The organism is Catonella morbi ATCC 51271, from assembly GCF_000160035.2.
Taxonomy (GTDB): Bacteria; Bacillota; Clostridia; order Lachnospirales; family Lachnospiraceae; genus Catonella; species Catonella morbi.
The window spans coordinates 661,277-746,321 of record NZ_KI535367.1; the positions used below are offsets into that span (position 1 = coordinate 661,277).

The window sequence follows — 85,045 nt, forward strand, 5'->3', positions numbered from 1 at the left end:
TTCCCATTTTATAGTTCTTAATAACATCTTCTTTGGTGAAAAATAAATAGTATTTTTTAGGAGAAAGTGTTGCAATAAATATAATTGCAGTTATTGTTATTGCATTTAATGATAATACAATTCCTTCAAGCCCATGCTCAAATGTTGTTGTTATAAGTCTATTAAATAACTCATTATCCTGCTTTACCACTACTATAAATATAGTAACTCCCAAATACAGATATACCCCAAAAAAATAATAAAACAATAGTATATTAGCAAAATTCTCTATTCTATTACTATAACTCGTAGTAAGCGCAGAATTCTCCTTCATTATATATGAAAGAGTGCTTTTCATTTTTATTTCTCCACGCTTAAAACCTCCTTTATTTTCCTCTATAAAGCTAGTATAAACAAAAGCCACAATTAAAGCTAATGTGAAAAGTATATTAATAAAACTAAACATAACCATAAATTGTCATCCCCCTAAGCCGCTACATTTCTGTTTACCTTCTCTATAGCCCTCCTTATTCCCTGCCAAATCTCCATATCAGTAAATATTTCCGTAATGCTTCCCCTGTCTGTAAATGGCGGTTCTTGTAATACAGATAAGTCCTTCATCATTCCATTGTGCACAATATATTCCACGATTTGATTTACAAAGTAAATTTGTCTACTGTCAAGATTAGTATTTGTCAGGTATTCCGAGAATGCCTCTTTGGCAGCATTCATATCAAGCCCCGTTATTTCACGCACAAATTCACCCAAAGGTTTTGCTCCAAATTCCCTCTCATAATCTTCTTTTGTTCCTACTTCATTCCAGAGAATTTCTTCTAATATCTCAATATCCGAAGCAGTTAAAGGCTTATTGGTCTTAAGCTTAGCAATGACAAGATGATCTTCGTGTTGCCTGATGTAATGTTCTGCTTTTTCCTTATAGTTTTTCAAGTCATCATTCTCAAGCTCAGCTTCCTTCCATTCGATTGACAGTAATTCATCCTAAAAAATAGTATCATAATAGATATTGGATTTCGGAATATATTTCATCAAATCACGCAATTTTTCTCTGATTTCCTCAAATTCATTAATTCCTGCATTATCAATATAATCTGTATTCAGAAGCTTTTTTATATAGTCGGCCTTTACCTGAACCTCAGGAATATTGGCAATTTTGGAAATATCCTTTATTCGTTTATAAAGGTCGCTGCGCGCCCTTGTATATTTCTTCCCTACTAAATAAGCCAGTTCGATTCCATACATAAGTGCATCAAAACGAACGGCACCGGCCTCATCACCATCCGGCAGTATAAGAGGTGCCAGTTCTTCGCGCACAACCAAGGTATCTTCATAGGTAAGTGTCTGATAATTTATTTCTTCAGAATACATTTCAACACACTCCAAATGCTGTCTTACTGCAAAATTATCCTTATTCAGTTCACTTACCTTGCCACTCATTTGTCTAACCAGCTCATTCCTATACGCAATCAACCTTTCAGTTTGATATTCAATGCTCTGCAATTTATATGATATCTCAAATTTAAGGTTAAATATAGCTCCTTGAAGTGCAAGTGTATTTGCTGTTGCATTTCCTTTGCTCATCCTGAAAAACTCAAAGTTCCCACAAAAGTCAAAGATATAAAACTTCTGTTTATCCTCACCATCTAGGAGCTCAGGACATAATCTGGTACCCCTGCCTATCATCTGCCAGAATTTTGCCTTACTCATTACATTTTTAAAAAATACGAGATTCAATATCTCAGGCACATCTATACCTGTATCAAGCATATCTACAGATATTGCAATCTGAGGCATTTTCTTAGGATCAGAGAACTCATCTATTGCTTTTTGAGAAAACTTAATATAATTATCAATTACATTTGCATAATTAGGCAAATGTGGATATTCCTTATTAAAAACCTCGTAGATTTTCTCAGCATGTTCGTGATTTTTTGCGAAAATAATGGTCTTACCAAGCTTCTGTCCGTATTCAATTTTAATACCCTCTGTCATTAGTATATGCAACACCTGTTTTATGGTATCTTCGTTAAAAACCCAGGTATTTATGGCTGATGAACTTATTGCTTCCGGCAAATCACCATTTTCATTTTCAAAAGTTTGCTCGTAAATTTCTTTGTCTGTTTCTGACAATTCATCATATACAATTCCACGTTCAATGAATTTTAGTTTGGACTCTACCGAAATATAGTCTACAAGATATCCATCTTTTACAGCCTGTGCCAAATCATAGCCGTATGTAGGTACACCATTCTCCAGCTCAAAGATCTCATAAGTATTCTTATCAATCTCATCTTTAGGTGTAGCTGTTAGTCCAACAAGAGGAGAATCAAAATAGTTAAATATATCCTTGTATTTATTATAAATAGACCTGTGAGCTTCATCGCAGATTACCAAGTCAAAATGTCCGCAGGTAAAAAGTTTGCCCTCACTATCATTTACTTCATCAATACAATGCATCATAGTCTGATATGTAGAAAAGACGCAATGCGCATTATAATTATCCTTTTCTTCTACAAGGTTAGTACAGGATAGACTGGGCAATAAGTTTACAAAATTCTTTTTTGCCTGTGTAACAAGTGCATTCCTATCCGCAAGAAAAAGAATGTTCTTTATCCAACCGGCTTTTAATAAAATATCACATAAAGCAATCACCGTTCTTGTTTTGCCTGAACCGGTAGCCATAACAAGTAAGGCTTTTCTTCTGTTTTTTTCGTCAAAACTCCTGCAAACGGCTTTAATCGCACCTTCCTGATAATAGCGTCCTGCAATATTTTTATCCACAAACACGTCTTTAAGACTTGTTCTCATGGTAAGTAAATTAAACCATTTCTCCAAGTCTCTTTTTGAATATATTACAGAACATTTTCTTTCAGGATATTGTCCATCAATAATACGGGTTTCAAATCCGTTCGTAAGGAAGATTACCGGTCTTCTATTGTATTTCTTCTCCACAGCATCTGCATATGACTTAGCCTGTTGCCTTCCTTTTGCAACATCTTCACAGGTACGCTTTGCCTCAATAATAGCGAGCGGGCAGTGTCTGTCATCATATAGCACATAGTCAGCCCTCCATGTATCATCGCTTTCCGGCATTCCTTCTAACCAAACCTCATTAATCCAGTTTCTGCCCTCTTCCCAGCCTGCATCTCTAAGCATAGAGTCAATATAGAGTTTCCTTGTCCTAAATTCACTTAATTTAAGAGGTTTAGGAGAATAAGTCTGCTCATTTTCCTGTCTTCTTATTGACAGTTTTTCCTTAAGTGATTTATTTTCTTCCATGAGCTTCTTTAAGTCAAGCTCCTGCATGGCAGATTTCTCAATTTCTCTTTCCAGTTCCTCTTTTATGCTTTTTACCGGTGATTCCCGGTTTTCCATCTTCTCAATATTTGAAATAATAAGATTCTTGTCAAAAGAACGTTCTTCATATTTATCAGCAAAACAATATGCGATATAGTCAAGATAAATAAACAAATTCTCGAGACAAAGCATTGCCTCATCCATTCCAAGTTTCTTTTTATTATTATGTGCTGTCTTGTTGCCGGTTATCCGTATGTAGTCCATTCGTTTCCACAAATCATATCCAACAATTTGCTTATAGTCTTCTGAGTCCATCAAACTATATAGATTGTCCTTATATGGCATTTCTAACGCATCATCAACGGAATACATCCATTTTACTGCAAATTCCATTGCCCTGCGGCTATTGATTATACTAGCCTCCGGATCTATAATGATTATCTTTTCTGCAGAAATTGCGACATCTGCAAAATCCTTAAATTTAGGTTCAGTTTTTAGGTAATCAAAGTTAGTTATCATACTTTTTCTCCCTTGATGCTGATTATTTATGCTATAAGGTTTTGTCGGTAAATATAATGCTATTATATCAAATTTTATAATACTTTTGCACTACAACTTTTGATTTGTCGACTTGTTTGCAGAAACCAATAAACTCCTTTTGAAGTTCCATCGGTGGAATTATCTGTTTATATGCCTTCATAATTGCCGTGTTTAAGTTTGGCTGCGTTCCTGCTGGAGCTATAGCTCTAAAGTGTTCTGTCATTTGATTTAACGCCTGCAATAAAAAAACTTTATCAATTCTTTCATCTATGTCTTCCATTGCAAGCCAACCATCGTGTATACATCCATCAAATGTAATAATTCTTGCAAAGCCTAATGACACACCGCAGTTTGCAAATATAAGGCTTCCTGCCTTAACCAAACGACTTTTCTTTACGCCCTCCTTAATAATGTGTTCCTTCGTTGAATTTAAGTATATACTCTCACCATCTGTTACATCTCCAATTTTAATCCATGGAACATCTCCGCCCAAATAACTCTCTATCGGTCTTGGAGATCCACCACGAACTATGGTGCAAAGTTCACCTAACGGTTGAGAATACCATTTTTTATCATTGATATTAATATCTCCAAACATCTCGACAAATCGGGCTTTAATGAGGTTGTCTAATGATATAATCTCTTTTCTTCTTGCTTCAATAATTTTTTCACATTTTCCAAGAATATCTACTATTTTTGCCTGTATCTCTATAGATTCTAAATTAAATTCTTCTCTCTTATAATCTTTAAAATAAATGTGTGGAATTGTAGCCCCAGTATAATATTTCTCTAATTTCATATACCTAACAACATAAAATAAGTATTTAGGCAAAATATTTTCTTTGGGTATTAAATATTGCATTGTACCAATAACGGAAGATTTCGCAGGATGTAACGTAGTTCTTCCAATTCCTGCCCCGTCTTTAATTACTGCAACATATGGATTTTCTTGGTGATAAAAATCTACATTGCCAATATAGCCAGATGCCCCATAAATAGGATAATCACCTGTCTTATCTGTAACATCCACTTGCTTAATATTTGATGTACCTCTCACACACACTTCCTCAAGTTTTACTCTCATTACTATCCCTACAAATCCGAATTTGCAAATAACAAAGCTGACATTTTAATATGATTTTTCAATTTACAGCTTCAAATGATAGATTTCTAAGCGAGCGCATTAGGTTTTTCGCAGAAAAACCGGAGCGAGTCTGAAATACTATCATTCGAAGCGTCAATTTTGTTAAATTGCAAATCCAAATTTGCAAATTCCTGCAAGAGATAACTTATACCAGATTCCATATCTATTTTTGATGTTCAATAACCCAATTCAGTAATCCTTCATAGTTCTGTTTGCCTGCTGCCACATCAAAAATTGTCTCGTATAACTCTTTTTGAGTATACGAAAGCTCTATCCCATTTAATGCAAGAAAAACCAGCATTGTATGAACTCCTATCCTTTTATTACCTCATACGCTTCCTTATTCTGTGCTATAAGCCTCTTTGAGATACTGAGTACATCATCATCAGATGCAACAATATCATCACTAGCTTTACTGAAATCAATAATAAGATATCTTGGTACATTGTTTTTTAATATTACAGCTGAACCCTTCTCGTCTACAAGTCTTGCTACTTTTGAAAAATTCTGATTCGCTTCGGAAATAGAAACTATTGTATTTGTATCTATAGTCATATATAAACCTCCCTATCTTTTTCTATAGTATATATAAATATTAGGATAATTCCAACCTAATTACGAGTTCACTTATTCAAGACATATACTTCTGATGTGCAGTTTTTACATTATTCTGATTGACCATAGCATATTGCATAGTAGTATCAATCTGAGAATGTCCCAATATCTTTTGTACCTGTTCAATCGGCATTCCCTTATCTATAGCCCTTGTCGCCATTGAACGGCGAAATTTATGTGGGTGAATCCTTTCAATATTGAGGCTTCTTCCAAGCTCTCTAAGCCTTATCTCCACTCCGCTGATTTTTAATCTGTCATAAGGTGCATCCAAGGTAACAAATAAGGCTGAATTTGTGTCTGACCTTGTATCTACATACTCTTTCAAATGTACTTTTGCCTTTGCATCAAAATAAACCCGCCGTTCCTTATCTCCCTTACCATAGACAATACACTCCCTGCCTTCAAAATCAATATCATCTATGTTCAGATTTACCAATTCTCCAACCCTTATTCCTGTAGAATACAACAGGTCAATGATTGCCAAATCCCTTTTCTCTTTGCAATTATCCCTGAGTTTCTCTATCCCTTCGTCAGAAATGGTACTCTTAACAACTGTCTTTGTCTTAATCTTATGAATCCTCTTCATCGGACTTTTTAATATATAATCTTCCTCTTCTAGCCATGAAAAGAAACTTGAAATATTACGCCTTACATTATCAATGGTCACATTTGAGCAATTATTCCATTTCTGATAATCAGATAAATACTTACGCATTTCTTCAGTAGTAATTTTGCGTACATTCGTCTTTGTCTTAGAAAGCAAATGCTTAATTGTAGTACGATAAAATTTTATTGTGCGCTCTGAACAGCCTTCAATCTTCTTTGCAGACAAAAACATTGACAGGAAATCCTCATTATTTATATTTGATTTAGAGGCTTCATTTTCTGCAAAGGTCTTAATTATTACTTCCTGTAATTTTTTCATCTGTGTAATCGACAAATATTCTGACATTTCATTCAATACAACTACTATTTTTTCTTCCATGTTGGTATCCCCTTTATCTACCAACATCCTCCAACCACAATTTTTTATAAGAACTTTCTTATCAATTTATGCACTTAAATTTCTTTATCTTTTCCTTTATCTGTATAGTTTTCTATTGATAAATATTCCCTGTTTAATTCCTTTAGAAGCTCTTCCTCACTTGGCAAATACAGTTTATATTTTGATGCAAATATCTGTTTTTCACCTTCCGGAAGAGTATACTTAACAATAGAATCACTCTTATCAGCACAAAGTACAATGCCAATAGGTGGATTATCTCCCTCATTCATCATTTCTCTTTCGTAATAGTGAACATACATCTGCATTTGCCCCAAATCTTGATGTGTTAAATCTCCAATCTTCAAATCTATAAGTACAAAGCATTTCAAAATATAATTGTAAAATACCAAATCTATTCTGAAGTGTCTTCCATCAAAGGTAAATCTTTTCTGCCTTGCCACAAAAGAAAACCCTCTGCCCAATTCTAAAAGAAATTTCTGTAAATGAGTTATTAATGCCTGTTCCAAATCACTCTCATAAAAATCAGTATTCTGTTCCAGTCCTAAAAACTCCAGCACATAAGGATCTCTAATAATATCCTCAGGCATTTTATTTTTTTCCAACTTTGTTATTTCTTTTGACACTTCTTCTTTATTTTTACTTGATAACAATCTTTCATAGAAAAAACTGTTTATTTGTCTGTCAAGTTGCCTTGTACTCCAATTAGATTTTATAGTTTCTTCTAAATAAAAGTTTCTTGCCTTTTCATTTTCCACACGCATCAAACTGCGGTAATGTGTCCAACTCAATTCGCCACGCAGTGCGTGACCATTTTGAAATGTGAGATAAAACTGACGCATATACTTCAAATTGGTAACTGTAAATCCTTTACCAAAGTCTTTTGTCATCTGTTTAGACAATTCTTGTAATAGTCCCTGTCCATATCCTGCTGTATCTTTACCACCTTGTTCTTCAATAATCTTCTTACCGATATTCCAATATGCCTCGACCATCGCAAAATTAGCAGTATGATAAACTTTATTCCTTGCGTTTACTAAAATGCTTTTAATATCATTATAAAAATCGTTTTCCATACCCTCACCTCCCCGGTTTATCATCACAATTCTTTTGATAATAGACAATCTATCCAAAATATTTTTGCATTAATGAGTCAAATAAAGTCTGTGTTTCATCAAGGGCTTTCTGCACTGCAACTTTTGATTTGTCGACTTGGTGGACAAAGGTTGCAAATCTTTTTTGTATATTCAAATCAGGCACAGGCATCTCTATATTTAACAAATCTGCCTTTGTTAAACTAGGAATTGTAACAGCTTTATTCAATCTATTAAAATCAAAAAATAAACAAAACATATATAAATATTCTACGCATATATGATTATTATTAGGCTCAATACCAAAAGCTGTATCTACATTCCAATATTTTTCACGCATCAATATTGGCTTATTAATATTACCTTTTCTTCCAACAATAACTGAGTTTTCTTTTGTCAAATAGTCTCTAGCCTTTCCCATTATGCCTCCACTACCACATATAACATATTCTCCATCATTTGACTCAATAGCTCTTTGATTTTTACCATTTACAATTCTAAGCAAATTATTCCAACTATCCGTTTTCCACAATTTATCATTACGAATAACATCCCCAAACATCTCGACAAATCGGGCTTTTATGAGTTCATCCAATTTAGAAATCTCTTCTGTTCTCAATTTTATAATTCCATTTAACTTATCTAATCTATCTGCGATTGACTCCTGTTCAACAATATCTAGCAAATTAAGTGTATTCTTCTTTATATCCGGAACTGTCAACTGCGGAATAGATGTCCCACTAGACTGTGGCTTACAGTTCTTCAACGCATAGAACAGATATCTTTCTGATACTTTTTCCAAATCAGGAACAACAGTTATAAGCCTCACAACTGGAAAAAATGGTTCTCTTCTAATTACTGTATATCCTATAGTTCCCCTCGCTGCAACGGTAATACTTAATTCTTTTTCTCTTGCTTCATATGTATATCCGTACAAACCTTCATCTTTTTCGGCATTTGCAAAGATAGGTACTTTATAATCTTCTGTCTTTTCTTTTGAATACCTATCTTTAGGGACATCGCCACCCGCATAGATTCTCTTACAAACTTTTTCCAATTTTACTATCATCAATCATCCATACAAATCCGAATTTGCAAATAACAAAGCAGATATTTTAATATGATTTTTCAATTTACAGCTTAGAATGATAGATTTCTAAGCGAGCGCATTAGGTTTTTCGCAGAAAAACCGGAGCGAGTCTGAAATGCTATCATTCGAAGCGTCAATTTTGTTAAATTGTAAATCCAAATTTCCTTTCATTTTTTCATCTTTTGTATAATTAAAATTTCCCCAATCTTGACATCCTATGTGATTATGATATGCTAATAGTAGTCAACTTGTGATGGATTAAAGCTGGGTTCCCAAACGGGAGTAGGCACATTATGTGCTTAGAATCCTTTGCTCCTGGGGTTGACTATTTTTTAATTTTACCCCCCTATAATTCCAACAACCTAGCAAGCTCTTCCATCTCTTTCCCAATTTCACTCTCAAGCTCCCTAATACCAGCCATAATCTCAGAAGTAGGCGGATATTCTACTGCCTCATACTCCACCTCTTTATATTTATTAATGCTAAGGTCATAATCATTATCCACAATTTCCTTTTTAGGAACCATAAATGACTTATCAGTACGTTTTCTGTCTGACTCTTTATCTAAATTTTTAAATCTCTGAGTTATATCAGGAATGTCATTATCTGATACAGGAGAACGCTTATCATCCAAACTGAAACCATCTGCTGTCATATCATAAAACCATACATTATCCGTGCCACCATGTTCTGTCTTGGTAAAAATAAGAATAGCTGTTGAAACTCCTGCATATGGCTTAAATACCCCCGAAGGCATAGAAATAACAGCTACCAGCCTATGATTTTCAACAATTTCTTTTCTGATATCCTTATGTGCCTTTGATGAGCCAAAAAGCACTCCGTCAGGTACAATACAGGCACAACGCCCGCCTATTTTAAGCATACGGATAAATAAAGTTAAAAACAAAAGCTCTGTTTTCTTTGTTTTACATACTTTTAACAAATCCCCGGAAACCGAATCTGCATCAAGACTACCCTTAAATGGCGGATTGGCAAGCACCAGCGAATATTTGTCTTTATCAGAGTTCCAGTCTGACAAACTATCCCTATATTCAATAATAGGATTATCAATTCCATGTGTCATCATATTCATTGCACCGATACGGAGCATAGTCCTGTCCATGTCATAGCCATAAAACATATGATTCATATAATGCTCTTTTTTCTGCCTGTTATAGAAAATTTCTTCCTTCCTGTTTTCTTTTAAATATTCCCCGGCTGCAACCAAAAATCCTGATGTGCCACAAGCCGGATCACAAATTACCTCATCAGCAGACGGATTCATCAGCTCCACCATCATACGGATTATATGCCTTGGTGTTCTAAACTGCCCGTTTAAGCCTGATTGTGCAATCTTTGAAAGAAGATATTCGTATACATCTCCTCTTACATCTATAGTCTGAATTTCATTCATTATTTTATAGATTTCATCCAATGAATCCACAACCTTTGACAGTACAAGAGGTGTAGGAAGCTTAAATATTGCATCATCCATGTATTTTGAATAAGCACTGTTTTTATCACTATGCAAGGTCTTAATAAAAGGAAATACCCATTCCTGCATTACCGAATACATCCTATCAGCAGGAAAATCATGAAATACTGACCATTTTAGCTGAGCGCCTGCAATAACTCGGTCTCCGATTTTTATTTCATCCGAAAATATGCTCTGATACGGCAATCCAAGCATTTCACTCTCTTTCGCCTTTAAATTATCCGATTCATCTAAATCATGGATAAACATCAGATAAGTAATCTGTTCAATTACCTCTAAAGGATTAACCAAGCCACCCGCAGCAAATATGTCCCATAAGCTGTCAATTTTATTTTTCAATTCTCCTGTAATCATCTGATTCTCCTTTTTCTACACTTGTATTATATGATAAAATCTCATTAATCTGCCTCAATCCTAATTCTTGGCATCATTTATACATTAATAATTCTAATTTTACTAAAATTTAATGTCTTCGGCAACAGTTTAATCCGGTCATTTTCATATATTGGTAAAAATAAAAGATCCTACAAGTGCAGTCAATGTTTGAATAGGCAGGTATAATTATTTCAGTATTTATAACAATAGTATAGGACTGCCAAAATCGGCAGCCCTATAAGCTTATTCTCATTTAATTATATATTTTACCGTGATTACCACCACTTAATCAAATCAGTCACCTCATTACGAAGTTTAACAAAATCCGGTGAAGCAATATCGCGTGGACGAGGTAAATCATTCATAATCTCTTCTTTTATCTTGGTAGGCTTATTAGTCAGTACCAAGATTCTCTCACCAAGATATACGGCTTCCTCAATATTATGAGTAATAAAAATAACCGTAGTTCCTGTTCTCTGCCATAGATTAAGAAGTTCATCCTCCAGCTTGAAACGAAGTTCAATGTCAAGCTGACCATAAGGCTCATCCATAAGAAGTAATTCCGGCTGCGTTGCAAATGCCCTTGCTATAACCACCCTCTGTAACATACTTGCGGATAGCTGTTCCGGATAATATCTGCGGAATTTTGTCAGTCCGACTATATCCAAATATTCATCTACCAGTTTATTCGCCTTTGCCCTTTCCACATGCTTAATATCCAGACCGAAACGGACATTTTCCTCAACCGTCAGCCAAGGCATGGTTGAATATTCCTGAAAAATATATGCCACATTATGCTTGTCCAAGTCTACCGGCTCATTATTTACAAGGATTTCTCCCGAAGTAGGCTTGTATAATTTTGTAATACTGTTTAAAAAAGTAGTTTTTCCACATCCGGTAGGACCTACAATACATAGAAATTCACCTTTTTTTACTTCAAAGGATATATCATCTAATACCAGGAGGTCGTCAAACTTTTTTGTAAGATTTATTACTTTAACCTTAGCTTCTCTATTATCCTGCATCCTCTCTCCTCCTAAAAAGATTTATCCATATTTTCAGTGATTTCCTTCCTTAATTCCAAGAATTTAGGATCTACATAGTTTCTTGGAAAAGGTAAATCAATCTTATATTCTTTTTTGATTTTTGAAGGACAGTTGGTTAAGAGTATAATACGGTCTGCCAAATATACTGCTTCTTCAATATTGTTGGTAACAAAAACGACCGTTCTCTTCTCCTTCTGCCATATTCTTTGCAGCTCCTCCTCCATCATATAACGGGTTTGTGCATCCAGATGTCCAAAAGGCTCATCAAGTAAAAGAATATCAGGGTTGTTGCAATAAGCTCTTGCAATACCCACACGCTGCCTCATACCGCCGGATAGCTGTGAAGGATAGCTTTTTTCAAAGCCTTTCAGTCCTACAAGTTCAATATAGTGGTCAGCCAGCTCTTTACGTTTCTTTTTATCGAAGCCACGTACACTGGGACCAAACTCTACATTTCCCATAACCGTAAGCCATGGAAATAATGCTGTTTTCTGATACACTACTCCCCTTTCAGGGCTTGGAGCTTTTACCTCTTTATTATTTGATATTACTTTTCCCGTAGTTGGAAGTTCAAGTCCTGCCAGTATATTAAGCAAGGTAGTTTTACCGCATTGCCCCGGACCGAATAATACCAAAAACTCATTTTTTTCTACCTGAAAACTAATATCCTTCAAAACTTCATTTTTGCCGCTTCCGTCAAAGCTGTCAAACTCCTTCGATACATTGTCACATATTAAAGGAACATTGTTTAAATTCCCTGCTGCCTGTTCCATCTACACAATCTCCTTTCTAAAGCGGACATTAAAGTTGCAAGTATAAATCCAATTGCACCTATAGCAACAATGCCTACCATAATCTGTATCGTATTACCGGTTGACATACCCATTACGATTAACCAGCCCACACCTTCATCAGAGCGAATCATTTCTGCCGCAACTACAGCAGACCAACCGGCAGTAATAGCAATCTGTAAGCCTGCAAATATATATGGAACTGCAGAAGGAAGTACAACTCTGGTAAATACCTGCCTTTCATTTGCACCTAACATTCTGGCTGCTCCCATTAAGGTTTTATCAACGTTTTTTGTACCGTCGTATGTATTTACTGTTATAAATGTAAAACTTCCGAGGAAGATAATAAACCACTTACTTTCATCTCCGATACCAAACCACAAAATAGACATCGGAATCCACGCTAAAGGCGGTATAGGTCTTACAAACTCAAACAAAGGCTTAAAAATAGCTTCAAATGTCCTTGAATATCCCATAAATACCCCAAGGAATACACCTGCTACTGTAGCTATCAAAAATGCAACCAATACACGATAAAGGCTTATTGCAATATGTACCTGCATGGTATACTTTCCGACAGGAACGACAAAGCTTGTAAGAAATGCCTGTATAATAACAGAGGCAGGCGGTAAGAACATTTTTGCACCGGTAAACCTTGCAACCAGTTCCCATACAACGAGAAAACCGATTACTGCTGTTAAGGCTGCAAAAATTGTCTGCATTTTTTCGTTATGCCCTTTTACCAATTTCCCCATCATTTACTACCCCTTCCTATGTATTTTTTCTGCAATTTTTCCAAACCATAGCTCATAATAAGACCAATTCCACCTATTGTAATCATTCCGACAATTATAATATCAGGACGGCCGAGCATTCTTCCTACATAAATCATATAGCCTACTCCCCTTGTAGCAGCTAACATTTCTGCAGCAACAAGCGCAACCCATGAGGAGCCGAGTGCCAGTCTTAAACCCGTAAAAATCATAGGCAGAGCAGTAGGAATTGCCACCTTAAATAACATCTGTCTGTTTGTAGCACCAAAGGTTCTTGCAACCCAAAGGTGAACCTGATTTGTTTTCTTGATACCTGTGTAGGAATTAATGGTAGCACTGATAAATGCCGCAAAGAATATAATTCCTACCTTTGATAAATATCCTATTCCAAGCCACAATATCATAAGCGGAATCCAGGCTAATGCCGGTACAGGTCTGATAAGGTTAAATAAAGGCATCGCATACCTTTCAAATTTACGGCTCCAAGCCATAGCTATTCCTAAAGGCACACCTATAAAAACACCGACTCCGTATCCTCCGAGTGCTATCTTCAAACTGGAAAGAATATGCTCAATAAGGTTTGCTCCGTCCGGAGTAGTGCCGCCTGTCAGCTTGTAAATAAAGGTATTTAGTACCTTTAGAGGGCTAGGCAGCATAAACGGAGAAACAATTTTAAATACATCTGTTACAAGCTGCCATATCGTAAGAACAATTACAACTGTACAGATTGAAATGAGTTTGTATTTTAAACCTTCGGATTTTTTCTTCATTTTTGTACTCATTCCTTTCTAACATCTTTTTATATAAATCCTTCACATAAAATCTTGTGAAAAATTTTGGTTTAATATACTGCTTTTAAAGATTTAAGAATCTCTCAAAAGTGGCAGAGATTCTTAAATCAGGTTTATAAGATTTTATTTTGCTCCAAGCTTTTCTACAAAAGTTTTAACAATATTTGTATTGAATTTATCCATTAAGCTTGCATCAAGCTGTCCAAGTCCAATATAAAACTCTCCCAATTCTTTTGCAAAACTTCCAAGTTCTCTGTTCTTCCAATCTGAAGCTTCAATAAATTTAACACGCCCTAAATCACCTCTGACACTCTCCTCTGAGGTTTCAGCACCGGCTTCTTTTAAGTAGTCCATCATAAGCTTTGTAGCCATATCCTGATCAGCATTTAGTGCAGCACCGGCTTCTGCTAGAAGATTTATGTATTTCTGAATAATTTCACTCTTTGTTTCAAGAGATTTTTTATTACCGGTAACCATATCCACATATTTTGTTCCCATATCCGCAAGATTACCTACCTGCACCATACCATCATTTTTAGCATCAAAGAAAGTAGGAATATTTAACGCAACAGCGTCAGCCTGATCCGCTTTAAGAGCCTGATAAGCCTGTGCGGTTTCCATATTGACTATATTTACATCCTCTGCTTTAACTCCTATCTTTTCTAACCATTTTAAGGTGGTAAAATGCTGTGCTGTTCCGATTGGAAGCAGGATTTTTGCCCCCTTTACCGTATCAGGATCACCGTAAACATTAGGATAGGAAGGATTATAACCTTTTACTGTAGCAATCTTACTGTCAGGCTTTACAAATACTCCTAAACCGTCCTGAGACTCAAGCACTTCGCCAATAATAGCCATATCATAGTTTGCTACACCTGTTACTGCTGCCGCACCCATAGCACCTACATCCCATAAGTCTGCTGCAAGAGCTTCGTTCATAGGAGCACCTGTGGCATACATGGTGGTTTCCATCTTAAATCCGTTTTTCTCATCTAATTTGTTTACCTTAATATACTGAGCAGGTAAACTTGTCACAAAAGGCATCATGGCTACGCGTAAAACAGGTAAATCTGTTCCTGTGGTTTCCGCTCCCTTGGAAGCTGTAGAATTTTTTGCTGCTCCCCCTGCACCTGAACATCCAACCAAAGCTAATGTCAATGATAATGCTACAATACGTTTTAGAATCTTTTTCATAAATACACTCCTCCTCAAGTTTTTATGTTTACTTATGTTATTATTATAATAAAATTTCTAAAAACTTTGTTTACGATTATTTTACTTTTCTTTCAAATTATTTTGTTTCTGAAATTTAATTTAGATTTTTCTATAAATATTTTGACATTTCTTTCACTTATTTGTCGGGAGTTCAACAGTTAATGCCTTGTAATATATAGCTCAAAATCATCAAGTCCATTGAAAAATGGGCTTTTTTTAATATATTTCTTTGTCAAATTAAAATAATATATTTGTTGTAACTGTTGTATTTTATTAAAAAGTGTGATATAATATTTCTATGAAATTAGGATATAACACAAAAGCCATTGATCCAACTTACTATGTTCAGATGGGAATCAGAAATGGCAATAAAACCACAACTAAAAATATTGAGAAAATTGGTAAACATTCGGAACTTCTAAACATCACGGATAACCCTTTGGCATATGCAAAAGACTATGTCGCCCGGTATAACGAGAAAGTGAATAATACTAAGCAGGCGAAGCTGGAGATTCGTCTTGATTTCACTGAAAGGGTAAAGCATCGTAATGTACAGACATCCGAAAGCACACTACAAAAACATAGGCTATCTTTACCTTCAACATTTATACAGCCTTCTTGAGGTTGATAAGTTTTTTGACCAAATAACTGAAAATAGAAAAATCTCATTTAATCCCGATTTGGTCAACAGATTTCTGACTTACTCAAGGATACTTGACCCGGACTCAAAACTTGGAAGCTTTGAAAAGCTTGGCAAATTTTATGAGGAACCCGATTTTGGTTATCAGCACATCCTGAGGACTATGGATTTGCTCTATGATAACTTCGATGAGTACATTTCTCATCTTTTTAGGGAAAGTGGCAAAATACATAAACGAAATACCACCGTTTGTTATTACGACTGCACCAATTACTACTGTGAAGCTGAAACTCAGGATTTGGAATATGTTGACGAAGTCACCGGTGAGGTTATGAAAGGTTTGAGACAATTCGGTTTTGCTAAAGACCATAAACCGAACCCTCTTGTAGAGATGGGGCTTTTTATGGATACTGACGGAATTCCTGTTTCAATGTGCTTAGCTCCGGGAAATACAAATGAGCAGACAACTGCCATTCCCCTTGAAAAAGAGCTTATCAAAATGTTTAATGGTAAGAATAAAAAATTCATTTACTGCGCTGATGCCGGACTCGGTTCATACCACATAAGGAACTTTAACAGCATGGGCGGCAGAGCTTTCGTTGTGACACAGTCAGTTAAGAAACTTTCCGATACCCTTAAACAAGCAGTATTTAATGACTATGGCTATAGACGCCTTTCTGATGATAAGCCCCTTACAATTTCGGCAATGAAGCGGTTTGACAAGAAGGACGCCAATAACATAAGCCTCTACAACGATAAGATTTATAAGGTTATCGAAGCAAGCACCCTCTTAGATGTAGGGCTTTATGAGGAAAAAATATTACAAAACGGTAAAATAAAAAAGATAAAATCCAAGGCATGCCTGAAGCAGCATGTAATTATAACGTTTTCAAGAAAAAGTATGGAATATCAGAGATTTATCAGAAACCGTCAGATCGAAAGAGCAAAGTCAATCCTTGATAAAATGGATCCTGATGAATACAAGAAAGGGCCAAATGACGTAATGCGCTTTATAAAGAAAGTTGGTAAAGATAAAATCACATACGAAATTGACAATGACAGAATCCGTGAAGAGGAAAAGTATGACGGTTTCTACGCCATAGCAACAAATTTAGATGACGATGTCAAAGATATCATCGCAATAAACGAACAGAGATATCAGATTGAAGACTGCTTTAGGATACTTAAAACAGACTTTTCATCAAGACCGTACTTCCACAGGAACAGAGGAAGAATAATTGCTCACTTCATGATTTGTTACACAGCCCTACTGATTTACAGGTTACTGGAAGTCAAACTGAATTCATTCAGTAAAGAAATCCACCTCACAACACGGAACATAGTTGAAACAATGCAGAATATGCAGATTGCAAATATATCCGACATGGCATATGTGTCACAATATACCGGTTCCAAAGCACTGACAGCACTGGAAGGAGTTTTCGCCCTTGGTCTTGACCGTAAAAATTTTCTACCGAAAGACCTTAATAAAAAATGTCGTAAAAAATTTTAAGATAAGCTTTGGATACAACATTTTTACAGCACTTAAAAAGGCGTAATATCCTTTAATTTTCAAGGGTTTACGCCTTTTAATATTTTTTAACTGTCGAAAACGGGAATATGTATATGAAATAAAAATGATATAAGAATATTTTATAACAAAGTATTGGTTTAATGTATTTGTAATACCAAGCAACATGGTATACAATATGGCACATAGAAAGAGAGCAAAGCAGATTAAAAGAAAAGAGGAGAAAATATATGAAAAAGAATGGAATTAAAAAATTAGGAGCTTTAGTGCTTTCAGGAATCTTAGCTGTATCACTTGCGGGCTGTGGGGCTACAGGAGGAGCTAAGAGCGATGATAAGGAAATATCAATCGGAGTAACCCCTGTTCCTCACCAGGAGATAGTTAAGGCGGCGGTAGTGCCTGCTCTTGAAAAAGAAGGATACAAGGTTAAGGTGGTAGAATTTAATGACTATGTACAGCCAAATACAGCAGTTCAGGAAGGCGAGTTGGATGCCAATTATTACCAGACTACAAGATATATGGAAAATGAAAATAAGGAAAGAAAACTTGACCTTGTAGCAGTTGCAGAAATTCATCTTGAGCCAATGGGACTTTACTCAAAGACTCTTAAAGATGTTAAAGAACTTAAAGACGGAGCGACCATTGCCATTCCTAATGATGGTTCAAACGAGTCAAGAGCGCTTGCTCTTCTTGCGGATAATGGACTTATCAAACTTAAAGAAACAGAGGAGCTTTATAACCTCACAAGCATTGAGGAGAATCCGCACAACTTTAAGTTCTCTGAAATAGAGGCAGCCAGCCTTCCTGTAACTTTAAGTGATGTGGATGCAGCGGTTATAAACGGAAACTATGCTCTCGGGGCGGGATTTAACCCTAAGAAAGATTCACTCATACTTGAAAGTACAGATTCAGCTTCAATCAAACAGTATTTTAATGACCTTGTAGTTAAGAAGGGAAACGAGAATTCTGAGAAAATTCAGGCTCTTAAAAAGGCCTTTGTTTCTGATGAAGTTAAGAAATTCATAGAGGAGAAATATGAAGGCTCGGTAATACCTGCATTTTAACAATAAAACACTTGCTTTCTTGTCTTATAATTGTAAAATGATATGGGTATCAAAATATAATTATATTTACAGGTTATGTCTCCGGATGAGAGGCATAACCTATCTTTGCTGTATAATGATAATTAGAAACGGAGATAACATGATTACGGTAAGTCATCTTGAAAAAAATTACGGAAATATAAAGGTTCTAAGCGATGTAAGTCTTCAGATTGAGGATGGAAGCGTATATGGAATAATAGGGCATAGTGGTGCGGGCAAGTCAACCCTGCTTCGCTGCCTGAACGGACTTGAAGGATTTAGTGCGGGAAGTGTGGAACTTTTGGGCAGAAAGGTGGAAACACTAAATGCCGCTGAAATCAACAACCTTAGGAAAGAAGTAGGTATGATATTTCAAAATTTCAACCTGCTTTCACGTAAAAATGTGTATCAGAATGTAGCCCTTCCGCTTGTCTTTGAAGGGAAAAAAGAAAAATCTCCCGAAGTCCGGGAAAGAGTAACCAAGATGCTTGAGTTAGTCGGACTGTCGGATAAAATAAATCAAAGGCCTTCAGAACTTTCAGGTGGTCAGAAGCAGAGAGTGGCTATAGCCAGAGCGCTTATATTAAATCCAAAAGTTTTGCTCTGTGATGAGGCGACTTCGGCACTTGATCCTATGACAACAAGGGAAATACTTGACCTTCTTAAGAAGATAAATAAGGAGATGGGTATAACAATGATAGTTGTAACCCATCAGATGGATGTGGTAAAACAAATCTGCGAAAGGGTTGCCTTTCTTAAAGACGGGAAAATGGTGGCAGAAGGTAAACCGGAGGATATTTTTATAAAGCCTGATAAAAATGTCAAAAATTTTCTTGGAGAAAATTTGGATATGCTGCCTGATGGCGGTATAAATATGCATATTTTCTTTGACAATGAAACAGCAGATAAGCCGGTAATTGCTATGATGGCAAAGGAACTTGGAGTAGAAGCCTCTATTATCTGGGCAAGACTTGATGATTTTAGAGGAACGGTACTTGGCAGCCTTACTGTTCAGATTAAGGAAGAGGAGAAAGACAAGGTCTTTGCTTTCCTTAAAGAGCAGGGTGTGAAATGGGAGGTGATCTAATGAGTGAAGTAGTGTTAAATGCCTGCGTAGAAACTTTGTATATGAGTCTTTTTTCTACATTTTTTGCTGTAATTTTAGGCTTTATTCCTGCCATAGTACTCACTCTTACATCAAGTGACGGACTGAGTCCCAATAAGGCAGTTTATAGCATTTTGGATTTTATTGTAAATATATTCAGGAGTTTTCCTTTCATCATACTTATGGTTATTCTGATACCGGTGACAAGATTTATAGCAGGTAAGGCGATAGGTACAACAGCAGCCATAGTTCCGCTTACAATAGGAACTGTTCCTTTTGTTGCAAGAGTAATAGAAACAGCTATGCGCAGTGTGGACAAGGGGGTTATAGAGGCTGCAAGAAGTATGGGAGCAACCAATATGCAGATAATAAGAAAGGTAGTCATAAAAGAGGCTGTCCCGGGAATAATTTCAGGTATAATTTTAACTCTTATTTCTGTTATAGGCTATTCTGCTATGGGTGGAGCCCTTGGTGCGGGAGGTTTAGGCGATGTTGCTATCCGCTACGGCTATCAGTCCAGAAATACAACTTACTTGGTGGTTACAAGCTTAATTCTCATTGTATTTGTTCAAGCAGTCCAGTTTGCCGGTAATAAGATATATAACAAACTTTCATAATATCAGCTTTTGTTTGGCATAATAAAAAGGTGTACAATTCCTTTTAGTTATAGTAAAATAATGTTTAATTCGAACAGATTTACAACAAAGGCAGGAAAAAGATATGGAGATGAATATGAATTTCAAAAGAAAATTACCGGTGCCAAAGGAACTTAAGGCAGAATACCCTATTACCGAAGAAATGAGTGAAATAGTTAAAAAGAGGGATAAGGCTGTCAGTGATATAATTACCGGAGAAGATGACAGAATGCTCCTTGTAATAGGGCCTTGCTCTGCAGACCATGAAGATCCTGTAATTGACTATATTTCAAGGCTTGCCAAAGTTCAGGAAAAGGTGAGAGACAAGATATTCATTGTGCCTAGAATATACACCAATAAGCCAAGAACCGTAGGAACAGGCTATAAGGGAATGCTTCATCAGCCTGACCCGGAGAAGAGTGAAGATATGCTTAAAGGTGTAATTGCAATCAGAAATCTGCATATAAGAGCCATCAAAGAAACCGGCTTTACCTGTGCAGATGAGATGCTCTATCCTGAAAATCACAGATATCTTTCGGATGTGCTTAATTATGTAGCCATAGGTGCAAGGTCGGTGGAGAATCAGGGACACAGGCTTACTGCTTCCGGTATAGAAGGAGCGGTCGGTATGAAGAATCCAACCGGTGGCGACCTTACAGTAATGATGAACTCGGTAGTTGCAGCCCAGAGTGCCCATACCTTCCTTTACAGAGGCTGGGAGGTAGAGTCTGCAGGCAACCCTCTTGCCCATACTATACTTCGTGGTGCGGTGGACAAATATGGAAGAAATATTCCAAACTACCATTATGAGGATTTGCAGGAGGTAATCAGGCTTTATGCAGAACGCAATCTTGCCAATCCGGCTATTGTGGTCGATACCAATCACGCTAACTCAGGTAAGCAGTTTATGGAGCAGATCCGTATAAGCAAGGATGTGCTTCACAGCAGAAATGTGTCCCCTGACATAAAGAAGATAGTTAAAGGCCTTATGATAGAAAGTTATATAGAAGATGGCAGCCAGAAAGAAAATGAGCACGTATACGGTAAATCAATTACCGATCCTTGCCTTGGCTGGGAAAAAACCGAAAAACTTATTTATGATTTGGCAGATATGTGGTAAAATAACAGTACAAGTATAAAAGCATAAAAATCCGATGCAAGTTTGCTTGCAAAGGGTTTTTGTGCTTTTTACTCGTAAGTGGGAGTAATCCGGTATTATTTAATAATTGGAGTTTAAAATGAGAAACATTTATAAGAAGTTTAGCTGCTTATCATTGCTTGTATTGATAATAACATTTTCAGTTTCCTGTAAAAATAATGAAAACTTGAATGTAAAGAGCAGTAAAACGATGGTAGGAAGTGAAGATGCAGTAAGTAATAAGCAAAGTTCTGTTACAGACAGCGAAAGAGAAGAAGCTTCCGAGAGTGAAATATTTGCTCTCGATACGGAAATAAGCCTGAAGGTATATGGAAGTAAAAGGGAAGAAGTATTAAAAAAACTTGAAAATAAAATAAACGAGCTGGATGAATTGCTTAGTACAGGAAAAGACAGTAGTGAAGTAAGTAGATTAAATAACACAGGTAAGGCAGTTCTTTCAGAAACAAGTATTTCTCTTGTAAAAAAATCTTTAGAACTTAATAAACAGACGGGAGGGCTTTTTGATATAACCATCTATCCGCTTATGGAACTATGGGGCTTTCCGAGCAAGAATTATAAAGTGCCTTCAGATAAGGAAATAAAGGAAACTCTAAAAAATGTCGGTTCGGATAAAATTATTTTTGATGAGGCTACAGGGGAAATTTCCTTTAAGAATAAAGGAATGAAGATAGACTTTGGCGGTATAGGCAAGGGTTATATTACTGACGAGTTAGTTAAAATATTAACAGAAGAAAAAGTTGAATCAGCAATCATAAATCTTGGAGGGAATGTATTTGGCTTTAACAAGAAGCCTGATGGCTCACTTTGGAATGTGGCAATAAGAGATCCTAATGAACCTGAAAATTATATGGCTGCAGTAAAACTTGAAGACTGTGCGGTGATTACCTCCGGGGGCTATGAAAGATATTTTGAAGAAGGCGGTAAAATATATCATCATATTTTAAATCCAAAGACAGGTAAACCAAGTGACAGCGACCTCAAGTCTGTGAGTATTGTAAGTAAAGATGGAACCCTTGCAGATGCGCTTTCTACCAGCCTTTTCATAATGGGGGAGAAAAAGGCGATAGAGTATTGGAAGACAAAAGGGAAAAACTTTGATATAATTATTCTAACTGAGGATAACAGACTTTTAGTAAGTGAGGGTGTCAGTGATAAGATTGTATCAGACAGATATGATATCAATATAATAACCAGGTAATATTTACAAGAAAAACCATATAGTTTGATAATGGGAGTTTAATAATGTATAGAAGAGAAGATGATATAATAATTTTATACAATTTATTTACCTTAATATATATGCCATTTTGGTTTGTATTATTTTTTGTGTACAACTTTGAATTTCCACCACGTCCCTATTCGGATCCTTATAGGGAATATGATAGAGAAACTTATCAATTATTTTTCTTTTTTCTTATTTATGCGGTTGAACGTGTACTTGGTTTTACACTCAGAATTAATAGATATGTTGTAATCATATGTAATCTAATAACTTTTTATCTGCTTAACAGACTTGCCGGTTATTTTTTCTTAGAGAGAAGAGATATGCCTATAACATATTGGTTTGTTTTTGGTATTGTAACAATAGCTGCATTTTTAAATATACTTATTGAATTCAGTGACAAGTTAAAGAATTATCTTCTGCCTTTTGAAGGGACAGGATGGCTTTGGCCGGGATTTGCAGGCTATAAATATGAGGTAGCCTGTAAAAAATATTGGCGAGCTATTTTTCGTTTGATGGCGATAGGTTTTATATTTAGTGTAATATATTATATAGTTAAGGCTTAGACTGTGTGCTAAATGATAAAAGGCAGATGATTTGTGGATTTATAAAAATACCCATAGAATAGGCATTTACCGGCTTACCTGATTAAAAATATCAGCCAAGTTCGGAACAATGCCTATGTTATGGGTAGAATATACAGTAGGTAATTTTACAGAGTCATAACTACAGACATAGGTAGACCTTTAAATTTTGATATAAGTTCGGGACTTTACAGAGCCGTTACCACTTTCTCAGAAAGTCCTGTAATTTCGGCAATCAGATTATCAGCAAAGCCTCTTTTCTTCAAATCACCGGCTATTTTAATTTTTTCATTTTTAGCACCTAATTTTTCACCTCGTTTTTCACCCCGAGCCTCACCCTCGCTAATCCATTCCTCTTTCCATCTCTGTAAAGTTTCATCCATTTTTACAGCACCTCCTTCATCAAACTTAAATCTGGCTTTAATTTCGCTTGTCACAGGGAATTCTTCTGTATTATAAGTATCATTTTCTGTAAATACTTTCATAAGTTTGGAAAATTTAGAACCGTTGTCAATTACCGCATTTGCATATATTTCGGTAAGTCCGTCTTCAACAACCTGTCCTGTTTCCATAACCACTTTTTTCACATGATAGAGTGGGAGCCCGCTCTTAAACATATCAAAGGCAGATATAAATATTAAGCAGACATCAGGAACAAATTCAAACTTTGTTCCGGTTTCTGTTATATTTGTAGTTAAGATAGAACCGTTATATCTGACTCTTCTAAGATGGTCATCATTATCTGCCTTCTGCACCTCAATATTAATATGTCGTCCGTCCCTGGTTATACATTTTGCATCCATAATTATAGAACGCCCATGAAGATTTTCCACCTTGCATTGAGGTATATTCTCAGTAACTATGAGTTCATCATCATCTAGGATGACTCGGAGTATTTCTTCACAAAACTCCCTGCTTTCCGCCATCTTGCTAAACATCAAGTCATCAATCGGGTTCAGCCCTCTGGCATACTCTTCAAATTCTTTCTTGGTTGGCATTGAAGTCCTTTCTTCTTTGGATTTGCTATAATGCCTATATGGCTATTATAGCAGATATTTTGAAAAATATAAACTTAGAAATTCCTGCTAAGTAGAGAAAAGATATACTCAGTTTAGAATTAACATAGATATGAGCCAGAATAATCAGGGAGAGTTTGATACCTTGATAGAAACTTATAGAATAATATGAAATTTATAAATAGTAGTGATTATTATGGCTCATATTTACAAATATAATTATAAGGTATTTTTACTATTTAGCCAACGTTAAAGTATACAAAAATATAAGGGTTTACTATACAGAATAAACAAAAAAACACCGCATGCCAAATTGCGCATACGGTGTAGTAAGTATCAATAAGTATAATTAGCGGTAAGCTCAGCCTTCTTGGTAAGCTGCCTGTAAAGCTCAGAATTTGCAAGCAGTTCCTCGTGTGTACCAATCGAATTTATCCTTCCTTCATCCATTAGCACTATCTTATCAGCCTTTTCTATAGAGTGCATTCTGTGAGAAATGATTACTACAGTCTTGCCTTTTATAAGGTGCTTTAAGCTTTCCTGTATCTTTGCTTCATTTTCAATATCAAGTGAAGCACTAATTTCATCAAGCAGAATGATAGGGGCATTTTTAAGCATAGCCCTTGCTATGGAAAGACGCTGTCTTTCACCACCGGAAAGCTTCATTCCGTTTTCACCGATAGGAGTATCGTAACCTTCAGCAAAGCCAAGTATAAATTCTTCGCAGCCTGCAAGCCTTGCGGCTTCCTTTACTTCTTCATCACTGGCATTTTTTCTGCCCATTCTTATATTTTCTAAGATAGAGGTGTTGAACAGGGAAACTTCCTGAAATACTATTGAGATATCATCAAATAAATCCTCGGTTTTTATTCCTTTTATATCCCTTCCGCCTATTTCTATACTTCCGCTATCATAATCGTAAAGCCTTGACATAAGCCTTAAGGCAGTAGTTTTACCACAGCCGCTCGGACCGATAAGTGCGGTAACTTCATTATGATTTGCGGTAAATGAAAGCCCGTCTATAACCTTGGTTTCAGAATTATAGCCAAAGCTTACATCCTTGAATTCTATGTCATATCCTGTAAGTTTAAAAGGTTCGCCTGCCTGAAGAGAAGTATTTCTAAGCTCTTTTATACGATTAATTCTGGCGTCTATATACATAACCTCTGCAATATTTGCATATATTCCTGCCACACCGTCCATTATTCTAGCAGCTGCTATCAGATAGCCTGTAAGATAGAGAAGGTTTATTTCTCCGGTCATATAGAGGATAGCACCCACAACTACGGTGAAACCAAGTGAAAATTTAAGGAGGGCGCTTGAGAGACTTGTAGGAAGTGCCTGTGAAATTTCTGTTATTATATGAAGCTTTTCGGTTTTGTCAATAGCATCCATTATCTTGTCGGTAGTAGCTTCTTTTCTTCCGTAGCTCTTAATTTCCTGTTGTAATTCAATGGCTTCCTGAAATGTATCTGAATTTTCACGCAGTTGTCCGTAATACTTTGTAGTAGATGAAACCTGAAGCTTTTTTGATAAAATAAGGAGGAGGAAACTAACTATAACCGGGATAATTACAGCAAGCCCAAGCTTAATATTTCCGGCTAAAAGCATAATTCCCACTATGACAAAATAAAACATAAAGCCTATTATCTCAGGTATAGAGTGGCTCATAGCATGCTCTATATCTGCCACATCATGCATTACAGTCTGTGAAAGGTCAGCTATATCATGCTTTGAAAAGTAGGAGAGAGGCAGCTCCTTAAGTATGTCGGCTATCTCTATTCTAAGATTTGCAGCTTCTTTATAGGTCTCGTTGTAAGTGGTTTTGTAGGAAAAGTTTATGAAAATATACATTATTACAGAAAGAACTCCCAGCATAATAAGGTATATTACTATGGAAAGAGCCTTATTCTCTACCACTTCATTTATAAAAAACATCAACACCGTTATCGGAAGCATATAGGCTATATACATTAAAAACGTTCCGAATGAGGCTTTTATCATGCCTTTTGCCCCGGCATCGGTAAGGGCAAACATTTCTTTTACTTTATTAGTCATATACCCTCCAATCAGTTGCTTTAGCAAACATATCCTGAAATTCCTTATAACGCCCGTTTGCAGCCATAAGTTCCTTATCTGTGCCGCGTTCTATTATCTTTCCGCCATCAACTACAAGGATTTCATCGGCATTTCTTATTGAACTCAGCCTGTGGGCTATCATGATTACTGTTTTATCCTTCATAAGGCTTGAGAAAGCACGTTGTATTTCGTATTCATTTTCAGGATCGGCAGCGGCACTTGCCTCGTCAAGGATTACTATTTTAGCATTTTTAAGTATTGCCCTTGCGATAGCTATTCTCTGGGTTTCACCACCTGAGAGATGAACTCCTTTAGCTCCTATTAGGGTATTTTCTCTTTCAGGGAATTTATCCAGGATATCATCACAGCAGGCAAGGCTTAGAGCTTTCATTACTTCTTCTTTGGAAGCCTTAGGATTTCCTATTTTTACATTTTCATATATGCTTGTCTTAAACAGCTTTGAATTTTGAAAAACGAAGGCAATATTTTTCATTATAGCATCTTCTGTATAATCACTTATAGGGTATCCGCCTATACATATCTCGCCTTCATTTACAGCGTAAAAACCGCTTATAAGCTTGGCAAGGGTAGATTTTCCACCGCCGGAAGAGCCGACTAAAGCATAGGTTTTTCCTTCTTTAAGGGTGAGACTTAAATCTTTTATTACATAATCTTCACCGTATTTAAATGAAACATTCTTAAATTCTATATCACTTGAAGTCATTTCATTTCTGTTTCCACGCAAAGGCTTGCCTTTTTCCATTTCGGCAAAAAGATTTTCGAGCTTTTCAACTGCCTGATTTGCCTGAGTGCCATACATGCTTACAAACATTATTTTCATAAAGCAGACAAAAACCGCTCCTGAAAAGCAGGCGAAGAATACTATCTTTGCAAGGATAACCTGTATATCTTCTCCTTTGTTAATAAAATAAACCGCAAAAGGTACAGCTATGGCAACAATTATATTGAAAATAATCTGAAAAAGTACATAAGGTCTTCTGCAGGACATTGAATAGTTTAAGGCATAGGCGGAGTAGTCCTTAATTGTCTTATAAAAATTTTTAAATGAAGCTATATCGGCACGGAAGATTTTAACTACCTGCATTCCCCTTACATATTCGACAGCCTCTGCATTCATTTTGTCAAGAGACTTCATATATTTGGTCATAAAGTCTTTACCGCCCATCATAGCCGCAAGCTGGAGTACACCGATTATTGCAAGAAAAAGGGTGAGGATACCCAGCCTTATATCAACAGCAAACATTGTAATAAATAAAAATACAGGAATAGTGAAGGCTGCTGTAAGGTCAGGAATCAGATGGGCAACTATCATATGTGTCTGAGTCGCATTGTCATCTATTATTTTACGTATTGTTCCGGAAGAGTTCACGTCAAAGAAGGCGAAAGAAGCATCCATAAGATGCCCGGTACCGACTTTTCTCATGTTGCTCTCGAGCCTGAAGGCTAAAATATGTGAAGCCCATAGAGATGAAAAATAGGTGACAGCGTAGGCAAGTAAAAGAGAAACTATAATAACAGCGTAATGCAGGGCACCATCGTTGTCTTTATATACTATTATTCTTTCTAAAAACCTCCAGAGATACCAAAACGGTAAAACTGCCAGTATTGAAGCAACAGTTGACAAGACTGCCGAAACATAGGCAAGATGTTTTTTCTCGGGAGCATATCCAAAGAGTTTTTTGTAAGTATTCATCTGTTTTCCTTTCATAATTGATATAGAAAATAACTGGTTAGGTCTATCTAACTGAACTAATTTTACGCTCTATGTCCAAAAAATGCAAGAAAAGATTGTATACTAACTATATTTTTTTGTGAATAATTGCAGATAAATAGAGTTGCTCTCAAAAACCTTGCTAAAAGTCGAGTTTTAGAGTATTATTGTAAATAGGGAAAATGTGGATTATATTCTCGGAGGATAAAAGTGAAAAAACATGAGAAGAGTGCTGTTTTTGATTTTATACTTATAACCATATTATTACTTTTTGCAGGCTTCATTGTGTTCTTGAAAATAGATAATTCGGTTTACAGAATAAGAGACGGAAGGAGCTTGGAAGATTTTTCGACTGCATGGTATACTGACGATAATAAAGAAATCTATTTGGAGGATATTGGCAAGTCTGCGACTAAAAACAGTAACGGTGAGCCGGAAATATATGTTTATCATACTATACCCGCATATTTGGTAAATGATACTATATTGAATTTCAGAAGTAAAAACCTGAGATTTCAGGTTATTATAGGTGATGAAGTAGTTTATGACTTTATGCCGGAGATTCAGCCTGTACTGTCAAAGGGGAACGGAAGTTGTTTTCACAGGGTTACTATAAAAAGAGAATATGCAGGTGAAAAGGTCGGGCTAAAAGTTTTTCCTATATATAATGATAGTGGAAGCCTTATAAATAAAATATACTTAGGAAGAACCTGGGATTATTTTGGTAAAATACTGGATCAGAATTTTTTTGGTTTTCAGTTTAGCTTTGTGATTATAATTATAGGTATTATATTGATTCTTATCTCTCTCTTTTTCAAGTTGAGTAATGGGCATAACGAGAGGAACAGGGTGCTTGGTATACTTACCGTAAGTGTCGGAGTCTGGGCTGCCAGTGAGACTTTGATGTTGCAGTTTATGTTTGGGTATTCGCCTCAGCTAAATGAGATTAATCATCTATTACTGATTTTTATGCCTTATTTTTTTGTGAGTTATGTTTATCAGGATTTGGAATACAGCCGTGATATTTTCCTAAAGGCATCCTTTGGGGTTACCGTTTTGGAACTGATTCTGGTAAGCACACTTAGTTTAACCGGTATTAAGGATTCGCATGAAGGCATATATATAATTCATATAGGCTTTTTTATAATAGGTGTAATGTCACTGGTAGCTGCCATTGAAAATAACGTATATTGTAAAAAAAATAAAATTAAAACCAATACACTGACAATAGCGCTTTCTATCGGAGTGTTTGCAATCAGTGCAATATGGGATATATTAAGTTATTATATTAACTACGGTGGAAGAGATAACGGAACAGTGATGAGGAGCGGCATCCTGATAGGAGTGCTGCTCCTTGTGGTAGATTCCATGCGTAAGCTTTTTGAAGGAATTAAAAAAGAGGAACTTACTGATAAAGTAGCTGAAATATCGTATAAAGATTCACTTACGGGGCTTGCCAACAGAACGGCTTTTGAAGAAAAGGAAAAGGAAATACAGAAAAAGCTTGACAATGGTGAAATTGAAAATGTACTTATATGTCAGTTTGATTTGAATGATCTGAGAAAAATTAATGATAATTACGGCCATGCTTATGGTGACCGCCACATCATAAAATGTGCCGAGATTATAAATAAGGCTTTTGGAAACAGCGGCTCTGCTTTCAGAGTAGGTGGAGATGAGTTTACTGTCTTCGTTATAGGGGATGGAACTGAATACATCTATGAGAGAGGAATATTAAAGTTAAAAGAACTTGAAAGGGAGTACAACAGGACTCCCGATTTACTTATGCCGCTTCACATTGCCTATGGACATGCCGTATATGACAAAAACGAATTTACAAGCTTAGAAAAGGCCGGAATTGAAGCGGATAAGAGAATGTATGAATGTAAAGATAGGATGAAGAAAGGAGCAATAGTTTAATGGAATTAAGAGATAGGTTTGAGAAACTGTCAGCAAAGCTTTATGGGAGACCTGTAAGACAGTGTACGGAGGCAGAGCTTTTCCACACATTGTTGGTATTTACTAAAGAGCTTATGGCTGATAAAAAGCAGATAACAGGAGAGAGGAAACTCTACTACATTTCTGCGGAATTTCTTATTGGTAAACTACTGAGCAATAACCTTATAAATCTCGGTGTATATGATGAAATAGAGAAAGTATTAAATGAATCGGGAAAAAGCATAGCTATGTTGGAGAACTTGGAACCTGAGCCATCACTCGGAAACGGTGGTCTCGGAAGACTTGCTGCCTGCTTCCTTGATTCTATAGCCAGCCTTGGACTTAATGGTTGCGGTGTCGGTCTTTTATATCATTTTGGATTATTTAAACAGATATTTAATAACCATCTTCAGAATGCAGTCAGAAATGAATGGATTACCGATCAGTCCTGGCTTACAAAGACTGATTTAAGCTTCGATGTTAAATTCGGTGACAGAACAGTAAGATCAACTATGTACGATATAGATGTAGTCGGCTATGACAACGGTATAGGTAAGCTCCATCTTTTTGATGTAAACTCTGTGGATGAGAGCCTTGTAGGAAACGGAATTGATTTTGACAAAAATAATATTGAGAAAAATTTAACACTTTTCCTCTATCCTGATGATTCAGATGAGGCGGGTCATCTTCTCCGTATCTATCAGCAGTATTTTATGGTAAGCAATGCTGCAAGACTTATAATTAAGGATATGAAGGATGCAGGTCATGATCTACATGAGCTTCATAAGTATGCAGTAGTTCAGATTAATGATACCCATCCTACCATGGTTATCCCTGAACTTATCAGAATTCTTACTCAGGAAGAATACTTTACTATGGATGATGCAATAGAGGTAGTAAGCAAGACCTGTGCTTATACAAACCATACCATCCTTGCGGAGGCTCTTGAGAAATGGCCAATGAGCTATCTTGAAAAGGTAGTTCCTGTGCTTGTGCCTATAATCAAGGAACTTAACAACAGAATAAGAAAGAATAATCCGGATCCGGTTATTCAGATTATAGATGATGAAAATAAAGTCCATATGGCACATATCGACATCCATTACGGTTTTTCAACCAATGGTGTTGCGGCTATACATACCGATATTCTTAAGGATTCGGAGCTCAGTCATTTTTATAAGCTTTATCCTGAGAGATTTAACAATAAGACCAACGGTATTACCTTTAGAAGATGGCTGCTGTCCTGTAACCATGGGCTTGCAAAGCTTTTTGATGAAACGATTGGAACCGGATACAGAAAAGATGCTACAGAACTTAAAAAGCTTCTTGACCACAAGGATGACCAAGTTTTCCTTGATAAGTTAGATGAAGTAAAGAAGGCTAACAAGCAGGCTTTTGTCGATTATGTAAGAAAGACGGAAGGCGTAGAGCTTGATCCTAACTCTGTATTTGATGTACAGGTTAAGCGTCTCCATGAGTACAAGCGTCAGCAGATGAATGCACTTTACATCATTCATAAGTATCTTGAGATTAAAGCGGGAAAGAAGCCTGAGACTCCTGTTACCTGTATCTTTGGCGCAAAGGCTGCTCCTGCATATGTAATAGCTAAGGATATTATCCACCTTATTCTTGTGCTTCAGGAGATAATCAATAAGGATCCTGAGGTAAGCCCATACCTTAAGGTGCTTATGGTTACAAACTACAATGTAAGTTATGCAGAGAAGATAATTCCTGCCTGCGATATATCAGAGCAGATTTCTCTTGCTTCTAAAGAGGCAAGCGGTACTTCAAACATGAAGTTTATGTTAAACGGTGCAATTACACTCGGAACAGATGACGGTGCCAATGTGGAAATCCATGACTTTGTAGGTGATGAGAATATCTACATCTTTGGTGCAAAATCTGACGAGGTAATTGAACATTATAAAAAGGCTGATTATGTGTCTCGTGATATTTACAACAAATCGAAGGTGGTTAAAGATGCTGTAGACTTTATTGTAAGTGACAAGGCTTTACAGGTTGGCAATAAAGAGAATCTTGAGAGACTTTACAATGATATTATTAATAAGGACTGGTTTATGGCACTTCTTGACCTTGAGGACTATATTGCAAAGAAAGATGAGATTCTTAAGGATTATGCAGACAGAGAAAAGTGGAAGAGAATGGTGGTTGTAAATATGGCAAATGCCGGCTTCTTCTCGTCTGACAGAACAATTGAAGAATATAATAAAGATATCTGGAAACTTAAATAGTATCCGATAAGTATATGTGCAGGTGCCAAAAGTATTTGCCCCCATTGATACAGGATTGTTGCAGTTTTGATTCTCGTAATCCTTGTAAAAAAATGGCTGCTTATTCATATTTTGTGAGTGTCAAAAGATAATAAATTCTCTTGCAAGTAAGCCGCAATCAAATATTTATACTTTTGACACTTGTATCATATGTAAAGCAGTATTCAAATTTTGGCACTTGTCTTATAAATTTATATGGTAAATATCGGAGAAAGGACAATTTATGAGAAGTTGTGGAGTACTTTTACCGGTTAGTTCATTGCCTTCGGAATACGGAATCGGCTGTTTTTCCAAAGAGGCATATGAGTTTGTGGATAAGCTTGCAGAGGCAGGACAGGGATATTGGCAGATACTTCCTTTGGGACCGACCAGTTACGGAGACAGCCCGTATCAGTCATTTTCTACTTATGCAGGAAATCCATATTTTGTAGACCTTGAAGAACTTGCTAAACTTGGTCTCATAAAAGAGGCAGAGCTTAAGAAGTTTAATTTTGGCAAGAATTCTAAAAAGATTGACTACGAAAAGATATATAATTCAAGATTTAAGGCGCTTAAAACAGCCTTCGATAATGCTAAAAAGCTTATTAAATCAGGTAAATTTAAGCTTGAAGGCAGTGAAAGTCTTGAGAAGTTTAAGAAGGCAAACAGTCTTTGGATTGACAATTATTCACTTTTTATGGCTATAAAGGATTCTCAAAACGGAGTATCCTGGAGTGAGTGGGAGGAAGGACTCAGACTTCGCAAGCCTGAGACACTTAAAAAGTACAAAGAAAAACTGGCTGATGAGATAGAATTCTACGTATTCATTCAGTGGATGTTTGATGTACAGTGGAAGAAGCTTAAAAAATATGCTAATGATAAGGGAATAAAGATAATTGGTGATGTGCCTATCTATGTGGCCTTTGACTCGGCGGATGCTTGGGCAAACCCGGAACTTTTCCAGTTTGATGAAAATTTTACCCCGATAGCGGTTGCAGGCTGTCCGCCTGATGCCTTTTCTGCTACAGGTCAGCTTTGGGGCAACCCGCTCTATGACTGGGATTATCATAAGAAGACCGACTACGAGTGGTGGATGAAGCGTATGGCAAGGGCTTTTGAGCTTTATGATACTGTAAGAATAGATCATTTCAGAGGTTTTGACACCTATTATTCCATTCCTTACGGCAGAAAAGATGCTGTAGTAGGCAAATGGAAAAAGGGTGCGGGCTATGCTCTTTTTGCAAGGATGAAGGAAGTGCTGGGAGAGGTGGATGTGATAGCTGAGGATCTTGGTTATCTTACTCCTTCTGTAATAAAGCTTGTTAAGCGTACCGGATATCCGGGCATGAAGGTTATTCATTTTGCTTTCTACGGCGGAGCAGAAACTACCTATCTTCCGCACAATCATGTTGCTAATTCTGTTGTATATACAGGTACACACGATAATGAGACAACTCGAGGTTGGTATCGTGGCTTGGATAAAAAGGTAAAGAAATTTGCAAATGAATACCTTAATATTCAGACTGAAGATGAGAAAGAGATTGTGTGGGAGATTATCAGAAATGCTTATATGAGTGTGGGCAATCTCACCATCATTCCAATGCAGGATTTCCTCTGTATTGACAATCAGGCCAGAATAAATACTCCGTCTACTCTTGGCGGTAATTGGGAGTGGAGAATGGGTAAGAAGGATTTTACATCAAAGCTTGCAAAAAGAATGCTGAAGCTTGCCACAACTTATGGCAGGGCTGCAGAAAGAAGGGAAACTAAGGGGAAATAATGAATCCGTTCACTTTATTTAAGTACAAATCAAAACTTGAAGGCAATCACCCCAAGGCAGCGGAATTTATAAAAAGAGTTATAATGCCCGGACTTCCGGAAGGTACAATAGTCGAAGTCTCCGTAACCAAACCCGGTGAGGATACAAAGACATCCAATATAAGGGTAACCCAAGATGATATTGATATCTTTGAGGAGTTAAGGAAGAATAAGGGTAAGTAAAATATAGTTTATTCTAAGAAGAGGAGAAAGGCTCAGGTCTTTTTCCTCTTTTGCTTGAAAGTGTAAAAAAATTATGTTATCATTATTTCATTGTTTGATTCTATTTTAATTTACTATTTCTTAGATTTCGTTTCAGAAATCAAATCTCACTAAAAATATTAAGGTCAGGGGTGTACTGTGGCTTATTTTTGTATGCCCCAATTTTTTTAATACCTAAATAGATTTAAGTTTAGGATAACTTGTTGTGTATTGTTAAGAAAAGAGGTAAAATGAAGAATAAAGATATAATTGAAAAAATGTTATTGGGTTTCAATGATGTGTTTGCAGATGTTGTAAACGGAGCTGTATTTGACGGAAAAGAGGTTGTAAAAAGTGAGGAATTGTCGGATGTAAGCCCTGTTACACAGTTTAAGGATGATGAAAGTAATCACCGCGAGCAAATCAGAGATGTTGCCAAATTGTGGGAGAAAAAGGGAGTGATATTTTCCTTCATTGGTATTGAAAACCAGACAAATCCTGATAAGGATATGATATTAAGAGTGATTTCTTATGACGGCGCAACTTACAAAGGCCAAATAGGAAACGAGCATATTTATCCTGTATTTACGATTGTAATTTACTGGGGTAAAAGTGAATGGAAGGCTCCTACAACGCTTAAAGATAGGCTTGATTGTCCTGATGAACTTATAGATATAGTTTCTGACCATAAATTTAAGCTTATTGATATGGTAAGGCTATCAGATGAAGATATAGAAAAGTACAAAGGTGACTTTAATCTGATTGCGGGAATTATAGGAAATCCTGACAGTTATGAGCCTGAGAACAGAGAAATTAAACATCCGGAAGTAGTTTTAGATTTATTGGATGCGGTGATAGGGGATGAAAGATTTGGAGAAATAAAAGAAGAGATTGTAAATATCAAAAAAGAAGGGAGAAAGGTGGATATGTGTGAGTTTTTAGATAAGATTGAAAACCGTGGAGTTGAAAAAGGAAAGCTTGAAGGAAAGCTTGAGGGCAGAAACGAGGGAGAAGAACTTGCAACCTTCCGCATAGCTAAGAATTTTAAAGATAGCAAGGTTGATGTAGAAATTATAGTAAAGGCGACAGGACTTACTAAAGAGCAGATAGAAGCATTATAAGAAGACTATAAAAAACACTTTGAATTTTTTATTTTCCAATCGGATAATTTGTGATATAATGTGAACACTTAACGACGACGCACCTTAGGTGCTAGTACCTTTAGGTAGCGCGGTATCTAAGCACTTAGTGACGACGCACCGCAGGTGCTAGTGTTGTGCAAGCGAGCCGCTTTTGGCGAGGACTGAACTTAGTGCTTATGATGAACTATTATGGCATTAAATGAAATGGAGGTAGTTATGGGTATAGAAAAGGATGAAAACCTGCCTTATATGGTTATTCCGATAGAAATGGAAGATGGTTCCGAGGTTGAATGTGAAGTGCTTGCTATCTTTCCTGTAGATGGAAAGCAGTATATCGCACTTGTAGATAAAGACAATGATGACAGTGATATCTGGATGTATAGATTTGTACCGGTAGGAGAAGAAGAGTTTAACATAGAAGATATTGAAGACGATAAGGAATTTGAAAAGGTAGAAGATGCCTTTAATCAAATGGTAGAGGCTGCTGAGATAGATGCCGTAATTGATGAAAAAGAATAAATTTAGAGATTTATTATATAATATACTAGGAGATAAAAAAATGAAACAGGTAAGAACAAGATACGCACCAAGTCCAACAGGAAGAATGCACGTAGGAAATTTAAGAACGGCTCTTTATGAGTTTCTTATAGCTAAGCACGAAGGAGGCTCATTTCTGCTAAGAATAGAAGATACGGACAGAGAAAGATTTGTGCCGGAAGCCCTTGATATCATTTATAATACAATGAAGGCTACAGGACTTAAACATGATGAAGGCCCTGACATAGGCGGAGACTATGGACCTTATGTGCAGAGTGAAAGACAGGCAGCAGGCATTTACCTTAAATATGCAAAAGAACTTGTAGAAAAGGGAGAAGCATACTATTGCTTCTGTGATAAAGAAAGACTTGAAAGCCTTAAGCAGACCATTGAAGGAAAGGAAGTAATGGTCTATGACAAGCATTGTCTCCATCTTCCAAAAGAAGAGATAGAGAAAAATCTTGCAGAGGGCAAGCCTTATGTTATACGTCAGAATATTCCAAGAGAGGGTACTACTACTTTTAAGGATGAGGTTTACGGAGAGATAACAGCACCAAACTCTGAGCTTGATGACCAGGTACTTATTAAATCGGACGGCTACCCAACCTACAACTTTGCAAATGTAGTAGATGACCACCTTATGGGCATTACACATGTAGTACGCGGAAATGAGTATCTTTCCTCTACACCTAAGTACAACAGACTTTATGAGGCATTTGGCTGGGAAATACCTACCTATATTCATTGTCCTCTTATTACAAACGAGGATCATCAGAAGCTCTCAAAACGCAGCGGGCATAGTTCATACGAAGATTTGATTGAGCAGGGCTTTGTACCTGAGGCAGTAGTGAACTTCATAGCCCTTTTAGGCTGGAGTGCAGAAAGCGGAACTGAGATTTTTGACCTTGAAGGACTTATAAGAGAGTTTGATTATACCAGAATAAATAAATCTCCGGCTGTATTTGACATGGTTAAGCTGCGCTGGATGAATGGTGAGTATCTTAAGGCTATGGATTTTGACAGATTTTATGAGATGGCACTTCCATATCTTAAAGAGGTTATAACAAAAGACCTTGACCTTAAGAAGATAGCAGAGCTTGTAAAGACCAGAATAGAAGTTCTACCTGACCTTAAAGAGCATATAGATTTCTTTGAGGAACTGCCTGATTATGATATAGCCATGTATACACATAAGAAGATGAAAACTAACAGCGAAAGTTCCTTGCAGGTACTTCGCGACCTGCTTCCGTTACTTGAAGCAAGTGATGATTACTCAAGAGAAGGTGTTGAAGTTGTACTTATGGGTTACATCCAGGATAAGGGTATAAAGAACGGACAGGGACTTTGGCCTATAAGAACCGCTGTTTCGGGTAAGCAGATGACACCGGGCGGAGCTTATGAGATAATGGAAATTCTTGGCAAGGAAGAAAGCTTAAGAAGAGTAAGAATAGGTATAGAAAAGCTTAGTAAGGCTGTTGAGGGCTAATATTAAATTTTAGCTACGAGCATTGAATCTAGTGATAAACTTGCTTGTAAGGGAATATTTTTTAGAAATATTATTGTTATTAACATCCTGTGAAATATCGTAATTATGCCATAGGCACCAGATTACGATGTATCACAGGATGTTTGGTACTATCCCAAAACTCACAGACTGAAAATGGCTTATCCTATTGTACTATGAGGGATAAGAGGTTTGTGGCCTGTGGGGTTAATAATTTGGGATTTTATCGTTACAGGATTGCTACAGTTTCGCTTCTCGCAATCCTTGTAAAATATAGTTTTTTGAAATAATAGGAGGAAATGTGGAGTACAGTAAACCACAGTTAGAAGCAGTAAGGCACGTAGATGGACCTATGATGGTGCTTGCCGGGCCGGGCTCAGGAAAAACGGCAGTAATTACGGGCAGGGTGCGTTATCTTTTGGAAGAAATGAAGATTGCACCACAGACAATTCTTGTTATAACTTTCACAAAGGCGGCAGCCATGGAAATGAAGGAACGCTTTGTAAAATTGATGGGAGAGCCTAAGGGAGTGCAGTTTGCTACCTTTCACTCGGTATTTTTTATGATACTCAGGGTTTCTTACGGATACGGAGTAGATCAGATAATTACTGAGGAAATGACAAGAAATTTCTTAAAAGAAAAAATCAGAAGTTTAGACCTTGAAGAGGGTGATGAGAAGGATTTTATCAAAAATGTTATCGGAGAAATAAGCAGGGTAAAATCTGAAGGGGTAGCCATAGAGAATTATTACTCACTTAACTGCCCGGAGGAAGCATTTAGGGATATATTCAAGTCTTACGAAGCCTTTATGAAGGAAAGAGGACTGATTGATTTTGATGATATGATGTTGCTTTGCGACAAACTGTTTAATGACTATCCCCATATTCTTGAGGCCTGGCAGAGCAAGTTTAAGTATATTCTTATAGATGAATTTCAGGATGTATCCAAGCTTCAGTTTGAACTTGTAAGGAAGATGTCAAAGCCCCTTAATAACATTTTCATAGTAGGTGATGATGACCAGAGCATATACCGCTTTAGAGGGGCAAAGCCTGAGATTATGCTTGGCTTTGAGAAAATCTATCCTGATTGTAAAAAGGTTTTGTTAAATGAAAATTACCGTTCTACAGAGTCAATTCTAAATTTCGCAGGAAGTGTAATTCATAAAAATAAACAACGCTTTGATAAGAAGATAATAGCGGCAAAGGGTGTAAGAGGAAATCTGCCGGTTATCAAAAGTTTTACTGACAGAAGAACAGAAGATACTGCGATAGTAAAGGATATAATAAAGTCGCACGAGGCAGGAATTCCATTTTCTGAAATGGCTATAGTATATAGGACAAATATCGCTGCAAGACCGGTGGTAGTAAAGCTTATAGAGTACAATATTCCATTTATTATGAAAGAAATGGCTCCAAGCATTTATAATCATTTTATAGCAAAAAATATAATGGATTACCTTGAAATAGCAAATGGGGACAGGGCAAGGAGCAGATTTTTAAATATAATGAACCGCCCGAACCGCTATCTTACAAGAGAAAGTCTTGCCGATGCAGTTGTACTTAATAAGGATAAGGTCGAATATGTAAGTTTTATCAAATGGACAGCAGCTTATAAGGGGCGTAACTGGATGGCTGAAAGAATAAATACCTTGCAGTTTCATCTTGCAAAACTGGCTGAACTTTCACCATTTGGTGCAATCCACTATATCCGTAAGGTAATAGGCTATGATAAATTTTTAACAGACTATGCAGATGAAAGACATATAGATGCAGATGAACTGTTTGAAATCTTAGAGGAAATTGAGGAAGCTGCAAAGCCTTTTAATACTCTGAAGGAGTGGAAGGAAAGCATAGAAGACTTTAATAAAAAGCAGAAAGAAGAGTTTGAAAAAAATAAAAATACCGACAGGGATGCCGTAGTTATCTCAACCATGCATGGCTGTAAGGGACTTGAGTTTGAAAAAGTTTATATCCCTGAAGTGGTAGAAGGTATAATTCCGTACAAAAAAGCTATAAGACAGTCGGATATAGAAGAAGAGAGAAGGCTTTTCTATGTGGCTATTACAAGGGCAAAGAAGGAACTTATGATTACCTATCCTAAAAATTTATATGGGAAGGATAAAGAGGTTTCGCCGTTTTTGAGGGAGTATTTGGGGTAGGAGAAATCTGTCGGTTATAACTGACAAAAATGTAAAAATGGGGTTAAATGTCAGTTGTAGGTGACAGATTAGGGAGTTTTTATGTTATGTCTGAGATATGTCAGATAGGAGAGTTTGTTTAAAATAAAGTAAATAAAAATTGACAAAATACCTCTTTATGTTTAATATTATAGACATAAGGAGGTATTTTTATGCCTAAAAAGTCAATCGTATTGTTACCGGAAACTGAAAATATACTTGCTCAAATGGGCGAGCAGATAAAATTAGCAAGATTAAGAAGAAAGATATCTGCAGAACTTGTTGCAGAGAGGGCAGGAATTAGCAGGGCAACACTTGTGTCTATAGAAAAAGGTGCACCATCTGTGGCAATAGGTTGCTATGCGGCAGTATTACATGCACTTAATTACATGGATAAAGATTTGTTGTTGGTTGCAAAAGATGATGAATTGGGGAGAAAGCTGCAGGATTTAGGACTGACGGTGAGTAAGAGAGTGAATAAGAAAAGGTAAATATATGGAAAAGAATTGTATTCAGTATGGCAGTATCAAATACTGATGATCATTTTAGAAATCATGGATTTATCTTATCAGAAGGTGGTTGGGGATTGTCTCCGCTTTATGATGTGAATCCGGATATATATGGGGAATATCTGTCTTTGAATGTAGATTCTGATAATGCAGATATAGATTTTGAGTTGGCGATAGAAGCAGCTAAATATTATGGTATTGAGAAAAAAGAGGCTGTTAGACAGGTAGACTTGGTCAAGGGAATAGTTAGAAATAACTGGCAGATTTTGGCTAAGAAATATGGAATAGGCAGAGGTGAGATTGATAGGATGAAGGTGGCATTTAAGGTGTGTGAGGGATGAGGTGTTATGTAAAGTTTTAATAAAACAGGAAAAGTATGTGGGGAAATAGACAAATTGCCTTAATTTTACTTGCAATATTTTATAATTATGGTAAAATTCCTAAGAAAAGTATCAGATTCAGAGCAGACAGAAAGAGCGGCTTTATGCAAAATGTAAAACTGCTCTGAATGTGATTCTTTTCGATTGTACCAAGCCGCGGAACTTTAGCAGCAATATAGATATAGCTTATCTTGATAGTTGGAGTTGAATATAGAGGAAAATACTTGACTGTTAAATAATATTTAAGCAGAGATTGAAGAGGAGAGAAATGATAATACTTTTGTTTGGGATTTCAAATGTAGGCAAAAGTACAGTAGGTAAAATAGTTGCTGATACGCTTAAAATTCCTTTTTATGATTTGGATGATGAAATAAAAAAGCTTTATAATATTACGCTTGAAGAATTTGTAAGTACAGGAACTTTAAGGGAGAGAGATGAAAAAAGAGGAAGACTTATAGGAAATATCATAAAAAATAATGATAACTGTTTAATAGCTGTTACGCCAATTTCTCATAAAGAGTATTTTTCTGATTTTCTTAATATGAATAATATTATTGCAATTGAAATAACAGATTCAGCCAAAAATATATTTGATCGTTTAGTATTCAGTGATGAAGACGATAATATTTATGAGGATATTGAATATAAAAATCTTCATAAAGCTCATTACATACGTGAAATAAGAGCAGATATTGCGTGGTTTAGTAAAGTATATGAAAAAATAAAAAATAAATGTAGTGTAAATAATCTTTCCCCAGAGCAGGTAGCAGAGAAAATGATTGCCTCATATAACTTAAAAAAATTACTTCATATACAATAGACTTAGAAAAGAGGTACCCCTGTGAAAACCACCAAGCCTGACTACGGTCTTAATGAAATAGAATTTGCCATCTTCTGTATAGAAAATATAGCAACCAGCCTTAATAAAGACTCGGTAGAAACTTATGATATATTAAAAACTACCGGTATTTTAGACGAATATATCTTACCTTGCTATGATGTACTCCACACCCAGGGGAAGGACTATATCATAAATGATATTATCGAACTAATGAAGAGAAAAGGGGTAGAAGAGAGGAGTGATAAAGTATGAATGCCCACCCAATCCTATTACAGAAGAAATATGCCAGAATAGTAGTATCCTATGCAAAAGAACGTAATAAAACAGTTGAAGAAGCCCTGGATTACTTTTATCACTCAATTGTCTACACACTTATGAGCAAAGGTATCTCTGATATGCATTGTATGAGTGATGCTTACTTAGTTGAAGAACTGATACTAAGAGAAAATGAACCAAATAGAATTCCAAGAAAAGATGAATAATATGAACCCAACCAACCTACTATTATACCTATACGCCACAGCAGCCCACTACCCGTATAAACCAGCCTTTATAAGCGAAACTTCTGTCTTTACCTTTTCAGAACTTAAATCAAAAACTGAAATAATAGGAAGTTTCATAGCTGATAAAAATATTTACAACGAGCCTGTCCTTATCTTTATGGAAAAGTCCCCGGAGGAAATTTCGGCTCTTTTGGGAGTAATTTGTTCAGGGAATTACTATGTGGCACTTGACCTTGAAATGACTTATACAAGACTTAGCCACATCATAGACATAACGGAATCAAAACTGATGATTTGCGATAAATATACCGAGGCAAAGGCTGAAAGTTTGGGTTTTAAAGGTAAAATTTATAATTATGATGAGATAATTACAGGAGAAATAGACCATGAAGCCTTGTTAAAAATTTATCAAAACTGTAAGGATACAGATCCGGTCTATCTAGTATTTACCTCCGGTTCAACAGGTGTACCAAAGGGAGTTATGGCAAGCCACAGAAATGTAGTAGACTATATAGAAGGACTGGGAGAGGTACTAGAATGTGACGAAAACACTATTTTTGGCAATCAGGCACCCTTATACTTAGATGCCAGCTTAAAAGATATTTATACTACACTTAAATACGGTGCGACCACTTATTTCATCCCTAAAAAGCTTTTTATGGCACCGGTTAAGCTTATAGAATATCTTAACGAGCATAAAATAAACACCATCTGTTTTGTAGCTTCGGCTCTTACAATATTTACAAAGCTTTCCGCCTTTGAGTACGCAAAGCCAAAGTATCTTAGGGTAATTGCCTTTGGCGGTGAAGTATTTCCGCTAAGCCATTTGAAACAGTGGATGAAAGCCTGTCCTAAGGCAAAATTTATCAACCTTTACGGAGCCACCGAATGTACAGGAATGAGTAGTTACTATGTAGTTGATAATGTTGAAAGACTTGAAAATAGCATACCTATAGGGAAACCGCTTCCTGATACAGAAATTTTCCTTATTGATGAAGAAGGAAACCCGATAGTGAAGTTACTTCCTGATACAGAGATTTCCATTATTGATAAAGAAGGAAACCCTACAGTAAAACAGCTGGCTGACATGGAGATTTTCCGGCAGGACAAAAAAGACCTGGCAACAGAAGAACCGCTTCCTGACACAAAGTTTTCTCAAATTGTCGATGAAGGCAAGACTGTGGAAAAAAGCTTGCAGGGCGAAATCTGTATCGGTGGAACAGGGCTTGCACTTGGATATTATAAAGATGTAGAAAAAACTAAAGAAAAATTTGTTAAAAATCCGCTAAATGATGGAATGTCTAAACTTATTTACAAGACAGGTGATATAGGCTATTATGGAGAGGACGGAGAAATTTACTTTGCGGGGCGTAAGGATAATCAGATTAAGCACAGGGGTTACCGGATAGAACTTGAGGAGATAGAAGCCTGTGGGAATGAGATTTCGGGAGTGGAAAGAGGAGTTTGTCATTATGATAATGATAAAGAGGTAATAATATTTTTCTACGAGGGTAGTATAGAGCCTGACAAAGTAAAAGAATATTTTAGAAATAAACTCGCAGGCTATATGGTTCCGGGGAAAATAGTAAAGCTTGCTAAACTTCCTAATATGGCAGGTGGCAAGATAGACAGAAAGGCTTTAGCAGTATTACTCCATAGTCCTGGCAGAAAGCCGTTTATCCTGCCGAACTATGCCGAATAAGAGGTATGTGGCCTACGGTGTGAATAATTTGGTTATAATAATGCAAGTGCCGAAAGTATAAAGTTTTGTGCAAGTTTGCAGGTGAAAAAATATTATACCTTTGATACCGTAATTTTGATAAGAGAGGCTGCCCATGAATAAAACCGAATTACTTAATATTTTACAGGACATCCACCCTGAGATTGATTATGAAAACGAGAGAAATCTCATTGATAACGGAATTTTTGACTCATTTGACATTGTAACTCTTATATCGGAGATAGTCGCAAATTTTGACATAAAAGTACCTGCAAATGAGATTACACCTGATAATTTTAACTCTTTAGAAGCTATTATGGCATTACTGGAGAAATTGGAGTAAAAATGCTATTTGTATCCTATGAGTTCGTGGCTTTTTTAATTATTTTTATAATCTGCTATTACACCGTATTTAAGAGGTTTCAATGGCAGTTTTTATTAGTTGGCAGTATTTTGTTTTATTTTTTTGCCGGTAAAATTTATCTTATATATATGGCTCTGGTTACTGCCGGAGTTTATTTTGCGAGTTTAAAAACAGATGATTCGTACTTAAAAATATCAGGAGAAAAAGTAAAAGATACTAAAAGGTCAAAAACCTCTGTTTTGCAACAACCCAAAACCTGGCTTTATTTTGGCTTATTTTTTAGCTTGGGAACTCTGATAGTTGTAAAATATTCCGATTTTGTTATCTCAAATATTAATTTTATATTCAATGAATTTACAGGCAATGCACTGTTAAAATCCCTTAATATTATTTTACCTATGGGAATTTCTTTCTATACATTTAAGAGCATAAGCTACCTTGTAGATGTGTATCGCAGAAAATATAGGGCAGAAAGAAACTTTTTTAAATTTGCCCTTTATATATCGTTTTTCCCACAGCTCATACAAGGTCCTATAAGCAGATTTGATGCTATATCAAAGTCTCTTTTTATCAGGCATAATTATAATCACAAAAACTTTATCAGGGGATTTTACAGGCTTTTATGGGGATATTTTAAGAAAATGGTAGTAGCAGACCGTATAATGCCTGCTGTTCTTACTATTATTTCCGATTCTGAAACCTATAACGGAGCCTTTGCGTTCTTAGGAATTATGTTTTATGCTATACAGATTTATGCAGATTTTTCGGGTGGTATAGATATAACCATAGCTATAGCTGAAATGCTTGGTATTAAGGTTGAAGAGAATTTCATCAGACCTTATTTTTCAAAAAATATAAAAGAGTACTGGAGACGTTGGCATATAACTATGGGTAGCTGGTTTAGGGATTATGTATTCTATCCGGTTTCGGTATCAAATCCTATGCTGAAGCTTTCCAAATTTTCGAGAAAGTATTTTGGCAAAAATATAGGAAAGCGTGTGCCTGTCTACATTTCAGCTCTTACTGTCTGGTTTCTTACGGGACTTTGGCATGGAGCAGGCTGGAATTTTGTGGTATGGGGGCTTTTAAATGGTATATGTATTCTGATTTCAGATGAGCTTAAAGGCTTGTATGCGGTTTTTCATAAGTTTATACCTGTTAAAAATCTGCCGTTTAGGCTCTATGATGCGTTTTCGGCTCTGCGTACCGTCTTTATAATGAGCAGTATCAGGATGCTTGACTGTTATAAGGATGTGGGCACTGCTTTTAAGGCATTTTTTAGTATATTAAGGGTAAATAATTGGGATAGGATATTAGTTGCCGACTTAGGAATAAAAGTAGCTGATTATGCGGTTATAGGAATTGGAGTCATTGTTATATTTTTAACAAGTATGGCTTCAAGAAAGATTGATATAAGAGATAGAATATTAGGGAAGAATGAAGTGCTTTGGTATCCGTTACTTGCCCTGCTTTTTATTGCAATCTTGATTTTTGGAGTTTATGGTATAGGGTATGACAGCTCACAGTTTATTTACAACAGATTTTAGGAGGGTAAATGAAAAGGAAGATTTATATAATTTCTGCCATATTTATAACCTTAGCCCTTCTTTTTATTCTTCAAAAGCTTCTTATACCTAAATACATAGACGATATTCCTGAAGGCGCCTTGGTTGGTGAATATTATAAAGAAGAGAAAAATCATGATGTGCTGTTTGTCGGCGATTGTGAGGTTTACGAAACTTTTTCGCCAAAGGTATTGTGGGAAGAGTACGGGATTAAAAGCTATATCAGAGGAAGTGCAAATCAGCTAATCTGGCAGTCGTACTATCTTTTGGAAGAAATGCTAAAGTATGAAAAGCCAAAAGTCGTAGTCTACAATGTGCTTGCTATGAAATACGGAGAGCCGCAGAAGGAGAGCTACAACAGGATGACTCTTGACGGTATGAAATGGTCAGCTTCCAAGATTAAAGCGATAAAGGCTTCAATGCTTCCTGAGGAGAAATTTATTACCTATGTTTTTCCTTTGCTTCGTTTTCATTCCCGTTGGAGTGAGTTAAAAGAAGAAGATTTTAAGTATATTTTTAATAAGCCTATAGTATCACAGAGCGGTTATCTTGTGAATAAAGGGGTACAGCCTGTGGATAAAGTACCTACAGGAAAGCCTTTAGCTGATTACAATTTACCTGAGATTTCCTATAAGTATCTGGATAAAATGGTGAAGCTTTGCAAGGAAAATGATGTGGAACTGATTTTAATGAAAGCTCCGTTACTTTATCCGTACTGGTATAAAGAATGGGACGAGCAGATAAAAAACTATGCGAAAAAGAATGGTTTAACCTATATTAATTATCTGAACTTAACAGACGAAGTAGGGATTGATTACTCTAAGGACACTTATGACGGAGGGCTTCATTTGAATGTGTATGGGGCTGAGAAGATGAGCAGGTATTTTGGTAAATTCTTGAATAACCCAACACTTCATGCTATACTTAACTAACCAATATTTCTAATAAAAAGGAGCAAAAATATGGAAGGTATGTACAGTGTACCATTGTCGGAACTTATAGAAAAAATGGGACTTGAGAATCTCACACCGGGGATTGATACAGAAAATATTTTAATTAAACATATAGATGTGAACCGTCCGGCGCTTCAGCTTGCAGGTTTTTTTGACTATTTTGATTCAGAGCGTATTCAGGTCATAGGTAATGTTGAGTATGCCTTTCTTAAAAGAAAAAATGAGGAAGACGGTATAAAGGTAGTTACAAAACTTATGGATTATAAGATTCCATGCCTTATTTTCTGCAGGGGTATTGAAGTGCATGAGAAGATTCTTGCTGCTGCTCTTGAAAAGGGAGTTCCCGTACTTTGGACAGATAAGGCAACATCCGCTTTTATGGCTGAAGCTATCCGCTATATGCGTCATCAGCTTGCACCTAGAATATCCATACATGGTGTATTCGTAGATATTTATGGTGAGGGAGTGCTTATTATGGGAGAGAGCGGTATAGGTAAGAGTGAGGCTGCTCTTGAGCTTATAAAGCGTGGACACCGTCTTGTATCAGATGATGTTGTAGAAATAAAGAAAATAAGTGAAGATACCTTAGTGGGTACAGCTCCTGAGATAACCAAGCATCTTATAGAGCTTAGAGGTATAGGAATTATTGATGTGAGGACTCTGTTCGGTTTTGCAAGTGTCAAGAATTTTCAAAACATTGACCTTATAATCAAGCTTATGGAATGGGATAAGGAATATGAATTTGACAGACTGGGACTTGAAGAACAGTATACTGAGATTCTTGGAATAAATCTTATAAGCCATAGTATACCAATTCGTCCGGGCAGAAACCTTGCGATTATCTGTGAGGCAGCAGCGGTAAACAATCGTCAGAAGAAGATGGGTTACAATGCGGCTAAGGAGTTCTACGACAGAGTAACATCAAATATAATGAAAAACAGAGACATATAGTAATTTGAAAATTATAAAATTTAACTTAGAAGCAAGATTATAATTTGGGCTTATACAGTAAAAGAATTTGAATTGTATATTGATGTGGGTGTCAAAAGATAATAACTTCTTTTGCAAGCAGGCTCATGCGAATTTTATATTTTGATACTTGCATCATTTATTAAAATGTTGTTAAAGGAGAAGATCATGGGTAAATTTTGTTTTGGAGTGGATATAGGCGGAACTTCAGTTAAACTTGGAATGTTTACATTAAAGGGAGAACTTATTTCCAAGTGGGAAATACCAACCTTGCCGGAAAGCGTGCTTTCTGATGTGGCAAGGTCAATAGAGGATAGATTTACAGATGAATATCAAAAGAAGGATTGTGAGGGTATAGGTATAGATGTTCCCGGACCGGTAACCGGAGATGGAGTGGTTTCACAGTGCGTAAATATGCACTGGGGCAGGACTGATGTTAAGTCAGAAATTGAAAAACTTACAGGTCTTAAGGCTCTGGTTGCAAATGATGCCAATGCTGCTGCACTCGGAGAAATGTGGCAGGGAGGCGGTAAAGGGCATGAAAGTCTTATTATGGTAACTCTTGGAACCGGTGTAGGCGGCGGAGTAATTATAGATGGCAAGATAATTGCCGGCTCAAACGGAGCTGCCGGAGAGATTGGTCATATCTGTGTAAATCCAAATGAAGAAGCTTCCTGTAATTGTGGAAAAAAAGGCTGTCTTGAACAGTATGCATCCGCAACAGGCATAGTCCGCCTTGCTAAGCTTGAAATGGTGGAAGGAAAGAATTCTACTATTTTAGCGGATATTGACGGATTTTCAGCTAAGGACGTATTGGATGCGGCTAAGAAGAAGGATGCCATAGGTCTTGATGTACTGGATAAGCTTGGCTGGTATCTTGCCTTTGCCTGTGCAGGAATGGCGCAGACAGTAGATCCTGAGGTGTTTGTAGTGGGCGGAGGAGTGTCTAAGGCAGGCGAAATAATCATCAAGGCGATTACCAAGTACTACAATGAATTTGTAATGGATGCGTTAAAAAATAAAGAATTCAGACTTGCAACACTGGGAAATGATGCAGGCATTTATGGCTGTGCAGCTATGATAGCAGGAAAGAAGATAGGATAATGAATAAAGAATTTATGAAAGGGCTTCAAAACATTTTATGTGGCGAAGCCATATTTTTAAATGAAGATATGAGAAAGCACACCAGCTTTAAGATAGGTGGTCCTGCTGAAGTTTTTCTTGAAATTGATAATATAGAAGAACTTATTAAGGTGACAAATTACTGCAAGAAAGAGGGAGCAGACTTCTTTGTTATAGGAAACGGAAGTAATCTTCTGGTGGCCGATGAAGGGGTGGATGGAGTTATTATCCACCTTACAGGTAAGCTTGCAGAAGCCGGTGTGGAAGAAGATAAGTTAAGGGCAGGAGCAGGGCTTAGCCTTGCGGCACTTGCAGCTTTTACTGTGGAGAAAGAGCTTTCAGGACTTGAATTTGCGGCAGGAATACCGGGGTCGGTCGGCGGCGCAATTTATATGAATGCAGGTGCCTATGGCGGCGAAATGAAGGATGTGGTAACTGGTGTCTACATGATTATAGATGGTGAGCTTAAGTATTATTCGGCAGAAAAAATGGACTTTTCTTACCGTCACAGCATAGTGCAGGGGCTTAAAAATGCTATAGTGGTAACTGTAGAGTTTAAGCTTGAGCCCGGTAAAAGAGAAGATATTGAAGAAAAAATAAATGAACTAAATGCGAAAAGAAGAGAAAAGCAGCCACTTGATTATCCAAGTGCAGGTTCTACATTTAAACGTCCTGAAACAGGTTACGCTTCTCAGCTTATAGAAGAAGCAGGACTTAAGGGAACAAGGGTAGGCGGTGCGGAGGTATCAAAGAAGCATAGCGGCTTCATTATAAATGCAGACAATGCAACAGCAAAGGATGTAAAAAAGTTAATATCTTACGTACAAAAGGTAGTTGAAGAAAAAAGCGGAGTGAAGCTCTATCCGGAGGTAAAAATGCTATGAAAGCAGCAAAACTGGTTATAGTTACAGGAATGTCAGGGGCAGGCAAAACAACCGCCCTTAAAAGTCTTGAAGATGCAGGTTATTTTTGTGTGGACAATCTTCCTGTTGACTTTCTGGTAGATTTTGCCAAGCTGACAAAGACTAAAGGAGAGCATACGGGCACAGCTGTAGGAATAGATATAAGAAGCGGTTCAGGACTTGACAAATTGTCAGGGATTTTGCCTGAGGTAAAAAATGAAGGAGCAGAAATCCTCTTTATGGAAGCCTCTGATGAAAGTCTGATCAGAAGGTATAAAGAGACAAGGAGAACACATCCGCTTTCAGGTACAGGAAGGATAGAAGCAGGAATAGCCAGAGAGAGAGAAAGACTTCTTTTCTTAAAAGAAAATGCAGATTATGTAATTGATACAAGCAGGCTCTTGACAAGAGAATTAAGGGCGGAGTTATATAAAATATTTATCAATGAAGAAAAGTATAATGGTTTTGTGACTACTATACTTTCTTTTGGTTATAAATATGGAATACCGTCTGATGCAGATCTTGTATTTGATGTGAGATTTTTACCAAATCCGTTTTATATACCTGAACTTAAGGAAAAAACCGGAAATGATAAAGAGGTATATGAGTATGTAATGTCATCAGAGGCTGCAAGACAGTTTCTTTCAAAGCTTACCGATATGGTGGATTTTCTGCTTCCTAATTATATGGCTGAGGGGAAGAATCAACTGGTTATAGGAATAGGATGCACGGGAGGAAAACACAGGTCGGTGACTCTTGCAAATGCACTGCTTGAGTGGTTTAGGGATACTGAATATAAGGCAAGGATAGAACACAGGGAGATTTAATATGTCCTTTTCAGCGGAAGTTAAGGAAGAGCTTACGGAATATATTCCGAGAGGCAGACATTGTCAGATAGCGGAATTGGCAGCCATTATAGTTTTTTGCGGCAGAATAAGAATCACGGAAACGGGGAACTACAGACTGCTTATTCACACAGAAAATATATTTACCGGCAGAAAATTTTACACACTTTTAGAGAAAGCTTTTGGAATTAAGGGAGAGGTTTCTATAAGAAGAAGCTCTGTTAAAAATACGCTTATTTACACGATTCTGATTAAAAACAAGGAAGCCGCAGAGGTACTTGCGGGAATCAAGTTTTTAGACAAAGATGGAAGCTTAAGAGACGATTATTCACTGGTTTCAAATCTGATAGTGCAAAATAACTGCTGTAAAAAGGCCTTTGTCAGAGGGGCTTTTTTAGCTGCCGGTTCCATAGGAGATCCTGAAAAGAGTTATCACTTTGAAATAGTTGTAAAAGATGAAACACAGGCGGAGGAACTGATTACTATTCTTTCCGAGCTTAAAATAAATGCAAAACCGGTAAAAAGAAAGAACCATTATCCGGTTTATTTGAAAGAAAGTGATGTAATTTCTGAGTTTCTTGGCATTACCGAAGCACATATTTCACTTATGAAATTTGAAAATGTGAGAATATATAAAGAGGTTAAAAACAAGGTAAACCGAAAGGTAAACTGTGAGACAGCCAATATAAAAAAGACTGCATCCGCAGCGGCAAAACAGCTTGATGACATATATTATCTGAAAAACATAAATAAACTGGACAAATTGCCGGATGGATTAAAGGAGCTTGCAAAGCTTCGTATGGAAAATCCTGATGCCACCTTAAAGGAACTTGGAGAGCTTTTAAGTGAGCCGCTTGGCAAGTCGGGAGTGAACCACAGATTAAATAAAATCAGTCAGATAGCAGAAGAAAACAGGGTTTAGATTGAAAGTTTTAATATAGAAAGAAGGAAAAAATGAGCTTTACTCATTTACATTTACATACAGGATTCAGCCTTTTAGATGGCTCAAGTAAAATTTCAGAGCTGGTTAAGAGGGTAAAAGAATTAGGCATGGATGCCTGCGCAATAACTGACCATGGTGTTATGTACGGAGTGATAGAATTTTACAAAGCCTGTAAAGCAGAAGGCATAAAGCCTATTATTGGCTGTGAAGTATATGTAGCTCCAAACTCAAGGTTTGAAAAAGGGACTGAAAAATCAGCCAAAAGATACAATCATTTAATCTTACTTGCTGAAAATGACACAGGTCATAAGAATTTAATGAAGATTGTATCAAGAGGCTTTACGGAAGGTTTTTATTATAAACCGAGAGTAGACTATGAACTGTTAAGGGAGTACCATGAGGGAATTATAGCTTCCTCAGCGTGTCTTGCCGGGATAGTACCGACCAAGCTTAGAGAGGGAGACTATGAAGGAGCAAAGGCTGAGGCTCTTAGATTAAGAGACGTATTCGGAGAAAATAATTTCTTTTTAGAGCTTCAAGATCATGGACTGCCTGAACAAAAATTTGTTAATCAGGGATTAATGCGGATTTCTGCTGAAACAGGAATACCTCTGATAGCAACCAATGACTGTCATTATCTGTACAAGGAGGATGCTGAGGCACATGATGTTCTCATTTGTATCCAGACTCAGAAAATTGTAACTGATGATGACCGTATGAAATATGAGGGTGGGCAGTTTTATGTAAAATCTCCCGAAGAGATGAAAGAGATATTTCACTATATCCCTGAAGCAATAAAAAATACAGAAAAGATAGCAGAGCGCTGTAATGTAGAGATAGAGTTCGGTAAGTACCACCTGCCTGAATATCCTGTACCGGAAGGGTATACAGCTCTTTCATACCTTAACAAACTCTGCGAAGATGGTTTTAAGTCAAGATATGAAGGAATTACTGGGGATGAAGAGAATGAATTAAGGGCAAGACTGAAATATGAAATAGATACTATAAGTAATATGGGCTTTGTGGATTATTTCCTTATAGTCTGGGATTATATCAACTTTGCAAAGGAAAATAATATAGCGGTAGGTCCGGGCAGAGGCTCGGCAGCAGGAAGTATAGTGGCGTATTGTCTTGGAATTACAGGAGTTGATCCAATTAAGTATAACCTGCTTTTTGAGCGTTTCCTTAATCCCGAACGAGTGACCATGCCCGATATAGATATAGACTTCTGTGTACTTAGAAGACAGGAGGTAATAGACTATGTTACCGAAAAGTACGGCAGAGAAAAGGTAGTTCAGATTGTTACCTTCGGTACTATGGCAGCCAAGATGGTTATAAGAGATGTGGGCAGAGCCTTAGACCTCCCTTACAGCTTCTGTGACAAGGTAGCCAAGATGATACCGAATGAACTTAAAATGAATATTGACAAGGCTTTGAAGGACAATCCTGATTTAATGCAGCTTTATGAAGAAAACGAAGAAGCTAAGAAACTGATTGACCTTTCAAGAAGACTTGAGGGCTTGCCGAGACATACCTCTATTCACGCGGCCGGAGTTGTTATCAGTAAGCGTGAGGTGGACAGTTATGTACCTATTTCCACAAGCAGTGACGGGGCGGTTACTACCCAGTATACAATGGAAACCATAGAACAGCTCGGGCTTTTAAAAATGGATTTCCTCGGACTTCGAAACCTTACCGTTATAGAAAAGGCAGTGGAGCTTGTAAACAGAAACCGCAGGAAGTCAGGGCAGGAAGATTTTGACATAGAAAAGATAGATATGGAAGATGAAAATATCTATCTTATGATAAGCGAAGGTAAGACCGAGGGAGTATTTCAGCTTGAAAGTCCCGGAATGACAAGTTTTATGAAGAAGTTAAGACCTGATAATATAGAAGATATAATAGCGGGTATTTCTCTCTACAGACCGGGACCTATGGAATTTATAGATGATTATATAAACGGTAAGAGAAATTCTACAGAGATAGAATATGACTGTGAGGAGCTTAAACCTATACTTAAATCAACTTACGGCTGTATAGTCTATCAGGAGCAGGTTATGCAGATAGTGCGTGAGCTTGCCGGTTACAGCTATGGACAAAGTGATTTGCTTCGTCGTGCCATGTCAAAGAAAAAAGACAGTGTGATGAGGCAGGAGAGACAGAACTTTGTATACGGAGATGAGACAAAGGGAATACCCGGCTGTGTGGCAAAAGGTGTTTCAGAGCAGGTTGCAAATAAGATTTATGATAAGATGATTGATTTTGCAAAATATGCCTTTAACCGCTCGCATGCCGCTGCCTATGCTTTCATAACTTACCAGACTGCCTATCTGAAATATTATTACCCTAAAGAATACATGGCGGCACTTTTAACCAGTGTAATGTCAAATACGGGTAAGGTTTCGGAATATATTTTATCAAGTAAAAATATGGGTATTGCCATCCTTCCACCTGATGTAAATGAGGGAGAAGGCAATTTTACGGCAGTTAAAGAAGGTATACGCTATGGGATGTCTGCCATCAAGGGACTTGGTGAAAATGTGACCGAAACCATAGTAAAAGACAGAGAAGAAAGAGGAGAATATAAGAGCCTGTCCGATTTGGTGGAAAGATTGTCGGGAATACTTAATAAAAAGGGCTTGGAGGCTCTGATAAAGTCAGGAGCTCTTGACGGACTTTCAGGAACCAGACGTGAAAAAATGGCAGTGTATGAGCAGGTTCTTGACTCAGTTTCACATGAAAAACACAGCAAGATGGCAGGACAGCTAAGTCTTTTTGATATTGCCCCACAGGAAGATTTATCTGCACTGGAAGTAAAAATGCCTGTTTTAGGTGAGTTTGACATGGAAACAAAACTTGCTTTTGAAAAAGAAATGATAGGAATTTATCTGAGCGGACATCCTCTTTACGATTATCAGGATTTTTTAAGGGGCATTTGTAATACAAACTCTATGGATTTTGCCTATGATGAAGAAGAGGGAAGGGTAAATGTAAGGTCTGGCATGAACTATGTATTAGGAGGTATAGCTACCGGAGTAAATATCAAGCTTACCAGAAATAATCAGCGAATGGCATTTATTACTTTGGAAGATTTGGTGGGCAATATCGAAATCATAGTATTTCCCAGAGATTTTGAGAAGTTTAAGAATGTTATTGAAGAAGGAAGAAAATACATAATATCAGGTAAGGCTTCACTTGAAGAAAATGCGGATGCTAAGCTGATTGCAGGAAAAATTATTCCTTTTGAGGAAATTCCGAGAGAAGTATGGCTGCAATTTGAAAATAAGGCTAAACTTGAAGAAATAGAACCAAAATTAAATGAGATTTTCATTAATAATAAGGGAAATGCCAAAGTTATGCTTTATTGCAGGGAAGAAAAGCAGGTAAAGCAGGTAAATACAGTAAAGGGAATGTCCTATGCAGAATCTGTAATAGCCTTGTTAAAGGAAAAACTGGGCGAAGAGAATGTTAAAATAGTAACAAAAATGATCTAAGAGTATGATTCTTATAAACTTATTGTTGATTGTAAACTTATTTTGTATTAAAATAAAGCCCATAGACTATGATTATAACAGCCTAATCTTGTTAGAAAATTCATACATACAAATTTATGGAGGTAATTAAAAATGGCTAAGGAAGTAAATACAATAGGAATTCTTACAAGTGGTGGAGATGCACCCGGAATGAATGCGTGTATAAGAAGTGTTGTACGTACAGCACTTGCAGCAGGTAAGAAGGTAAAAGGCATAAGAAGAGGCTATGCGGGTCTTATTGATGAAGATATTATTGATATGAATTCAAAAAGTGTATCAGATATTATTCAGCGCGGAGGCACTATACTTTATACAGCAAGATGTCCTGAATTTAAAAATCCCGAAGTACAGGATAAAGCTGCTGAAATTTGTAAGAAGCATGGCATAGACGGAATGGTAGTTATTGGTGGAGACGGTTCTTTTCAGGGAGCCGGCAGACTTGCAGAAAGAGGCATCAACACTATAGCTCTTCCCGGAACCATAGATAACGATATTGCCTGCACAGAATACACTATAGGATTTGACACTGCAGTAAACACAGCCATGGAATGTATAGATAAAGTAAGAGATACCTCTACCTCACATGAACGTTGCAACATTATCGAAGTTATGGGAAGGGGAGCGGGCTATATAGCTCTTTGGTGCGGTATTGCCAATGGTTCTGAGGAAATACTTACCTCTGATACCTATGATGGTAAGCTCGGTGAGATTATAGAAAGAATTAAAGAACTTCGTGCAAAAGGTAAAAAGCATTATATTATTATAAATGCTGAGAGCATAGGCAATTCCAATGAAATGGCTAAGCTGATTGAAATGGCTACAGGTATGGAGACAAGAGCAACCGTACTCGGCCATATCCAGAGAGGCGGTGGTCCGAGTGCTACAGACAGAGTATATGCAAGTATGTTTGGTGCAAAGGCGGTAGACCTCCTTTTAGAAGGTAAGAGTAACAGAGTTATAGGTATGAAGGGCAGCCAGTTTGTTGACTATGATATAGCTGAGGCACTTAAGATGACCAAAAAGGCTGATCCTTGGATGATTGATCTTGGAAGGAGGCTGGTGAGATAATGTCAATTTTTGAAGGAGTTGCAACAGCACTTATAACTCCGTTTGGTCCTGATGGCAGTGTGAATTATGCTAAACTGGAAGAACTTATTAATAAGCAGATTGAAGACGGTGTAGACGGTCTTGTAATCTGTGGTACAACAGGAGAATCTGCCACACTTACTGAAAAGGAACATATGGATGTTATTCGTGAATCTGTAAAGTTTGTCAATAGCAGAGTGCCTGTAATTGCAGGTACAGGTTCAAACTGCACGCAGACAGCTATTGAGATGTCGAAGGAAGCCGAGGAATACGGTGCGGATGGGTTGCTCCTTGTATCCCCTTATTATAATAAGGCTACGGCAGAGGGAATGTATGAGCATTTTGCGGATACTGCCAATGCGGTTAATATACCGGTAATCCTCTATAATATACCGGGAAGAACCGGAGTAAATATTGATCCTGAAACCATATACAGGCTTGCAAGGGATGTTAAAAATATTGTTGCGGTAAAGGAAGCATCCGGCAATATTTCTAATATAGCAAAGATAGCGGCTCTTACAGCAGGGCTTGACTTTGATATATATTCAGGAAATGATGATCAGGTTGTGGCTTTATGTGCAATGGGAGGAAAGGGAGTAATTTCTGTAGTATCCCATATAATACCTAAAGAAATGCATGATCTGGTTATGAGTTTTAGAAACGGAGATACAAAAAAAGCTTTAGAAATACAGAATAAGTATCTTTCACTTATAAATACATTGTTTATAGATGTAAACCCAATCCCTGTAAAAGAAGCAATGAATCTTCTCGGTTATGAGGTGGGAGGCTATAGAAAGCCGCTTACACCTATGTCTGATGCACACAGAGAGATTTTAAGAAAAGAACTTATTAACGTGGGACTATTAAAATAATGAGCGGGTTGCGAACATTTTTGCAAGGATTGTGGTAGGTGAAGTCGAAGCAATCCTGTATCAATAATACAATATAAGGAGGGTTTTATGAAAAAAATAATAGGAATAGCTTCAGCTATAGCAGGAATTGCTGTTATAGCGGGAATCTGCTACTTTGTGTACAAGCATTTCTTCTGCTGTTGCTGCGAATGCGATGGTGAAGAGTGTGAATGTGATGGTGAAACTTGCGAAACAAAAGCTGCCCCTCACTCCAGAGGTTATTTTAACCTTAGAAGAGTTAAGGAAGCAGCTGAGGAAAGTGAAGCCGCAGAGGCAGAAAATTAAACAAGTCCAAAGTGTTCCATTGCCTTGTATATGCCATCCTCCAGTAAAGGAGGGGCTACATACGAGGCAATTTTTTTTATGTTTTCATCTCCGTTGCCCATGCAGACAGAGTTTGGAAGCCAGGTAAGCATTTCTCTGTCATTTTCGCTGTCCCCAAAGCCGTAAGCTGAGGAGAGTGGGAGATTGAGATGTCCAAGCACAGCCTTAATAGCAGTTGCCTTATTAAAACCGTTTGGCAGAAATTCAACAAAACCATAGCCTGCCCAACTGTTTTTTTCCTCTTTTGAGTTTGTGTCAAGAGGTGTATTTGCTGCCATAAATTTAGCTTCATTTGGTCTTCTGTGAATGATAGCTGTCATAAAGTCACTTATATCATCAGCCATTTTCATGGCATAATCCCATTGCAAAGGACTTATCATACCTGAAAATTTACCGACACTCAGTTCGTCAAGATTGTCTCGTCTAATTTCTTTTAACGGTCCGGACAGTTCTTTAAGCAAAAGTTTAAGTCTGGTAGGGTCACTATAGCGTTCAAGCGGAAGGACATGAATATATTCATCTCCTTCAAAGAAAAGTCCGAGGTCTGAGCCGTCAAACCAGTCTAAGAGCCTTGAAAGCTCTGAAGCAGAGAGCTTGTGATCAACCAGTACTTCATCCTTAAATGAAATATAGGTTCCACCACCACAGATAATCCCATCAAATCCAACTTTAAGCAGCTTTTGAGGCAGCATAGCCTTGCTCCGACCGCTGCAAATAAAGCAGAGGTTACCCTTTGCCCGTGTTTTTCTTATTGCTTCTTCTGCCGACTCAGGCAGATACTCATTCCTGCCAAGTAAAGTCCCGTCAATATCAAAAAATAATATTTTCTCATTCATAATGAAATAATTATAGTTGTTTAGTAAAGAATTGGCAAGAGGGAATATACTGTCCTCTAAGCAAGAATAGTAAATAAAAATAGTACTCATACATCATTATAGGTATATTATCAAAAAAATACCAAAAAAATTAAAAAAATGTCCTTTTAAGATCTCCGCCAAGGCTACTAAGTAGAAGGAGGTGGTTAAAAGTGAAATTAAGAGCTTTTGGTAATAAAAGATTTTGCTCTATAAGAGCACCGGCTAACTAAAGCTATATATACAGGTTAAATAGGCTATAGACAGCTAAATGAAGATATGGAATCAATCCCAATGAAAAAAGTGGGAAACAAAAATAATATTAAAGGAGATAAAGATTATGAGTGAATTTAAATTATTATATAGGATAAAAGACAAGAATGAATGTTCTAACATGGGCGGTATAGCCATTGATAGCAAAGGCACGTTATATTGTGTTAAATCAAAGAAAGGCAATTCGCTGCAGTGCTTATATGTGATAAACAAAACTGATAAAATAGAAGAAGGTTTTGTAAAACCATCATATACACATATGTACCAAAGATTAGGACATGCCAATAGTCTGACTTTAAGCGGTGGCTTCCTTTATGTAGGTACAGATAAGAATTATATTGTTAAGTTATCCACTAAGAAGCTAAATGGTACTACGCATGAAGCAGGAGAAAAAATAGTGCTTAAAAAAAATGTCAAACAGGCGAATGGTACAAATAAACTAACTGATGCAACAGATATTTCAATTAGCTCTATTGCTAATATAAATGGGAGTAAATTTGTACTTCATTTTAGTAAACCGTCTGAATACGGGACAAATAGAATATATTTTTATAAAGATGTTAAAACACATATAGAAAAGACTCCTAAAGGAGAACAAAAGTATAAATATATAGAATATAGTTCAAAAGGGAAGTTTGAATATAAATATCCGGATAAATTAAAGAAATCCATTGGAGAACATGCCCCACAGGATGTATTTTATAAAAATGGTTATTTATATTTTATACTTGCAAAAAAGGACAAAAAAAGCAAAGAATTTAAGAAAAGTTATATCTTAAAATATGAGCGTGGAAAGAGCAATTGTATTGGATATGACTCATTTACAAGTCCAAATAAAAACACCAATAAATTTGAAATAGAAAGCATGCATATAGTTGGTAAGAATTTAGTATTCTCCGTAAATGAGAGTAAGAAAGCAATAGTAAATGGAAAAGAAAAAATAGTAGAAAATTGGGATGCAATATATATTACCAAGGATTGGGTACTAGCATAACAAAATGACTAAGATTAACTGAGTTGATTAAATGGGTAAGCCTGCCACATCACGTAGCAGGCTTACCCTATATATTCAAGATGATTACAATGGTCGGAATGGTATTGTAAAGCTACAATAATCAGGTAACTTATAGTGGCTGTAATATTTTGTGACTTCCTGTGGGGGTAAGCCGAGTGAATACATAAAGCTATTAAGTGATAAATTATAATTACCAAAGTCTTGTCTCAAAATATAGTAATATCCAAATTTAGTAAGGTCATAAGAAAACCTACACAGGCACTCGGTTCTGCAAAATGAGTCATACAATAGCTTGCTATTATCATAAACTGACAGATATTTATCAAATTCACGTTCTTTAACATTGACATATTTGGAAGTCTTAATAAATTTATAAATATTATAAGCCAGTCTAGTGTTTGTAGTATTTTCTATATTTTTAAAATATTTAGTGCCCAATGCCTTCATTGCACGGCTATCAGAGCCATTTGCAGGGTAAATAGGAACCCGCCTGTAACTTCCATACACATTCTTATCTGTAACTGTGAAAGTTGCAGATTTTTCAGCGTAAAGCCTATCCTTCCCGTTCTTAGCCGTCATTTTAACAATGACCTTGTATTTGCCGTTTTTAAGGTATTTGGCGGTGTTGCTTACAGTAAATATAAATGAGCCCAGATAATTACTCTTATACTGATATGAAGGCTTTAATGTATCGCAAAGCTTACCTGATGTATCATAGATATAAGCCTTAATATCAGGAGGAGAATTTATAGCACCATCATAGGTAAAGTTTGCATTACAGAAGATGTTTAGGTATTTATCTGTCTTTGGATTAAATCCCTTTTTATATCCACCGATTACTATAGGAGTAACAAAAAAGTTGTTGGTTCTCCAAGGAGCAGGGACTTTTTCGTTCTTGTAGTATAGGTACTTGTTGTCGTTATGAAGTTCTTTATATTTCTTGTAATTACTGATATATAGCTTGTAAATCCTGTTGATAGACAGCCTTTTCCTCAAACCCTTAAGGAAGTCTTTAGGTAAAATAGCATTGTCATTTATAAACTTTATGCGTGATGCAATGGAGTATCCTATTTTATGGTCCATATTGCAGTCATATTCACTGGCCTCTGGATTTCTGTCCTGCAATATTTTTAAGCTTATATACTTTAATGATTTATTCACTTCTACAGTATCATCAAACTCATAGGGAAGCTCATTAAAGTCTGTTTCCAAGAAAATAGGATTGTAAGTTTTCCTTCTATTCAAAAAAAAGGCAAGTCCTTTATCTGACAATGAACCGTAAAAATTTGGACCATAGTCATTTTCATATGTAATCTCGTATCCATAATCTCCATTTAAAAGTGATTCAGCATCTAGTAACTTATCATTTACTGTTTGTGTATCAGCATATTTCTCTAAAAGGTTGAGATACTTTCTTGCTGCACTATAACGATTATCGTTTTTATAATCTTTATGATATATAAGCGTATCAAGGTAAGGCATCTTGCTGTAGTCAAGCTTCTCTTGCTTTGTCTTAGCCTCTGTAACTTGAGACAAGGTGCTAAAAAACAGGGCAAAGAGTAGTACAAGTGCGATTAGTTTTTTCTTCATAATAGGCTCCTTTCATAGTCATCAATCAGGCAAAGTAAAATCAAAGAGAAGTAATCAGTAGATTGATGAAGCATAAGGTCTTTATTTCAAGATCTATTATAACACCAAATGACTGACATTCGTACAGATAAGTAATTAAAAATAAATAATTATTTTAAAAACGTCCTTTTAATACATCCGCCAAGGCTACTAAGTAGGAGGTGGTAAAAGTGAAATCAAGAGTTTTTGGTAATAAAAGATTTTGCTCTATAAGAGCACCGGCTATATAAAAGTATGTTATATAGCCTTAATTGGCTATAGATAGCTAAATGAAGATATGAAATCAATCCCATTATAAGAAGTGGGAAACAAAAATAATATTTAAGGAGATAAGAGTGAAAATCAAGAGTAAAAAGGAATTGTTGTATAGGATAAAAGACGAGAATGGCTGCTCCAACATAGGTGGAATAGCAATTGATGGAAATGGAACATTATATTGTGTTAAATCAAGCGCTGATAATAAGAAGCAGTGTCTATACGTAATTAAAAACTACAAGTCAGCTAAAAAAGAAAAAGGTTTTGTAACCCCATCACGAACTCACAATTATGAGCGATTGGGGCATGCCAATAGTCTGACTTTAAGCGGGGGCTTCCTTTATGTAGGAACAAATGAGAATTATATTGTTAAGTTATCCACTACAAAGCTAAAAGGCACTAAGCATGAAGCAGGAACAAAGATAGATATTAACTCAGGTGATGCTGATATCAGTTCAATTGCGACTGTAGGAAACAATCAATTCATAGTGCACTTTAGCGGACATAACGACGGTCATGCAAGGAAGAGAGTTTACTTTTCTAGCAAGATCACAGATACAGTGGAATACAATGCTGAGAAAATGAAGACATTTACATATCCAAATACCCTGAAAATTAATGTTGATAATACTGAGGAACAAGACATGTTTTACCAAAATGGGTATTTATACTTTATACTTGCAGAAAAAGATAAAAATGGAAAGGAATTTACGAAAAGCCATATACTTAAATACAGATATGAAGATTGTGTTTGTGTTGGTCATGAAACATTTACCAATAAGTATGCTACAAAATTTGAAATTGAAAGTATGCATATAGATAGTAGTAATAACCTTATTTTTTCTGCAAATGAGAACAAGGTGATACTAGAGCGAGTAAAAGTAGCCGGAAAAACAAAGATAAGAAAAAAGATATTAAACAATATGGATGCCATATATATAGTGAAAAAATGGGCGCTAGCGACTAAAATAATATCAAATCCTAAAAAAACCATAAAAGAAATCTAATTTTAAAAAGAGCTATCGCTCTGATAGAATACTAGCAAAATGTGCAATTTCTATAAAAGATAAACGCATTTTGCTAGTAAACTAAAATAAGACAGCTTTTATGATTAATATACAACAATATCAGAACAATTCTCTAAATGGTACCAGACCAAAATAATCAGGCTCTTTATAATGCTTATAGTACTTTGAAAATTCCTGTGGGGGTATACCAAGTGAATAAATAAACCCCTCTAAAGTATCGTTAAAATCATAGCGGTAGTGTTGACGCAAAATATGAGAATAACTAAATCCGCTGAGTATGTATGAAAATCTACATAAACATTCTGTTCTGCAAAATGAGTCATATAACAGCTTATTGTTGTTATAAGCTTTATCCGAAAAATACTTTATTCGAACATTGTCACTTACTTCAGTATATTTGGAAGTCTTCAGATATTTATAAATATTGTAAGCCAATCTTGTATGACTGATGTTTTCTATATTCTTAAATTTCTTGTTTCTCACCACCTTGAGAGCACGGCTGTCAAGGGCATCGGCAGGGTAAATAGGAACTCTCCTATAACTTCCGTACACATTCTTATCTGTAACTGTGAAAGCTGCCGATTTTTCAGCATAGAGCTTATCCTTGCCATTTTTAGCCGTCATCTTAACAATGACCTTGTATTTGCCGTTTTTAAGGTATTTGGCGGCATTGCTTACAGTAAATATAAATGAGCCCAGATAATTGCTCTTATACTGATATGAAGGCTTTAATGTATCGCAAAGCTTACCTGATGTATCATAGATATAAGCCTTAATATCAGGCGGAGAAGTTATGGAGTCTTCATAGGTAAAGTTTGCATTACAGAAGATGTTTAGGTATTTATCTGTCTTTGGATTAAAGCCCTTTTTATATCCGCCAATTACTATAGGAGTGACAAAAAAGTGGTCAGCTCTCCATGGAGCAGGAACGCTCTCATTCTTGTTGTATAGGTACTTATTATTGTTATTTTGACTCTTATATTTTTCAAAATTGCTGATATATAACTTATAAAATCTATTTGCAGATAGCCTTTTACGCAAGTTTATAAGATAGTTTTTAGGCAGAATTGCATTTTTCTTTATAAAACTAATACGGGACTGCACGGAATTGCCTATTTCATAATCTATCGCGCAGTCATATTCAGTGGCTTTTGGGTTCCTGTCTTGTAGGATTTTTAAGCTGATATAGCTCAATGCCTTGTTGATCTCAGTGGTATCATCCAGTGCAAAAGTTAGCTCTCTAAAGTTTGTTTCTAGTGGTATAGGATGAAAAGATTTCATTCTATCTAGAAAAAGTGCAAGTGCTCCATCTGACAAAGAACCGTAAAAATTAGGACCGTATTTATTGGTATGAGTAACTTCATAGTCAAGATCGCTGTCAACAAAAAACTCAGCACGCTTAAGTTCAGGAGTTATTTCCTGGGCTTTAGCAGCTTCTTCTAAAAGTTTTAGATATTTTCTCGCGCCACCGAAATAGTTAAAATTTTTATAGTCTTTATTGTATATAAGGGTATCAAGGAAAGGCATCTTGCTGTAGTCAAGCTTCTCTTGCTTTGTCTTAGCTTCTGCAACTTGAGGAAAGATGCTAAAAAACAGGGCAAAGAGTAGTACAAGTGCGATTAGTTTTTTCTTCATAATAGGCTCCTTTCATAGCTATCAATCTTGCAAGGTAAAATCATAGAGAATTCACTGACAGATTGATAACGCATAAGGTCTTTATTTCATAGCCTATTATAACACCAAATGACCAGTATTCGTATAGATATTTAATGTAAATAAAATATTTTAAAACCGTCCTTTTAATACATTCGCCAAGGCTACTAAGTAGAAGCAATTTGGTAAAAGTGAAATCAAGAGCTTTTAATAATAACAGATTTTGCTCTATAAGAGCACCAACCATATAAAAGTATGTTATATAGCCTTAATTGGCTATAGATAGCAAATGAAGATATGAAATCAATCTCGATGGAAGAAGAGGGAAACAAAAATAAAATTTAAGGAGAGAAAGATTATGAGTAAAATGGAATTATTGTATAGGATAAAAGACGAGAATGGCTGTTCCAACATAGGTGGAATAGCAATTGATGGAAGTGGAACATTATATTGTGTTAAATCAAGCACAGATGATGAGAAACAGTGTTTATATGTGAGACTATGAAGAAAAGTCTGTAAATAAAAATCTTCTATGATAATGTAGGGTGGAAATCTTTAAGATAGGATTTTCACCCTTGTGTTATATATAACAGTAAAAAAGTGTATGTCAATACAGGGTGGCTAAGCCACCCCTGTCTTTTACACCTGTATTTTATTCAGGCAGTCGCCCCTCATACATAATGCTTAACTCACTGTAGACCTGTGCCCAGTTTCGTATCGTGGTAGTCCATTTTTAGTTGCCTCAAAAGTGGCTAAATACAAGGCCTTAAGGAGGGCTGTATCGCTTGGAAATACGCTTCTCTGACGGTTAAGCTTACGGTATGTAGAATTAAGCGATTCTATAGCGTTAGTTGTATAAATTACCTTTCTAACAACGGAAGAAAACTTGAAAATAGGAGAAATAACATCCCAGTTATCCTTCCAGCGTTTCATTGAGTTAGGATACTTTGGTGTCCATTTTTCAGTCACCTGTTTCAATTCCGACCTGACCATAGCTGCTGTTAACCATCTTAGGTTTATATCCGTTTCTGCAGTCATCACTTTCATATCTCTCAGATTTACCATATCCAAGATGTTCATCCATTTCTGCTTCCATCATCTCTTTGATGGTTCCACCCAACAGATCTTTAAGTGCATCCTGAATGTCTTCAGCCGTTTAGGTATCATACTCTTGAAGTAGTTGCTGAATGATGTTTCTTTTACCTTCAGTCATTACAACCTTTTGTACCGGTTTCTTTTCTCTTTTTGCCATAATAAAAGGCCTCCTATGATTTATATTTTATCATAGAAGACCTATTGCTTAATAGCTATTTACAGAAAAAGTTTCACATACTCGTATTTTAGCTTTACTCTTCAGTTATCCTGTCAAAGAGTATTTCCTGTTTTTCTTTATAATGATGTGCCTCTTCAAGCATCATATCCTTAACCTTCATAAGCCTTATCTGAGTACTTCTTTCGTTCTCGTCAAGCTTCATGGTTATCATTTTTATATTAGCCTGTAAGGTAGGTATCATAACGTATTCAAGAGCATTAACACGTCTTCTGGTCTTTTCAATTTCAGCAGCCATAAGCGAGCAGGACTTCTCTACCTCTGCGAGGGTGATAAGATCCTTCTGAATACTTGAAAGAGAGAGAACGGCAGTGTCAAGGTCGCTTGAAGTAAAGGCAAAACCGTACGAGTAGATATCTCCTTCATCACCGGTTCTGGCCTTTGTTTCAAATTGAGGTATATTAACACTCATTACATTACGGGTGCTTACCTCAACTGTCAGCTCCTGTTTAGGTGCCATAAAGGCAACTCTTACAGTCTCATCTGACATGGTAGAGCGGGCTATAACAAAGTTCTTATTTGCATTCTTAAGGTCTTCTTCAACCTTTTCACGCAGAGCTTTGTTTTTTCTGACAAGGTCAAGGAACTCACGCATAAGCTCATCACGCTTGTCCTTAAGGAGTTTATGCCCTCTGGTAGCGGTAATGAGTTTACCTTTAAGCCTCGTCAGCTCCATTCTTGTTGCATTAACAGTTGCCAAATTTTCACCTCCCTTGATAATTATATTGATGGATTACTTTTTATCGTAGTACTTATCAAGGTATTCATCTCTGATTCTCTTCAGCTCACTTCTAGGAAGGATTCTGAGGAGATCCCAGCCGATGTTTAAGGTTTCTTCAATGCTTCTGTCTGTTCTGAAGCCCTGTGATACATATACAGCTTCAAATTCATCCGCAAACTTAGCATAGAGCTTGTCTATATCTGAAAGAGCTGCCTCACCGAGGATGACCATAAGCTCCTTAGCATCCTTACCACGAGCATAAGCTGAGAAAAGCTGGTTCATGGTATTTGCATGGTCTGCTCTGGTCTTGCCCTCACCTATACCCTTATCCTTAAGACGGGAAAGGGAAGGGAGAACGTTGATAGGTGGCTCAATCTTCTTACGGTAAAGATCACGTGAAAGAATAATCTGTCCCTCTGTAATATATCCTGTAAGGTCAGGAATAGGGTGAGTCTTGTCATCCTCAGGCATGGTAAGAATAGGAATCATAGTGATAGATCCGTTCTTTCCGTTCTGACGACCTGCACGCTCATACATAGTAGCAAGGTCAGTATACATGTAGCCGGGATATCCACGACGTCCCGGAACTTCCTTACGAGCTGCTGATATCTCACGAAGAGCATCCGCATAGTTTGTAATATCTGTAAGGATAACAAGTACGTGCATTCCCTTTTCAAAAGCAAGGAACTCAGCTGTGGTAAGTGCCATCTTAGGAGTAGCAATACGCTCTACAGCAGGATCGTTTGCAAGGTTCATAAAGAGAACTGCTCTGTCTATAGCTCCTGTCTCCTTGAAGGACTCTACGAAGTAGTTAGACTCTTCAAAGGTAATACCCATAGCAGCAAATACAACCGCAAATGGCTCGTCTGTTCCTACAACCTTTGCCTGACGTGCAATCTGTGCAGCAAGTTCAGCATGTGGAAGACCTGAACCAGAGAAAATAGGGAGCTTCTGTCCACGAACAAGGGTATTAAGACCGTCAATAGCGGATACACCTGTCTGAATGAACTCCTCAGGGTAGCTTCTTGCAGCAGGATTCATAGGAAGACCTGCCACATCACGTCTTTCCTCAGGAAGGATTTCCGGACCGCCGTCAATAGGACGACCAAGACCGTCAAAGACACGAGAGAGCATATCTTCAGACACACCAATCTCCATGCTTCTTCCGAGGAAACGTACCTTTGAGCTTTCAAGGTTGATACCTGTTGAGGACTCAAAAAGCTGTACAAGAGCATTACCGTCATCTATTTCAAGTACTCTACATCTACGTCTGCTACCGTCAGCAAGCTCGATTTCACCGAGTTCATCGTATGCGACATCAGTTACGCCGCGTACGAGCATAAGAGGACCGGCAACCTCTTGTATTGTTCTATATTCTTTTGCCATTAGAAGTCTACCTCCTGTGCAACATCATCTGCTTCTTTAGCAAGGGCTGCCTCGATTTCCTTAAATCTTGCATCAACCTTGTCCTCAGCAGTATATTTAAAACGACCGATAGGCTCACGAACTTCCATAGCTATAAGCTTATTGATATTTGCACCCTTATCAAGAGCCTCAAGACAAATATCATAGAAAGTAAGTATAAGTTTCATAAGCATAAACTGTTTATGAAGAGAAGTATAAGTATCTTCCTCCATAAATGCGTTCTGCTGGAGTAAATCCTCTCTTACAGATCTTGCAACTTCCATCTTAAGACGGTCAGGAGCTGAAAGAGCATCTTCACCAACGAGCTGAACCATTTCCTTGAGTGCTGACTCATCCTGAAGGATAGCCATTACTCTGTTCTTATATGGAACCCAGTCCTCACTGATATTTTTAGCAAACCAAGGATCCATTGTATTATAAAGAGAATAACTTTCAAGCCAGTTGATAGCAGGGAAGTGACGCTGATAAGCAAGGTTGGCATCAAGTCTCCAGAATACCTTTACAATACGAAGCGTAGCTTGTGTAACCGGCTCAGATATATCACCGCCGGCAGGGGAAACCGCACCGATAACTGAAAGGCTTCCTTCTTTATCTTCTTCGCCAAGTACCTTAACTCTACCTGCACGCTCATAGAACTGTGCAAGACGTGAACCAAGGTAAGCAGGGTAGCCTTCTTCACCCGGCATTTCCTCAAGACGACCTGACATCTCACGAAGAGCCTCTGCCCAGCGGGAAGTAGAGTCAGCCATCAGAGCTACTGAATATCCCATATCTCTGAAGTACTCAGCTATGGTAATACCTGTATATACACTTGCCTCACGAGCCGCAACCGGCATATCTGAGGTATTTGCAATAAGTACTGTTCTTTCCATAAGAGAGTGACCTGTCTTAGGATCGATAAGCTCAGGGAACTCGTTAAGAACGTCTGTCATCTCATTTCCACGCTCACCGCAACCGATATAAACCACGATGTCAGCCTCTGCCCACTTAGCAAGCTGATGCTGAACGACAGTCTTACCTGAACCGAAAGGTCCCGGAACCGCAGCAACACCACCCTTAGCTATAGGGAAGAGAGTATCTACTATTCTCTGTCCTGTGATAAGCGGCATATCAGGAGAAAGTTTCTGCTTATAAGGACGCTCCTTACGAACAGGCCATTTCTGCATAAGACCAACTTCCTTAAGTTCGCCGTTAGCATTTTTAACCTTAGCGACCATATCTGTAATATTGTAATCACCTTCAGCAATTTCAGCGATCTCACCATCTACACCGATAGGTGCAAGAATCTTGTGGGAAACTACCTGAGTTTCCTGAACAGTTCCGATTATATCGCCATGTGTAACCTTATCGCCTACCTTTTTAGCAGGTACAAAGTGCCATACTTTTTCACGCTTAAGCGCAGGAACTTCAACACCACGGCTGAGGAGATTTCCTCCTGTTACCTTCATAATGTCATCAAGAGGGCGCTGAATTCCGTCATAAATACTTCCGATAAGACCGGGTCCTAACTCAACACTCATAGGAAGTCCTGTAGACTCAACAGGTGCTCCCGGAGCAAGACCGGAGGTTTCTTCGTAAACCTGTATAGAAGCTTCATCACCGTGCATTTCGATGATTTCTCCTATAAGACGCTGCTCACTTACACGAACAACGTCGAACATATTTGCTCCGCCCATACCTCTGGCTACAACAAGAGGCCCGGCGATTTTTTTGATTGTTCCTGTATTCATTCTTATGCTCCTTAGTTATTAAAGATGATATCTGAACCAACTGCCTGTTCCACAGACTTCTTAACTAACTCAATTCCTTTGCCGGTATTGCCGGAAACTCCCGGAATGAGTATGATTGCAGGACGTAATTCTTCCCTGTAATGATCAATCAAGTCACTTAATTTTTCAGCAAGAGCCTCTGTCATATAGATGATGGAATAGTCTCCGTCAGCCAGTTCACGAAGCTTCTTAGCTGCTTCAGTCTGCTCGGTAAAAGGGAAGGTGTCAAAACCAAGAGCACCGAAACCATAGATACTGTCTATGTCTCCCATAACTGCTATTCTAGACATACATTTCCCTTACCCTTTCCCTGAGGGAATCATCGGAAAGATTATTTATCTTACCTGACAGGATGATTCTCACAGATTTTATTTCATTTTCCCTTGCAAGTATATAGGCTGCAAGAGGTCCGATTGAAAACGGATTATGACGCTGTGGACGAATTTTTGCAATTATCAGATTATCACACCACCGTTCAAATGCTGAAGGGGATTTTTTAATCTCAGGAACTGCATCCAAATAGGCTGTGTGTGAAAGATATTCATAAATTGCATCAAGGCTTTCCGTAGCAGCTTTTGCAAGTCTGTCTACATTTAGAGAGTCACAAGGAGCTAACGCCTTTTCAAGGAAGGAAATATCCTTACCTATCATACAAGCTCTTATTGCAGTCTTTATATTGGCAGCCGCTACTGTGAGTTCTCCGTATAATTCAAGTATTTCATTACCTGACTTTTTGCCGGACTCATATATTTTAGTAAGTGCAGCCTTGTCGATAATGATATCGCAAAGCCCACCATCGCCTGTGTGTAAAAGAGTATCAAGGGATTCCGCTGCAACCTTCTGCATGTCAGCCGGAAGCGAGGAAAAATCCCTCTGCTGAAGTGCCTTACGGATGATTTCCGGATCAATAGAGCACTGATCTTTTTCCAAATAAATGTCATCACGGTTTATCTGTTCGGCAGCAGATTTAACTGCGGCTTTCAGGTTGTGATAGTCATTTGCGTATAGAAATACATCGAAGACATGTGGATCGGGAACAAGCTCAGAAATAAATTTCCAGGTCTTATCCCTCTCATTCTTCAGTATGGTGGATAAAGACATTGAATCATCTATGTCCCAACCATGGTCTGCTAACAGGCGAAGGCATTCATCATAGCTTTTTGCGGCAAGAAGAGATTCGAGAACCGAGCTTGTTAACAGACGAAGCTCAGCGCTGCGGATTCTCGCGACCGCATAAACATATTCTTCTGACATATTACCTCCAAGTTTTTTCATGGTTAAAACAAGAGTTTCTGTACCTTATCCTGTACTGCTTCTATATTTGTCTCAAAAAGAGAGGTGATAGAGCAGTTCTGGTCTATACCTTCATAAAGAAGGATAAATCCTCCGTCTATAGGACGGGTTTCCTTAGAAACAGTGAGCTTGCCGCCTTTTGACACAGCAATGGCATTAAGCTTTGTTTCAAAGTCAGCAGGAAGTCTGTTAAGATCCTTTTCATTAAAAATGATTGTTCCTTCAGCAGGACTTACATTCTTTTCTGCTAATTTGAGTATTTTATCAAAATATACGCTATCAGGAAGAGCATAGATTAAATTCTTAGCTTCTTCTATTACTTCACCTATCAGTTTTTGCTTTTCCTCAAGAATCAGACGGCGCTTTCTAAGGGCAGCAGCCGATTCAGCAGTGGATTTGCTGGCAGACAGGCGAACAGAAACATCGTGATTTATTTTTTCACAAGCTTCTGCAGCTTCTTTTTCAGCACCGGCGATAATACCCGCAGCCTCAGCATTAGCTTTATCAATAATGGCAGCTACGCTTTGATCAGCTTCAGCTTTGATTTCGCTGGTGATTTTTTCTAATCCTGTCATGTTGCCTCCTTGTTTTTATTTTCACAAACTACTGACATTACAAGCTTATTTGATTACAAGCTTTATGTCAGAGGAAGTTCTTTCTCACTTCGTTTCGAAAGAACGACTAAATTTCTAAATTCGTACTTCGAAAGAGGAAGTTCTTTCTCACTTCGTTTCGAAAGAACGACTACTTTTCTAAACTCATACTTCGTATTCGTTAAGAAAAGTATGTCTAGAAACTCATTCCGTTTACACCGATGAGTGCAAGGAAAGAAACAAGAAGTGCTAAGATCGCATAAGTCTCAACCATTGAAGGGAAAATCATTGACTTACCGAACTGATCAGGTCTCTTTGCTGCAAGAGCTATAGAAGCAACAGCAGCCTTAGCCTGGAATACTGCAGATACATAGCCTGCTATAGCTATAGGCATACAAGCTGCAAAGTAAGCAAGACCTTTTACAAGGGAAATCTCCTGAACATTACCACCGATTACTCCAAGATTAAGGAGAGCGATGAAGGCAATGAGAAGACCGTAAATACCCTGTGTACCAGGAAGAAGCTGTAATACGAGAACACGACCGAACTGGCTAGGATCATCAGTAACAACACCTGCTGCCGCCTGACCTGCAATACCTACACCTTTAGCTGAACCGGCACCTGCAACACCTGCTGCAAGAGCAGCACCAAGAACTGCAAAGAAAAGACCTAAACCTGACATAAAAATTACCTCCAAATTTAAATTTTAAGTTAGTTGTTATTGTTTTTCGTTGTCTTTTACAACATAGTATTTTGTATTTTCTGCAAAAGGAACAAATGCCTTTCCGCCACCATTATAGAACTTACCGAAGAACTCAACATACTCAAGACGGTTGGTGTGTACATAAGCGCCCAATGCATTGATAAGAATGTTGATTGTATGTCCTACTACAAATATTACTATGAAGAATATAAGACCGAAGAGATTTCCGCCCGGCATAACTGCGATAGTGTTAAATACCTGCGAAATAACACCGGTTGCAAGTCCGAGAGCAAGAAGTCTTGAATAGGAGAGAACATCACTCAAATATCCGCTTATTCCATAGAGAGCATAGAGACCTTTGAGAAATCTCTTAAGCGGATTGGTTGATTCCCTGCCTCCCATAATGAGAATTCCAGCTGCACCGGCAAGCGCACATACTGTAAAGAGTGTGACAACCGCCTGTGGGAAGTTTATACTGAACTTGAACATGTTCTGGATCATTTCTGTGGTAAGTAAAAGTCCTAAAAGACCACCAAAGAAGAGATACCAACATATTACATCAAATATAGCTTCAGTTATCTTACCCTGCTTTAGGTTGGTATAAAGCGCAATTCCGAGTCCACACATAAGATGAACTATACCGATAATGAATGCAATACCGAGTAAAGTTACCGGGTCCTTAATCGGATCAAGTAAGTAAGGTAAGTTTACAGCCTTTCCGAAGAAAGTTTCAGTAAATTTAGGGATTACGTCTCCGAAGAAACTTCCGAAGATAAAGCCCCATACAGTTGTACCTATACCACAGCCAAGGAACATCTGCATCATTCTCTTTGTTCCCTCTTCAAGTCTGCCCTTGAATTTGGTAAGAACAAAAAGTGTAGCAAATACCATAATCAAACCATAGGCCGCATCTGAAAGCATAAGCCCATAAAGCCCGTAATAGAAGATGGAAGCTATGAAAGTTGGATCGACCTCACCTTTTCCAGGCAGGGCATAACCCGAAACAACTCCTTCGATAGGAGTAGCATAGCCGTTGTTTGATAATTTAACAGGAACATCTTCTTCATCGGAAGGCGTACTGTATTCAACAACGCAATCGAATTTAGACCCTATAGCCGCATCAAGAACTTTTACGTCTTTTTCAGGTATGTAGCCGGTTATACAGAAAACTCTCTTTGACTGGAAGAGCCCGCCGATTACACCGTACTTGTCTGCACGCATAGTAAAGTAGTCAACGATAAAGGTAAGTTCACTTCTTTTTTCTGCATATTCTGCAATCTTCCTGGTTGAAGATGCTATGATTTCTTCCTGTTTAGCCAAATCCCTGGCAATACTCTTTTCCTGCTCGGCAGGAACTACACCGGGAAGAGCAGGTCTTGCAAAGCTGAGAGCACGTAGGGCATCTTCAGTTTCCTTTGCCTCGGTGTTGTGGCAGATGATGAGGACGCAGGTCTGCTCCTCGTTACTGCTGATGATGGAGATATCTACTTTCTGTACGTTTGGAGCCTTTTCAGCAAATGCAAGCTGTAAGGAACTCTGATCGTAAGCTGTCGGAAATGTTCCGATAAAGGCTTTAGTGTATTTAGTGCCTTTATAATCAAGCGGAAGCGTGAAACCAAGCCATGGTGCAAGCATTTCTCTCTGGTTGAGAAGCTTTGGAATTTCAGCTTCGGCTTCAGCCTTAACTTTATTCAGACTGTTCAGTTCGTAGACCATATCCATAATCTTGTCACGCCTAATCGCAAGCGACTTGTAATCAGTACTGCTCATCTTGTCACGACCGGCAAAAGAATCCATCATTCCGCCTTTGACAGGAACTTCCCTGTCCAAAACTGTAAGAGCCTGAGTGGCCAGGTTTACATTTTTCTCAAAAGTAGTTTTTGCGGACGATGTATCTGTCTGTGTAAACAGAGCGTCAGCTACTCCGTCTTTGCCGGTAAAAATCTCTTTACTTGCATCGACATTGATTTCGACTACGCCCAGTCTCTGCAGAGTTTCGAGAATGTGCTTCCTGTCCTTTTTAAGAGCCGCTATGAATACGCGTTTCATAGGTAGTACGGACATGTTTAACTCCTCCTTTCCTTGTTAAATTTTTAGTGCATTTTAGCAGATGTAAACAGGAGTTATTAGAATAACATCTCCGTAACACTTTCTGCCACCTCTTTCTTCTTGCCTTCTGCCTGTGTACGAAGTGCTTTTACTTCTTCAGAACTTTCGCTTTCTGCTTTTTTCAGAAAACTCTCATTGACCTTACTGATTTCAGCAAGCTGTGCCTCAGCAGCAGTCTTTACAGCGGAAATCTTGGATGAAATGAGCTCTTTTGCATCAGAATGAGCCTTTGAAATAATTTCAGAAGCCTTCTCCTTTGCCTCGCGTTCGGCTGATTCAGCTAATTTCTCAGCTTCACGAATAACACTGATAGCATCCGTTGACAATAATCATCACCGCCTCTCCGGTATTTTAGTATAGGTATTTTCTATTGAAAACCTAGCTTATATTTTATCGCAATATCTATGTATAGTCAATCAAGAATAGGGATTTTATTCAGTTTTCCGTAAGAAAATGTTAAAATATGCTTTAGAGTATTTTAATATTAATTTTTTAGGTAAATAAATGATAAATATTGCAAAAGAATCAATATTTACTATAAAAAAATGCAAAAAAAATATAATGTTCACAAAATTTCAAACAATCAATGACAAAAATAATAAAATCTGATACAATGCTTAGTAACAACTAACTCATATCAAAATAGTAGGTTAAGGAGATAAAAATATGAATAACGAAAAGATGAAAAATCATTTAAAAAATGCAGATATGGACAAATTAGCGGCAGTGATTGAAATTAAAAAAGCCTATAATGACGGAAAGTACAACCTTGAAGAAGCGAGAAAATTGCTTAAAGAGAAGGTGACAACTCTTACCCCTGAAGAGATTGCACTTGCCGAACAGGAGCTTACAGTAGAGGAAGATGATGAATGCCGTAAAGAAGACATACAAAAAATGATGGAGCTTTTTGATGGTATCCTTGTTACGGGGCGACCTAAGCTTCCTGACGGACATCCTATTCTCAGGTATTTTGAGGAAAATGATGAAATGAGAAAGCTTCTTAGGTCAGTTGAAGATTTAGTTCAGTATCCTGTTATTAAGAACCAGTGGTTTGAACTTTATGATAAACTCAAAGAATTCCGTATTCATCTGTCAAGAAAACAGAATCAGCTATATCCGGTGCTTGAGAAAAAGGGTTTTACCAGGCCTACAACAACAATGTGGACTCTTGATGATTTTATAAGAGATGAAATATCGGAGTTCAGGGCCTTGCTTGAGGAGGGAAAAGAAGACGAATTTATAGAGAAACAGACCACCTTGGTATATGACGTGGAAGACCTTATGAGTAAGGAAGAGACCATCCTCTATCCAACATCTCTTAAGCTTATCAATCAGGAAGAGTTTGAGGATATGAAATCCGGAGATCTTGAAATAGGCTTTGCCTTTGGAGTAGGCGGCAACAAAGAGGAAGTAAAAGAAGTCGGAAGTAAAGGTACTTCAGACAAACCGGTAAACGAGGGATTTATAAATGAACTTGCGGGCCTTCTTGGGAAGTATGGCTTTGCTTCGGGAAATGATGAGGAACTTGATGTAACTACCGGTAAATTAACTCTTAACCAGATAAACATGATATTCCAAAATCTTCCTCTTGACATATCTTTTGTGGATGAGAATGAAATAGTTAAGTTTTATTCGGATACAGACCATAGGATTTTTCCAAGAAGTAAGAATGTGATAGGCAGGGATGTAAAGAACTGTCATCCAAGAAAAAGTGTGCATCTGGTGGAAGAAATTATCGAGAAGTTCAGAAACGGAGAGCAGGATCATGCCGATTTCTGGATAAATAAGCCCGGAGTGTTTATCTACATATATTATGCGGCAGTCAGAGATGCAGGCGGTAACTTCAAGGGAGTGCTCGAGGTTATGCAGGATTGTACAAGAATCAGAAATCTTCAGGGGTCAAGAACTTTGCTTAGCTGGGATGGCGGACTTAAGGGAGATGCTACAGGAAGTGATGAGGAAGCGCAGGTGGCAGATGCTGAGAAAGCTGATGAAAAAACAGATAAAACCTCTGAAACTGTAAGCGTGGAAGGAAAAATCGAAGTAACTCCGAACACAAAGCTTACAGACTTGTTGGCATTTTGCCCACAGCTTAGAGAGGAGCTTCCTAAGATAAACTCTAAGTTTAAGATGTTAAATTCTCCGCTTGGAAGGGTTATGATACCGAGGGCTACAGTGAGGATAATGAGCGAGCGTTCGGAGATGGATACGGATGAGCTTATTAAAGCCATAAAAGAAGTGTTTGAAAAATAAAAAACAATAGAAACTCCCCAACTTATCAAATATAAGACCGGATAAGGTTGGGGAGTGTATTATTCCCAAGAACTATAGTTAATATGATATTTTAGGGGAGATATTTATCAGGTTTTGTGTTAGAATGGGAATACATTATTTGAGGAGGGATAAGATATGGTAAAGCACATAGTTTTATGGAAACTGAAAGATGAACTTAGTACAGAGGAAAAAAATAAGGTAAAGAAAGAACTTAAAGAAGGTCTTGAGAATCTTAAAAGTAAGATTCCGGAGATAGCAGAAATCAAAGTAAATATTGAAGGAATGGAAGGCTCAACTGTTGATGTTTTGCTTGAGACGGTTTTTGAAAATGAAGCTGCACTTAAGGTTTATGCGGGGCATCCTGACCATGTGGCTGTGGGAACCGAAAAAATCAAACCGTTTATGGCTGAGCGAATCTGTTATGACTATGAATTTTAATTAAAAAAATGAGAAAGGTTAAGAGTAAATGTCAGAAAAAAGTTCCAGAGAGAGATTAGAGAGCAGGCTTGGTTTCATACTTATAAGCGCAGGCTGTGCGATAGGAATAGGAAATGTGTGGAAATTTCCTTACCTTGCGGGACAGAACGGCGGAGGAATCTTTGTGCTTATTTATTTATTCTTCTTAGCCATTCTTGGCATCCCTGTTATGACAATGGAATTTTCCATGGGAAGGGCGAGCAGAAAAAGTCCGGTTCATTTATATCAGAAGATTGAGCCTGAGAAAAGTAAATGGCATTTGCATGGCATAGTCTGTATGGCAGGAAATTATCTGCTTATGATGTTTTATACTACTGTAGCAGGGTGGATGATAAAATATTTTGTGTCTATGGCCAGAGGTGATTTTGAAGGGCTGGATAAAGACGGAGTAGCCGGAGCTTTCGGCGGAATGCTTGGCTCACCCTCTATACAGGTGGGATATATGGCCGTTGTTGTCATAGTTGGTTTCTTTATCAATTCCATAGGGCTTCAGAAGGGACTTGAAAAGGTAAGTAAATGGATGATGTCAAGTCTTCTTATTATAATGGTAATTTTAGCGGTTAATAGTATACTGATGCCCGGAAGTAGGGAAGGACTAAGCTTTTATCTGCTTCCGGATATAGGTGAAGTCAGTGAGATAGGCTGGTCTAAGGTTATAGTGTCTGCAATGAATCAGGCATTTTTTACTTTAAGCATAGGTATTGGTGCTATGGCAATATTTGGAAGTTATATAGGCAATGAAAGAAGGCTTATGGGAGAGTCGGTTCATGTGGCTGTTCTTGATACCTTTGTAGCTATAGTTTCGGGACTTATTATATTTCCCGCCTGCTTCACATATGGAGTGCAGCCTGACAGCGGTCCGAGTCTTATATTTATAACCTTGCCGAATATTTTTAACAATATGCCTCTTGGCAGAATATGGGGAAGTCTTTTCTTTGTATTTATGGGCTTCGCGGCGTTCTCTACCGTACTTGCGGTATTTGAAAATATATTAGCCTGTACTATGGATCTGACAGGCTGGAGTAGGAAGAAGGCAAGTATTGTAAATTGTATTGCCTTACTCATACTTTCACTGCCTTGTGCCTTGGGCTTTAATGTTTTAAGCTTTATTGAGCCTATGGGTAAGGGTACAAGCTTTCTTGATTTGGAGGATTTTTTGGTGAGTAATTTGATTCTGCCTATCGGTTCGTTTATTTTTGTTATGTTTTGTATAAGTAAAAGAGGCTGGGGTTGGAATAACTTTGTTACCGAAGCCAATAAAGGCAGGGGTATTCAGGTGAAGCCTTGGATGAGGGTTTATATGACATATGTTTTGCCGGTTATTGTTATTGCGGTTGTTTTACTTGGATTGTTTTATAAAGGATAAACTCAACCGCAATCAAATAAAATAACTAAAACCCCTATATTATAGTATTTGTAGGGGTTTGCTGTTTTTTTAGTTTTGTGTTGGCTTTACTGTTCTAAAGGCACTATTGCAAGGGTTTTTCCTAAGGGTGCAAGTACCTTTAATAAAGTACTTACTTGAGGGCTTGTGCGCCCTTTTTCCATTCTTGCTATTATAGGCTGTTTAACGCCACTTAATTCTTCAAGCTTCTTTTGGCTTATCCCTTTTTCATTCCTTGCCTTTATGAGCTCACCAACAAGGGCAACTCTTAAATTGCTTTCTGATATTTCTTCAGGAGTGAGAAGGGAGTCAATAAATTCTAAAGCATCGTGTTCTTTAATTGTATTCATTTTTTTAATTCCTTTCTTTATAATCACTTAAAAGCTTTTTAGCGGTTTCTATTTCTTTCCTTGGTGTCTTTTGAGTTTTCTTTTAGTGGTTCTTTTCCATCCTTATCTTTATAAAATTTTATAGAGTACATTTTTAATCTCCTTCTAATTCCATAATATGCTTTAAAATTATTAAAGTCAAGTACTTAAAAGTACTTAAGTTCAACATATATTGTTAAATGAATTTAAAAACAAAAAAGGAAGCACTTAAGCTTCCTTGAGTACAGGGGATGAGGGAATCGAACCCCCGCTAAAGGTTTTGGAGACCCTTGTCATACCATTTGACCAATCCCCTAAGTCAACGAACCAATTATATACATATATACAGGAAATGTCAAGCGAAAAATCTATTTGACAAGCACATAAATTTACAATACTATTGAAAATGAACTATATTCGGAGGTAGGTTACAATGATTACAAAAAAACTAAGAGGGGCTATTGCAATATGCCTGACCGTATTTTTGACGGCCTGCAGTGGCAGTGCCGGCAATTCATATTATAAAACAGGTAATAAATATATGGAAAAAGGGCAGTATGAAGAGGCTCTTAATTCCTATGAGGAAGCAATTAAGAAAAATTCTGAAAGAGCAGAGTTTTATATAGCGGCAGGCTTTGCCAATATCGGACTTGAGAAATATGAAGATGCCATAAATACCTTTGATAAGGGATATTCTCCTAAGGATAATCAGATAGTCAGGGAAAACAACAAGTTTTTATTTAGGGGAAAGGGAATTGCTTACCTTAAGCTGGGCAAGTATCCTGAAGCTTTACTACAGTTTGCAAGTGCTTCGGCAATTAAGGAAGCTTCATCTTTAGATAATGATCTTAAAAAATATATTGCGCTTACGGAAATTAAGCTCGGGGATTATAAAAGTGCGGCTGATGTTTATGAGGAAATGCTCAGGGTAAAGAATCCTGATGTCAGCCTGTACGGAAAGCTTGCGGAAGTTTATTTTGCTATGGGAGAAGCTGTGAAGGCAGCGGAGAATTATGATTTAGCCATAAGCAAAGAGCCTGATAACTTTGATGCTTACTTTGGAAAGTACGAGATTCTTTCTGCAAAGGGAGAAAATGAACAGGCTGATGAAGTATTAAACAAGGCGGCGGGAATAAAAATAACCAATGATATCAGCGGCTATAAAGCAGGTATTTTAGAGTATTTAAGAGGTAATAAGGATAAGGCAAAGGAGTATCTGAATACAGCCTATACCAAGGGAATTTTGGAAAGTTCTTATTATCTTGCCAAGATATCTATGTTAGAAAATGATTATACGGGAGCAAAGGTATTTTTTGAAAAATACGAGCAGGAACTGGGCAAGGTAACTGTTTCAGGCTGGTATGACGGTATGGCTGAATGCCTTATAAAAGAAGAAAAATACGAAGATGCCTTAAATTATGTGCTTAAGGGATTGGCTTTGGAAGATGTGTCGGCTATGAAACAGCTTATGCTAAAAAAAGTGACTCTTTATGAGAAAACAGTTGATTATAACAAGGCCTATGAGGCGGCCGTAGAGTACACAAAGCTGTATCCTGAGGATAAGAAGATGGCAAGGGAAGTTGTTTTTCTTTCAACGAGGAAGACTAAATAGGAGAATACATGATACAAACATCAGAAAAAAAAGAAAAGTTCATCCTGGTAGGTGTGGAAACCGGAAAAGACAGGATGGAAGAAAGCCTTTCTGAACTCGCAGAGCTTTTGGATACAGCGGGCGGCGAGACAGTAGGAAGGGTTATACAAAACTTAGAAAGTATAAATAAAGCAACCTACGTGGGAAAAGGCAAGGTAGAGGAAATAAAGGAAATTGCGGAAGAATTAGGGGCAGATGGAATAGTCTGCGATGATGAGCTTTCTCCCGCGCAGCTATCCAATCTTAAAGATGAACTGGATATAAAGGTTCTTGACAGAACCTTGGTAATACTTGATATATTTGCTTCTCATGCCAAAAGCAGTGAGGGTAAACTTCAGGTGGAAATGGCTCAGTTAAAATACCGCTCTTCAAGGCTTATGGGACTTGGGAAAAATCTTTCAAGGCTCGGAGGAGGTATAGGAACCAGAGGACCGGGAGAATCCAAGCTTGAAACGGACAGGAGGGCAATAAGAGAAAGAGTAAGTCAGTTACGTACCGAAATAGAAAAGGTGGAGAGTTCCAGAGATACACTTAGAAAGCACAGAATGTCGGATGGGATACCGGTGATAGCAATAGTAGGCTATACCAATGCCGGTAAATCAACCTTCCTTAATAAAATTACGGATGCAGGCATTTTAGCTGAGGACAAGCTTTTTGCGACCCTCGATCCGACTACGAGAAGCCTTAAGATACCGGACGGGGAAGAAGTGTTGTTTACCGATACGGTAGGTTTTATAAGCAAGCTTCCTCACAACCTGGTGGATGCATTTAAGAGTACTCTTGAAGAAGCAAAATATGCAGATTTAATACTTCATGTGGCTGATGCTTCTAACCCTGAGGTAGATGAACAAATGAAGGTGGTCTATAGGACACTTGAAGAACTTAAGGTTGTAGGCAAGCCCGTGATTACATTTTTGAATAAACAGGACAAGATAGGTGAAGGCAGGATAATTAAAGACCTCAAGGCGGATGCGCTGGTTAAAGGCTCAGCTAAGACAGGGGAAGGAATTGATGAACTCTTAAATAAGATTTCGGAGATTTTAAGAGAGGGCAAGGTGCTTGTAGATACTTTGTTGACCTATGCAGATACAGCTAAAATATCGGTAATAAGGAAGAAAGGACAGCTTTTGTCCGAAGAATATGAGGGAGACGGAATAAGAGTTAAAGCCTATGTGCCAAAGGCTGTGGCAGGTCAGCTTGGACTTTTGAGATAATCTATACTTTCTACACTTGTAGTGTGCAAGCAAGCTGCTATGGCTATTTTATCAGGTTATGTCAGCTATAACAAATAATAAGCCTTGTTGACAGTGAAAAGTGCTGATGTTAGACTTAGAAAAAGACAGAAAACAGTTTATCCTGCTGTACTATACTGAATAATATGTCTGTGACCTATGACGTGAATAATTGGGGTTAAATGCCCTGAAATCTTGATTTTATATAATCATGTGATTTTTGGTATTAAAAAGTCTACAATTATATTTTGGAGGGAAATATGGAAAAGGCAAAGTTAGATTGGGCAAATATCGGCTTTGGATATATGAAGACAGATAAAAGATATGTTTCGGATTTTAAAAACGGTGCCTGGGATGAAGGGAAATTAACGGATGATGACCGGATAGTTATGAGCGAGTGTGCGGGAGTGCTGCAGTATGCTCAGACCTGTTTTGAAGGGCTTAAGGCTTATACTACAGAGGATGGTAGAATAGTTACCTTCAGACCTGACTTAAACGGAGAGAGATTTGAAGCTTCATGTAAGAGAATGGAAATTCCGATATTTACCAAGGACAGATTTGTAGATGCGGTATTAAAGGTGGTTAAGGCAAACGAGGCCTATGTACCTCCTTTTGGCTATGGTGCTACACTCTATATCAGACCTTACGCCTTTGGAATAAGCCCGGTTATAGGGGTGAAGCCTGCTGATGAATACCAGTTCAGAATTTTTACTACACCTGTAGGCCCTTATTTTAAGGGAGGTACTAAGGGAATATCCTTAAAGGTAAGTGATTTTGACAGGGCAGCCCCAAGAGGAACAGGTGATATTAAGGCGGGATTGAACTATGCTATGAGCTTACATCCTATAGTTGTAGCACATAATGAGGGCTATGCCGAAAATATGTATCTTGATGCGGCTACCAGAACCAAGGTAGAGGAAACGGGCGGAGCCAACTTCCTCTTTGTAACGGGGGACGGTACAGTGGTTACACCTAAGTCAGGCACTATCCTTCCTTCTATTACAAGACGCTCACTTCTCTATGTGGCAGAGCATATACTTGGCTTAAAAGTAGAAGAAAGAGAAGTTTACTTAAATGAAGTAAGTGATTTTACAGAATGTGGTCTCTGTGGAACAGCGGCTGTTATCAGTCCTGTTGCAAGGGTGGTAGATCATGGAAAAGAAATCGCTTTTAAGTATGGAGCGGATGAAATGGGACCTGTAATTAAGAAACTTTACGATACTCTTACAGGCATACAGATGGGCAGACTTCCTGCTCCTGAGGGATGGATATACGAAGTTAAATAGTGTCAAATACTTTTGACACCCACATCCTTTTATGAAAGAACGAGAAGTAAAAGTGAATGCTGATACTTCTCTTTTTTTGTTTGCCGGGAAATTTATTTGAAATTCCCTATTTAACTAAAATCTCTTCGAGGGATATACAGCTTGCAGCAGGGAGGTCTGCCTTGCTACACCGCCTGTGCGCGAAGCGTATGCGGGCACATACTTTTGATGGAAATTTTCCGGATATGATTATTCTTAGAATCAATTTCTGATAATTTAACATAACAGACAGTAAAATGCGAAAAATATTACTTAATAACATAATTGACAATAAAATAATTTAAGAGTAATATTTAACTAAAGTTGTACTTTGCGTTTGTGAAGTGCTTAACAAAAACGAAAGGAGAAGTTAAACATGGGATTTAAAAATGTAGTAGTTGCAGGTGGTGGTGTGCTTGGAAGCCAGATTGCTTTTCAGGCGGCATACAGGGGATTTAATGTAACACTTTGGCTCAGAAGTGCCGAGTCGATAGAAAGGACAAAGCCAAAGATAGACCGCCTTTATAAGATTTACCTTACAGAGCTTGAGGCAGCTAAAGCCAAAGCCGGAGTAAAGGGTGCACTCGTTTCAAGAGGACTTATTCAGGATATTGAAAATGCTACAGTTGACAGTATTGAAAAACTTAAACAGAAGGTTGAAGAAGCTTATAAAAACTTGAAATACGAAACTGATTTAGCTAAGGCTGTGCAGGATTGTGATTTGGTTATTGAATCAATGGCAGAAAATCCTGAAGCTAAGGTTGACTTTTATACAAAGCTAAATGCAGTACTTGAGGATAAAACCATAGTTGCAACAAACTCCTCAACCATGATACCAAGTCAGTTCAGACATTGCTTCACAAGACCTGAGAAGTATCTTGCCATACATTTTGCAAACAATATATGGAGAAGTAATACAGCAGAGATTATGGGGCATGATGGGACAGATAAGGCAGCTTATGATGAGGTTGTAAAATTTGCTGAGGAAATTGCTATGGTTCCTCTTAAATTACAAAAGGAGCAGCCGGGATACATACTTAATTCCATGCTTGTTCCGTTTCTTAAGGCAGGAGAGATGCTTTTAGCTAAAGAAGTTGCAGATCCTGCCACCATAGACCTTACCTGGAGACTTGGAACAGGCTCTCCTTTGGGACCTTTCCAAATACTTGATATAGTAGGTCTTACTACCGCCTACAATATAAATATGATGGATCCGCTTGCGACCTCAGATCCTGATTCGATACCTGCTAAAATCGGAGCTATACTTAAGAAATATATAGACGAAGGAAAAACCGGTATTAATGCAGGTGAAGGGTTCTATAAGTATAAATAATATGAAGTAGAAGGTAAAAAATCCATGTTGCAGTAAAGTGTAATGTGGATTTTTTATGTTTAAATAGAAAAATTTTAACACAGTTTATCCTAAAAATATATAAACTGATATTGTAATTAAATTTTTGTATTATATAGGGGAATTATTGAATAATTTAATTAAAATTAAAAATTGTATAAAACTCTGTTCAAAAACAAAAAAATGTTGTATAATTCCTTATTAAAGATGTGGAACTTATGGAACAAAGAAAGGTAAGGGTGTAAAATGGCAAGCATTAGGGATGTTGCTGTCAGAGCGGGCGTGGGTATAGGTACAGTATCCAGAACTTTAAATAACAGTGGATATGTATCTGAAGAAACCAGAAAAAAAATACTGGAAGCTGTTGAAGAAACAGGATATAAGCCGAGTGCAATTGCCAAGAACATGATTAGAAAGCGGACAGGTATCATAGGAGTTATGGTTCCGAATCAGGAGCATCCGTTCTTTGCAAAGGTTATGAAACATATGGAAAATGAATTGTATAAGCAGGGGTATAAATGTCTTGCCTGCAATACTCTTGACATAATAAACAGACAAAAATCATTCATAGATATGCTTGACAGCAGAGTGGTGGACGGAATAATTTCCTGTGTGGACGAATTACCGGATTTTAGTGGCGGAAACGGAAGGGCAATAGTGAGTTTTGACAGGAATTCTGATGCAGGAGTGCCTATAGTCAGGTCTGATCATGAAATGGGTGGCAGACTGGTGGCTGAACTTTTTATAAAAAAAGGCTGTAAAAAAGTATGTCAGTTTACTTCGGGGTTTGACAGGAAAAGAACTGCCAATATAAGACATGATGTGATGAAGGAAGTGCTTGAAGAAGCAGGGGTGGAGGTTGTATCTATTATTACTGCCTGGGATGCTCTTAGCTACAGTTATAATAAAGATATGGTGAGAAAGTATTGGGACATTATAGAGACGGTTGACGGAATGATGACAACTGACATAGGTGCTTTGAGCTGCCTGTCGGTAGCTCAAAAAATGGGGTTGAATGTTCCTAAGGATCTTTGCATTATAGCCTATGACGGTACGGATATCACAGAGCTGACTTATCCCGAACTTACTGTTATACAGCAGGATTGCCCTACAATAGCAAAAAAATGTGTGGAAACTGTACTTAATATGGTAGACGGGAAAGAAGTACCTTCGTTGGAACTGATCCCGGTCAAGCTTATAGAAAGAGGAACAACATAACTGTTCCATATTATTCCATATAAAAAAGA

General features: G+C 37.3%; 73 protein-coding genes, 1 tRNA gene and 3 pseudogenes (1 of these 77 only partly in view). 44 read left to right on the top strand and 33 right to left on the bottom strand.

All coding sequences use genetic code 11. The features are described from left to right. From GCWU000282_RS06495 to GCWU000282_RS06560, 14 genes and pseudogenes are all read right to left on the bottom strand, one after another. Positions 1-451, bottom strand: partial view of a hypothetical protein gene (locus tag GCWU000282_RS06495; protein WP_023354250.1) — the start only. Its footprint begins 1,148 nt before the window's first position; 451 of the gene's 1,599 nt are visible here — the first part of the coding sequence; it begins with the start codon at positions 449-451; the stop codon falls past the left edge of the window. Positions 452-465: 14 nt separating this feature from the next. Then, positions 466-3,813 (bottom strand): annotated as a pseudogene (locus GCWU000282_RS06500) (DEAD/DEAH box helicase family protein). 67 nt (positions 3,814-3,880) lie between these two features. Next, entirely contained in the window at positions 3,881-4,918 is a 1,038-nt protein-coding gene (locus GCWU000282_RS06505; RefSeq protein WP_023354253.1) for a restriction endonuclease subunit S, read from the bottom strand. Between the two features lie 223 nt (positions 4,919-5,141). Continuing rightward, complete coding sequence (locus tag GCWU000282_RS06510) at positions 5,142-5,279, bottom strand: hypothetical protein (protein WP_023354254.1); 138 nt, start codon at positions 5,277-5,279, stop codon at positions 5,142-5,144. 11 nt (positions 5,280-5,290) lie between these two features. Next, entirely contained in the window at positions 5,291-5,533 is a 243-nt protein-coding gene (locus GCWU000282_RS06515) for a type II toxin-antitoxin system Phd/YefM family antitoxin (RefSeq protein ID WP_023354255.1), read from the bottom strand. A gap of 76 nt (positions 5,534-5,609) precedes the next feature. Then, positions 5,610-6,578, bottom strand: a complete 969-nt coding sequence (gene xerA, locus GCWU000282_RS06520; protein WP_035039870.1) for a site-specific tyrosine recombinase/integron integrase — start codon at positions 6,576-6,578, stop codon at positions 5,610-5,612. A gap of 74 nt (positions 6,579-6,652) precedes the next feature. Beyond that, on the bottom strand, positions 6,653-7,672 hold the full coding sequence (locus GCWU000282_RS06525) for a PDDEXK nuclease domain-containing protein (RefSeq protein ID WP_051384139.1): 1,020 nt from the start codon (positions 7,670-7,672) through the stop codon (positions 6,653-6,655). A gap of 49 nt (positions 7,673-7,721) precedes the next feature. Further along, on the bottom strand, positions 7,722-8,759 hold the full coding sequence (locus GCWU000282_RS06530) for a restriction endonuclease subunit S (RefSeq protein ID WP_023354258.1): 1,038 nt from the start codon (positions 8,757-8,759) through the stop codon (positions 7,722-7,724). 367 nt (positions 8,760-9,126) lie between these two features. Next, positions 9,127-10,629: a class I SAM-dependent DNA methyltransferase gene (locus GCWU000282_RS06535; RefSeq protein WP_023354259.1), complete on the bottom strand. Its 1,503-nt coding sequence runs from the start codon at positions 10,627-10,629 to the stop codon at positions 9,127-9,129. Positions 10,630-10,925: 296 nt separating this feature from the next. After that, positions 10,926-11,675, bottom strand: a complete 750-nt coding sequence (locus tag GCWU000282_RS06540; protein WP_023354260.1) for an ABC transporter ATP-binding protein — start codon at positions 11,673-11,675, stop codon at positions 10,926-10,928. Between the two features lie 11 nt (positions 11,676-11,686). Continuing rightward, the gene (locus GCWU000282_RS06545) at positions 11,687-12,469 is read right to left on the bottom strand and encodes an ABC transporter ATP-binding protein (protein WP_023354261.1); all 783 of its coding nucleotides are present in this window, start codon (positions 12,467-12,469) and stop codon (positions 11,687-11,689) included. Beyond that, positions 12,445-13,245 (bottom strand): ABC transporter permease, encoded by an 801-nt coding sequence (locus tag GCWU000282_RS06550; protein ID WP_023354262.1) that lies wholly within the window; start codon positions 13,243-13,245, stop codon positions 12,445-12,447. The genes GCWU000282_RS06545 and GCWU000282_RS06550 overlap by 25 nt, the downstream gene beginning before the upstream one ends. Continuing rightward, positions 13,242-14,030, bottom strand: coding sequence for an ABC transporter permease (locus GCWU000282_RS06555; protein ID WP_035039680.1), 789 nt, complete (start codon positions 14,028-14,030; stop codon positions 13,242-13,244). The genes GCWU000282_RS06550 and GCWU000282_RS06555 overlap by 4 nt, the downstream gene beginning before the upstream one ends. Before the next feature lie 144 nt (positions 14,031-14,174). After that, positions 14,175-15,245, bottom strand: coding sequence for an ABC transporter substrate-binding protein (locus GCWU000282_RS06560; RefSeq protein WP_023354264.1), 1,071 nt, complete (start codon positions 15,243-15,245; stop codon positions 14,175-14,177). Between the two features lie 319 nt (positions 15,246-15,564). On the opposite strand from GCWU000282_RS06560, the pseudogene GCWU000282_RS06565 reads away from it, so the two are divergent. From GCWU000282_RS06565 to GCWU000282_RS06595, 7 genes and pseudogenes are all read left to right on the top strand, one after another. Continuing rightward, positions 15,565-17,419, top strand: a pseudogene (locus tag GCWU000282_RS06565) (IS1634 family transposase). Positions 17,420-17,667: 248 nt separating this feature from the next. Further along, the gene (locus tag GCWU000282_RS06570) at positions 17,668-18,501 is read left to right on the top strand and encodes a MetQ/NlpA family ABC transporter substrate-binding protein (RefSeq protein ID WP_023354267.1); all 834 of its coding nucleotides are present in this window, start codon (positions 17,668-17,670) and stop codon (positions 18,499-18,501) included. A gap of 139 nt (positions 18,502-18,640) precedes the next feature. Further along, positions 18,641-19,606: a methionine ABC transporter ATP-binding protein gene (locus GCWU000282_RS06575; protein WP_035039682.1), complete on the top strand. Its 966-nt coding sequence runs from the start codon at positions 18,641-18,643 to the stop codon at positions 19,604-19,606. Beyond that, on the top strand, positions 19,606-20,241 hold the full coding sequence (locus tag GCWU000282_RS06580; RefSeq protein WP_035039685.1) for a methionine ABC transporter permease: 636 nt from the start codon (positions 19,606-19,608) through the stop codon (positions 20,239-20,241). The genes GCWU000282_RS06575 and GCWU000282_RS06580 overlap by 1 nt, the downstream gene beginning before the upstream one ends. Before the next feature lie 103 nt (positions 20,242-20,344). Beyond that, a complete protein-coding gene (locus GCWU000282_RS06585) occupies positions 20,345-21,379 on the top strand; it encodes a 3-deoxy-7-phosphoheptulonate synthase (RefSeq protein WP_023354271.1) in 1,035 nt (344 codons plus the stop codon). 118 nt (positions 21,380-21,497) lie between these two features. Continuing rightward, positions 21,498-22,616 carry an FAD:protein FMN transferase gene (locus GCWU000282_RS06590; protein ID WP_051384140.1) on the top strand — a complete coding sequence of 373 codons (1,119 nt, stop codon included), beginning with the start codon at positions 21,498-21,500 and terminating at the stop codon, positions 22,614-22,616. Positions 22,617-22,660: 44 nt separating this feature from the next. Beyond that, entirely contained in the window at positions 22,661-23,206 is a 546-nt protein-coding gene (locus GCWU000282_RS06595; protein ID WP_023354273.1) for a hypothetical protein, read from the top strand. Between the two features lie 206 nt (positions 23,207-23,412). Here the strand turns inward: GCWU000282_RS06595 and GCWU000282_RS06600 are convergent, their stop codons facing one another. The 3 genes from GCWU000282_RS06600 to GCWU000282_RS06610 all read right to left on the bottom strand — a co-directional run bounded on the left by GCWU000282_RS06600 (position 23,413) and on the right by GCWU000282_RS06610 (position 28,033). Next, positions 23,413-24,222: an Rpn family recombination-promoting nuclease/putative transposase gene (locus GCWU000282_RS06600; RefSeq protein ID WP_023354274.1), complete on the bottom strand. Its 810-nt coding sequence runs from the start codon at positions 24,220-24,222 to the stop codon at positions 23,413-23,415. Between the two features lie 354 nt (positions 24,223-24,576). Then, on the bottom strand, positions 24,577-26,298 hold the full coding sequence (locus tag GCWU000282_RS06605) for an ABC transporter ATP-binding protein (RefSeq protein ID WP_023354275.1): 1,722 nt from the start codon (positions 26,296-26,298) through the stop codon (positions 24,577-24,579). After that, positions 26,291-28,033, bottom strand: coding sequence for an ABC transporter ATP-binding protein (locus GCWU000282_RS06610; protein ID WP_035039687.1), 1,743 nt, complete (start codon positions 28,031-28,033; stop codon positions 26,291-26,293). Before GCWU000282_RS06610 ends, GCWU000282_RS06605 begins: the two co-directional genes overlap by 8 nt. Before the next feature lie 228 nt (positions 28,034-28,261). On the opposite strand from GCWU000282_RS06610, the gene GCWU000282_RS06615 reads away from it, so the two are divergent. From GCWU000282_RS06615 to GCWU000282_RS06740, 26 genes are all read left to right on the top strand, one after another. Continuing rightward, complete coding sequence (locus GCWU000282_RS06615; protein ID WP_023354277.1) at positions 28,262-29,971, top strand: GGDEF domain-containing protein; 1,710 nt, start codon at positions 28,262-28,264, stop codon at positions 29,969-29,971. Continuing rightward, on the top strand, positions 29,971-32,241 hold the full coding sequence (locus tag GCWU000282_RS06620) for a glycogen/starch/alpha-glucan phosphorylase (RefSeq protein WP_023354278.1): 2,271 nt from the start codon (positions 29,971-29,973) through the stop codon (positions 32,239-32,241). The genes GCWU000282_RS06615 and GCWU000282_RS06620 overlap by 1 nt, the downstream gene beginning before the upstream one ends. A gap of 262 nt (positions 32,242-32,503) precedes the next feature. Next, complete coding sequence (malQ, locus tag GCWU000282_RS06625) at positions 32,504-34,039, top strand: 4-alpha-glucanotransferase (protein WP_023354279.1); 1,536 nt, start codon at positions 32,504-32,506, stop codon at positions 34,037-34,039. Beyond that, a complete protein-coding gene (locus GCWU000282_RS06630) occupies positions 34,039-34,260 on the top strand; it encodes a hypothetical protein (RefSeq protein ID WP_023354280.1) in 222 nt (73 codons plus the stop codon). The genes malQ and GCWU000282_RS06630 overlap by 1 nt, the downstream gene beginning before the upstream one ends. A gap of 269 nt (positions 34,261-34,529) precedes the next feature. Beyond that, a complete protein-coding gene (locus tag GCWU000282_RS06635; RefSeq protein WP_023354281.1) occupies positions 34,530-35,399 on the top strand; it encodes an Rpn family recombination-promoting nuclease/putative transposase in 870 nt (289 codons plus the stop codon). Positions 35,400-35,609: 210 nt separating this feature from the next. Next, the gene (locus GCWU000282_RS06640) at positions 35,610-35,939 is read left to right on the top strand and encodes a DUF1292 domain-containing protein (protein WP_023354282.1); all 330 of its coding nucleotides are present in this window, start codon (positions 35,610-35,612) and stop codon (positions 35,937-35,939) included. Between the two features lie 40 nt (positions 35,940-35,979). Continuing rightward, positions 35,980-37,443 carry a glutamate--tRNA ligase gene (gene gltX, locus GCWU000282_RS06645; RefSeq protein WP_035039692.1) on the top strand — a complete coding sequence of 488 codons (1,464 nt, stop codon included), beginning with the start codon at positions 35,980-35,982 and terminating at the stop codon, positions 37,441-37,443. Between the two features lie 319 nt (positions 37,444-37,762). Further along, positions 37,763-39,619 (top strand): ATP-dependent helicase, encoded by a 1,857-nt coding sequence (locus GCWU000282_RS06650; protein WP_023354284.1) that lies wholly within the window; start codon positions 37,763-37,765, stop codon positions 39,617-39,619. A 191-nt stretch (positions 39,620-39,810) separates the two neighbouring features. Beyond that, positions 39,811-40,128 (top strand): helix-turn-helix domain-containing protein, encoded by a 318-nt coding sequence (locus GCWU000282_RS06655; RefSeq protein ID WP_023354285.1) that lies wholly within the window; start codon positions 39,811-39,813, stop codon positions 40,126-40,128. Between the two features lie 2 nt (positions 40,129-40,130). Beyond that, the gene (locus GCWU000282_RS06660; protein WP_278246407.1) at positions 40,131-40,487 is read left to right on the top strand and encodes a HipA domain-containing protein; all 357 of its coding nucleotides are present in this window, start codon (positions 40,131-40,133) and stop codon (positions 40,485-40,487) included. A gap of 307 nt (positions 40,488-40,794) precedes the next feature. After that, a complete protein-coding gene (locus GCWU000282_RS06665; protein ID WP_023354288.1) occupies positions 40,795-41,346 on the top strand; it encodes a shikimate kinase in 552 nt (183 codons plus the stop codon). A 21-nt stretch (positions 41,347-41,367) separates the two neighbouring features. Then, positions 41,368-41,619 carry a DUF3791 domain-containing protein gene (locus GCWU000282_RS06670; RefSeq protein WP_023354289.1) on the top strand — a complete coding sequence of 84 codons (252 nt, stop codon included), beginning with the start codon at positions 41,368-41,370 and terminating at the stop codon, positions 41,617-41,619. Further along, a complete protein-coding gene (locus tag GCWU000282_RS06675) occupies positions 41,616-41,849 on the top strand; it encodes a DUF3791 domain-containing protein (protein ID WP_023354290.1) in 234 nt (77 codons plus the stop codon). Before GCWU000282_RS06670 ends, GCWU000282_RS06675 begins: the two co-directional genes overlap by 4 nt. A gap of 1 nt (position 41,850) precedes the next feature. Further along, the gene (locus GCWU000282_RS06680; protein ID WP_169730263.1) at positions 41,851-43,572 is read left to right on the top strand and encodes an AMP-binding protein; all 1,722 of its coding nucleotides are present in this window, start codon (positions 41,851-41,853) and stop codon (positions 43,570-43,572) included. Between the two features lie 133 nt (positions 43,573-43,705). Beyond that, the gene (locus GCWU000282_RS06685) at positions 43,706-43,933 is read left to right on the top strand and encodes an acyl carrier protein (RefSeq protein ID WP_023354292.1); all 228 of its coding nucleotides are present in this window, start codon (positions 43,706-43,708) and stop codon (positions 43,931-43,933) included. A 2-nt stretch (positions 43,934-43,935) separates the two neighbouring features. Next, a complete protein-coding gene (locus GCWU000282_RS06690; protein ID WP_023354293.1) occupies positions 43,936-45,501 on the top strand; it encodes an MBOAT family O-acyltransferase in 1,566 nt (521 codons plus the stop codon). A gap of 8 nt (positions 45,502-45,509) precedes the next feature. Then, a complete protein-coding gene (locus GCWU000282_RS06695) occupies positions 45,510-46,451 on the top strand; it encodes an SGNH/GDSL hydrolase family protein (protein WP_023354294.1) in 942 nt (313 codons plus the stop codon). 39 nt (positions 46,452-46,490) lie between these two features. Next, complete coding sequence (gene hprK, locus GCWU000282_RS06700) at positions 46,491-47,423, top strand: HPr(Ser) kinase/phosphatase (protein WP_035039887.1); 933 nt, start codon at positions 46,491-46,493, stop codon at positions 47,421-47,423. Positions 47,424-47,609: 186 nt separating this feature from the next. Beyond that, positions 47,610-48,545, top strand: coding sequence for an ROK family glucokinase (locus tag GCWU000282_RS06705; RefSeq protein ID WP_051384143.1), 936 nt, complete (start codon positions 47,610-47,612; stop codon positions 48,543-48,545). Continuing rightward, entirely contained in the window at positions 48,545-49,447 is a 903-nt protein-coding gene (murB, locus tag GCWU000282_RS06710) for a UDP-N-acetylmuramate dehydrogenase (RefSeq protein ID WP_023354297.1), read from the top strand. Before GCWU000282_RS06705 ends, murB begins: the two co-directional genes overlap by 1 nt. Then, positions 49,444-50,292: an RNase adapter RapZ gene (gene rapZ, locus GCWU000282_RS06715; RefSeq protein ID WP_023354298.1), complete on the top strand. Its 849-nt coding sequence runs from the start codon at positions 49,444-49,446 to the stop codon at positions 50,290-50,292. Before murB ends, rapZ begins: the two co-directional genes overlap by 4 nt. A 1-nt stretch (position 50,293) precedes the next feature. Then, on the top strand, positions 50,294-51,232 hold the full coding sequence (gene whiA / locus GCWU000282_RS06720; protein WP_023354299.1) for a DNA-binding protein WhiA: 939 nt from the start codon (positions 50,294-50,296) through the stop codon (positions 51,230-51,232). A 32-nt stretch (positions 51,233-51,264) separates the two neighbouring features. Then, on the top strand, positions 51,265-54,747 hold the full coding sequence (locus GCWU000282_RS06725) for a DNA polymerase III subunit alpha (protein WP_023354300.1): 3,483 nt from the start codon (positions 51,265-51,267) through the stop codon (positions 54,745-54,747). Between the two features lie 132 nt (positions 54,748-54,879). Further along, positions 54,880-55,854: a 6-phosphofructokinase gene (gene pfkA / locus GCWU000282_RS06730; protein WP_023354301.1), complete on the top strand. Its 975-nt coding sequence runs from the start codon at positions 54,880-54,882 to the stop codon at positions 55,852-55,854. Beyond that, on the top strand, positions 55,854-56,744 hold the full coding sequence (gene dapA / locus GCWU000282_RS06735; RefSeq protein WP_023354302.1) for a 4-hydroxy-tetrahydrodipicolinate synthase: 891 nt from the start codon (positions 55,854-55,856) through the stop codon (positions 56,742-56,744). The genes pfkA and dapA overlap by 1 nt, the downstream gene beginning before the upstream one ends. A gap of 87 nt (positions 56,745-56,831) precedes the next feature. Further along, complete coding sequence (locus GCWU000282_RS06740; RefSeq protein WP_023354303.1) at positions 56,832-57,068, top strand: hypothetical protein; 237 nt, start codon at positions 56,832-56,834, stop codon at positions 57,066-57,068. Here GCWU000282_RS06740 and GCWU000282_RS06745 read toward each other — a convergent pair. Next, complete coding sequence (locus GCWU000282_RS06745) at positions 57,065-58,033, bottom strand: Cof-type HAD-IIB family hydrolase (protein ID WP_035039696.1); 969 nt, start codon at positions 58,031-58,033, stop codon at positions 57,065-57,067. The two genes, GCWU000282_RS06740 and GCWU000282_RS06745, sit on opposite strands and share 4 nt — an antisense overlap. Before the next feature lie 268 nt (positions 58,034-58,301). Between GCWU000282_RS06745 and GCWU000282_RS06750 the strand changes: the two genes are divergently transcribed. After that, positions 58,302-59,228 carry a hypothetical protein gene (locus tag GCWU000282_RS06750; RefSeq protein WP_023354305.1) on the top strand — a complete coding sequence of 309 codons (927 nt, stop codon included), beginning with the start codon at positions 58,302-58,304 and terminating at the stop codon, positions 59,226-59,228. A gap of 84 nt (positions 59,229-59,312) precedes the next feature. Here GCWU000282_RS06750 and GCWU000282_RS06755 read toward each other — a convergent pair whose 3' ends face one another. Next, entirely contained in the window at positions 59,313-60,839 is a 1,527-nt protein-coding gene (locus GCWU000282_RS06755) for a hypothetical protein (protein ID WP_023354306.1), read from the bottom strand. A gap of 374 nt (positions 60,840-61,213) precedes the next feature. On the opposite strand from GCWU000282_RS06755, the gene GCWU000282_RS06760 reads away from it, so the two are divergent. Further along, the gene (locus tag GCWU000282_RS06760) at positions 61,214-62,140 is read left to right on the top strand and encodes a hypothetical protein (protein ID WP_023354307.1); all 927 of its coding nucleotides are present in this window, start codon (positions 61,214-61,216) and stop codon (positions 62,138-62,140) included. A gap of 120 nt (positions 62,141-62,260) precedes the next feature. Here the strand turns inward: GCWU000282_RS06760 and GCWU000282_RS06765 are convergent, their stop codons facing one another. After that, positions 62,261-63,796 carry a hypothetical protein gene (locus tag GCWU000282_RS06765; protein ID WP_023354308.1) on the bottom strand — a complete coding sequence of 512 codons (1,536 nt, stop codon included), beginning with the start codon at positions 63,794-63,796 and terminating at the stop codon, positions 62,261-62,263. Between the two features lie 376 nt (positions 63,797-64,172). Here GCWU000282_RS06765 and GCWU000282_RS16610 point away from each other — a divergent pair, with 376 nt between their 5' ends. Then, positions 64,173-64,319: a hypothetical protein gene (locus tag GCWU000282_RS16610; RefSeq protein ID WP_023354310.1), complete on the top strand. Its 147-nt coding sequence runs from the start codon at positions 64,173-64,175 to the stop codon at positions 64,317-64,319. Positions 64,320-64,466: 147 nt separating this feature from the next. Here GCWU000282_RS16610 and GCWU000282_RS17685 read toward each other — a convergent pair. From GCWU000282_RS17685 to GCWU000282_RS06815, 11 genes and pseudogenes are all read right to left on the bottom strand, one after another. Continuing rightward, positions 64,467-64,792 (bottom strand): annotated as a pseudogene (locus tag GCWU000282_RS17685) (transposase); the annotation flags it as partial. Next, positions 64,776-64,913, bottom strand: a complete 138-nt coding sequence (locus tag GCWU000282_RS17690) for a transposase (RefSeq protein WP_456297518.1) — start codon at positions 64,911-64,913, stop codon at positions 64,776-64,778. The gene GCWU000282_RS17690 and the pseudogene GCWU000282_RS17685, both read right to left, overlap by 17 nt. Positions 64,914-65,160: 247 nt before the next feature. Next, the gene (locus tag GCWU000282_RS06775) at positions 65,161-65,844 is read right to left on the bottom strand and encodes a V-type ATP synthase subunit D (RefSeq protein WP_084295343.1); all 684 of its coding nucleotides are present in this window, start codon (positions 65,842-65,844) and stop codon (positions 65,161-65,163) included. 33 nt (positions 65,845-65,877) lie between these two features. Further along, positions 65,878-67,251 (bottom strand): V-type ATP synthase subunit B, encoded by a 1,374-nt coding sequence (locus tag GCWU000282_RS06780; protein ID WP_023354313.1) that lies wholly within the window; start codon positions 67,249-67,251, stop codon positions 65,878-65,880. Beyond that, complete coding sequence (locus tag GCWU000282_RS06785) at positions 67,251-69,020, bottom strand: V-type ATP synthase subunit A (protein WP_023354314.1); 1,770 nt, start codon at positions 69,018-69,020, stop codon at positions 67,251-67,253. Before GCWU000282_RS06785 ends, GCWU000282_RS06780 begins: the two co-directional genes overlap by 1 nt. 11 nt (positions 69,021-69,031) lie before the next feature. Further along, positions 69,032-69,349: a V-type ATP synthase subunit F gene (locus GCWU000282_RS06790; protein WP_023354315.1), complete on the bottom strand. Its 318-nt coding sequence runs from the start codon at positions 69,347-69,349 to the stop codon at positions 69,032-69,034. Next, entirely contained in the window at positions 69,342-70,313 is a 972-nt protein-coding gene (locus tag GCWU000282_RS06795; RefSeq protein ID WP_035039697.1) for a V-type ATPase subunit, read from the bottom strand. Before GCWU000282_RS06795 ends, GCWU000282_RS06790 begins: the two co-directional genes overlap by 8 nt. A gap of 23 nt (positions 70,314-70,336) precedes the next feature. Then, on the bottom strand, positions 70,337-70,927 hold the full coding sequence (locus tag GCWU000282_RS06800) for a V-type ATP synthase subunit E (protein WP_023354317.1): 591 nt from the start codon (positions 70,925-70,927) through the stop codon (positions 70,337-70,339). Positions 70,928-71,141: 214 nt separating this feature from the next. Continuing rightward, positions 71,142-71,633, bottom strand: a complete 492-nt coding sequence (locus tag GCWU000282_RS06805; RefSeq protein WP_278246408.1) for a V-type ATP synthase subunit K — start codon at positions 71,631-71,633, stop codon at positions 71,142-71,144. A 30-nt stretch (positions 71,634-71,663) separates the two neighbouring features. Continuing rightward, positions 71,664-73,712: a V-type ATP synthase subunit I gene (locus tag GCWU000282_RS06810; protein ID WP_023354319.1), complete on the bottom strand. Its 2,049-nt coding sequence runs from the start codon at positions 73,710-73,712 to the stop codon at positions 71,664-71,666. A gap of 62 nt (positions 73,713-73,774) precedes the next feature. Continuing rightward, a complete protein-coding gene (locus tag GCWU000282_RS06815; protein WP_023354320.1) occupies positions 73,775-74,083 on the bottom strand; it encodes a hypothetical protein in 309 nt (102 codons plus the stop codon). A 340-nt stretch (positions 74,084-74,423) separates the two neighbouring features. Here GCWU000282_RS06815 and GCWU000282_RS06820 point away from each other — a divergent pair, with 340 nt between their 5' ends. From GCWU000282_RS06820 to GCWU000282_RS06830, 3 genes are all read left to right on the top strand, one after another. Next, positions 74,424-76,010: a DUF438 domain-containing protein gene (locus tag GCWU000282_RS06820; protein ID WP_023354321.1), complete on the top strand. Its 1,587-nt coding sequence runs from the start codon at positions 74,424-74,426 to the stop codon at positions 76,008-76,010. A 156-nt stretch (positions 76,011-76,166) separates the two neighbouring features. Then, positions 76,167-76,469 carry a Dabb family protein gene (locus GCWU000282_RS06825; RefSeq protein WP_023354322.1) on the top strand — a complete coding sequence of 101 codons (303 nt, stop codon included), beginning with the start codon at positions 76,167-76,169 and terminating at the stop codon, positions 76,467-76,469. A gap of 28 nt (positions 76,470-76,497) precedes the next feature. Beyond that, positions 76,498-77,874 (top strand): sodium-dependent transporter, encoded by a 1,377-nt coding sequence (locus tag GCWU000282_RS06830; RefSeq protein ID WP_023354323.1) that lies wholly within the window; start codon positions 76,498-76,500, stop codon positions 77,872-77,874. 86 nt (positions 77,875-77,960) lie between these two features. Here GCWU000282_RS06830 and GCWU000282_RS06835 read toward each other — a convergent pair whose 3' ends face one another. Then, entirely contained in the window at positions 77,961-78,242 is a 282-nt protein-coding gene (locus GCWU000282_RS06835) for a helix-turn-helix domain-containing protein (protein ID WP_035039698.1), read from the bottom strand. A 263-nt stretch (positions 78,243-78,505) separates the two neighbouring features. Then, positions 78,506-78,576: transfer RNA gene (locus GCWU000282_RS06840), tRNA-Trp, on the bottom strand. Between the two features lie 117 nt (positions 78,577-78,693). On the opposite strand from GCWU000282_RS06840, the gene GCWU000282_RS06845 reads away from it, so the two are divergent. The 5 genes from GCWU000282_RS06845 to GCWU000282_RS06865 all read left to right on the top strand — a co-directional run bounded on the left by GCWU000282_RS06845 (position 78,694) and on the right by GCWU000282_RS06865 (position 85,016). Beyond that, a complete protein-coding gene (locus GCWU000282_RS06845) occupies positions 78,694-79,872 on the top strand; it encodes a tetratricopeptide repeat protein (RefSeq protein WP_023354325.1) in 1,179 nt (392 codons plus the stop codon). Positions 79,873-79,880: 8 nt separating this feature from the next. Further along, entirely contained in the window at positions 79,881-81,125 is a 1,245-nt protein-coding gene (gene hflX / locus GCWU000282_RS06850) for a GTPase HflX (protein ID WP_023354326.1), read from the top strand. 278 nt (positions 81,126-81,403) lie between these two features. Continuing rightward, positions 81,404-82,429: a branched-chain amino acid aminotransferase gene (locus GCWU000282_RS06855; protein WP_023354327.1), complete on the top strand. Its 1,026-nt coding sequence runs from the start codon at positions 81,404-81,406 to the stop codon at positions 82,427-82,429. Positions 82,430-82,823: 394 nt separating this feature from the next. Beyond that, complete coding sequence (locus tag GCWU000282_RS06860) at positions 82,824-83,780, top strand: 3-hydroxyacyl-CoA dehydrogenase (RefSeq protein WP_023354329.1); 957 nt, start codon at positions 82,824-82,826, stop codon at positions 83,778-83,780. Between the two features lie 264 nt (positions 83,781-84,044). Further along, positions 84,045-85,016 (top strand): LacI family DNA-binding transcriptional regulator, encoded by a 972-nt coding sequence (locus GCWU000282_RS06865; protein ID WP_023354330.1) that lies wholly within the window; start codon positions 84,045-84,047, stop codon positions 85,014-85,016. Positions 85,017-85,045 lie beyond the last annotated feature (29 nt).

Excerpts from the sequence above, each read along its gene's own strand:
- GCWU000282_RS06505 (WP_023354253.1), bottom strand. The coding sequence starts at position 4,918 with ATGAGAGTAAAACTTGAGGAAGTGTGTGTGAGAGGTACATCAAATATT.
- GCWU000282_RS06510 (WP_023354254.1), bottom strand. The coding sequence starts at position 5,279 with ATGCTGGTTTTTCTTGCATTAAATGGGATAGAGCTTTCGTATACTCAA.
- GCWU000282_RS06515 (WP_023354255.1), bottom strand. The coding sequence starts at position 5,533 with ATGACTATAGATACAAATACAATAGTTTCTATTTCCGAAGCGAATCAG.
- xerA (WP_035039870.1), bottom strand. The coding sequence starts at position 6,578 with ATGGAAGAAAAAATAGTAGTTGTATTGAATGAAATGTCAGAATATTTG.
- GCWU000282_RS06525 (WP_051384139.1), bottom strand. The coding sequence starts at position 7,672 with ATGGAAAACGATTTTTATAATGATATTAAAAGCATTTTAGTAAACGCA.
- GCWU000282_RS06530 (WP_023354258.1), bottom strand. The coding sequence starts at position 8,759 with ATGATAGTAAAATTGGAAAAAGTTTGTAAGAGAATCTATGCGGGTGGC.
- GCWU000282_RS06535 (WP_023354259.1), bottom strand. The coding sequence starts at position 10,629 with ATGATTACAGGAGAATTGAAAAATAAAATTGACAGCTTATGGGACATA.
- GCWU000282_RS06540 (WP_023354260.1), bottom strand. The coding sequence starts at position 11,675 with ATGCAGGATAATAGAGAAGCTAAGGTTAAAGTAATAAATCTTACAAAA.
- GCWU000282_RS06545 (WP_023354261.1), bottom strand. The coding sequence starts at position 12,469 with ATGGAACAGGCAGCAGGGAATTTAAACAATGTTCCTTTAATATGTGAC.
- GCWU000282_RS06550 (WP_023354262.1), bottom strand. The coding sequence starts at position 13,245 with ATGATGGGGAAATTGGTAAAAGGGCATAACGAAAAAATGCAGACAATT.
- GCWU000282_RS06555 (WP_035039680.1), bottom strand. The coding sequence starts at position 14,030 with ATGAAGAAAAAATCCGAAGGTTTAAAATACAAACTCATTTCAATCTGT.
- GCWU000282_RS06560 (WP_023354264.1), bottom strand. The coding sequence starts at position 15,245 with ATGAAAAAGATTCTAAAACGTATTGTAGCATTATCATTGACATTAGCT.
- GCWU000282_RS06570 (WP_023354267.1), top strand. The coding sequence starts at position 17,668 with ATGAAAAAGAATGGAATTAAAAAATTAGGAGCTTTAGTGCTTTCAGGA.
- GCWU000282_RS06575 (WP_035039682.1), top strand. The coding sequence starts at position 18,641 with ATGATTACGGTAAGTCATCTTGAAAAAAATTACGGAAATATAAAGGTT.
- GCWU000282_RS06580 (WP_035039685.1), top strand. The coding sequence starts at position 19,606 with ATGAGTGAAGTAGTGTTAAATGCCTGCGTAGAAACTTTGTATATGAGT.
- GCWU000282_RS06585 (WP_023354271.1), top strand. The coding sequence starts at position 20,345 with ATGGAGATGAATATGAATTTCAAAAGAAAATTACCGGTGCCAAAGGAA.
- GCWU000282_RS06590 (WP_051384140.1), top strand. The coding sequence starts at position 21,498 with ATGAGAAACATTTATAAGAAGTTTAGCTGCTTATCATTGCTTGTATTG.
- GCWU000282_RS06595 (WP_023354273.1), top strand. The coding sequence starts at position 22,661 with ATGTATAGAAGAGAAGATGATATAATAATTTTATACAATTTATTTACC.
- GCWU000282_RS06600 (WP_023354274.1), bottom strand. The coding sequence starts at position 24,222 with ATGCCAACCAAGAAAGAATTTGAAGAGTATGCCAGAGGGCTGAACCCG.
- GCWU000282_RS06605 (WP_023354275.1), bottom strand. The coding sequence starts at position 26,298 with ATGACTAATAAAGTAAAAGAAATGTTTGCCCTTACCGATGCCGGGGCA.
- GCWU000282_RS06610 (WP_035039687.1), bottom strand. The coding sequence starts at position 28,033 with ATGAATACTTACAAAAAACTCTTTGGATATGCTCCCGAGAAAAAACAT.
- GCWU000282_RS06620 (WP_023354278.1), top strand. The coding sequence starts at position 29,971 with ATGGAATTAAGAGATAGGTTTGAGAAACTGTCAGCAAAGCTTTATGGG.
- malQ (WP_023354279.1), top strand. The coding sequence starts at position 32,504 with ATGAGAAGTTGTGGAGTACTTTTACCGGTTAGTTCATTGCCTTCGGAA.
- GCWU000282_RS06630 (WP_023354280.1), top strand. The coding sequence starts at position 34,039 with ATGAATCCGTTCACTTTATTTAAGTACAAATCAAAACTTGAAGGCAAT.
- GCWU000282_RS06635 (WP_023354281.1), top strand. The coding sequence starts at position 34,530 with ATGAAGAATAAAGATATAATTGAAAAAATGTTATTGGGTTTCAATGAT.
- GCWU000282_RS06640 (WP_023354282.1), top strand. The coding sequence starts at position 35,610 with ATGGCATTAAATGAAATGGAGGTAGTTATGGGTATAGAAAAGGATGAA.
- gltX (WP_035039692.1), top strand. The coding sequence starts at position 35,980 with ATGAAACAGGTAAGAACAAGATACGCACCAAGTCCAACAGGAAGAATG.
- GCWU000282_RS06655 (WP_023354285.1), top strand. The coding sequence starts at position 39,811 with ATGCCTAAAAAGTCAATCGTATTGTTACCGGAAACTGAAAATATACTT.
- GCWU000282_RS06665 (WP_023354288.1), top strand. The coding sequence starts at position 40,795 with ATGATAATACTTTTGTTTGGGATTTCAAATGTAGGCAAAAGTACAGTA.
- GCWU000282_RS06675 (WP_023354290.1), top strand. The coding sequence starts at position 41,616 with ATGAATGCCCACCCAATCCTATTACAGAAGAAATATGCCAGAATAGTA.
- GCWU000282_RS06680 (WP_169730263.1), top strand. The coding sequence starts at position 41,851 with ATGAACCCAACCAACCTACTATTATACCTATACGCCACAGCAGCCCAC.
- GCWU000282_RS06685 (WP_023354292.1), top strand. The coding sequence starts at position 43,706 with ATGAATAAAACCGAATTACTTAATATTTTACAGGACATCCACCCTGAG.
- GCWU000282_RS06690 (WP_023354293.1), top strand. The coding sequence starts at position 43,936 with ATGCTATTTGTATCCTATGAGTTCGTGGCTTTTTTAATTATTTTTATA.
- GCWU000282_RS06695 (WP_023354294.1), top strand. The coding sequence starts at position 45,510 with ATGAAAAGGAAGATTTATATAATTTCTGCCATATTTATAACCTTAGCC.
- hprK (WP_035039887.1), top strand. The coding sequence starts at position 46,491 with ATGTACAGTGTACCATTGTCGGAACTTATAGAAAAAATGGGACTTGAG.
- GCWU000282_RS06705 (WP_051384143.1), top strand. The coding sequence starts at position 47,610 with ATGGGTAAATTTTGTTTTGGAGTGGATATAGGCGGAACTTCAGTTAAA.
- murB (WP_023354297.1), top strand. The coding sequence starts at position 48,545 with ATGAATAAAGAATTTATGAAAGGGCTTCAAAACATTTTATGTGGCGAA.
- rapZ (WP_023354298.1), top strand. The coding sequence starts at position 49,444 with ATGAAAGCAGCAAAACTGGTTATAGTTACAGGAATGTCAGGGGCAGGC.
- whiA (WP_023354299.1), top strand. The coding sequence starts at position 50,294 with ATGTCCTTTTCAGCGGAAGTTAAGGAAGAGCTTACGGAATATATTCCG.
- GCWU000282_RS06725 (WP_023354300.1), top strand. The coding sequence starts at position 51,265 with ATGAGCTTTACTCATTTACATTTACATACAGGATTCAGCCTTTTAGAT.
- pfkA (WP_023354301.1), top strand. The coding sequence starts at position 54,880 with ATGGCTAAGGAAGTAAATACAATAGGAATTCTTACAAGTGGTGGAGAT.
- dapA (WP_023354302.1), top strand. The coding sequence starts at position 55,854 with ATGTCAATTTTTGAAGGAGTTGCAACAGCACTTATAACTCCGTTTGGT.
- GCWU000282_RS06740 (WP_023354303.1), top strand. The coding sequence starts at position 56,832 with ATGAAAAAAATAATAGGAATAGCTTCAGCTATAGCAGGAATTGCTGTT.
- GCWU000282_RS06745 (WP_035039696.1), bottom strand. The coding sequence starts at position 58,033 with ATGAGTACTATTTTTATTTACTATTCTTGCTTAGAGGACAGTATATTC.
- GCWU000282_RS06750 (WP_023354305.1), top strand. The coding sequence starts at position 58,302 with ATGAGTGAATTTAAATTATTATATAGGATAAAAGACAAGAATGAATGT.
- GCWU000282_RS06755 (WP_023354306.1), bottom strand. The coding sequence starts at position 60,839 with ATGAAGAAAAAACTAATCGCACTTGTACTACTCTTTGCCCTGTTTTTT.
- GCWU000282_RS06765 (WP_023354308.1), bottom strand. The coding sequence starts at position 63,796 with ATGAAGAAAAAACTAATCGCACTTGTACTACTCTTTGCCCTGTTTTTT.
- GCWU000282_RS16610 (WP_023354310.1), top strand. The coding sequence starts at position 64,173 with ATGAGTAAAATGGAATTATTGTATAGGATAAAAGACGAGAATGGCTGT.
- GCWU000282_RS17690 (WP_456297518.1), bottom strand. The coding sequence starts at position 64,913 with ATGATGGAAGCAGAAATGGATGAACATCTTGGATATGGTAAATCTGAG.
- GCWU000282_RS06780 (WP_023354313.1), bottom strand. The coding sequence starts at position 67,251 with ATGGCAAAAGAATATAGAACAATACAAGAGGTTGCCGGTCCTCTTATG.
- GCWU000282_RS06785 (WP_023354314.1), bottom strand. The coding sequence starts at position 69,020 with ATGAATACAGGAACAATCAAAAAAATCGCCGGGCCTCTTGTTGTAGCC.
- GCWU000282_RS06790 (WP_023354315.1), bottom strand. The coding sequence starts at position 69,349 with ATGTCTAGAATAGCAGTTATGGGAGACATAGACAGTATCTATGGTTTC.
- GCWU000282_RS06795 (WP_035039697.1), bottom strand. The coding sequence starts at position 70,313 with ATGTCAGAAGAATATGTTTATGCGGTCGCGAGAATCCGCAGCGCTGAG.
- GCWU000282_RS06800 (WP_023354317.1), bottom strand. The coding sequence starts at position 70,927 with ATGACAGGATTAGAAAAAATCACCAGCGAAATCAAAGCTGAAGCTGAT.
- GCWU000282_RS06810 (WP_023354319.1), bottom strand. The coding sequence starts at position 73,712 with ATGTCCGTACTACCTATGAAACGCGTATTCATAGCGGCTCTTAAAAAG.
- GCWU000282_RS06820 (WP_023354321.1), top strand. The coding sequence starts at position 74,424 with ATGAATAACGAAAAGATGAAAAATCATTTAAAAAATGCAGATATGGAC.
- GCWU000282_RS06825 (WP_023354322.1), top strand. The coding sequence starts at position 76,167 with ATGGTAAAGCACATAGTTTTATGGAAACTGAAAGATGAACTTAGTACA.
- GCWU000282_RS06830 (WP_023354323.1), top strand. The coding sequence starts at position 76,498 with ATGTCAGAAAAAAGTTCCAGAGAGAGATTAGAGAGCAGGCTTGGTTTC.
- GCWU000282_RS06835 (WP_035039698.1), bottom strand. The coding sequence starts at position 78,242 with ATGAATACAATTAAAGAACACGATGCTTTAGAATTTATTGACTCCCTT.
- GCWU000282_RS06845 (WP_023354325.1), top strand. The coding sequence starts at position 78,694 with ATGATTACAAAAAAACTAAGAGGGGCTATTGCAATATGCCTGACCGTA.
- hflX (WP_023354326.1), top strand. The coding sequence starts at position 79,881 with ATGATACAAACATCAGAAAAAAAAGAAAAGTTCATCCTGGTAGGTGTG.
- GCWU000282_RS06855 (WP_023354327.1), top strand. The coding sequence starts at position 81,404 with ATGGAAAAGGCAAAGTTAGATTGGGCAAATATCGGCTTTGGATATATG.
- GCWU000282_RS06860 (WP_023354329.1), top strand. The coding sequence starts at position 82,824 with ATGGGATTTAAAAATGTAGTAGTTGCAGGTGGTGGTGTGCTTGGAAGC.
- GCWU000282_RS06865 (WP_023354330.1), top strand. The coding sequence starts at position 84,045 with ATGGCAAGCATTAGGGATGTTGCTGTCAGAGCGGGCGTGGGTATAGGT.